This window comes from Kribbella rubisoli (genome assembly GCF_004217145.1).
Classification (GTDB): domain Bacteria; phylum Actinomycetota; class Actinomycetes; order Propionibacteriales; family Kribbellaceae; genus Kribbella; species Kribbella rubisoli.
In genome coordinates this window covers 56,538-171,880 of sequence record NZ_SHKR01000015.1, presented here as the reverse complement: position 1 = coordinate 171,880, position 115,343 = coordinate 56,538, and the positions used below count along the sequence as shown (strand labels likewise).

Sequence of the window (115,343 nt, the reverse complement as noted above, 5' to 3'; positions counted from 1 at the left end):
CGACCTTCGGGCGGGTGAACAGCTTGCCGGCGTACTCCCAGGTGTCACCCTCGTCGTCGGATACGAGTGCGCACGGGTCATCGTTCACCGCACGGGCGAAGCAGTAGAGGCGGCCGTCGAGCTCATGCAGGTTCGAGTAGGTGACGCCGCGGCCGCCGGTGAACTCGCTCCAGTCGAACGTCTGCTCCGGTCCCCACGTGCGCGGATCGCCGGGCTCGCTGATCCGCCAACGGGTCAGGTCGTCGGTCTTGTGCTTCGTGTACACCGCCAGCCAACGACCGTCCCGTCGCCGCCACAACGCCGGTACGTCGTGATCGTCGGCTTCGAACTGCTCATGCAGTACGACGACCTGGCTCTCGCCTGACTGCAGTTCTACGACGGTCAGCTCGACGTTGCCGGCCCGTTCGTCTCCGCCGGGGCCCTCGGGCGCGGCGATCGAACCGGCGACCAGCAGGCCGCTCTCCGGATCGACCAAGGCCCGCTCGTCCTGGAACCAGCACCAAGCACCGTTGTCATTGATCACTCGAGGCGCATCCATGGTCGCCCAGTGTTCCATCGGTGAAGTGCCGAGGGTAAGCGCTTGCCCGCATTCGGTCAGAATTGTCCGACGGCCGTGCGACGATCGGGGGATGCCGATCGACCAGCACCTGCTGCTCGCGTTTCTGCTGACGACGACCATCGCGATGATCACGCCCGGGCCGGACATGTTGTTCATCCTCGGGTGCGGGATGCGCAGCGGCCCGCGGGCCGGCTTGCTGGCGACGGCCGGGGTTGCGACGAGTGAGGCTGTCCACGTCGCGGTGGCGGCGGCTGGTTTGGCTGCGCTGTTCGCGGCGGTGCCAGTTGCGTTCACCGCAGTGCGGGTTGTTGGTGCTGCGTACTTGATCTACCTCGGGGTGCAGACGATCCGGCATCGGAACGACGCCATCGACGATGCGCCGGCCGGCGCGGCGATGTCTGGGCGGAGGGCTTATCTGACCGGACTGAGCACGAACCTGCTCAACCCGAAGATGGTGACGTTCACAATCGCGTTCCTGCCGCAGTTCGTGGTGCCGGAGCACGGTCGGGTGTGGCTGCAGTTCGCGGCGCTCGGCGCGATCCTGATCGTGCTGGAGTTCCTTGTCGACGGCACGGTCGGCCTGTTGTCCGGGCGGATCGGCGGCTGGCTGCGATCCCGGCGTACGGCCCGCCGCCGGATCGACACGGCGACGGGCGGGATCTTCATCGGCCTCGGGGTACGGCTCGCGTTGCTGCGTTAGCCGAGGTTCTCAGACCAGGCCGAAACCGCCGGTCCAGGCGACCTTCTCGCCGACCGCGAGCGTGAGCTGCAGGAACCCGACCGCCTCGAGCTCGCGTGCCCGCTTCAACGGCCCGGCGTCGACCGCCTTGAGCCCGCCCGCGGACACGATCCCGGCGAACTGCGCCTTGGCGTCGGCGTCGTCGCCGGCAATCAGGACGGTGGTCGGAACCTCGCCCACCTGGCCCGACGCGACCGTCGCCGCGAACGTGGTGTTGAAAGCCTTCAGAACCTTGGAGTCCGGCAGCTTCTCGGCCAGCTCGGCCGCCGCCGAACCGTCTGCCGGCACGACCAGCGAGTCGAAGGTCTCGAAGTTCAGCGGGTTGGTGATGTCGACGACGACCTTGCCGCTCAACTGGTCGGCGCGATCGGCGAGGACCTGGTCGATGGCCGGGTACGGCACGGCGAGGATCACGACGTCGCCGGTGACCGGCTTGTCCTTGTCGGTGGAGTTGAACAGCTCGACGGTGTTGCCGCCCCTGGCGACGACCGACGAGATTGCCTGCCCCATGTTGCCGCTACCGATGATGCTGACGTGCGTCATGCTCAAGCTCCTTTTAGTTGTGCGTTCAACCATCACGGTAGCGCAGGAAAGTTGTAGCTACAACCTTTTGCTGCCAGAATATTGAGATGAGCACTCGATGGCTGGACGACGCGGAGATGACCGCGTGGGTGCGGCTGGCCGCCGTACTCGAGCTGCTGCCCGGCGTACTCGACTCCCAGCTCCGGCGCGACGCGGAGCTGACGCACTACGAGTACTACGTGATGGCGATGCTGTCCGAGGCGCCGAAGCGCACGCTCCGCATGACCGCGCTGGCCCAGCGAACGAACGCGACCCTCCCCCGCCTGTCACACGTCGTGAAGCGGCTGGAGGACCGCGGGATCGTCGAGCGGTTCCCTTGCCCGGAGGATGCGCGGGCGACGAATGCACGGTTGACCGCTGAGGGCTGGAAGAAGATCCGCGCGACCGCGCCCGGCCATGTCGCAACGGTCCGCCGGCACGTCATCGACGTACTCACGCCTGAGCAGATCTCGCAGCTGGCCGACATCACCGGAGCGATCCTGGAGTCGGTCGATCCGGAGGGCAATCTCAGCGAGGTGTACCGGCGCTGAGCTGCCGACCGGTCCCGGCGTCGTGTTGGATGCCGGTATGGATGATGCTGAGGTGGCGGTTGCGGCCGCGGAGGCCGGCGCTGCGGTGATCCGGGAGAGATTCGGCGGTCAGCTGGAGCGGTACGCGAAGGTGGGGACCGACTTCGCGACGGAGGCCGACCTCGAATCCGAACGCGCGATCATGGCGGTCATCCAGGGCGCCCGCCCGGACGACGCGGTCGTCGGCGAGGAGTACGGCGCCAGCGGCGAGGCGGACCGCACCTGGTTGGTCGACCCGCTCTGCGGGACGCTCAACTTCGCGGCTCAGAATCCGCTGTTCTCCGTGAACGTCGCACTTCGCAGTCCGAGCGGCGATGTCGCCGCGGTGGCCCAGCCCCTGACCCACGAGATCTTCTGGACCGACGGCACCACGGTCTTCATCCGTCAGAACGGCGCCGAGCGGCGCGCCGTACCCTCCGCGGTCTCGCGGCTTGTGGACATCGACGTCGACGGCACCGGGCCGTTCCTGGGCGCCCAACTCCTGACAGACGAGAAGCTCCGCGCCGCCTTCGCCCTCCGCGTCTTCTCGACCACCCTCGCCCTGGCCTGGGTAGCCGTAGGCCGCCAAGCCGCCTACATCGCCGACAACGTCAGCCCGACCAGCGTCCACTTCACCGCCGGCACCATCCTCTGCCAAGCCGCCGGACTCCCCGTCACCAACTTCCACGGCGACCCTCTCCACACCACCCCCGGCCTCCTCGCCTCCGCCTCCCCCGAAACCCACACCCAACTACTCGGCTTCCTAGCCCCGCAGCTATCCGAGTCGAAAGCCGGCAGTTTCGAGTAGCTGCTTAAGGCGGATTTCTCATGTATCGCGGTGGGTTGTCGATGACTCCGTCTGGTTAAGGGGGAGGAACTTGTCATGAGCAACACACTCGAACCACATCGGAGGCGGACCAGGACCGTACGGCGTTCTCACCGTCGTCTGATCGTCACGATCAACATTGCCCAGGCTGTCATCGCGCTGCCGTGTCTCGTCGCGGCGTACGGGCTGGCCGAGCACCTGGTCGCAGCTCAGGAGGCCGTCGGGCCGCATCAGGTCGCGAGCCGGACAGCTCATTGGCCGGTCGACTTCTCGATCACGCTGAACATGAGTCTGCTCATCGTCGGCGCCGCGGCGGGTGCGGTCGGCAGCGTCATCCAGCAGAGCATGACGTTCGCTCGGACGTCGAGCCCGAATCACCAGGTCGCGTGGTACATCATGCGTCCGCTGTGGTCCGCGCTGCTCGCCTCGGTCTCGGTGATCGCCGTGAACACCGGCCTCATCAGCATTGGCGACGAGTCCACCTCCAGCGCCGGCGTCGCCGTACTGGTCCTGACCGGCGCGCTCACCGGCCTGTTCACCGATCAGGCGCTGAACCGCCTGCGCCGCATCTTCAACCGCCCACCTCGCGGAGGCGCGTGACCCGCAGTACTGCGGTCAGCATCGGGAGGGTGAATTCGCCCTGCGCGGTCTCTGGTCTGGTCGCGAGGTACGCGCGGATGCGGGCCAGCGTGGCGTCCCGTTCGCCGTCCGGCATCACCAACATGCCCGCGCGGGTGGCGAGGGTCGCGACGAGCGAATCCGCCGTACGCCGCTGCCCGTGCGGGAACTCGGCCTGCTCCGGCTCACCGAACCACGCCCCCGGGAGCTGCATGCCGGCCGCCTCGACCCGCCAACTCGCAGGCGTGTCGCGCGGACCGATCGCCGCGGGCCCACTCACCTGAGCCAGCCCGTCAACCCACTCGACCCGGTCGTCCATGACATTCCACAACCCGGCGAGAACGCCACCAGGCACAAGCACCCTGGCGATCTCCGGCCCAGCAACAGCCATGTCGAACCAGTGCATGGCATTCCCGGCCACCACCACATCAACCGCCCCATCCGGCAGCGGTATCCCCTCAGCACCACCCGCCAACGCCCGCACCCCCGGCAACCCCCGCCGCAACTCCCCCACCATCGCCGCATCAGGCTCAACCGCAACAACGTCAGCCCCCAACTCCACCAACGCCGCCGTCAACTTCCCCGTCCCAGCCCCAAGATCAAGCACCCGCCGACCAGGCGCCCCCTCCAACACCCACCCCACCGCTTCGTGCGCATAACCCGGCCGATGCTGCGCATAAGCAGAAGCCGCCACCCCGAACGCCGATGCAAGCTCCAACCGCTCCCCATCACTCATCCTTCGACGCTACCCAGCCCGCGGTTAGCATCGAAGTACGAGGACGAAGGATGTCATTGGGCGTCGGCCGCTCAGGGAAGCAGATGACTGGTATGAATTCCGATCCGAACCAGAGCCACGATGCTCAGCTGCCTGGGCTGACTGTTCAACGCGAACTTCCTACCGTGGCATTACAGGCCCGCTTGATGGGAACCCTCGAGATCGACACGTCAACCAACTGCCTGGTAGTCCGCATCCCCGTCAGCACCGCACCCGGCACCCACACCCTCCACGACGTCGATGTCGCCTGGCCTCCGGGCTGGGGTGTCGAACTGCGCGACGACACCCCAACCCTGATCGACGCAACAGGCCAACCAGCCGCCCGCCCGGGCGACGAGGTTGACATCGGCGGAGGCTTCGTAGACACAGCCAGACTCAACCTCGTCCCGTGCACAACCCAAGAGCGGATCTTCCAGGCGTCCACATTCACCCGCGCCTGAACGAGTCCTCGCTGCAGGCCGAGCGCTCCGAGTTGCGGCCTTCGTTCAGCCGACGAAGGCGACTGTGTTGCCGTCCGGGTCGCGCACGATGAAGTCGGTGCCGCCCCAGGCCTGCTTGGTGAGCTTCTGGGCCAGCTCCACGCCCGCCGCGAGATACTCGGCGTACAACTCCTTGACGTTTCGAGCTTCGATGAAGGCCATGATGAGCCCTTCCTCGAGCGCGGTGTCCGCAGCGAACACCGGCTCGTGCACGAACCGCAAGTGCAAGGTGGCGTCGTCGCGCGACACCGAGCCGTAGAACGGCGGGTGCCCGTGCAGAAAGTCGACACCGAACCCCAGGCGATCGCGATAGAACTCGGCGGCCGCCTGTACATCGCGAACGAACAGGACCGGCCGCGCGGCCCCGAGCAGGACGGGCTTCGGAACTTCGGGTGATCGCGGCGAGGCATCCTCGACGGCCGCCTTCAACGCGGCCCAACTGTCGTAGCCCGCCTCAAGCGCAATGATCTCCTGCGCGTCCGCAAGCTTGAATTCCAGCGCGAGCGATTCGGGATCCGTCACATCGCGATATCGCGGCAGCTGGCGGATGCGGCCACCGACCGAGTAGTTGCCGTCACGGTGCCATCGCAGGAGCTGCTTGGCTTGCTTCTTGTACGTTTCGAGTGTGGGCATGGCGTCCCTCCCAGGGTTGAACTGGAGTAGGTGGGCCTTGCCCTTTCGGCGTCGTACGCCGCTGCGCCCCGGACTAGAAACTAATCCCGCGCTTTCGCACGAATTTAGCACGACCGATTACCTGGCCGCCCCGATGCACCCGGCGCACGCTCGCCGAGTCGTGGATTTCGGCTGACTCCAGCAACCCAGATCCACGACTCGCGCTTCCGACCCCGAACCATTCACCACGACTCGCCGCCCAACGGGCCACACCCGCTGGTCTACATCGACGACTGCCTGATTCGCCAACGCATATGTCGCACGCCCGTCGGATTGATGGTCGTACCAATCGTTGCGTGCTCGCCGTTGCTCCACCAGGCAGAATCCCCGTCAACACTCCACCCCGACGAAGCCGGCCAACAACTGAGCCGCCGCGAAGCGGTGGCCGATTGGGGTGCGGAGGGTGGGGTTAGCGGAAGTCTCGGGATTTGGTGCGGGCGGCTAGGGGGAGGCGTTCTAGGTGTTCGGCAGAGAGGTTGGTTACTTCGCCGGCTCGTTCTACGCGGCCTCGGATGATGAGTGCCGCGGCATTGCGGGCTACGGCGGCGTGGTGGTGCCAGCAGCCTACGGTGATGACGATGTTGGCCATGCCGGTCTCGTCCTCGAGGTTCATGAAGGTGACACCGGAGGCGGTGGCCGGGCGTTGGCGGTGGGTGACGACGCCGGCTACCCGGACGCGGGTGCCGTTGGGGGCTTCGCGGAGTTGGGCGGCGGACAGGATGCCTTCGGCGCGGAGTTTTTCGCGGACGCGCTCCATCGGGTGGCTGGTGGTGGTGATCGAGGTGGACCACAGGTCGGCCATGTCGGCCTCGATGTCACTCATGCCGGGCAGCGTCGGCGGCGGACCGGCCGCGGTGATGCCGGCCAGCTGGCCGGGGCGCTCCTCGGCTGCGCGGCCTGCCTCCCACAATGCCTGCCGCCGGTCGAGTCCGAAGCAGTCGAACGCGCCGGCTGTCGCGAGCGCCTCGACCTGGGCCGCGGTGATCCCGGTACGCCGGACCAGGTCGGCCATCTCGGTGAACGGCCCGCCGCGCTCCCGCTCCTCGACGATCAGCTTCGCGCCCTTCTCCCCCACCGTGCGTACTTCGGACAACCCGAGCCGGACCGCGAACACACCGTCCCGGCGATGCGCGGCGTTGTCGAACGGCGCCTTCGGATCGAACGGACCCACCAACGGTTGCGGGTCCGCGAGACAGTCCGGCGACCCGGTCGGGCCGGTGCGCTCCTGTCCGTCGACCAGCAACTCGAGCCCTGCGTCGACTCCCGAGAGATGCAGGTGCGGACGGCGTACTTCGACGCCGTGGCGGCGGGCGTCGGCCACCAGGGACTGGGGTGAGTAGAACCCCATCGGCTGGGCCCGTAGCAGTGCGGCCAGGAACGCGGCCGGGTAGTGCAACCGCAGCCAGGTGCTGGAGTAGACGAGCAGCGCGAAGCTGATCGAGTGCGATTCGGCGAACCCGAAGTTTGCGAACGCTTCGATCTTCTCGTAGATCTCGTCGGCCAGGTCGCCGGTGATCCCGTTGCCCGCCATCCCGGCGTACAGCTTGTCCTTCAGGGACGAGATCTTCTCGATGCCGCGTTTGGAGCCCATCGCCCGGCGGAGCAGGTCGGCCTCGTCACCGTCGATCTCGCCGACCGCCATCGCCATCTGCATCAGCTGCTCCTGGAACAGCGGCACGCCCATCGTCCGCTCCAGCACCGGCCGCAGCTTCGGGTGCAGATAGGTGATCGGCTCCTCCCCGGTCCGGCGGCGGATGTACGGGTGGACGGCGCCGCCCTGGATCGGGCCGGGGCGGATCAGCGCGATCTCGGTGACGAGGTCGTAGAACCGTCGCGGTTTCAGCCGCGGCAGCGTCGCCATCTGTGCGCGGGACTCGACCTGGAACACGCCGACCGAATCCGCCCGGCAGAGCTGGTCGTAGACGCCGGCCTCCTCCCGCGGGATCGTGTGCAGCTCCCACGACTCGCCGATCTGCTCGCGGACCATATCCAGGCAGTACTGCAGTGCGGCCAGCATGCCGAGCCCGAGCAGGTCGAACTTCACCAGCCCCATCCACGCGCAGTCGTCCTTGTCCCACTGCAGGACGGTCCGTTTCTCCATCCGGGCGTGTTCGATCGGCACGACCTCGCCGACCGGGCGCTCGGTCAGCACCATCCCGCCGGAGTGGATTCCGAGGTGCCGCGGGAACTTCAGCAGCTCGGTCGCCATCGCCACCACCTGCGGCGGGATGTCGTGCTCGGTCGAGGTGATCTCCGGACTCCAGCCGTCCACCTGTTTCGACCATGCGTCCTGCTGACCGACGGAGTACCCCAGTGCCTTCGCCATGTCGCGGACGGCGGACTTCGGGCGGTAGGAGATCACGTTCGCCACCTGGGCGGCGTTGTGACGGCCGTACTTGGAGTAGACGTGCTGGATCACCTCCTCCCGCCGGCCGGAGTCGAAGTCGACGTCGATATCCGGCTCCTCGGCCCGGGTGGTGGCCAGGAACCGCTCGAACGGCAGGTTGTAGAGGATGCTGTCCACCGCGGTGATGCCGAGCGCGTAGCAGACCGCCGAGTTCGCCGCCGAGCCGCGGCCCTGGCAGAGGATCCCGTTGTCATGCGCGAATCGGACGATGTCCTCGACGATCAGGAAGTACCCCGGGAAGCCCTTCGCCTCGATGACGTCGAGCTCCCGCTCCAACCGCTCGTAGGCATCCGGCCGCTGCGCACGAGTCCCGTACCGCCTCGCGGCGCCGGCGAACGTCAGCTCCCGCAGCCACGACATCGGATCATGACCATCAGGTACGTCGCGCAGCGGCAGCTTCGGCTTCGCCCTCGCGAGGTCGAACGCGAGCTGGTCGGCCAGTGTCACCGAGCGCGCGACGGCCCCGTCGTACCGCCGGAAGCGGACCGCCATCTCCTCCCCCGAACGCAGGAACGCCATCCCGCTCGGCGGCAGCCAGCCGTCCATCGAGTCCAGGTCGCGCCTGGCCCGCACCGCGGCCAGCGCCGCCGCCAGCTTGTGCTTCGCCGGGGTCGCGTAGTGAACGTTGTTTGTGGCAACTACCGGGAGGCCGCGGTCGGCGGCCAGGTCGGCCAGGATCCGGTTCCGCAGGGTGTCCGCGGGCAGGTGGTGGTCGATCAGCTCGACGACCACGCGGTCCTTGCCGAACAACCCGGTCAGTCGATCCAGCTCACGTCCTGCGGCGGCCGGACCGTCGGCGTGTCCGCCGAGCTCCAACGCCTGCCTGACCAGACCTTTGCGGCAGCCGGTGAGAATCAGCCAATGGTTGCGGCCGACAGCGGCCAACTCCTCCAGCACATAGACCGGCTTTCCTTTCTCCCCTCCGGCCAGCTGCGCCTCGGTGATCGCGCCGGCCAGCGTGTGATAGCCGTCCTGCCCCTCCGCCAGCACCAGCAGGTGACTGCCCTCGGGGTCGGCCACGCCGTTCTGCGGGCCGGTCAGCCCCAGCGACAGCTCGGCACCGAAAACCGTCGGCATCGAGTACGCCGCTGCGGCCTCGGCGAACCGCGCCGCGCCGTAGAACCCGTCGTGATCGGTCAGCGCCAGCGCATGCAGCCCCTGGCGGACCGCGGCCTCGATCAGATCCTCCGGCTGGGAGGCGCCGTCCAGGAAGGAGAAATTCGAGTGGGCGTGGAGTTCGGCATACGGCACGGTGTGCTCGGGGCGGTGCACGGTGTCGGGGACATACGGCCCGCGATGCTGTGACCACGCCGGGCTGTCACCGCCGTCGCCCGTCACCGGCCGGCCGCCGTGGCTGCCCGGGCGGGAGCGGTCCGACAGCTTGCGCTCCAGCTCCGACCACTTAATCGGTGGATTGTTGTAGCCCATCGCACTCACCTCCCGTCGCGAACAAGACTAGAACATATGTTCGACAGCACGCAAAATGAGTGGCAGACGGGACGAGCGGATTGATACCTTGCCGTGGTCCGTGACACCACACCCGGAGGTGATGCCCCCATGAACGCTGCAGAGCAATGGGTGCTCCCCCTGTCGTGGTCACGGGCGGGCGACTGACGTAGGTGTCAGCCGGGAGCGCCACGACAGGCTCCCGAAGGGAAACACCTATGAACACTTTGACGCTCTCGCGTGTCGCAGAGAATCAGTGGCACGCGATCGAGAACGATCTCGTCGTCGGCCGCGGGCACGCTGCGCGGCGGCTCGACGGCAGGACGTTCCTGAGCATCGACACCTGGCGCGAGGCGGTCTTCGACCGGCTCGCCGCCGCAATGCTGGCCGATCTGGCCGATCAGGAGGCACCGCAGTACACCGTGGTCGACGAGACCGACCGCGATCTCATCGCCAACTGGGAACGCGCCGGATTCACCCGCGAACGTCGCGAGTCGGAGTTCGTCGTACCCACTGAGCTCACGCCGGCGGACGCGCCACCCGGAGTGGTCATCACGACCGCATCCGAGGCTCCGCTGCGCGAGCTGGACCGCGCGATCCGCGCGGAGATCGAGGCGACCGTCGGCTGGCAGACGATGCCCGCGGAGGTGCTGCCCTGGCAGGGCGGCACGAGACCGCTCGACCCGTCGAAGTACACGGTCGCGACACGGGACGGTCGGTACGTCGGAATGGTCCGCGTGGCGACGATGACCCGGCGCCCGCGCATCGGACTGGTCGCAGTGCTCACCGCAGAACGGCGGCACGGTATCGCCCGCGCCTTGCTGACCCGAACCCTCAGCGGACTGCATCAGGCCGGCTTCGAAGCGGCCACGGCGGAGGTCGACGAGACCAACACGGCCGCGCTGGCGTTGTTCGACGGGCTCGGCGCCAAACGCACAGGCGGCAGTCTGGAACTCATCAGCCGGCCGGGAAGGGTCTGATCATGCCTAGAACAGCAGGCGGCATCGAGGTCGAGGGCACTGTCGTCGAGTGCCTCCGCAACGCCAACTTCCGGGTCGAACTCACCAACGGCCACAAGGTCCTGGCCCACATCAGCGGCAAGATCCGCAAGAACTACATCAAGATCGTCCTCGAGGACCGCGTCCTGGTCGAACTGAGCCCCTACGACCTGGACCGGGGCCGCATCATCTTCCGCTACCGGAACTGATCCATCTCACACACCTCCCGTCGGGATCAAGACTAGAACATATGTTCGATCAAGCGGTAATCTGAAAACATGCTTGGTCGGTTTACGGTTCGCCCGGCCGACGACGGATCCAACGGGTTCGGCGTCTGGGACGGTGCGGTCAACGGGTGGCGTGCGACAGGGATCGACGACGAGGAGAAGGCCTACGAGTTAGCTTCCGATCTCGACGTCCAGTACGACGCCCACGGTCCACGTGCCGCCGACAAGGTGCGGCACGTGGATCCGGCACAGCCGGTTCAGCGTGCCGCCTGGGCAACCGGCGAGCTGGACGTCTGGATCAACGACAACGGCCAGTGGCTGGGTCGGGTCCGGGACAAGGACGGTCACGTCACCTGGGTCCCGGGCACCGACCTGCGCCCGCTGTAGCACCGGCTACTTCACGTAGCTGACCGGCGTCACCGTCGGTGCCTCCGGCAGCAGTTCGGACAGGTAGTGCCCCCGGATCCCGTTGATGTAGTGCCGGCTGCGGTTCGTCAGACCGTCCGGCGTCTGCATCCGGCCCTTGGTCACCAGAATGCCGAGGTCGGCGCCCTTGAACCGGTAGTCGCCCGGCCCGTACACGCGCAGGTAGAACGCCTCGTCCTCGTGCGTGACGTCGTGCCAGTCGTTGGCCGCACCCGCGAAGACCAGGCCGCCGTCCTCGGTCAGGTGCCAGGTGCCGGTGCGCGGCGCCTCGATGATCCGCTCGACCCGGTCGGTCGGTTCCTTCATGATCAGCTGCGCCCACACGTCGACCGCGGCCAGGTCGCGCCAGCGTTCGTTGATCTCCGCGACGTCGATCGTGTAGTCCGCGTCCATGAACTCGAGCAGGTGGAACAGGAACAGCGGCACATCGGCGTACGCCCCGGCGGTCACGTTCGTCATCGACGACGCGCCCGAGATCCGCGGGTTCAGCTCCCCCAGGTAGACCTCGTCGGTAGCCAGGTCCACCAGTACGTCGATCTCGAGGAAGCCGAGGTACCCCTCGACCGCGAGCCGATCGCCCAGCCGCTGCACGTGCTCGATCGCCAGCGCCCGCTGCTCCACGGTCAGCGCCTCGGGGAACAAGTCGTTCCCGCACCAGCCGCCCTTGTACGGCGTGAGCTCGGGGTAGCCGGTGAGGTCCGTCATGAACGGCCCGACGATCGTGCCGTGCCGGGTGATGCAGGCCTCGACCGCGGCCGCCTTGTTGTCGATCCGCTTCATCACCTTCAGCTGCTCGCCGATGATGTCCGCGGCATGCTTGTCCCAGTCCTTCTTGCGGGCCAGGAAGAACGTCGTCTTGCCGGAGTCGCCGTACGGCGTCTGGACGACGAGGTCACGCCCGAGCCCCGCCGAGGCCGCCAGCTCCTTCAACGACTTCCACGACGACGCGGTGCCGATCACGTTCGGCACCGACGGCGCGCCGGCCTCGTTGCCGAGCTGGGTGGTGACGATCTTCGAATCGAGCCGCCGCCGCAGTTCGTCCGACGGCAGGATCAACTGGTAGCCGAGCTCACGGCAGATGTCCTCGGTCTCGGAGTCGAAGAACACCATCACGATCATCGGCGTCCCGCCGCGCTTGCGCAGATACGCCTGCACCTCCGGATCGCGGAGGAGGTAGTTGTTGATCTCCTCGCCGGACTCGAACTCGACGTACGGCCGTTCCTTCGGCGCGAACACCCGCGGATGCGCGCCGTCCCAGGAGTCGTAGTAGACGACGTACTGGAAGTTCCGCACCCACCGGTCGATACCGAGCAGGTTGAACGCGGTCGGCCCGAAGAAGTAGATCGGCTGGGTGTTGGTCCGGAAGAACGTGCGGATCTCGGCGATCCCGTTCAGCTTCTGGTTCATCGCCCTCCCCTCGACCCTTCACAGTAAGGCGGGGAACGGCGCCCTGTCATCGCGTCATAGGATCGAGCTGCGCGGCCGCGGTGCGATCGCGTCGAACGTGCGCAGCGTGTCCTGGAGGTACGCCGGATGCTGGGCGTCGGGCCAGCTCGACAGCTTCACGCACACGGTGCGGGCACGCCGCCCGACGTACAGCATCTGGCCGTGGATCCCCAAGCAGAGCAGGACATTGCCCGACGGCCCGGCCCGGAACCAGAACTGGTTGCGGTACCACCCGCCGGGGAACGACGCCGCCGCCGGTGACGCCAGGAAGTCGCTCCGTGCCGTCGCGTCCACCGCCCATGCGCGACGCGACCACTTCGGCGCGTCCAGCAGGAACAACCCGAAGCGCAGCACATCCAGAGCTGTCGCCGCCAGACCACCGTCGTGTACGGCGGTGCCCTGTGCGTCGGTCAGGAACTCCGCGTCGTGCTCCGCGCCCATCGGCGCCCACACCAGCGCCGACACCAGCTCGGCCATCGGTGCGCCGCCCGCACGCTCACACACCCACCCGAGTACGTCGGACTCCGCCGACCGGTACAGGAACCGGCTGCCGTGCGGCGCCTCCGCCTCCAGCTCGGTCAGGAACTCGTACAACGGATGCTTGTCCGCCAGCCACCGATCGAGCCGCCGTACGTCGGACGACGGGTCGCTGTAGTCCTCCACGAACCGTACGCCGCTACGCATGTCCAGCACCTGCCGCACGGTCGCACCGGCGTACCCGCTGCCTTCCAGCTCCGGGACGTACGACGTCACCGGCGCATCGAGCTCCAGCCGACCGCGCGAGGCCAAGATCGCCGCCACACAGCCGACGACCGACTTGGTGATCGAGAACAGCGCCTGCGGCTGGTCGAGCACCCCGCCCGAGGCGAGCACGGCCCCGTCGTACGCGATGACGAAGGCATCGGTGTGCGGGTCCGCGAGCGCCGGCAACCCGTCGGCCGGCCGCGCCGGAAGCGCCCGCACCGGACCGTCCCCGCGGGAGACACGCTGGGTCGGCAGTGTGCCCGGCCAGAGCATGGTGCGATCGTAGTCGCATGGCGACCAGCGACGACCGGATGACCGGCTTCCCGCCGGCGGACGAGTCACTCGTCGATCTGTCCGGCTGGCAGGATGCATCGAACGTCCGCTGGGCATTCCGGCACATGCGCGAGCTGATGCCGACGCACGTGATCCCCGGTGACCCGAAGTACGTCCGTCCGCTCCCCTCCGCGCTCGACCCGTTCGTGTGCACGACACCCGTCACCCGTCTCGACGGCAGTACGGCGACCGCTGACGACGTGTGGGCCGGCACCTGGACCGACGCGCTCCTCGTTCTGCACAACGGCACGATCGTCGACGAGCAGTACCTGTCCGGCATGACCCCGCACACTCCGCACCTGCTGATGTCGGTGAGCAAGTCGATCGTCGGCTGCGTCGCGGGCATCCTCGTGCAGCGCGGTGTCATCGACCCGGACGCTCCGGTGACGAAGTACGTGCCCGAGGTGGAGGGCAGCGGGTACGGCGGCGCCACCGTCCGGCACGTGCTGGACATGCGGACCGGTGTGGCCTTCCGGGAGACCTACCAGGCCGCAGACGCCGAAGTACGCGTGATGGAGCGGTCGATGGGCTGGCGTCCTCCGCAGGAGGGCGATCCGGTCGGCGCGTACAACTACCTGACCACTCTGGGTACGGCGTCCGAGCACGGCGGACCGTTCACGTACCGGTCCGCCGACACCGACCTGCTCGGCTGGGTGTGCGAGCGGGCGACCGGGACGCGGATGGCCGACCTGGTCTCGCGGCTGGTGTGGATCCCGATGGGCGCCGAGTGCGCCGCGGATATCACCTGCGACCCGGTCGGTACGGCGGTCCACGACGGCGGGATCTCCGCGGTCGCACGGGACGTGGCCCGGTTCGGACAGCTGCTCCTCGACGGACACATCGTCCCGCCAGGCTGGCTCGACGACGCGTGGCATCCGCCCGCCGACGTACGGGACGCCTTCGCGGGCACCGACAACGAGCCCGTCCTCCCTGGTGGGTGGTACCGCAACCAGTTCTGGTTCGTGCCCAACCATCGTGGCACAGCCCTTGTCTGCTTGGGGATTCACGGTCAGATGGTCTACGTCCACCGCGAGACCCGGACCGTCGGCGTGAAGCTGTCGAGCTGGCCGGACCCGCAGAACGCGTCGTACCTGATCGACACCCTGCGGACGTTCGGGGCGATCGGCGCGGCTCTGGACGGCTGATTGTTCGGATGCCAAACTCCGAAGATGAGCCGCTACGGTCAGCAGTTCGGCCCGGACTTCACGTTCCTCGGCGTCCCGGTCTGCGATCTCGACGACCCGGCGTCGTACGCGGACGCCCAAGTGGTGATCCTCGGCGCGCCCTTCGACGGCGGTACGTCGCACCGCCCCGGGGCCCGCTTCGGCCCGATGGCGATCCGGATGCGCGACTATCTCGGCCACGACGGATCGCGGCCGAGCCTCGCGCTGCGCACCGACGGCCTGGTCGACCTGAACGTCGTCGACGCCGGCGACGTGGAGATGTACTCCGGTGACATCGAGGTCGCGCTGCCCGCGCTCGAAGCAGCGGTGGAGAAGGTGACCCGCTCCGGCGCGATCCCGATCGTGCTCGGCGGCGACCACTCGATCGCGTTCCCGGACGCGAAGGGCGTCGCGAACGTGCTCGGCCACGGCCGGATCTCGATGCTGCATTTCGACGCGCACGCCGACACCGGCGACATCGAGTTCGGCTCGTTGTGGGGCCATGGGCAACCGATGCGCCGGCTGATCGAGTCCGGCGCGCTGCGCGGTGACCGGTTCCTGCAGATCGGTCTGCGCGGCTACTGGCCGCCACCGGACACGCTCGACTGGATGGCGCAGCAGAACATGCGCTCCTACGAGATGACCGAGATCGTGCACCGCGGGCTGAACGAGTGCCTGACCGAGGCGTTCACGATCGCCACCGACGAGTGCGACGGCGTGTTCCTGTCCGTCGACATCGACGTCTGCGACCCCGGCCACGCTCCCGGCACCGGCACGCCCGAGCCCGGGGGTCTGTCCGCGCGCCAGTTGCTGGACGCCGTACGCCGGATCTGCCTCGAGCTGCCCGTCGCCGGGATGGACGTGGTCGAGGTCAGCCCGCCGTACGACCACGCCGATATCACCGCCGCGCTGGCCAATCGCGTCGTACTGGAAGCGGTGTCGGCGATCGCCCGCAAGCGCCAGGACGAACGGGACGGGACCCGGTGGGATCCCGCCCAGCCTTTGTTAGGTAACCGACCAAAGTCGGTCTGACCTGTTCCCAGCAGCGGCAGCCGAGTGCCACACTCCGAGGAGGGTGGCAGGTGGCGGGGACGGGCGGGCACCTCCATCGAGGGGAGGCACCATGGCGATGACCGTGCAGCAACTGTTCCGCCGTAAGCCGGTTCCGGAGATGTCGCAGGAGAGCGGTACGGACACCGGCCAGAGCGAACTGGTCCGGACGATCGGGCTGTTCCAGCTGTCCATGTTCGGTATCGGCGCCACCATCGGCACCGGTATATTCTTCGTTCTCGCACAGGCCGTGCCGGTCGCGGGTCCGGCGGTGATCTGGTCGTTCGTGATCGCCGGCGTGGTCGCCGGTCTGACCGCGATCTGCTACGCCGAGCTGGCCAGTGCGGTCCCGGTGTCGGGTTCGTCGTACTCGTACGCGTACGCGACGCTGGGCGAGCTGCCCGCGATCGGGGTGGCCGCGTGTCTGCTGCTGGAGTACGGCGTATCGGCAGCGGCGGTCGCGGTCGGCTGGTCGCAGTACCTGAACGAGTTGTTCGACAACCTGTTCGGCTTCACGCTGCCGGACAAGTTGTCCCAGGCGCCTGAACAGGGCGGCGTCTTCAACCTGCCCGCGGTCATCCTGGTGGCGCTCTGCACGCTGCTGCTGATCCGCGGTGCGAGCGAGTCGGCCAAGACCAACGCGGTGATGGTGTGCATCAAGATCGGCGTGCTGATCCTGTTCATCATCCTGGGGCTGAAGGGCTGGGACTCCAACAACCTGTCCGACTTCGCGCCGTTCGGCATCACCGGAATCACCTCGGCGGCCGGCATCATCTTCTTCTCCTACATCGGTCTGGATGCCGTCTCGACCGCCGGTGAGGAAGTCAAGAACCCGCGGCGAACGATGCCGCTGGCAATCTTGATCGCGCTCGTCACGGTCACCGGGCTCTACATCGTGGTCACGCTGGTCGCGGTCGCGGCCCAGCCGTCGGACCAGTTCCAGGACCAGGAGGCCGGGCTGTCGGCGATCCTGGAGAAGGTGACCGGATCGTCGTGGCCGGCCACGGTACTGGCCGCGGGCGCGGTGATCTCGATCTTCAGCGTCACGCTGATCGTGATCTACGGGCAGACCCGGATCCTGTTCGCGATGGCTCGCGACGGCATGATCCCGGAGCTGTTCCACCGGGTGAACCCGCGCACGCACACCCCGGTGCCGAACACGCTGATCGTCGCCGTGCTGATTGCTCTGCTGGCCGGCCTGATCCCGATCAACTTCCTCGCCGAGATGACCAGCATCGGCACGCTGGTCGCGTTCCTGGTGGTCTCGATCGGCGTGATGGTACTGCGCCGTACGCACCCCGAGCTGCCGCGCGGCTTCAAGGTTCCGGGCTATCCGGTCACGCCGGTGCTGTCGATCCTGGGCTGTCTGTGGATCATCAAGGACCTGCGCGCGGTGACGATCTACGTGTTCCTGATCTGGCTCGCCGTCGCCCTGATCTGGTACTTCGCCTACGGCTTCAAGCACTCGCACCTCGGCCGGCACGAGCACGTCGGGCTGATCCACGACGAGGACGGACCGCAGCCATGACGATGATCGTCGGCTACGCCTCCGACGAGCGGGGCAAGGCCGCCCTGCACCTGGCCGGCATGCTGGCCAGGTCCGCGGCCGACGACCTGATCGTCTGCACCGTCGTACCCGCGCCGTGGGTTCCCGGGATGGCGCGGGTGGACGCGGAGTACCAGGACTTCCTGGCGCAGAGCGCGGATCAGGCGCTGGAGCGGGCCCGGAACTTTCTGCCGGACGATGTTCCCGCGACCTACGTCCGGCACAGCGCCCGGTCGGCGCCGGCCGGGCTGCTCGAGCTGGCCGAGCAGAACCACGCCAGACTGATCGTGCTCGGGTCGTCGTCGGCCGGTGCGTTCGGGCACATCGCGCTGGGCAGCGTCACCGACCGGTTGCTGCACAGCTCGCATGTGTCGCTCGCGCTGGCCACCCGCGGTTTCCGCTGCCCTGCAGACCGCAAGGTGTCCCGGGTGACGGCGGCCTTCGGCGGCACCGAGACCGCCGAGGACCTGGTCCTGGCGGCCGCCTCGGTCAGTGCCGAGGTCAACGCATCGTTGCGGATAGCAACGTTCGCGGTCTGGGCCCGGCCGGCCTACACGACCAGGCTGGGCACCGACTCCGAGGACCTGGTGATGCAGGAGTGGCGGTCCGAGCTGGACAAGACGGTGACCGCCACACTCTCGCAGGTGCAGGACCTGCCTGAGCATCCGCGCTCGGTCGAGACGGTGATCGGGTCCGGTACGACGTGGTCCGAGGCGATCGACGAGATCGGCTGGGAGGCAGGTGACGTCCTGGTGATCGGGTCGAGCGAGCTCGGACCGGTCGCACGGGTCTTCCTGGGATCACGGGCGACCAAGATCCTGCGGCACTCCCCCGTCCCGGTGCTGGTGATCCCGCACCGGCGGGCCGAAGAACTGGCCGAACGAGCCGAACACGGCACTGAGGACTGACCATGCACGAGGTCGACCAAACCACCGAGCAGATGGTGCGCAGCGTCCTCGCGTACGCCGAGAACCGGCTGCGGATGAACCCGGTCCCGCTGGACAAGTCCACGATGCCCGCGCACGAGCTGTACGAACGGCTCGACGGGCTGATCCGGGACGCGCCCCGGCAGCCGGACGAGGTCCTCGGCGTCTACTCGTCGGTGATCGCGCCGAGCGTGATCTCGGCCGACAGCCCGCGCTTCCTCGGGTTCATCCCGGCCGCGCCGACCAAGGCCAGCCTGCTGTTCGACATGCTCGTCTCGTGTGCCTCGATCCAGGGCATCTCCTGGCTCGAGGCCTCGGGTGCGATCGCGGCCGAGAACACCGTACTGCGGCTGATCGCCGACGAGGCCGGCCTGCCCGCGGGCACCGGCGGCTGCTTCGTCTCCGGCGGATCGGCGGGCAACCTGTCCTCGCTGGCAGTTGCCCGCGAGACCGCGAAGAAACGACTGGGCACCGATCGACGGCTGCGGGTGGTCGTCGGCACCGACGCCCACTCGTCGATCGTCAACACCCTGCGCCTGCTGGAACTGGACGCGCTCGTCGTCGACACACCCGACCACCGGCTGACCGCGGAGACAGTACGGTCCGCGGTCGAGGCCGATCCCGACCCGTCGGACGTCGCCGCGCTGGTGTGTACGTCGGGCACCACGAACGCCGGCATCATCGACGACCTGGCCGGCTGCGGCGCGTTCGCGCACGAGCGCGGCTGGTGGTTCCACGTCGACGGCGCGTACGGCGGCTCCGGCATCTTCGCCCGCTCGCTGCGCCCGAAGTACGACGGGATCGAGCAGGCCGACTCGTTCATCCTGGACCCGCACAAGTGGCTGTTCACGCCGTTCGACTGCTGCGCCGTGCTCTACCGCGAACCCGAGCTGGCCAGGGCCACGCACACCCAGGACGCGTCGTACCTCGACGTCATCCACACCGCTGGCAACGTGGCCGGCGAGTGGAACCCGACCGACTACGCCTACCACCTGACCCGCCGCGCCCGCGGCCTACCGCTCTGGTTCTCGCTGGCGGTGTACGGCGTGGACGCGTATCGCGAGGCGATCGAAAAGGCTGCCTGGCTGGCACAAGAAACGGCCGCGCTGATCAAGCGCGAGTCGCACCTGGAGTTGATCCGCGAGCCCGATCTCGGTGTCGTCCTGTTCCGACGGATCGGCTGGTCGGGCAAGGACTACGACGACTGGGCGCGGCAGTTGCACGAGGACGAGATCGCGTTCATCCCGCCGAGCAAGTGGGAGGGCGAGACGATCGGCCGGTTCGCGTTCCTGCACCCCGACACCACCCTGGACCTGGTCCGCGAGGTGCTTGCCCGGACCAAACCATGAGCGACCTCCTCGAACTCTTCCCGGCCGGCAGCCGGCTCGATGCCGACGGCACCTTGATCGTCGGCGGCTGCCGCGCGGACCACCTGGCCGCCGAGTTCGGTACGCCGGTCCTCGTCGTCGCCGAGCAGGCACTCCGCGCCCGCGCCCGCGAGTACCGCGACGAACTCACCACCCGCTGGCCGAACTCGCGCGTGGTCTTCGCGTCCAAGGCCTTCCCCAGTACGGCGATCCAGCGCGTGATGGTCGAGGAAGGACTCGGCCTGGACGTCGCGGGCGGCGGCGAGATCCTGACCGCACTCAAGGCCGGCGTCGATCCGGCGCTGATCGTGCTGCACGGCAACGCCAAGAGCGACGAGGAGATCGCGCTCGCGGTCGAGCACGGCATCGGCCTGGTCGTGGTGGACAACGCCGACGACGTGGACCGGCTCGAAGCGACAGGTCGCCCGCAGGACGTACTGGTGCGGATCATTCCGGGCGTCACCGCGGACACCCACGCGCACGTGCTCACCGGACACGAGGGCTCGAAGTTCGGACTCGCCCCGGCGGACGCAGCCAGGTTGATCCAGCGGATCGAGCACAGCCCGCGGCTGCGGATGCGCGGTCTGCACGTCCACGTCGGTTCGCAGATCCTCGACGCCGAGCCGTTCGCGGAGTCCGTCGCGCCGGTGGCCCGGCTCGGCGAGTTCGAGATCTACGACCTCGGCGGCGGGCTAGGAGCGCGGTACACCTGGGCGGACAAGCCGCCGAGCGTGGCGGCGTACCTCGACGCGCTGATCGGCGCGGCGAAGCAGCACCTCCCCGCCTCCGCGGAGCTGATCATCGAACCTGGACGCAGCATGGTCTGTACGGCGGCGACCACGATCTACCGCGTCGCCACGGTGAAACGCGGCGCGATCACGTTCGTCGCGGTCGACGGCGGGATGGGCGACAACCTGGAGGTCGCGTTGTTCGAGCAGCGGTTCGAGGCAGGCATCATCGGGCGCTTCGACGAACCCGGCGAGACCGTGACAGTGGTCGGCCGGCACTGCGAGAGCGGTGATGTCCTGGTCGACGGCGTACCGCTGTCCGATCCGAAGGTCGGCGACCTGCTCGCGGTCCCCGCGACCGGGGCGTACTGCTACACGATGGCGAACAACTACAACGGCAACCGCCGGATCCCGGTCGTCTTCGCGAACGACGGCGTCCCACGTCTCGTCGTACGGCGGGAGACGTGGGACGACCTCATGGCACGAGATGTGGATCAGCCCTCGAAGCCGTGATGGAGCATGACGTGCTTGATCCGCGTGTAGTCCTCGAGACCGTACATCGACAGGTCCTTGCCGTAGCCGGAGTGCTTGAAGCCGCCGTGCGGCATCTCGGCGATCAGCGGGATGTGGGTGTTGATCCAGACGCAGCCGAAGTCGAGCCGGGCGGACATCCGGGCCGCGGTGGTGACGTTGGTCGTCCAGACCGAGGAGGCCAGGCCGTACTCGCTGTCGTTGGCCAGCCGCAGCCCTTCGTCCTCGTCGGCGAACTTCTGCACGGTCAGGACCGGACCGAAGATCTCGGTCCGGATCAGCTCGTCGTCCTGCTGCAGGTCGGCGACGATCGTCGGCTCGTAGAAGTACCCGCGGTCGCCGACGCGGTGTCCGCCGGTGGTCACCCGCGCGTGATCGGGCGTCCGCTCGACCAGGCCGGCCACGTGCCCGAGCTGGTTGGCGTTGTTGATCGGCCCGTACAGGATGTCCTCGTCGGCCGGGTCGTACCCGGTCCGCGTCGCCCGCGCCGCATCGGTGAGCGCGGCGACGAACTCGTCGTAGATCCCTTGCTGCACGAGCACGCGGGTGGCCGCCGTACAGTCCTGGCCGCCGTTGAACAGGCCGGCCACCGAGATACCTTCGATCGCGGCCGGGATGTCCGCGTCGTCGAACACCACCACCGGGGCCTTGCCGCCGAGCTCGAGGTGAGCCCGCTTCACGTCGGCCGCGGCCGCCATCGCGACGGCCATCCCGGCCCGGGTCGAGCCGGTGATCGAGACCAGCTGCGGCACCTTGTGCTTGGTCAGCGCGGCCCCGGTGTCACGGTCGCCGCAGACCAGGTTGCAGACACCCGGGGGGAAGATCTCCTGCATCTTCTCGACCATCCAGTACGACGACGCGGGGGTCGTGTCGGACGGCTTGAGGACGACCGTGTTGCCGGCGGCCAGCGCCGGGGCGAACTTCCAGACCGACATCATCATCGGGTAGTTCCAGGGCGCGACCTGCGCGACCGGGCCGATCGGCTCGCGGCGGATCGACGAGGTGAAGCCGCGCATGTACTCACCGGCCGACTTGCCCTCCAGCACCCGGGCGGCGCCGGCGAAGAAGCGGATCTGGTCGACCATCGGCGGGATCTCCTCCGACCGGGTCAGCGCGACCGGCTTGCCGGTGTTCTCGCTCTCGATCGCGATCAGCTCCTCGGCGCCGGCCTCGATCACGTCGGCGAGCTTCAGCAACGCGTGCTGCCGCTCGCTCGGCGTCGACCAGCGCCAGGTCTCGAACGCACTCGCCGCGGCCGTGAAGGCCTGATCGACGTCGTGTTCGTCCGAGTTCGGCGCGGAGGCGTACACCTCGCCGGTCGACGGGTTGACGATGTCCATCATCGCCCCCGAGGCAGCGGCCTGCACCTTCCCGTCGATGACGTTGTGGAAGACCTTCTTGTCCGGCATCAGACCCACCCCTCCGCAGCAGACGATCCAATCCCCCAGTTCTCTCAATCTAAAGCTCACCCACTGACGAGGAGAAGGCCATGACTCATCAGGCGACGCATCCGCTCGAACCACTGGATGAGCACGAGTTCCGGCAGACGGCCGCGGTCCTGCGCCGCGACGAGGAGCTCGGCGGGTCCTGGCGGTTCGCCGGGATCGAGCTGCTCGAGCCGGACAAGACGGCGGTCCGGGCCTGGCGACCGGGCGACGTCGTACCGCGGGCTGCGTTCGCCGTGCTGTGGAACCGGGCCGACAACCAGACCTGGGAAGCCGTCGTCGACCTGACCGGCGACCGGGTGGTGACCTGGACACACGTGCCCGGCGTGACGCCGAACTTCACCACCGACGAGTACCACGAGGTCGACGAGGCGATGCGGGCCCACCCGGACGTCGTTGCCGCCCTGGCCGCGCGGGGCATCACCGACCTGTCCCTGGTGCTGATCGAGGTCTGGACGTACGGGAAGGCGCTGATGCCGGAGAAGTACCGCGACCGCCGGCTCGGGTGGTGCGACATCTGGTACCGCGACACGCCGGAGAGCAACGCGTACGCGCACCCGGTCTCCGGTCTCAAGGTCGTCGTCGACATGAACACGCTCGAGCTGCTCGAGCTCGAGGACGACCACGATCACGGCCAGCCCGAGGTGAACGCGGAGTACGCCCCCGGACCGTGGACCGGGACGCTGCGCACGGATCTCAAGCCACTGGAGATCACCCAGCCCGAAGGCGTCTCGTTCACGCTCGACGGCACCGAGCTGCGGTGGCAGAACTGGAACCTGCGGCTCGGCTTCAACCACCGCGAAGGGCCGGTGATCTACCAGGTCGGCTACGGCGGCCGCGACATCGCCTACCGGATGTCGTTCGCGGAGCTGATGGTCCCGTACCGCGACGCCTCGTTCGACCACTACCGGCGTACGGCGTTCGACATCGGCGAGTGGGGTCTCGGGTTCATGACCACATCGCTCGAGCTCGGGTGCGATTGTCTGGGCGAGATCCGCTACCTGGACGCCGTACTGCACGACACCCGCGGCGAGCCCTACACGATCAAGAACGCGATCTGCCTGCACGAGGAGGACAACGCCGTGCTGTGGAAGCACGTCGACCACACCAACGGCGCCGAGGTACGCCGGATGCGCCGGATGGTTGTGTCGTGCCACGTGACGGTCGCGAACTACGAGTACCTCGTGTATTGGCGCTTCTACCAGGACGGCAACATCGAGTGCGAGGTCCGGGCCACCGGGCTGATGGTGACGACGCCGTTCGGCGCGGACGGTGCGCCGCCATCGACGGGGACCGTGGTCGACAAGCAGACGTACGCGCCGTTCCACCAGCACTTCCTGGTCGCCCGGCTCGATCTCGACGTGGACGGCGACGGGAACACGGCGTACGAGGTCGACTCGCGGGCGCTGCCCGTGTCGGACAGCAATCCGTACGGTCTGGCCGTGGTCACCGACGCGACGCCGATCCGCTCCGAGTCCGAGGCCGCCCGCGACTTCAATTGGTCCACCCAACGATCCTGGAAGGTCGCGAACCCGAACCGGGTGAATGCGCTCGGCACCCATCCGGCGTACAAACTCGTCCCGAGCGCGTCGATCCCGCCGCTGATGGACCCCGGTACGCCGCAGTTCCTGCGCGCGCCGATCATCGGCCACACGCTGTGGGTGACCCGCCAGCACGACGAGGAACGCTGGCCGTGCGGCGACTACCCGACCCAGTCCAGCGCCGACGACGGCATGAGCCGGTGGATCGCCGACGACGAGTCGCTGGAGAACACCGACCTGGTCCTCTGGTACGTCTTCGGCATCCACCACATCACCCGGGTCGAGGACTGGCCGGTGATGCCCGCCGACACGATCGCGTTCTGGCTCAAACCGTTCGGTTTCTTCGACCAGAACCCGTCGATCGACGTACCGCCGTCGGTCAAGGCGGACGGGGAAGTCTGCCGGCACCACCCGGAGTGAGGGTCAGCCGGGAGCGGTGTTCGGCCGCGGCTTGGGCTTGGGGGTCGGCTTCGTCCCCGGCTTCTGCTTCTCCGAGTCGGGCGGCTTCGGGTTCGGGTTGCCGATCATCTTCTTCGGCGGGTTCACGAAGCGCTCGACCGGGAGGCCGCGGATCGCGCCCTGCATGGCCGACTGCCAGAGCGGGCCGGCGGTGCCAGAGCCGGTCGGGTCGGCGATGTCCACGCCGTTCAGCGTGTGGCGGAACATCAGGTTGGTGTACGGCAGGGTCGCGTCCGCGACGACCGCGGCGGCGGCGAGGTTCGGCGTGTAACCGGCGAACCACACGGCCAGGTTCTGCTGGATGGTGCCGGTCTTGCCGGCCATGTCGCGCGTCCCGAACCGCAGGCGGCCGCCGGTACCGCCCGGCATCATCACCTGGCTGAGGACCCGGTTGACCCCGTCCGCGACCGCACGCGGCAGCGCCTGCCTGCAGTCGATGCCGGGCCCGGGGATCGACTTCGCGGAGTTGTCCCGGATCGACGTGACGACGAGCGGCTTGCAGTACTTCCCACGCGCCGCGAACGTCGCGTACGCGTTCGACAGCATCAGCGGCGTCACGTACCCGACGCCCAGCGTCATCGACGCCACCTGGTCGAGCGGCTCACCGGTCTGGCCGTTGTACATCCCGAGCTTGGCCGCGATCTTCGCGATCGGGCACAGCCCGGTCCGTTGCGACAACTGCAGGAAGTACGTGTTGGTGGAGAACCGCGCCGCCTCGACCATGGTCAGGTCACCGCTGTGCGTCGAGTTCTTCGGCTGGTACGTCGGATCGCGCGTGTACCCCGTACAGGTCTTGAACTTCTTGTTCCGCAGGTCGATCTGCTCCGGCGAGTTGATCCGGTAGTCCATCGGGATGCCCCTGGACAGGGCCGCCGCGATCGTGAACGCCTTCATCGTCGAGCCGTTCTGGAACCCGCCGAACCCGCCGGCGTACGACTTCTCGACGTTGTAGTTGTAGTTCGTGTGGTTGCGCCCGTTGCCGTACGGCTTGCTCTGCACCATCGCCTTGACCAGCCCGGTGCCCGGCTCGACCACCGTGATCGCCGCGACCGCGGAGTCGGTGCGCTTGCTGTGCTTGTCGATCGAGGCCTGCGCGGCCGCCTGGATCCGCGGGTCGATCGAGGTCCGGATCAGCAGGCCGCCGGTCTTCAGATAGTGATCGCGGTCCTTCGGGGTCGCGCCGAGCGCCGGGTTGGTCAGCAGCTTGGCGACCACGTAGTCGCAGTAGAACGGGTACCGCGAGTTGGCGCAGCCGTTCGGCACCGGCTCGACCGTGGCCAGGTTGATCACCGGCGTCCGCAGCGCCTGGTTGGCCTGGTAGAGCGTGATCACACCCAGTTCGAGCATCCGCTTGATCACCACGTCGCGGCGCGCCTTCGAACGGGCCAGGTCGTTCGTCGGGTCGTACCCGGTCGGGTTCTTCACCAGGCCGGCCAGCAGCGCCGCCTGCGGGAGCGTGAGTTCGTCGGCCGTGGTCCGGAAGTAGTGCTGCGCGGCCGCCTGGACGCCGTACGACCCGTCGCCGAAGTTCACCACGTTCAGGTACCGCTCAAGGATCTCGTCCTTGGACAGCTGGTCCTCGACCGCGATCGCGTAGCGCAGCTCGGCCAGCTTGCGTTCGTAGGTGACCGCGGTCGCCGCGGCGCGCTCCGCCGCGGTCCGGGCCTTCTCGACGAGGCTCATCTTCACGTACTGCTGGGTGATGCTCGACCCGCCCTGCTGCACCTCGCCCTCGGTCTGGTTGCGCAGCATCGCGCGCAGCGTGCCCTTCAGGTCGAGTGCGCCGTGGTCGTAGAACCGCGAGTCCTCGATCGCGACGATCGCCTTGCGCATGATCGGGCTGATCGAACTCAGCGGGACCGGGACGCGGTTCTGCTCGTACAGCGTGGCGATCAGCGTGCCGTCCGCGGCCAGGATGCGGCTGCGGACGGCCACCGGATCGATCTCGAGATCCTTCGGCAGGTTCCCGACGCTCGCCGCGACGTCAGCCGATCCGCGCCCGGCGAACCCGGCGAACGGCACCGCAAGCCCCGCCGCCAGCGCGCCAGACAGCACGCTCACGCCGATGAACGTGATCAACGACCGAGCCCAATTGCGACCGCCCCTGCCGGTACGCATACCTCCAGGCTAGACGAGTGATCAGCTTCCGGATACCCCGGAATTGATTGCCTCGATCAACTTTGGCCGCAATTCCCTTGCACTGATGACCGCATCGACCGATCCGACGTCACGCGCCCGCTCGATACTGTGCACGCGATCGAACTCGGTCGCGACCTCGCCCAGTTTCTCTGCCCGTACGACGGTTCGCACGTCGGCGAGCTCCGTCGCCAGCGCGGCCCGCTCCGCTCCGGTCGCCTCGCCGACCCGCTCGGCCAGCGTCGCGACCCGCGGATCCGCTGCGGTCCGCGCGTCGACCTCACCCGCGAAAACGACCGCGGCGGCCGGCGCGCCGCCGAGCACCGATGCGAACGAGCCCTCGACCGCGAGCACCGTCATGGACGGATTGAGCGATTTCGAGAACACCACGAACGCGCCGCCGTGGTACCGCGAGACGACGCAGAAAACGATCGGTCCCCGGAAGTTCACGATCGCGCGGCCGATCTCGGCGCCGTACTCGAGCTGGAGGTTGCGCATCGAGTCCGGTGATCCGTCGAAACCGGACAGGTTCGCGAGCACCACCAGCGGGCGGTTGCCGCTGGCCGAGTTGATCGCCCGCGCCACCTTCTTCGACGACCGCGGGAACAGCGTGCCCGCGGTGTACGTGTCCGGGCCGTCGGTGGGAGGGAAGCCCCGGCGCGGCACCGACTTGGACTCGATTCCGACCAGACAGACCGGGAACCCGCCGAGCCGGGCGTCCTGCACGACCGCGGTGTCCGCGTCGGCCATGCCCGCCCAGCGCTCCAGGACCGGGTGGTCCTGGTCGGTGACCGCCCGCATCAGCGTGCGGATGTCGAACGCCTTCTTCCGGTCCGGGTTCGTCGAAGGCGAGAAAATCTCACCGACCGTCTTGAAGTCGCTCCCGGCCACGTCGTGCGGGTACGGCGTGACGTCGCGATCCATCGGGTCCGACGTCGCGGCCCGGCGCGGACCGCTCTCCCCCGGGATCACGTACGTGTGGTCGTAATGGGTCATCAGCACGTCCCGGGCCGCCTTCAGATCGGGCGCCCAGTACTGCGCCTGGCCGTTCGGGCCCATCACCCGGTCGTAGCCGCCGATGCCGAAGTTGTCCTCGGCCGACACGCTGCCGGAGAAGTCCAGCGTCTGCTTGCCGGTCAGCACCATCGCGCTGTCCGGCGTCATCACCAGGATGCCCTTGGTGTGCATGAGCATCGTCGCCTCGGCGTTCCAGTACGGCTGCGCGCCGACGTTGATGCCCGCGACCACGACGTTGATCTCGCCGCCGTCCTGGGTGAACTCGACGATCCGCTTCAGCGCCTTCGCGACCCAGTCCATGTTCTCGGTGCCGGAGTCCATCGAGATCCGGGCGCCGGCCGACAGCGAGTACCACTCGACCGGGACCTGCATCCGCTCGGCCAGGTCGAGCGCCGCCATGATCCGCGAGCACTCCGCCTCGGCGACCGCGCCGAGCGCCATCGTCGGGTCGCCGCTCATCGCGACCCGGGTGACGCCCTCGGGGTACCGCTCGCTGGGTGTGGTGACGATGCCGACGATGATGCCGGCCTTGTTGAGGCCCTTCGGTCGCTCGACCGGGACCAGGTTGCCGGCGTCGTCGAGGTCGTGCTCGACGAACGAGCCGCCCTGGCCGGCGACCATCCCGCTGACCTCGTACGGGTAGATCGTGTTGCGCCGCCGGGACCGCTGCACCTTCTGGGCGTAGTCGTCGAGCGGCATCAGCCGACCGGTCGGCGGCTGCTCGATCGAGGTGACGACGCCCGCGCCGTGCTGGTAGTAGAACCGGGCCGCGACCGGGTTGATCGAGCCGTCCGGTGCCACGACGTCGCCTTGGACCAGGACTTCCTCGATCCCGGCGCCCGCGGTCATCGGGGCGATGTTGCGCTGCAGCGCTGTCACCTCGTCGACCTGTACGTCGACCACCGGCCAGATCTGCACCCAGACGTGGTTCATGTCCAGCTTGGCGCCGGCGGCTCCGCGGGCCGAGCGGGCCCGGCGGATCGCCTCCAGGCAGTTCGAGATCGCGCGCTCCGCGTGCGGCAGCGACGTGACCTGGCCGTCCTCGTCCCGGACCACGGCGAACTGGCGGACCTGGGCCAGCGCGACGAGCCGCCGGTCGGCCGGATTGTCCCGCGCGACGCAGTAGTAGAGCAGGACGTCCTCAGGTGCCTCGAGGCGGGTGATCCGGAAGTCGCGCAGCCGCCACAGGTTCAGGCGGCGGCCGACCATCGGGTGTACGCCGCGGACGTTGTCGTCCTCGGCCATCGACCCGCCGGCCGGGCGATAGGTGAAGTACGACACCGCGTTGTCCAGTCCCGATGCGACCGCGACCGAGATCCGGCGTACGCGCTGGGCGACCGGGAGGTCGGCGACCATGCGGCGGTACAGGTCGGAGGCCTCCTGCTGCGACTCCGGCAGGTCCGGGCCGTACAGGTACAGCTCGACGACGGCCTCGTGGCCGGCCGCGCGAGCGTCGACCTGCGCGGTCAGTGCACGCGACAGAGCGCTGTCGCGGTCGGCGAGCTCGGCGACCGTGCCGACCGTCGTGACCAGGTGGCTCGGACGGTCGTCGATCGAGTAGTCGGCGGTGGCGACCGGCCGCCCGTCGACGGCGAACTCGCGCAGATCATGCAGCTCGTACTCGCGGTAGTGCCGCCGGACGAGCACCTCGAGCATCGGCTCGCGGTCGCCCCAGCCGCCGGCAAGCCGCCGGGCGAGGAAGCGGACGATCGGCTCGGGGATCGCGGCCAGCGCGTCGATCCGCTGCTGCCGGTCCGGCGCGTCCGGGTGCGCGGCCAGGTCGGCGACCTCGTCGCTCACCCCGGCGATGATCGACGCCCGCTCGGCGTCGACCTGCGGCTGGTCGAACCAGCGGAAGCGAACGCTCCGGGCCAGGTCACCGACGACCGGGAACCGCAGCTGCGTCGCCGGCACCAGCCGGTCCAGCAGCTCGTGCACCGACTCGTCGAGCGGCGACTCCGGCAGCGGCTCAGCGATCCAGCGCTGCAGCACGGACGTGACCAGCACTACGTCGGGACTCGAGCGCTGCTGCGCCAGGAAGATCCGGAAGACCGCCTCCTCCAGCTCCGGGCTGCGCTCCAGCCCGGTCACGCCGTAGTTGCTCAGCACCCGCGTCAACCGGGCCTGGAACTCGGCCGGCAATCCGCCACGGTCCGGGTCGAGGCTCTGCAGGTACGTGTAGAAGTACTCGCGCGGGCTGTGCACGCGGTTCTCGATGCTCGTGTCCGTGCCGGCCGGACGGTTCCGGCTCAGCTCGGCGAAGTCCGCGAACACGCTGAGCAGCTCGATCTCAGGCCCCACCGGAGGTCCAGCCTGCTGATGCGCGAGCTCGGACCGCGCGGCGAGGTAGTCGGCCAGCATGCCGCCCTCGTCCTGCGGGTCGATATCGAACCCGAGCAGCATGCTCCGCAGGTCGTCCAGCCCGCGCTCCACCCGCTCGGCCGCGGACTTCTCCCCCGTCCCGTTCGGCAGATCCAGCTGTACGCCGTTCTGAACCGGAGCCGCCTCTTCGGGGCTGTCGTCTGCCACCGGCTCCAACCGAAGCAGCGGCGCACCGGTCTCGACCTGGCTGCCGGTCGAGACCAGCAGCTCCTTCACGGTTGCCTTGAACGGCGCGTACAGCACCGTCTCCATCTTCATGCTCTCGAGCACGAGCACCGGCGCACCGGCCTCGATCTCGGCACCCGTCTGCACCGGCGTCGCGACCACCAGCGCGGGCGCGGGCGACCGCAGTACGCCGCCCTCGTCGCGGCTGACGCGGTGGGTCACGCCGTCGACCTCGATCAGGTGCACCGGGCCGTGCGTCGCGGTCACCAGGCGGAACCGCTGCCCGCCGACGACGAGCCGGCTCGTGTAGGCGTCCAGTCGCTCCAGCTCCGCGTCCACAATCTTCAGCTGCCCGTTCCCGACACCGACCCGGAACCGCTCGGGGCCGATCCGCGCCACGGTCACCTGATAGCCGGCGCCGCGCAGCTTCAGGTCGATCGCGCGACCGACCTCGTGCTGCACCTGCGGGCGGCCGCCGTGCGCGGTCTCCAGCAGCCGGGTCCGCTCGACGGCTTCGGAGTCCTCGTACCCCTCGATCGCGGCCGCGACCAACGCGATCCCGGAGTGCCGGTGCGAGATCAGGCGTCCCTCGCCGCGGACCCGGTCGATCCAGCCGGTGTCCGCACTGCCGTCGATGACCTCGGGCTGGTCGAGCAGCTCGAGGATGAAGCTCTTGTTGGTCGCGCCGCCCTCGATCAGCACGGTCGTCGCCTGCATCGCGCGCCGCAGCCGCGCCAGCGCCTCCTCGCGGGTCCGCCCGTACCCGATGATCTTCGCGATCATCGAGTCGAAGTCGGCCGGGATGCTGTCGCCCGCGCTCACCCCGGTGTCGACCCGGATCCCGGGACCAGCCGGCAGATCGAGTACGGCGATGCGCCCGGGCGACGGCGCGAAGTCGCGATCCGGGTCCTCGGCGTTCAATCGCGCCTCGACTGCGTGACCGCTCTCGGCCGGCTTGACGCCGTCGAGCCGGCCACCGGAGGCGACGTGCAACTGGGCCTTCACCAGGTCGAACCCGGTGGTCAGCTCGGTGATCGGGTGCTCGACCTGGAGCCGCGTGTTCACCTCGAGGAACGCGAACGACTTCTCACCCGGGTGGTACAGGAACTCGACCGTCGCGGCGCCCTTGTACCCGACCGCGAGCGCCAACCGCTCAGCGGACGCCTTCAGGTCGTCGACCTGCGACGCGGACAGCAGCGGGGACGCCGATTCCTCGATCACCTTCTGGTTGCGTCGCTGCACCGAGCAGTCCCGCACCCCGAGCGCCCACGCCGTACCCTGACCGTCCGCGATGACCTGCACCTCGACGTGCCGCGCGCCCGTGACGAGCCGCTCCAGGAACACGACGCCGCTACCGAAGGCGCGGGCAGCCTCGTCACTGGTCCGTGCGTACGCGTCGGACAACTCGTCTGCTGAGCGGACCACCCGGATACCGCGGCCACCGCCGCCGGCCGTTGCCTTGAGCATCAACGGGTAACCGATCCGCTCGGCCGCCTCCAGCGCGGCCGCCAGCGACTCGACCGCACCGCGGCTCCACGGCGCGACCGGTACGCCGACCTCCTCGGCGATCAGCTTCGACCCGATCTTGTCGCCCAGCTTGCGCATCGCCTCGGCCGACGGACCGATGAAGGTCACGCCGATCCGGTCGCACAGCTCCGCGAATGCGGGGTCCTCGGCAACGAAGCCCCAGCCGACCCAGGCCGCGTCCGCGCCGCTCTCGCGGAGTGCCCGCTCGAGGACGACGAGATCCAGGTACGGCCGGGCCGATGCCGGGCCGAGCGGGTAGGTGATGTCCGCCGCGCGTACGAAGGTCGCGGTGCGCTCGCCGTCAGTGAACAAGGCCACGGTCTCGATGGGGTCACCGCCTTCGGCGTTGACTTCCCGGACCGCATTGATCAGCCGCATGGCGGCCTCGCCCCGGTTCACAATCGCGATACGCTTGAACATCGACCGCCTCCGTGTCTCACCCTGCTTGTACAGAAGGGATCGCCCTCTGCTGGCACAGGTTTTCAGCCCACGGCCGTTACCGTCGAGTCGGCCCCCCTTTCAGGCGTGTTCGAGCCTGTTTCCGAGCCTGACCCCGGCCCGGTGAAAGACTTCCGGGCAGTCGACGGAGGGGAAGCATCGTGTCGGATGAATTGATCGGCCGGCTGCGGGGAGCAGTCGCGGGACCTGTGCTCGCGCGCGGGGACGAGGGCTTCGCGGAAGAGTTGTCGGGGTTCAACCTGGCGGTTACACACAGTCCTGACGTGGTGGTCGGCCTGACGTCCGAGGACGAGGCCGTGGCCGTGGTTCGAGCAGCCGCAGAGACTGGTACGCCGGTTCGCGTGCTGGCGACGGTGCACGGCGTACCGAACCCGATCCAGGACGGGATCGTGGTGACGACCTCCCGGCTCAAGGGCGTGACGGTCGACCCGGACACCAAGATCGCGCACATCAACGCCGGTTCGGTGTGGGCCGACGTCATCGGCGTCGCCGCGCCGCACGGACTCGCCCCGATCGCCGGGGCTTCCGACGTGGTCGGCTGTATCGGCTACACGCTCGGCGGTGGCCTGGGCCCGCTCGCGCGGACCTACGGCTTCTCGTCCGACTGGGCTCGCAGTTTCCGGGTGGTCACCGCTGGTGGTCCGGTGACAGCCAACGCCACTGAGAATGCAGACCTGTTCTGGGCATTGCGCGGGGGCAAGGGCGGGTTCGGCATCGTCACGTCGATGGACTTCGAGCTCGCCGAGCTCAGCACCCTGTACGGCGGATCGGTGTTCTTCGACGCGGAGCACATCGCTCCCGTGCTGAGCACCTGGACCGAGTGGACCAAGACGTTGCCGGAGAGCGCGAACTCGTCGGTCGTGATCCTGCGCCTGCCGCCGCTCGAGTTCATCCCGGCACCGCTGCGCGGCAAGACGGTGCTCAGCGTGCGGTTCGCGTACGTCGGTGATGTGGCCGAGGGCAAGCAACTCTTCCAGCCGATCCGCGACGCCGGTACGACGCTGATCGACGCGGTCGGCGAGATGCCCGCGAGCGACATCCCGCTGATCCACAACGACCCGAAGGCGCCGACGCCCTCGTGGGATCGCGGCATGATGCTCAACGAGCTCGATGCCGACTTCGTCGCGGCCTTCCTCGGGGCGGCCGGTCCGGAGCAGCAGATCCCGTTGATCGCGGTCGAGATCCGGCACCTCGGCGGCGCCACCGAACGCGACGTACCCGGGGGAAGCGCGGTCGGCGGTCGCGGCGGTGCGTGCACCCTGACGCTGATCGGCGTACCGGATCCGAGCCTGTTCGAAAAGGTGCTGCCGGCAACGGTCGACGAGTTGCTGGCCCCGCTGCGGCCGTGGATCTCGGCGCAGAACACGCCGAACTTCGCGGGCGGGTTCACGGTGCCGGGATCGTTCGAGGCATCGTGGCCCGTGGAGACGTTCGCGCGGCTGGCCGAGATCCGCGCCGCCTACGACCCGGACACGCTCTTCCCGTTCGGTCCTCGCCAGGAGAACTGAGGTTCGTAGCCGAGCAGACGCCGCGCCTTGTCGATCGAGAGCAGCGTCTCGTTCGGCCCGAACGGCCGCTTGACCTCCACGCCGGGGAACACCTCGGCGAGCAGCTCCTCGTTCGGCCGGGACATCACGGTGTCGGCGTTCGCGACGATGAAGACGTCGGTCCCGGTCACGCCGTACTCGAGCGCCTTGCGGACCGCCTGAGCCCCGTCGCGGGCGTCGATGTAGCCCCAGAGGTTCCACTTGCGGGCCTGGGCGTCGGCGTCGAACGACGGGAAGCGGGCGTAGTCCTCGGGGTACATCACGTTGGAGAAGCGCAGCCCGATCAGCTTGAGGTCCGGGTGCCACCGGCACAGCTGGCGGGCCAGCTCCTCCTCGAGCGTCTTCACCAGCGAGTACGTGCTGTTCGGCCGCGGCGGGTAGTCCTCGTCCACCGGCACGTACGGCGGGAACTCGTCGAACGGCAGACCGAGCACGGTCTCGCTCGACGCCCACACGATGTTCCGGACGCCGGCCCGCAGCGCCGCGGAGAACACGTTGTACGTCGCGGTGATGTTGTTGTGGAACGTCGCCGCGTTCGGGCGCAGTCCCGGTGCCGGGATCGCGGCCAGGTGCACCACCGCGTCGACGCCGTCGTGCCGGTCGTCGATCCCCGCGATCGCCTCGAAGGTCTGGCCGAAATCGGTCAGATCGAGCCGTGTCGACGTCACGTCGGCGCGCGCCGGCGGAGCCTGGTCGAGGGCGACCACGTCCCAGCCGTTGTCCGCGAGGTGGTCGACCACGGCGCGGCCCAGCTTGCCGCTGCTTCCTGTCACCGCTACCCGTGCCATGTTCTTCATCGTTGCAGATTAGGATTCGCCTTGTGAAACTTGCTCAGCGGATGGGACGACTGGGGACCGAATCGGCCTTCGAGGTCCTCGCCAAGGCGAAGGCGCTGGAGGCGCAGGGTCGCGAGATCGTGCATCTCGAGATCGGCGAACCCGACTTCGACACCCCGGCGCACGTGATCGCCGCCGCGCAGCAGGCCCTCGACAAGGGCTTCACGCACTACGTGCCGGCGCCCGGGATCCCGGAGCTGCGGACCGCCGTGACCGAGTTCCTCGAGCGCACCGGCCGGATGCAGACCTCCCCCGACCGGGTGCTGATCACGCCGGGCGCGAAGCCGATCATGTTCTTCACGATCCTCGCGCTGTGCGAGGAGGGCGACGAGGTCCTCTACCCCGACCCCGGCTTCCCGATGTACGCGTCGATCGCCTCGTTCGCCGGCGCGAAGCCGGTGCCGGTGCCGCTGCGGGAGGAGAACGGGTTCGTCATCGACCCCGACGAGCTCCGGTCGCTGGTCACCGACCGGACCAAGCTGCTGATCCTCAACTCCCCGCACAACCCCTGCGGCAGCGCCTCCACCCCGGAGCAGCTGCAGGCGATCGCGGAGATCGCAATCGAGCACGATCTCGTCGTACTCAGCGACGAGGTCTACTGGGCTTTGCGGTACGACGGCCAGCACCACAGCGTCCTCGACGTCGACGGCATGCGCGAGCGGACGATCCTGCTCGACGGCTGGTCGAAGACGTTCGCGATGACCGGTTGGCGGCTGGGCTTCGGCGTGTTCCCGGAGCCGCTGGTCGAGCCGGTGACGCGGCTGATGATCAACTCTGTCTCGTGTACGTCGGCCTTCAGCCAGTACGCCGCGATCGCCGCGCTCGAGGGACCGTGGGACGACGTCGACCGGATGCTGGACGCGTTCCGCGAACGGCGCGAGGTCATCGTGTCCGGCCTGAACGCCGTACCGGGTGTCTCCTGTGTCGAGCCCGGCGGCGCGTTCTACGCGTTCCCGAACATCAGCGAACTCGGCCTGTCGGCATCGGACCTGGCTGATCGCCTGCTCGACGAAGCCGGCGTTGCGTGTCTCCCGGGCACGTCGTTCGGTGTGTACGGCGAGAACCACCTGCGCTTCTCGTACGCGAACTCGGTGCCGAACATCCGCCGGGCCCTCGACGCGTTCACGGAACTCGTCAAAGCGCGTTGAGATAGTCGAAACTTTCGCGCAGGGCGGTCATCACGTCGGTGTCGCAACGGTCCAGTTCGACGATGTGCCAGGCGACCGATGGGTTCGCGTCGAGGATCGCCGGGATGTCCAGGCTGCCCTGCCCGAGCGCGACCATCGCGTCCTCAGCGGTCTTCGCCGGCCCGTCCCTGAGGTGCAGGAACCGGACCCTGTCGCCGTACTCGCGCACGACCGCAGCCGGATCCGCGCCCGCCACCGCGGCCCAGTACACGTCGAGCTCCAGCAGCACGTCCGGGCTGAGCCGCTCCTGCAGTACGTCGTACGCACGCCGCCCGTCGGCCAACCGGGCGAACTCCGACCAGTGGTTGTGGTACGCGATCTGCATCCCGTACGCCTTCGCGTTCGCGGCGGCCTCGTTCACCCGCTCGACCCCGCGCGCGATGCTGTCCTCGGTGGCGAACTCCTCCGCCTCGAGGCTCCACGCGAGCACCGGCGCGCCGAGCTGACTCTGCTCGTCGAGAATGCGCTGCGCATCCGGTCCGGCCGGGAACGGCGCATGTGAGCTGAACAGCTCGAGTCCGAGGTCGTCGAGCAGTTGCCGGACGACGGTCGGTGACAGATCGTGCAGCCCGAACGCCTCGACGCCGGCGTACCCCATCTCGCTGAGCTGCCGAAGTACTCCGGGAAAGTCGTCCAACGTGAAGACGGACCAGAGCTGTACTCCTATCGGGCGCTTCATTCGGGCAGGGAGAAGGTCGTGGTCAGCTCCTGCGCCTGACCGGTGCGCGCGGCCTCATCGGCCTTCAGCATGATCTCCAGGACATGCCGCGCGTGCTCCAGATTCAGCAGCGGCCGGGTCCCGGAGGCGACACAGTCCGCGAGGTGATCGACGAGGACCGCGCGGTGCAGCCCGACCAGTCGCCGCATCGGCGCATCGCCGTCAGGCAGGTCCGGAGCGATCCAGCCGCGGAGTCCGCCGACCGCATCCATCCGGAAGATCTCCAGTGGCGGTCCGTCGCCGCCGAAGGGTCGTCCGCTCAGGTTGATGGTCCCTTCCCGGCCGTAGATCTCCAGCTTCGGGCCGCGGGCGGCGTTCACGTTGAACGTCCCGTCGACGACCGCGAACGTCGACTCGCCGAAGTCGAGCAGCATCAGCACGTTGTCGTCCGCGGTGACGTCGATCGTCTTGCCCTGGAACGGCCCGCCGCGAACCGTGCGCGTCGGCTCGGTGATCCCCGCGAAGGCGACCACCCGACGAGCCGGCCCGAGGATCCCGGTGATCTCGTGGATGCCGTAGACGCCCATGTCGAACAACGGCCCGGAACCCTTTTGATAGAACCAGGTCGGGTCCGCGGGCCACGCCCCGGAGGCCGGCCCGCCGTGCGACGACCGCACCCGCGCGAACGCAACCTTGCCGATGGCACCTTCCCGGACCAGCCGGCGAGCCTCGGCACGGTCCGGATAGAGCATGTTGAACGGCGCGCAGACCACCGTGAGGTCGCTTTCGGCGGCAAGCTCACAGATCCGGTCGGCGTCCTCCATGCTCGTCGCAAGTGGCTTCTCGGTCGCGAGATGCTTGCCCGCAGCAAGGATCTGCGCGCAGGTCCGGCCATGCACCGGAATCGGCGTCAGGTTGACCACTGCGTCCAGCTCGACTCCGTCCAGCATCGCCTCCAGACTCGTGAAGGCGTTCGGGATGCCGAACCTCCCGGCGACTGTCTTGGCCAGATCAGGTACGACGTCCGCGATCGCGACGACCTCAGCCTTGTGCCGGATCGAATCCAGGTTGGGCAGCACTCCCCCGCCGCCGGTAGCGATCATCCCCGCACCGAGTACGCCGATCCGAAGCGGGCTCATGCCAACCCCTCCCGCCCCTCGCGCACTGTCTGGCCCGCATCGACGGACCCGTAGAAGGCAAGGCAGACCGCCAAGTTGTGCCACGCATCCTCGACGGTTGCGACCGGCTCCGCCTCGCCGTTGATGACAGCGGTCCAGTGATCGAGGTCCGCCGCCTGGTCATGTCTGCCCGGCGGCGCGACCTCCACCCATCCGCTGAAGGGCTCGACCTCCCCGCTGACCAGAAGCCGCCCTTGAATGCCGTCCATCCGTACGGCGCCGCCGCTGCCGACGAGTGTGTAGCTGGACTGGAACCCGCCGTCCGGTGCGGTCCACGTGTTCTCCAGCGTGGCCACCGCTCCCCCGGAGAACGTCGCCGTCGCCACCCCGTAGTCCTCGACCTCGAGCTCGGGATGAGCGTGCTTGGCTGTCTGCCCGCTGATCGCGACGACCTCCTCGCCGAGGAGCCAGCGCAGCAGGTCGATCTGGTAGATCGAGTGGTCGACCCACCCGCCGCCGACCGTCCGCGCCGGGTCGACGAACCATCCCGGTGTGCGGTCGTCCGGCCACTGCGCCGGCAGCCTGGCCCAGGTCGTCATCGCCGCGCTGGTGAGCTGACCGATCCGGCCGTCCTTCACCCACTGCCGCAGCCACTGCGCGTTCGGGCCCAGCCGCTGCCGGGACTCGGCCGGCAGGAACGTCACTCCGGAGCCGCGGACGGCTTCGACCACGTGCGAAGCATCCTCCAGCCGGAGCGCCAGCGGCTTGTTGGCGATGATGTGCTTCCCAGCCTCGGCCGCGGCGACGCACACCTCGTGGTTGAGGTCCGGGCTGACGAAACTCATCACCGCGTCGATCCCCGGATCGTCCACCAGCGTCCGCCAGTCCGCCTCGACGCGACCGACGTCGTACCGCTGGTTGACGTACGCAGCGCGAACCGGATCGGCGTCCCACACGCCGGCCAGGCTCAGCCCGGCTCGCACCCGTGTTCCTTCCGCGAGTGGAAGCGCCGAGTACCAATGGTCCACGCCCACCAGGGCGACCCGAAGTTCCGTCATCAATCCTCCGTTGCTACCCACGCGACCGCGTTCGCGATCACCTTGCGTACTTCGGACTGCCGGTACACCGGGTACTGCTGATCACCCGGACTGAAGTAGAAGATCCTGCCCTTCCCGCGACGGAAACAGCACCCGCTGCGGAACACGGCCCCACCACTGTAGGAGCTGATGAACACGAGCTCATCCGGCTCCGGCAAGTCGCACGGTTCGGCGTACAACTCGTCCGCGGGGATGACGATCGGCGACGGCACGCCTTCGGCGATCGGGTGTCCGCGCTTGACCGTGTAGACCTGCTGCTCGTTGTTCGGCGCCCAATGATCGAGTGCGCAGCTGGTGCCGAGCAGCTTGAGGCTGACCTTCGAGTAGAGGGCCGAGTGGAGCAGGACGAGTCCCATGCCCTGCTCCACTCGCGCGATGACCCGGTCGACCACCTCGTCGTCGACCTGGTCGTTCGCGATGTGCGACCACCAGACCAGTACGTCGGTCTGCCGGACGACGCCGGCCGGCAGACCCTGCCCGGGCTGGTCGAGGGTTGCGGTGCTGACGACGACATCGAGAAGTTGCCCCGTTCTGATGCCGTCGGCAACCACCTCGTGAATGCCTTCCGGGTACACCCGTTGGACACTCTCGTCCTTGCCCTCGTGCACGTTCTCGTTCCAGACGGTGACTCTCACGGGCACCCTCATGCGGCCGGCTTCAGCCGCAGTACGACGATCTCCGCACCCGGCGTGTACGGCGCGGCCGGCGCGTACGGATCCTCCGCCGTCGGCCACCCGGTCACCTTCGCCGAGCGGTACATGGCCCAGTCGACGCTGTAGACGAGCGGAATGATCGGTGTCTTCTCGACCATGACACCTTGCAGACCGTGCAACGCCGTCAGACGAGCGTCGTCGGTCCCGGCGGACTGGTAGTCGGTCAGCAACTTCTGCGTGGCCGGGTCGTTGAACCGCTCGACGTTGGTCGTGGCGTTCGAACCGACCGGTCCGGACTGACTGTTGTCGAGCCAGCCTTGGTAGGCGACGAACGGCGAGGCACCGGTGTTCGACGACCCGAGTGTCAGGTCGTAATGCCCCTGCGCGACGCGCTGCGACCAGTCATCGCCCGACACGCCCTTGACGGTCACCGAGATGCCGACCGTCTTGAGTTGCTGGGCGATGATCCCGGAGCTGTTCATCCAGTCCTTGTACCCGGACGGAACGGTCAGCGTCAGCGCGATCGGCTTGCCGCCCTTCTCGTAGATGCCGGACTTGTTCAGCGTGAAGCCGGCGCCCTCGAGCAACTGCTTGGCCTTCGCCTTGTCCTCGACGATCGTCAGATCCTTGTACTTCGGGTCGAGGGCCGAGTCGTAGTTCGGCAGCAGCAGGCCCGTGGGTGTCTTCACCGGCGGGTTGAACGTGTACTGGCCGAGATCGCAGATCTGCTGCCGGTCGAGGGCCGCGCTGATGGCTTGCCGTACCGGCAGCTCGCTCAACGGCCAGACGGTGTTGTTCGGCACCAGCGAGACGACGCCGGTCGGCGGGTACCAGAAATGGTTGTCCTTGTTCTTGTTGACGAACTCCTTGTTGCTGCCGGTCGTGAAGAAGTAGTCCGCCCAGTCCAGTTCGCCCGACAGCAGCTGGATGCCGGCCGTCTCGAAGCTCAGCCCGTGATAGTTCAGTTGCTGGACCTCGGGCTTGCCCGGCTGCCAGAACTTGTCGTTCTTGGTCAGCACCAGCAGCTGCGGGTTGTACGACTTGTAGACGAACGGGCCGGTGCCGATCGGGTTCGGGTCCAGGAACTTGGTCGGATCCGGTACGGCGGACCACTCGTGCTTGGACACGATCGGGGTCAACCCGGCGATCGCGTACAGCTGGGTGAACGCCGGCGTCTTGAACGTCATCACGACCGTCTTGTCGTCCGGGGCGGAGACCGTCTCGAAGTCGACCCCGTTCACGTTCAACCCGGCGTACTTCTTGATCAGCTCGAACGTGAAGACCACGTCGGCACTGGTGAACGCCTGGCCGTCGGACCACTTCACCCCGTCGCGGAGCTTGAAGGTCAGCGTCTTGTCGCCGTCGGACCACGTCCACGCGGTCGCGAGCCACGGATAGGTGCTGCCCTCTTTCAGGATGTTGAACTGGACCAGCGGCTCGTAGATCATGTTCACCGCGCTGTAGGCGTTCAGCGCGCTGGTCGGCAGGAACGGGTTGAAGTTGGCGGCCGGACCGCCGCCGGTCCCGGTGATCTCCAGGGTCGGCAACGAACCCGCCTTGGCCGGCGGCGCCTCTTCCGTGCACGCGGCGGCGCCCAGTGCGAGGGCGACCGCGGTGACAAGGCAGGCGATCGTTCTCCTCCGTCGAATCTTCATGTCAGGTGCTCCTTGCTGGCTGCTGAGGAAGGTCTCGGCGCTTGCGCTGTGTCTGCCTCTGTGTCTGCGCTGTACAGCCAGCACCTCGTCCAATGGCCGGGGCGCAGCTCGGTTGTGCCGGGCGCCTCGGTGCGGCAGATGTCCATCGCGTGCGGACATCGCGGATGAAAGCGGCAACCCTCGGGCGGGTTGACCAGGCTCGGCGGCTCACCCGCGTCGAGCAGTTCCGGATCGCGGCCGGCGCGATCCGGATCGGGGGCGGACGCGAGCAGCAACTGGGTGTAGGGATGTGCGGGACGCTGGACGAGCTCCTCCGACGGCCCGCCCTCGATCACCCGGCCGGCGTACATGACGAGCGTTGTCGTCGCGAAGTACCGGGCCGAGGCGATGTCATGGGTGATGTAGAGCATCGCCAGGCCGAGCGACTTCACCAGGCCGGCGAGCAGGTTGAGGAGGCCGAGCCGGATCGACACGTCGAGCATCGAGACGGGTTCGTCGGCCAGCAGCACCTTCGGTTCGGCCGCCAGTGCGCGAGCGATCGCGATCCGCTGGAGCTGACCGCCGGACAATTCGTGCGGGTACTTCGCCAGGTACTGCTCAGCCGGCGTGAGGTTGACCTGTTCGAGCAGCTCGACCGTCGCGGCCCGGGTCGCGGCTCGGTTCTTCGCGAGACCGTGCACCTTCAGCGGGCGGCGCAGGTGGTAGGCGATGGTGTGAACGGGGTTCAGCGAGCCGAACGGATCCTGGAAGACCATCTGGACGCGACGGACGTGCTCTCGGAACAGCCGGCCCCGTGTCGCCCGTACGGTCGCACCTCCGATCGAGATCGTCCCGTCGGTGAGCGGATAGAGACCGGCCAGCAGTCGGGCCACTGTCGACTTGCCGGAGCCGGACTCGCCGACCAGGGCGGTGACCTCTCCGGATCGCAAAGTCAGCGAGACGTCGTCGACGGCGTGCACGACCTCACCGCGGCCACGCAGCCGCTGCCGGATCCGGTGCACCGGGAAGTGCTTGACCAGACCGTGGGCCTCCAGGGCCGGCGTTTCAGAGCTGACCGTCATCGTCACTCCTCGGTTGTGTCAGCAGGCAGGCGACCTGGTGGCCCTTTGTCGTTGCCAACAGCAACGGCATGGTCGTGGTGCAGCTCGCGATCGCCTTGCTGCACCGGGGTTGGAAGGGGCAGCCCGGGGCGATGAACCGCAGGTCCGGTGGTGTGCCGGGGATGCCGGTCAGGACCTTGCGCGGTCCGTGCAGATGCGGGAACGAGTGCAGCAGACCGTCGCTGTAGGGATGCTGCGGTGACCGGTACAGCTCCGATGCGGAGCCGGTCTCGATGACGCGACCGGCGTACATGATCGCGATCCGGTCCGCGACCTCGATCAGCAGCGACAGGTCGTGGGTGATGAAGACGACCGCGAACCCGAGCTGCTCGCGCAGGGCCATGATCTGGTTCAGGATCTGGCGTTGTACGACGACGTCCAGCGCGGTCGTCGGCTCGTCGAGGACCAGGACGTCAGGCTCCAGGACCAGTGCCATCGCGATCAGCGCGCGTTGACGCATGCCGCCGGACAACTCGTGCGGGTAGGCGTCGGCGCGATCGGCCGGCAGACCGACCATCGTCATGACCTCGACCACCCGTGCATCCCGTTGCTGGGTGCTCATCCCGGGGCGGTGCGCGGTCAGCGAGTCAGCCATCTGTACCCGCAGCGTCAGGACCGGGTTGAGCGAGTTCATCGCGCTCTGGAAGACGATCGCCAACTCGGCCCAGCGGAACGCGCGCAGCTCGTCCGGGGACATCCGCAGTACGTCGACCGGCTCCTCGCCGCGAGGCCAGTAGTGAATCGAGCCGGACACGACTTCACCGGGCGGACGCAGCAGCCGGGTGATCGCGTAGGCCAGCGTCGACTTGCCCGATCCTGACTCACCGGCAATGCCGAGCACCTCGCCGCGACGCAGTACCAGATCCACACCGTCCACAGCCTTGACCGCGCTCGGCTCCTCGCCGTAGTTCACGTGCAGGTCGGTCACCTCGAGCACCACGTCGGTACGCCGGGATGCCGGCCTGGGCTCGGACTTCGTCACCGGCATCTGGCGGGCACGCTTGGCGGCGAGCTTCTGGACGCGGAGCCGGGGGTTCACGAACTCGTCGATGCCGAAGTTGATCAGCGCGAGCGCCATGCCGATCAGGGCGATGCACAGCCCCGGCGGAACGAACCACCACCATGCGCCGGACTGCAGCGCCTGGTTGTTCTGCGCCCAGTAGAGGATGCCGCCCCACGACCAGGTCGTGACATCGGACAGACCGAGGAACGCCAGACCCGCCTGGGTCAGGATCGCGAAGACGATCGTGAACAGGAAGCTCGAGGCAACGATCGCGAACTCGTTCGGCAGGATCTCGAACAGGATGATGCGGATCGGACGCTCACCGGTCGCCCGCGCCGCTTCGATGAAGTCGCGCCGCCGGATCGACAAGGTCTGGGCTCGCAGGATCCGCGCACCCCACGACCAGCCGGTCAGACTGATGACGACCGCCACCGTCAGCGATCCTCGAGTCGGTAGGTAGCCGGCGAGCACCACGACGAGTGGGAGCGCCGGGATCACCAGGAAGACGTTCGCGAGCGCGGAGAACAGTTCGTCGGTCAGCCCACCGACGTACCCGGCTGTCAGTCCGACGAGCAGCGAGAGGACAGTCGCGAGAACTGCCGCGGTCACGCCGACGAGCAAGGACACTCGGGTCCCGACCAGCACCTGGGCGAGGATGTCCTGGCCGGTCTGGGTAGTGCCGAACCAATGCGCGCTCGACGGCGGCTGCAGGATGTCGTTCGACAATGCCGACGGATCCTTCCGCCAGAACACCGGGCCGAAGGCGCCGGCGAGGACGAACACACCGAACATGACCAGTCCGGTCATCGTCTTCGCCGACCGCAGTCCGGCGAACCGGGAGCGGGTGGACGCCTTCGGACTCGGCTGCGCGGCCGGCTCCGGCACCGCGTCGGCTATGGCCTCAGCAGACATCTACGCCTCCACCCGGGTCCGCGGATCCAGCCAGACGTAGACCAGATCGGCCAGGAAGTTCGCCAGCAGGACGACGAACGTGATGATCAGGAAGATCCCTTGCATCAACGGGAAGTCCTCGTTGATCACTGCCTGGTACAGGTTGTTGCCGATGCCCGGATAGCCGAAGACGATCTCGGTCAGCACGGCGCCGCCGACGACGAAGCCGAGCGACATCGTGAACGTCGCCACCGAGGGCAGGATCGCGTTCCGGGCGGCGTAGTTGAGCATCACCCTTCGCGGTGACAGCCCCTTCGCCTCGGCCAGTACGACGTAGTCGTCCGACATCGTCGTCACCATCATGTTCCGCATCGGGATCAGCCAGCCCGCGATCGAGGCGATCACGATCGTCAGCCCGGGCAGGATCGCGTGCTTGAAGGCGCTCGACAGGAACGCCCAGGAGAAGTCCACCGACAGCCAGGACGAGTACCCGCCCGAGAGCGGGAACAGCCGCAGCTCACCGCTCAGGACGAACAGCACGATCAGCCCGAACCAGAAGTACGGGATCGACGAGAAGAACGTGGTGACCGGCAGCAGGTGATCCCACCGCGAACCGCGCTTCCAGCCGGCGATGATCCCCAGCAGTGTCCCGATGACGAAGCTGACCACCGTCGCGATACCGACGAGGACGATCGTCCACCACAGGCTGTCCATGATCACCGTGGAGACCGGCGTCGGGAAGAACGTGAACGACAGTCCGAAATCGCCTTTACTCAGATCCGCCAGATAGGTCCGGTACTGCGACCACATCGACTCGTCGTTCAGGCCGAACATCGCCGTCAGTGCCTCGGTGGCCCGCGGGTCCAGCCGGCCGCGGAAGCGGGACAGCAGCGCCTGCGCCGGATCCCCCGGCATCAACCGGGGAATCAGGAAGTTCAGCGTGAGCGCCGCCCACGCCGTGATGAGGTAAAAGGCGAAGCGCCGAGCCAGATAACGCATTCGGTCCTCCCTGGCATCGCGACGAGGTACGTCGAAGTGACGTCAACCGTTCATCGCTATGTTCGGTAGCTTAACAAACTCCCAGAACGTTGTCGATGGCCCGTAGTTCCGATTCGTCCGGTCGCCATCCGACTGCGTCGACGTTGGCGCGCAGCTGCGCCGGCGTACTCGCTCCGGCGATCACCGAGCCCACGCTGGGCTGCGCCGCCAGCCAGCCGATCGCCAGCTCCAGCAGCGTGTGGTCGTTCGCCTCGCACCACTTCGTCAGCCGGTCGACCTGGTCGAGGCGTTCCTCGGTGACCAGGTGACTTCGATCCGCGATTCGCGTGCCGTCCGGCAACGGCTCACCACGGCGTACCTTTCCGGTCAGCATGCCTTCGGCGAGCGGGTAGTAGGGCAGCACCCCGACGCCGTAGTGCTCGGCAGCGGGCACGAGTTCGCGCTCGACATCGCGGACCAGCAGCGACCAGTTGTTCTGCGCGGAGACGAACGGCGTGAGCCCGTTCTCGCGGGCGAGATGATCCGCCTGCGCGAGCTCCCAGCCGGCGTAGTTCGAATGGCCGAGACAGCGAACCTTGCCCTCGACAACAAGTTCGTGTAGCGCCGCCAGCGTCTCGAGGATCGGCGTGGCACGATCGGGCATGTGAATCTGGTACAGATCGATGTAGTCGGTGCGCAACCGGCGCAGGGATCCCTCCACCGCACGCCGGATGTAGGCCCGCCCACCCTTGGCACCGGCCGCGGGCCCGAATCCCATGTCGACCCCGGGATGACCGAACTTCGTCGCCAGCACGACCTGGTCCCGCCGGCCCGCGAGCACCTCCCCCAGCACGCGCTCGGAGCCTCCGTCCGGACCGTAGATATCGGCCGTGTCGAACAGGGTGACGCCGAGGTCGATCGCGGTGTCCACGACCGACCGGCTGGCGTCGACGTCCATCCGGCTGCCGAAGTTCAGGCAGCCGAGGCCGACCACGGAGACAAGCTGGCCAGATCGCCCGAGCGCGCGGCACTCCATGTCAGTAGGGGTAATGCGCGGGGCCGCCGGCAACGGTCAGCCATCGGCGTTCGGTGAACTCGTCCAGGTTGGAGTCACCACCGGCCCGCCCGCCGAGACCCGATTGCCCGATCCCGCCGAACGGCGCCAGTGCTTCGTCCTGTGGTGTCGCATCGTTGATGTGCACCATCCCCGCGGACAACTTGCGCGCGATCGCGAGGCCGCGACTCAGGTCCGCGCTGAGCACGGAGTCGACCAGCCCATAGCTGGTGTCGTTGGCGACCTCGAGCGCTTCCGCATCATCGTCGACGACCAGCACCGGCGCGATCGGTGCGAAGATCTCCTCGGTCCACAGCCGCATCCGGGGCGTCACATCCACGACCACGGTCGGCCGGAAGTACGGCGCCGTACCGGCTCCCCCGGTGACGATCCGCGCCCCTTCGGCGACCGCCTCGACCAGCAGCTCGTGCGCTCTGGTCCGTTGTCGCGCATTGATCATCGGACCGAGCCCGACCGACGGATCGAGCGGATCCCCGACCGTGATCGCCTCCGCGCGAGCGGACAAGCCGGCGACGTACCCGGCTGCGATGTCGCGTTGGACGATGTGGCGGCCGGCGGTGATGCAGGTCTGTCCCTGGTAATGGAAGCTCGACCAGGCTCCGATCATCGTCGCCTGCTCCAGGTCAGCGTCGTCGAGCACGATCAGCGCATTGTTGCCGCCGAGCTCCAGCGACACCTTCTTCAGCAAGCCTCCCGCGGTGGCGGCGATCTCGCGGCCGACCTTGGTCGAGCCGGTGAAGTGAATCATCGAGATACCAGGGTGCTCGACCAGCCGGCGACCGACCTTCTCCTCCCCCGGTACGACGTTCAGGATCCCCGCCGGAGCGCCCGCCTCGGCGAACAGGTCCGCAATCGCGAGCCCGCCGCTGATCGGCGTCTCCGGCGACGGCTTGAGTACGACGGCGTTGCCCAGCGCGAGCGCCGGTGCGATCACCCGCATCCCCAGTACCAGCGGGAAGTTCCACGGCGTGATGACGCCGACGAGTCCGACCGGGACGCGCTCCGACAACGAGAGCCGGCCGGCGTGGTTCGAGCCGAGCACCTCACCTACTGGGCGGGATGCCAGGCTCGCGGCCTCCATCAACTCGCTGCCCGCTGCTGAGATCTCGTAGTCCGCTTTCCCTGCAATACAACCTGTTTCACGGATCAGGAGCTCACGGAAGTCCGACGCACGGTCGGCGAGCACGGCTGCCACGGAGCGCAGTACGTCCGCGCGTTCGGCGTACGTCCGCTGCGCCCAGTCGTGCTGCGCGACAGTTGCTGCCTCGACCGCGTCGTCCACATCGGACGGATCGGCGAGTCCGGCGGTCGCGAACACCTCACCCGATGCCTTGTCCCGGACGTCGATCCCGGCCTTGCCGGCCGGTTGCCGGAACTCCCCGTCGACGAAGACACTCTGCTGCCACTGCTGGTCCTGGATCGTCACGTGCGTCTCCGTCTCAGTGGTCGTTTTCAGTGGTCGTTTTCAGTGGTCGTTTCAGTGGTCGTTGCTGGGGGCAATCGATCGGACCAGCGCGGCCGCCTTGGCGATACCGTCGTCGTCCGGGAAGAGCGGATCGCCCTGCTCGATGCACAGATCGCCGGTATAGCCGATCTCCACCACGCTGGCGACGAAGTCCTTCCAGAAGTCGACCCCGTGCCCGAAGCCGAGCGTGCGATGCACCCAGGTCTTGTCCGCCCAGGCCTGGCCGGCCACCGGGTTCAGTACGCCGGCCCGATCCAGGTTCTGCGGTTTGAGCTGGCTGTCGTTCAGATGAACGCGATGTACTGCGGGCCCGAGGTAACGCACGGCAGCCGGGATGTCGATCTGCTGCCAGAACAGGTGACTCGGATCAACGAGCGCACCAACCGCCGGACCGACTGCATCCCGCAGTCGCATCAACGTGCGCGGATTGAAGACGACGCTGCCCGGATACAGCTCGAGCGCAACGCGTACGTCGTGATCGCCCGCGAAAGTGGCAGCCCGTTCCCAATACGGCAGCACCCGCTCGGACCATTGCCAATCGAGGATCTTCGCGAAGTCGTCGAGTGCCAGCATCGAGATCCAGTTGGGGTAGCGCGCATCCTCGGAGTCACCAGGGCACCCGGCGAACTCCGTCACCGTGGGTACGCCGAGCAACGCGGCCAGCTCGACGGTCTTGTTGAACCGGTCCTGCTGACGCAGGGCTCGTCCGGTATCGGGATGCAACGGGTTGCCGTAGCAACCGAAGGCGCTGATCTCGAGACCGGCGGCCTCGACCCGGGTGAGCAGCTCCTTGCGCTGCCGCCCGTCGGCGAGCAGGTCGTCCAGCCGGTACTCGAAGGCGACGAACTCGCCGAACGTCCCGACCTCGAGGCACTGTACGTCGTGCTGGGAAAGGAAGGTGAGCGCATCGTCCAGCGCCCAACCGCGCAGACACTCCAGGAACACTCCGGTCTTCATCACAAGCCTCCTGGGCTTCAGTGTTCGGTAGATTAACAAACTCAGACTGCCGCAGCAACAGCCTGTTCTTGCGTTAACATGGAAGGGCTTTGCGTGATCACGTTCGATGTCAGGAGCCTGTTGTGAACCCAGCGCCGACGCCCCCGAGCCGACTGGACCTGCCGGAGAGTTCGCGTGGGGTGCTCCGGAGGCTGGCGACACACGGGCCGGCGACCCGGCCGCAGCTGGCCAGGGCGCTCGGGCTCTCCCGGCCCACGATGTCCGCGGTCATGCCTGAGCTGATGAACCTCGAGCTGGTCAGCAGCGGAGGCTCCTCGCGCGGCGCCACCGGTCGTAGTGCCGTGCTGTACTCGCTGGCCGCAGGCGCCGGTCACGTTCTCGGTGTCGAGGTCGGCGCGACCCGTGCGCGGGTCGTCGCCCACTCGCTGGACGGCGAGCAGATCGCCGCGCGGGAGGAGCGCATCTCGGCCCGCCGGCGCACCATCACCGACGCCGCGGTCTCCACCACGATGGAGCTCTGCGAGAAGGTGCTGGCCGAGGTCGGCGACGGTCATGGCCCGCTGCGCGACGTCGTGATCGCCGCACCGACCAAGCCGAGCACGAAGCCGACCTCCGTCAGCACGAGCGGTCTGCAGCCCGACGGTGTCGAGCAACTCGCCGCCGCGTTGCCGGTGCCGGACGACGTGCCGGTCATCGTGGAGAACAACGTCAACTGCGCCGCCATCGCCGAGCACCGCCTCGGCGCCGCGCAGAACCAGGACACCTTCGTCTATCTGCAGGTCGGCGTGAAGATCGGTCTCGGCATCGTGATCGACGGCAAGCTGATGCACGGTGCGCACGGCGCCTCCGGGGAGGTCGCGATGATGCCGTTCCCCTGGTCGCCGGGCGAGGAGCCGACCCGCGCCGGCCTCGAGGAGTACCTCGGGTCCGAGGCGCTGATGGCCCGGTGCGCGGAGGTCTGGACCAGCGGCAACGGGCCGGTGCCGAAGGACGCGGAGGCTCTGTTCCAGGCCGCGGCGCGCGGGCAGTCGACCGCACGGCGGCTCGTCGATCAGCACGCCACCGATATCGGTCGCCTGGCCGTGGGCGTGATGAGCGTCCTGGACCCCGGCCTCGTCGTACTCGGCGGTGGCGTCGGTCAGAACCAGCTGCTCCTCCCCGGCGTACGGCGGGCAACGACCGCGCTGGCCTGGGACACCGAGATCACCGTCGGCGCCCTCGGCGAGCACGCCACGGTCCTCGGCGCAGTACACATCGCCATCACGCGGGCGCTCGACCGCCTTACCTGACGTGGTCATGGCAGTGCCGACTCTCCGGCGCCGGTACGTCGAGCGTGGGGTTGCGGTCGAAGAACCCTGACGGCCGCAGGGTGAATCCGCAGCGGTCGACCGGCATGACCGGCCAGTCCTCTGTGCGAGGGAAGTGCGTGGGCCCGAACGTGTGCCAGACGACGATGTCCTCGCCGTCGATGGCGCGGTCGGCCGCGATGTAGCTGGGCAGTCCGGCGCCGCCCGGATGCTGGTTGACGTAGTCCCCCGCCGGATACCGCTCGTCCGGGTCGTACCGCGTGACCCAGAGATGCTTGGTGGCGAACGCGGCCCGACGGTGCAGCGTCGATGATTCGGCCGCGAGCAGCGGCGGGGCCGGCTGCGGATGCAAGGTGTACGCGGTCGGCCGTCCGAGCCGGTTGTTCTGCTCGGTGTTGACAATGCTCCAGACCCGGCCGTGTTCGGTGCTTGCCAGGCGGGTCGCGTCGGTCTCTTTCGGCAGCCGGGTGATCGTTCGGGTCAGGGCATTGCCGTACGGATTGTCGGGCCCGATCGGCTGCCCTTGGACGTCGATCTCGTCGACCGCGTTCGTCGTCCCGTCCACCATCATGTCCAGCCGTACGCCGAACAGGTGTTGATGTGCCGGGGCGCCGAGCCCGGGCGCGACCTCCGCGCCGTACCGATAGTCCTGCGGGTCGCTGGAGGTCCAGATCACCCCGGTCAGCTTGATCTCCAGCTCGATCGTGCCGTCCAGGTACAGGTACCAGTAGTAGCCGTAGTCGTAGTTGCCGACCGTGGTGAAGAACGAGATCACCAGCCGGCGCTGCCGCCGCGTCTGGGAGGATCCGTTGAAGATGTCGGTGTGCTTCCACAGGATGCCGACGTCCTCCTCGTGGATGCAGACGGCGTTGCGGATCGTCTTCGGCCGACCGTTGTCATCAGCAACGATCGCGTCCAGGTAGGCGATCTCGCCCAGACAGTCGCAGCCGAGTTCGAGCGAGTTGGCGAACTTGCCGATCAGGTACTCGCCGTTGTCGAAGTACGTCTGGAAATAGCGCGCCGGCCCGGGATCGCCGTACGGGACGACCATCTCGGGGACCGAGGCGCGATAGATCACCGGTCGGCCGTCGACGCCGAGCTGGTGCAGGGTGAGGCCCTCGCGGGCGTCGAAGCCGATGCGAACAGACCAGTTCTGCCACTCCAGCAGGTGGCCGTCCAGGGTGAAGCTCGGCCCGTCCGGCTGGGTGATCTCGATCGGCTTCAACGTGGTGCGCGGCTCGACGGCGGAGTAGTCACCGGACTCCGCCGGGATCGGCAGGTCGGCCTCGTCGATCAGCTGGTACACGCGTCCTTCGACCAGATCGACGTACGCCGCCAGGCCGTCGATCGGATGGGCCCACGCGAGATCCGACTCGTGCTCCTGGACGAACGCGAGCACCCGGACGATCCGGCGGCCTTCCTCGCCGGCGTGCCCGTACCAGCCGGCCGTCAGCGGGCACACACGGACCGTCGACAGGTCGGTCACGCCACGACGCAGTACTGCCTTCTGCCACTCGGGGTCCGCGTGCACGATCTCGTCGACCCGAGCGAAGTCCTCGTCGAGAATCGGCAGCTGGCCGTCCCGCGCGGGGTCGAGCTTCCGTTGCCGGATCACCTCACCGCGGCTTATGGACACCACCACATCAGCGAGCTCGCCGGTGGCGACATCGATCAGGTACGCCCGGATCCGGCGCTCGGTCGACGTACCGTCCAGGACTTCGCGCTTGGGTGGCTCTTCCAGGCCGACGTACGCGAACCGGGTGGTCGGCTTCAACAGCCCGGCGTCGTCCAGTACGGCGCGTGCTGCTGTGTACTCGTCGGCCGAAACCGGGTCGAGCGGGTGACTGCTCGCCATCGCATCTCCTAGGTTCGGGCCGGCACCTTGGTGTCGTCCTGGTGATGGAGGAACCCGTCGATCGCCAGGCCGCGCAGCCGCGCCATCTCACCGGCGAGCAACTGCACCGGCAGAATTTCCAGCACGGCGCGGGACATGGTCGGTGCCTGAGGCACCGTCATCACGACGAGGTTGTCCGCTTCGTCGACCGATGCCGGCGTCACCAGGACGGTCGGAATCCCGGCCCGCGCAAGGTATTGCGCAAGGGTCACTTCACGGCCGTCCCCGATCAGCAGACAGGCATTCGCCGACGGCCTCAGCGGCTCCATCGGACCGTGCAGATACTGATACGTCTCGTACGTCGAGGTGCAGATCCTGGTCGACTCCCGGAGCAACAACGCGGCCTCGGCTGCTGCGGCGTACGACCCGGCCGCACCGACGACGTCGATCGATTCGGCCAGGGCGAACACCGCCGCTGCCTCCGAGGCGGCCGACGCCTGACGGTCCAGCGTGCGCGACGCCAACTCCGGCAAGCGATGCCAGTCATCACCGTCGTCCCTGCCGACCAGGACATCGGCCAGCAGTCCACACGCCTGCAAAGTCGTCGTGTAGCCGACGGTATAGACCCGGCTGTCCTCCCCCGCCTCCAGCGCCACGATCGCATCGACATGCGCCGCCATCGGCCCGTCCGGAACGTTGGTCAGTCCAAGCTTGGCGCCCACCGGGACCAGATCGGCGGCCTCGATCGTCTCCCGGCTGCGACCGCCTTCGGAGATGAACAGGTACGAATCGGCCGGCCCCGCCAGCAGACCCGAGCGAGCCAGCGCGACCGCATCCGACCCGGCCAAGTTGACCGCTCGCCGCCGGTCGTGCGCCAGCCGGAAGACCAGGGCATTGCCGGCGTGGGTGCTTGCGCCCATCGACACCACGCCGAACGTTCCCTGCCGCCAGGCGTCGAGATCGAGGTCGTAGAGCTGCGTCCGTACGGCGGCGGCCGAACGCTCCAACGCCGACGGCTGGCCGGCGACCGCTTCGTAGTAGTCCATCAAGATCCCTTCAGTGCTGTCAGGCTGTCTCCGAGAGCGAGAGCTCCGAGGACCGGTGCACGATCAAGAAGGTGGACGGTCACGTCCGGGTGGCGTCCGCGAAGAGCAGCCACGAACGCGTCGTGCAGCCGGCCTTGCCCGAGCAACACGCTGCCTCCGGCAACGACTTGGTCGGCGGCGACACCGCGGTGCAGCAACCGATCGACGAGAGCTGCCAGTTGCCGCCCGGCTTCGCGGATGACCTCGACAGCCAACGCCGAACCTTCGTCGGCGGCGTCGAAGATCTCGATGGCCCACTCGCCGAGCCACGCGGGCGAGGTCGAGGCAGTGACTGCCATCGCCAGTTGGGCCCCGTCGGTGGCCTCGAAGACGGTAAGGAGTCGCCTACCGAGAGGGTCGGCCGGCTCGCCGCTGTCCAGCTGGCCGAGCACCGCGCGTGCGGCCTCGCGTACCAGGCCTGCCGCGCCGCCCTCGTCGCCGAGAACCCAGCCCCAGCCGCCGGCGGTGACCAGTCGTCCATCCATCCGCGCGACCGCGATCGACCCGGTGCCCGCGATCAGCCCGATGCCGTCGCGCTGAGCCGCGGCCGGGACGAGCAGCTCGGCATCGTTGACGACCAGGACACCGCCGACGAAGTACTGGCGGAGGGCGGCCGCGAAGTCGTCGCACTGCTCGGTGCTGTCGCAACCATGTGCGCCGACGACCAATGGGAGACGCAGCGCCTGCGGGCCGAGCCATTCGCTGATGAGGCGGTGCAGTCCTACCGCGTTGTCACGGAGCGAGTGCGTTCGCCAGGTCGGCGTACTCACGGTCCACTCCTTCGTGACGCTCTCGCCGTACCCGAGCGCGAAGTGGGTCTTGGTGCCGCCGACATCAACGCCGACGACCTCCCGCGGGTGGGGCGAGGCAGCTGCCATCGTTCGATCACCGAACCCTCGATTGGTCCTCAAGAGAGGAGAGCCCCATACCTGCGGACATTCAGCGTGGCGAGCACCTCAATCGTTCTGCTCGCTATGTTCGGCAGCTTAACAAACTTAGGCGAGCGACGACAAGGGTTGCTAGATTCGGGAGCTATGAGCGGCGAGGGGAATCAGCACGGGCACACGCATCGGCTGGATCTGGACGATGCGTCGGTGCGGGAGTGGGACGCGACGGTCGTCGGGGTGGATCCGGAGCGCGGGATCGTGCTCGACCGGTCCGCGTTCTATCCCGGTGGCGGCGGGCAACCGCCGGACGAGGGCGTGCTGCTGTGGGGCGGCGTACGGACCCGGATCGTGGGGACGGTCCGCGGCGACGACCTGTATCTGGTCCCCCAGGACGGCGACCCGGTCCCGCCGGTCGGTACGGCGGTGCGCGGGGCGCTCGACGACGAACGGCGTACTCAGCTGATGCGGACCCACTCCGGGCTGCACGTGCTGACCGGGGTAGTGTTCCGCGACTTCGGGGCGCTCGTGACGGGCGGGAACATGGAGCCGCTGTCCGCGCGGATGGACTTCGACCTGGCCGACGTACCGCCTGACTTCAAGGAGCGCGTCGCGGAGGCGGTGAACGCGGAGATCCGCACCGACCGCCGGATCACAGTCAGCAACCTGCCGCGCGAGGAGGCGTTCGCGATCCCGGACATCATCCGAACCGCGACGAACCTGCTCCCACCCGACATCGAGATCGTCCGCATCGTCGACATCGCCGGCCTGGACACCCAAGCCGACGGCGGCACCCACGTGGCGTCAACCGCCCTGATCGGCCAACTGGAAGTAGTCAAGATGGAAAGCAAGGGCAAAGGCTTCCGCCGCCTCCGCGTCCGCATCAGCTGAAGCACCAGAGAAAGAACGGATTCCGGAACCGAGCCCCGGGTCGGTCTCTAAGACTTCTGCTTCTTCTGTTCGGCGGCCTGGCGGCGGACTTCGGCTTGGGTGGTGCGTTCGTGTTCGAGCCAGTCGGGGTTGTCGGCGCGGATCGCCTCGATGTCGTCCGTGGTCAGGGCCTCGGTGATGCCGGCGCGGGCCAGGCCGCTGATTGAGACGCCGAGCCTGGCTGCCACCACGGAACGTGGGTGCGGGCCGGTCCGGCGGAGCTCCTGGAGCCATTCGGGCGGGTCGGTCTGCAGCGCGTTCAGCTCGTCGCGCGATACGACGCCCTCCTGGAACTCCGCCGGGGTGGCCGGGAGGTACACGTCCAGTTTCTTCGCCGCCGTCGAGGGCTTCATCGTCTGCGAAGTCTTCTGGGGTGCCTTGCGCGCTGTCATGACAGCAGGGTAACGCCCGGTAACCTGTGAGCCGTGACCGGATTCCGGCTGGGCTACGTTCCCGGCGTGACCCCAGCCAAGTGGGTCCGGCTCTGGGCCGAGCGCCTCCCCCGCGTCCCGCTGGAGCTGATCCAGGTCACCGCCGCGGATGCGCCCGACCTGGTACGCCGTGGCGAGGCCGACGCGGTGCTCCTGCGCCTGCCGATCGACCGCACCGGCTTGCACGCCATCCCGCTGTACGTCGAGCAGACCGTCGTCGTGGTGCCCAAGGACCACGTGATCACGGCCGCCGAAGAGATCACCGTCGACGACCTCGCCGACGAGCTCATGCTGCACGCGCAGGACGACGTACTCGACTGGGAGCGGCCGCCGGGGCGGCTCATCGAGGAACGGCCGGCGCGCACCGGGGACGCGATCGAGTTGGTTGCCATGGGCACGGGGCTGCTCGTCGTACCGCAGTCGTTGGCGCGGTTGCACCATCGCAAGGACCTGACGTACCGGCCGCTGACCGGCGTACCCGAGTCGCAGGTCGCGCTGAGCTGGCCGGAGGCCGAGACCAGTGAGCTGGTCGAGCATCTGATCGGCATCGTCCGCGGCCGGACCGTCAACAGCACCCGCGGCCCGGCACCGAAGGCGCCGAGAACACCGAAGAAGGCAGCTCCGAAGAAGGCAGCTCCGAAGAAGGCAGCTCCGGGCAAGAAGGCCGCGTCGAACCCCCGGCAGCAGAAGCCGCGGCGCCGTCGCTAGTCTCAAGTTGAGTTCTCAACTATTATCGTGGGTATGGCGATCTTCCGGTTGAACCACGCGGTCCTGTACGTGCGCGACGTCGCGGCGAGCGTCGCGTTCTACCGAGACGTCCTCGGCTTCGGCTACACCGAGTCCGGTGACGCGATCCCGGGCGCGGCGTTCCTCCGGGCGCCGGGGTCGAGCAACGACCACGACCTCGGGCTGTTCCAGATCGGGTCGCAGGCGGGTTCGTCCGGTGCGGGCCGGACGACGGTCGGGCTGTACCACCTGGCCTGGGAGGTCGACACGCTCGGCGACCTCGAGGACCTGGCCGGCAAGTTGAGCGAGCACGACGCGCTCGTCGGCGCCTCGGACCACGGGACGACGAAGTCGCTGTACGGCAAGGACCCCGACGGGCTCGAGTTCGAGATCGTCTGGATCATCCCGGCCGACCTGCTCACCGACGACGACCGCAACAAGACCGGCATCGCCCGCCTGAACCTGGCCGCCGAGATCGAGAAGTACGGCCGCGACGCCCGCAGCGGCGTCGGCATCTCCCGCGTCCTGGGTTGACCCGACTGGCGGGTTGTTTCGCCGCTGGCGGCATACAACACGTCAGCACGCAAACAACCCGTCAGCGGCGGCTCAAGCCCGGGTTATGTGGGCGGCGATCCGCAAGGAGTTGGCCAGGACGGTGAGGACGGGGTTCACGCCGCCGTTGGTGACGTGGAGCGAGGCGTCGGCGATCCAGACGTTGTCGTGACCCCAGACGCGACCGTGCGGGTCTGTGACTGATCGGGCCGGGTCGTTGCCCATGCGGCACGAGCCGGCCTGGTGCTGTCCGCTGCTCGCGCGGCCGAGCGTGCCGACGCCGCCGACCGCGGTCCGGATCGCGCCTGCCTCCTCGAGCCATGCCTTGGCCTTGGCGCTCATGAAGCCGTGCGCGCGGACGTCCTCCGGATGGATCGACCCACTGGTCACGACGACCGGATTGCCGAACCGGTCGACCACCGACGGGTCCACGCGGACCCGCGACTCGGCCGACGACACCTCCTGGATCGGTCCGACCACACGGAGCATCCGTCGTACCTCGTGCCGCATCGCCTGCTTGCTCGCCAGACCGCCGCGCGGGATGAGCCCGGCCCCGGTCAGATAGTCGTACGTCGCCGCGGGCGTCGGCACGAACTCGTTCGCGAGCATCCCGCCGCCGATGATCCCGTCGTTCCCGTGCCGGAAGTCGCAGGTCGCGATCGACGCACCCGGCCCGACGAGATCGACCACCTCGTCCTCGAACAGGCCGATCGCACCGGCGTACACGTGGGCCTGCAGATGCCGCCCGACCTGGTCCTGGTTGTTGCCGATCCCGTGCGGCTCGCCGTCGTGCGCGCTGTTCAGCAGCAGCCGCGGCGTCTCCGATGCACCCGCGGAGACCACGATCTCGTTGCAGGAGACAGTCCGCCGCCATCCCCCGTCGGCGACCAGCGCGACACCGGTGACCCGGCCAGTTGAGTCGGTGACCAGTCGCTCGGCCGTCGTCTCGGTGACCAGCGTGCAGTTGCCGGTCGCGAGCGCAGCCGGGAGCGCGGTGTTGTGCGTCCCGCCCTTCGCGTCGACCGGACAGGCGAAGCCGACACACTGCCCACACCGCACGCAGCCTGAACGCCCTTGGTAGTCGACCGAGTTGATCAGCAGCGGTACGTCGAGGATCCCCCAGCCCAGCCGATCCGCAGCCGCGGACAACAGCTCAGCCGGCCCGGTCCGCGGCATCGGCGGCATCGGCAGCGGGATCGAGCGCGGCTCGTGCCACGGGTCCGCCCCGCCACCGCTCACCCCGAACCGCTGCTCGGCCAGCGAGTAGTACGGCTCCAGGTCGTCGTACGAGATCGGCCAGTCGGCGAGCGCGCTGCCCTCCGGTACGCCGTACGTCGTCGCCATCCGGAAGTCCCGCGGGACGAACCGCCACGCCTGCGCGCCGTACACGCGCGTCCCACCGCCGACCGTGAACGCGTTGTTCCCCCAGCCACCGTCGGGCGGTAGGACCTGACTCCGCACACCGTCCACGACGGAGATCCGGGGCCGACCAGCAGGATCCGGGTCGGTCAGTGCCGGCAGCCCTGCCACCGACCGAGGATTGCGCAGATGGTCGTGCGTGAGCGATTCCGTCGTCGGATAGCGCCCCAGCTCGACGACGAGCACCGACCGGCCCGACTCCGCGAGCACCTGCGCCGCCGCTCCCCCACCAGCACCCGAGCCGATCACGATCGCGTCGTACCGATCCGCCAACGCCGACCGTGGCGTGATCGTCAGCTCGGTCTGCACCGGCGAGAAGTCACCGGTCTGCCACCCGACCATCCCCCACGCCGCCAGGTCCGCGTAGTACCCCTGCGCCACCAGCCGAACCAGCCAGGCGCCATCCGCATCCGCCAGCACCGCATCCAGGTCCGGCACAGGCCCAGCCACCTCCAGGGCCCGCTCGACCCGCGGCAGCCAGTCCGGCCGATCCTCAGCCAGCACCCGCTCCACAAACCCCACCGCTCCCACCGCCGCGGGGTACTCATCCGCCGGTACGGCGACCTCCGAGAGCCGCTCGAGCACGATCCGTTGCTGTTCAGAAAGGGCCACGATCAAATCCTTTCACGCACAACGCGACCTTGCACGGTTTGTACTTGCCGGTCCATTTCGACCGAGCAACGCTATGGGCATGGCACTTGACGACTACTACTTGCTCGGGCGGTCGGGGCTGCGGGTCAGCCGGCTGGCACTGGGCACGATGAACTTCGGACAGGCAGGCTTCCACGCGCCGTACGGCAAGACCGAGGACGAGGCGCGGGCGATCTTCCGCGCGTATATCGATGCCGGCGGCAACTTCATCGACACCGCCGACTTCTACACCGCCGGGGAGAGCGAACGGATCCTCGGCCGGTTGATCGCCGAGGCGGGCGTGCGGGAGCGGATGGTGCTGACCACCAAGGCGACCAACAGCCTCGACTCCGGCGATCCCAACGCCGGCGGCAACAGCCGCAAGCACCTCATCCGCGCGCTCGACGAGTCCCTGCGCCGGCTCGGCACCGACTATGTCGACCTGTTCCTGCTGCACACCTGGGACCGCATCACCCCGATCGACGAAGTACTGCGGACCCTCGACGACCTCGTCCGGGCAGGCAAGATCCGGTACGCCGGGCTGTCCGACGTACCGTCCTGGTACGCCGCTCGCGCGCAGACGCTGGCCGACGCGCACTCGCTGACGCCGATGGTCAGTCTGCAACTCCCGTATTCGTTGGCCGAGCGGACCATCGAAACCGAACACGTCCCGATGGCACAGCAACTGGGGCTCGGTGTCACCGCGTGGAGCCCGCTCGCCGCGGGCTTCCTGACCGGGAAGTACCAGCGCGACGACATTCAGGGCGTCGCCGGTGAAGGGCGACTCACCGGTGACGGCTCACCCGCGCGAACCTGGGGCGACCGGCACTGGAACCTGTTGAAGACCGTGACGGACGTCGCGGACGAGCTCGGCGTGACGATGGCCCAAGTCGCGGTCAACTGGGCTGCCACACAGCCCGGTATCGCGTCCGCGATTGTCGGTGCCAGCCGTCCGGAGCAGCTCGAGTCGAGCATCGCCGCCCTCGGATTCGAGCTGCCGAGCGAGCTTCGTGCTGCGCTCGACGATGCCAGCGCCGTACCCCCGGAATCGGTGTACCGGATGTTCACGCCTGAGTACCAGGGTTGGTTGGTCAACGCTGGAGCGAAGGTCGCCGACAAGCCGGCCGGCTACCGGCCGCCGGTGGTCAACTGGAGGTAGTCCAGGCAGAGGTCGAGCGCGTACTCCAGATGCGTCGACGAGCCTGACGACATCAGGATCACCACGCCGCCCTGGATCGCGGCGATCAGTGCGGCCGCAGCGCGGGCGGGATCCACGTCGGCACGGATCTCGCCCGCATCCTTCATCTCTTCGATTCCGCGCTCCAGCCGGTGCTGCCATTGCGCGAGCAGCTTCCCGGTCACCGCCTGCGCCGCCGGTGTGTGCCGCCCGATCTCGGTGATGAGGACTCCGAGCGGGCAGTGCACTCCCTGGCGTCGGTACCGTTCCACGACGACGTCACGCCACTCGGCCCAGGCATCCCAGCTGGTCAGCTGCCCGAGGTGCGGCTCCTGGTCCTCGAGCACCTGCTCGGCCTCGCGCTCGGCGACCGCGAGCAGCAGCTGCTCCTTGCCTTCGGGGAAGTAGTGGAACAGCTGGCTCTTCCCGGTCCGGCTGCGCCGGCCGATGTCGTCCAGCTTCACCGCGCTGATCCCACGCTCGCGGATCTCGGCAGCAGCGGCCGCCACGATCCTGTCCCGCGTCGCCGCACCCTTCGCTGTCAGCACGCGGTCAAATGTACCGCGCGGTCCATCAGCTCCGGCCGGCGTTGAGCTCCGCGAGCTTGCCGAACACCTTCTTCGGCCGCCACTGCCCGTCGTCCCCGACCGCGACCAGCCCGTACGACGAGAGGTCGAGATCGCGCTGTGGATCATCCTCGCGGTGCGGCAGCTCGAAGCCCGCGAAACTGAACCAGAACGCCGCCGCCAGCTCGATCCGGTCGAACTCCTCGACGAGCTCGAACAGATACTCCACTTGCTCCTCCTCGTCCCGCTCGTACGATCCGTTGATGACCGGCGGGTCGACGCTGCGGTCCACGATCATCCAGCCGGTCCCGCCCCGCTCGGCCGCGCCGCGGTACGCGCAGCAGCCGAACTCGGTGGCCACGACCGGCTTGCCCCACTTCGACCGCGACGCCAGCTCGTCGGCGAAGGTCGCCGCGTTGGCCGCGTCCCGGTACGCGTCGACGCTGACGATGTCGAACAGATCCCAGTTCACGTCCTCCCACAGGCCGGCGGCGTACGTGATCCGGCCGCCGAAGGCGCTGCGGGCAGCACTCGCCAGCTCTTCATGCACCGAACCCCAGCGCTGGAGGCCGGCCTGCAGCTCCATCAGCTTGGCCGGGTCGGTCCAGGTCGCCGGGTCGCCCATCAGCGCAAGCCGCTCCCCTGTGGTCTCGCCGGGTACGAAGCCCTTGCAGAACACGGACAGCTCACACCCGAGCACGAGCACGACGTCGCCGCGCGCCGACTGCCGCAGTACCTCGGCCTGCGCGGCGCAGTCGGTGAGGAAGGCGATGAACTCGGACGGCTCGAGGTTCATCGGCATCGGCGAGAACCAGAGGTCCAGCCCGGCGGCCAACGCCGCCTCGCCCGCCACCACCAGCCGGTCCAGCTCGGTGCCCACCACGCGGACCGCAGGAGCATTGAGCTCGTCCGCGATCACTGCCATCTCACGACGTACCGCGTCGGCATCGAAACGGTTGCGCGTACTGCGGCCGTCGTACCGCAGGCCGGTGTCGTAGTTCACCCCGATTGATTGCATGACCTTCAGCTTAGCAAGTGAACTCATACTCGGTACATCTTTTTATCCGGTATGGTTAAACCGTGAACCACCAAGGCCGCCGTGAGCGGAAGAAGGCCGAACTCCGGACCCGGATCTCGGAGGTCGCGACCACGCTGTTCCTCGAGCGCGGCTTCGACGCGGTGTCGGTGTCCGAGGTCGCCGAGGCGGCGGATGTCGCGCGGCCGACGGTCTTCGCACATTTCGCGCGCAAGGAGGACCTGCTCTTCGACCGCTACCCCGAGGCGGAGGCCCTGGTCGTTGCCGCAGTCAACGACCGCCCGGGCGGCGCGTCCGCGGTCAAGGCGCTGTCCGATCTCCTGGTCGCGCTGGCCGACGAGGGCAACCCGCTGTCGACGATCCGCGGCACGTTCCGCCGCTTCTGGGAGGTCGTCGCCGAGTCGCGGGCCTTGCAGAGCCGCGCCCGCGAGCTACTGCAGCAGATCGAGCAGGCGATCGCCGGAGCGATGGCGCACACCGGCGTACCCGATCCTCAGCTGACCGCAGCGCTGACGGTTGCCGCCTACCGCGTCGTCCATCTCGAGTCGGTACGCCGGATCTTCGCCGGCGACGATCCTGACGTGGTGGCCGCGGAGCACCGCGAGCGCATCATCAGCGCGCTCGCTGTCGTCGATCAGGCCTTCAAGTAGGCCGCGATCGTTCGCGCACAATCGATCGAGTCGGTGTGCGACGTGTCCACCTCGAGGTCGTATCTGATCCCCTGGTGGACGATCAGCGCCTGTCCTTCGGCCATGCCAGGTGGGCGGTCGCCGCGGGCGAGTTCGCGTTGCGCCGCGATCGCCGGGTCGCAATGGACGCCGACCCACAGCGTCTCGAGGTCGCCGATCGCGTTCCACCACCGCTGCTGCGAGGACGGGCCGCCGAGGAAGACGTCGTCCATGATGACCCGGCCGCCGGCCCGGCACATCGCGACGATCCCAGCGGTCCAGCCCGCTTCCAGCGCGCGGAACGCCGGCCCGACCGACACCTCGCCGTCAGAACCGATCACGATCCCGTCCGGCGAACCCTCCAGCTTGGCCGGCAGCGCGTCGACGAAGTCGTCCACGCTGAACCCGAGCCACGGCTCGTCCAGCACCTCCTGCAGAGCCCGCACGATCGCGGTCTTCCCGGAGCTGGAGCCGCCGTTGAGGATGATCAGTCGAACCGTCACGCCCGCAAGGCTAAATGCTGATCCGGCGTCACCTCGACGGCTTTACGGCGAGCCAGCCCGAGGAACGGGACCGCGAGCACCTGGATTCCCGCCGCCAGCAGGTACGCCTGCCCGTAGCCCCACAGGTCCGCGGACCGGCCGAGCCCCGGCTGGATCACGACGCCACCGGCCGAACCGAGCAGGTTGTCGAACGACAGCACCGTCGCCCGCTGCGCCGACGGGATGTGACTGTTCAGGTACGCCTGCCGCACCGGCGTCATCGCGGCGAACATCGTGCCCCACACCATCAACAGCACCAGCGCGGCCCCGAACGACGTCACCAGCCCGATCAACGCGATCACAGCCGCGGACGTGGTGATCGCCCCGATCAGGATGACGATCCGGTCCCGGAAGATGCGCGCGACGTACGACGCCGACGCGCCGCCGGCGATCTGCGCACCGGCAACGATCCCGGCCGACAGACCCGCGATCCAGTACGAATCGGCATGCCCGTACAGCTGCAGGAGATAGGGCTGCGCGGCGTAGAAGCCGTACACGCTGACACCGGCGGTGAACGGGCCGGCGAGCATCACCCAGCGCACCGGCGGATTCAGCAGCCCGTGCCGCAGCGATGCCCGGACGATCCCGCCCATCTCGCCCCGTACCGAGACCCGCGGCTTCGGCGTGAACCCGAGGTCGCGCATCGCCCGCCACGCCACCACGAAGGTGGCCCCGAGCAACAACGCGCGGACGACGTACGGCATGCCGAGGTTCGTGACCTGGGCCAGCAGGCCGCCGCCGATCGAGCCGCCCATCATCGCGATCCCGCTCGCCACCTGCCCCTTCGCGAACGCCGCGTCGAGCGACCCGCGGTACCCGGTGGCGTGCAGCCCATCGACCAGCCACGCCTCGGTCGCGCCGCTGAAGAACGTGAACCCGAGCCCGAGCAGCACCGACACCACCGCCCACAGCACGAACGGCGCATGTGCCCGCCACAGGAGCAGGTAGAGCAGCGTCGCCCCGAACAGCGTGGCTGTGCCCAGAAGGTACGACGCACGGCGTCCGACTGTGTCCGCGACCACACCGGTCGGGACCTCGAACAGCACCATGCCGGCGGTGAAGAACGCGTTGGCCGCGAAGGCCTTCCCGATGCTCAACCCCGCGTCGAGCAGGAACAACGTGTTGATCCCCCAGATCATCGACGATGCCCCCGTCGACACCGCGACCAGCGTGACGTAGGTCCGCAGTACCCGCTCCGGCGTCATGGTCTGTACCTCCTCCGTAGTCATGAGGTACGTCGGAGTCGCGGCGACGGTCTCGACATCCACCCAGGTAACTCTCGGGGCAGGTATCGTCCGGGCCGTGACGATTCAGCAGGATGGCGCCACGAGCCATACGCCGAATGCCCACGACACCGTCAAACTCGCGGTGGTCATCGGGGCACTCGGTGTGGTGTTCGGTGATATCGGGACCAGTCCGATCTACACGATCCAGACCGTGTTCAACCCCGATGACCCGCACCCGGTGCCGGTCAGCGACGCGAACGTGTTCGGTGTGGTCTCGCTGATCTTCTGGTCGGTGATGATCATCGTCACAGTGACGTACATCCTGCTCGCGCTGCGCGCCGACAACAACGGCGAGGGCGGCCTGATGGCGCTGATCACGGTGCTGCGCCAGTGGGGCCGCCAGCACCCGGAACGCAAGGGCGCGATCGTCCTGGCCGGGCTCGGCCTGTTCGGAGCGTCGCTCTTCTTCGGCGACAGCATGATCACCCCGGCCATCTCGGTCCTCTCCGCGGTCGAAGGTCTGAAACTCGTCGAACCGTCACTGGGCGAGTACGTCGTACCGATCACCGCGGTGATCATCATCATGCTGTTCGCGGTCCAGCGACGCGGCACCGAAGCGGTCGGACGGGTGTTCGGGCCGATCATGATCGTCTGGTTCGCGGCCATCGGTGCGTGCGGGATCAGTGGTATCGCCGGGCACCCCGAGATCCTGAAGGCGCTGTCGCCGACGTACGCGATCGGCTTCCTGACCGGCCACTTCCACATCGCGTTCTTCGCGCTCGCCGCCATCGTGCTCTCGGTCACCGGCGCCGAGGCGCTGTACGCCGACATGGGGCACTTCGGCCGGAAGGCGATCACGCGGGGCTGGCTGTTCCTCGTCCTGCCTGCGTGCGTGCTGAGCTACCTGGGTCAGGGCGCGCTGATCCTGAAGGACCAGTCCAACATCAGCGGCCCGTTCTTCCTGCTGATCCCGGACTGGGGCCGGCTGCCGCTCGTGCTCCTCGCAACCGCGGCGACGGTGATCGCCTCGCAGGCCGTCATCACCGGCGCGTACTCCGTCGCCTCGCAGGCCGCGAAACTCGGCTACCTGCCGCGACTTCGGGTCGCGCACACGTCGGCGACCACGGTGGGCCAGATCTACGTGCCGTGGATCAACTGGCTGCTGCTGGTCTCGGTGCTGACGCTGGTCTTCGCGTTCCGCAGTTCGGCCGCGCTGGCGTACGCGTTCGGTATGGCGGTCACCGGCACCATCACGATCACCACGACGCTGTTCTTCTACGTCGCCCGGTACCGCTGGAACATCTCCTGGTGGCTGATCGGCGCTGGCGCGGCGCTGCTGCTCTCCGTCGACCTGCTGTTCGTCGGGGCGAACCTGACCAAGCTCATCCACGGCGCCTGGCTGCCGCTGCTGATCGCGCTGACCGCGTTCACGATCATGACGACCTGGCAACGCGGCCGACAGGTCGTCACGGCCGAGCGGGAGAGGGCGGAGGGGTCGCTGCAGGAGTTCATCGACCAGCTCGGCTCCGGCGGCATGCCGGTCCGGACAGTGCCAGGTACGGCGATCTTCCTGAACCGCGGCGGCGTCAGCACCCCGCTCGCGCTGCGGGCGAACGTCGAGCACAACCAGGTGCGCCACGAGCACGTGGTGATCGTCGCGATCGAGACCGAGGAGATCCCGCGCGTCCCCGAGGACCAGCGGGTGATGGTCAACGACCTCGGGTACGGCGACGACGGGATCACGCACGTCACGATCAAGTTCGGGTACATGGAGGCGTCGGACGTGCCCAGCGCCCTGGCTCTGCTGGACCCGGCCGCGACCGAGGGTCCGATCGATCTCGAGAACGCGTCGTACTTCCTGTCGAAGATCGAACTCCGCCGCGGCAAGTCCGCCACGATGGCCGGCTGGCGCAAACAGCTGTTCCTCGCCACCTCGCACATCACCGCCGACGCCGCCGAGTACTTCGGGCTGCCGCGCGACCGGACCGTCATCATCGGATCGCATATCGAGTTGTAACCATGGACCAGACCTACGACGAGCTGGCGCCGGTGCCCGCACTGGCCGGTCTCGTTCGTACTGTCTGGATCCAGCGGACCGGATCCGTCGCATATGTGCAGCGCGACCTGCCGACAGGCGGGGTCGAGCTGCACTGCCCGGTCGGTGGTGTGCCGCAATTGATCGGGCCGTTGACCCGCGCTCAGGTGCAGGTGCTGCCGCCGCGGACCACGATCGTCGGGGTCCGGTTCATGCCCGGGGCGGGGACGGCGCTGCTCGGCGTACCCGCTGACGACTTGGTGGATGTGTCGGTCGAGCTGTGGGGTCCTCTGGCCGACGTACTGGGGACCGTGGTCGCCTGTTCGCCCTCTGCCCACTCGGCCTTGCTGGGTGTCCAGCGGTCTCTGGTCGAGGAGGAATTGCGGCCGGATCCGCTCGTCGCCGAGATGGTGCGCCGGCTGATGCCATGGAACCCGACCGGGATCGCGTCGTTGGCTGACGACCTCGCGTTGTCGGAGAGTCAGCTCCGGCGCCGCTGTCTGTCGGCGACCGGCGTCGGACCGAAGACGTTGCAGCGGACCTTGCGCTTCCAGGGATATCTGGCCCTCGCACAGGCCGGCTACGGCAATGGTCTCGCCGATCTGGCCGCCGAAACCGGCTATGCCGACCACGCCCATCTCACCCGCGAGTGTGTCCGGCTGACCGGCGTCACCCCGCGCGACCTGCTCGGTGTGAAGGCCGACAGCTGCGACTGCGGGCACGACCACTCCGCGTCGTACCGCCCGTTCCTGGCCGGCTGGTACGACCGTTTCCTTCAAGCCCAGTCGTCCCCCACCCGTCTACCGTCAGCCCATGGAGCTGATCGGCGCTGACCACCCGCAGTACGACGTACTCCGCCGTCTCGCGCTCCCGCAGTACCGCGCCATCCGCCCCGCCGCCATCGCGCGCTGCGCTGATCCTTCCGATGTGGCCGAGGCCCTCACCTACGCCCGCGCCCACGCGCTCCCGGTCGCCCTCCGAGGCGGAGGCCACTGCTTCGCGGGCCGCTCGTCGACCACTGGACTCCTGCTGGACCTCTCCGCGCTGAACTCGGTGTCAGTGGCAGATGGACAGGCAGCGATCGGAGCTGGGGCTCGGCTGGCGGACGTGTATCGCGGGCTGCACGAGCACAGGCTGACGATCCCGGCCGGTTGTGGGCCGACGGTTGGGATTGCCGGGCTGACGTTGGGTGGCGGGCTCGGGCTGCTGGGCCGGAGGTACGGGCTGACGTGCGATCGGCTCGTCGGCGCGACGGTTGTGCTCGCGGACGGTCGGGTCGTGGAGTGTTCTGACGAGCAGGAGCCGGATCTGTTCTGGGCGCTCCGCGGAGCCGGAGGTGGTCAGTTCGGCGTCGTCACGTCGCTCGTGTTCGCCGCCGTACCGTCGCCCACCGCGACGCGTTTCACTCTCACCTATCCACGGGATCGGGCCGCCGCCGTCATCGCCGCTTGGCAGTCCTGGGCACCGGACGCGCCCGATCACCTCACGGCCAGCCTCGCCGTGACGGCCGACGAAGTACGGGTGTTCGGTGCCGCGGTCGGCGACGCCGACTTCGGCGAACTCGCGTCCCTCGATCCGGCGGTCGAGCTGCGCGACGGGCTCAGTTGGCCTGAGCTCAAGCGCAGCTTCTCCGACGAAGACGTCCAGGACGACCGTGTCGTCTACAGCAAGTCGGAGTTCTTCGGCTCTCCGCTCCCCTGCGACACCATCGCTCAACTCCTGGCCGCGGGCTGCGAGCTGGGCTTCACCCCGATGGGCGGCGCCTACAACCGCGTCCCCGCCGACGCCACGGCCTTCGCCCACCGCGGTGAACGCTTCCTCCTCGAACACGCGAGCCCCGACCGGACCGCCGTACGGCGCTCCTGGTCCATCGCCCACCCGCACGCCTCCGGCCGCCTCTACCCCAACTTCCCCGACCCGTACCTCACCGACCTCATCGCTTACCACGGCGGCAACTACGAGCGCCTGCTCGCCATCAAGCAGGCATACGATCCAGACCACATCTTCGGAGGACTCAGATGATCGTGCTCTACATGACCATGTCCGTCGACGGGTACGTCGTCGGACCGGACGACAGCGTGGAAGAGCCGATGGGACGCGGCGGATTCCGGCTGTTCAACTGGCTCGACGACCGCAACTCCGACGGACCGAGCGGCCAGGTGTACGGCGAAGCAGTCGCCACCGGCGCCGTCATCGCCGGCCGCCGCACCTTCGAACACGCCGGCCGCTGGGGCGGGGACCACCACGACGGCGTACCGATCTTCGTCCTCACCCACCACGTCGACGAGAACGACGTCGCGCCCGGCAGCTCGCGCTTCGTCACCGACGTGAAGTCCTGCGCCGCCCAGGCCCGCGCCGCCGCGGGCGACCGCAACATACTGGTCCACGGCGCCGGCGCCGCCCAGTGCCTCCTCGCAGCCGGAGAACTCGACGAGCTGGAACTCCATGTCGTCCCCGTCCTCCTCGGCCAGGGCCGCCGCCTCTTCGACAACCTCCCCGCCACCCAGATCGAACTGGAACAAGTCCGCCAACTCCCCTCCCGCGACGTCACCCACCTCCACTACAAGGTGCTGAGATAGATGACAATCCCGAAGAAGGTAGCCATCGAAGCCCACTGGAGTGCGTCCGAGAGCGGTGACGTCGAGGCAGAACACGCGATCTACGCCGAAGACGCCGTGCTCGAGTACCCCCAATCCGGCGAACGCTTCCGCGGCCGCTCCACCATCGCAGCCCAACGCGGCAGCCACCCCGCCGACCGCCACTTCACCGTCCGCCGCATCGTCGGCACCGACGACCTCTGGGTCAGCGAATGCACCATCACCTACGACGGCACCCCCACCTACTCCGTCTCCATCATGCAATTCGCCGCCGACAAGGTAATCCACGAAACCCAGTACTTCGCCGACCCCTTCCCCGCCCCCACCTACCGAGCCTCACTGACCGATGGATAGCGAGAAGGCTCAGCTTCTCAAGCACCTCGACGAAATCCAGCGGTCGTTGCTCTGGAAGATAGAGGGGCTGAGCGACGCCGAGCTTCGGCGGCCGATGACGTCGACCGGGACCAACTTGATCGGGATCATCAAACACCTCACCGGGGTGACATCCGGCTACCTGGTGTCGGCCTTCGGGCGGGAGCGGGAGACGCTCCCGTGGGAGGACGACGAGGAGTTGTGGTACGGCCTGGACATGTGGGCGACGCCGGACGAGTCGACCCGGGAGATCGTCGCGGCGTACGAGCGGGCGTGTGCGGCTGGGGCGCGGTCGATCGAGGAGCTGGAGCTGGACACGCCGGGAACGGACCACACCGGCGCGGCGGTGACGTTGCGCTCGATGGTTCTCACGGTGTTGCTCGACACGACCCGCCACGCCGGGCATGCCGACGTCGTGCGGGAGATGCTCGACGGTCGGGTCGGGAGTCGGGAGAGTGACCCGATGTCGCCCGACGACGAGGAGTACCTGCGGATGTACCGGGCTCGCATCACCGGCGAGATCGATCGCGAGACCTGGATGGAGTACGCCCGTGGTCAGAGCCAGGGTGGGAGGGGGGCGGCGGGGTGACCTGATGTGGTGATGTTCGTGTAGGGGCGGCCGGCTAGGTAGGCGGCTAGTTCGGGGAGGGGGCCTTCGGCGGGTGGTACGTCGGGGCGCGTGGTGCGGATGTCTTCGCAGAGGGCTTCTAGGAAGTCGGTGGGGAGGTCGGCGAAGGTGAGGCCGGTGGAGAGGTCTACGGCGTGGATGAGGACCTCGCGGGAGCGCATCCAGGGGATTCGGGTGGCGGGGATCGGGGCGCCTTGGGCGGTGCGGACTGTGGACTGCCATTGGGTTGCTGTGAGGGCTGACATGGCGTCGGCCAGTCCGGCGGCGGACTCGTCGTACCAGGAGCGGAGTTCGGCCTCGGGGCGGAGGGCGCCGGCTTCGATGTCGGCGTTGCGAGCCTCCGGCGACGGATACATCGGGCGTTCTTCGCCGGTGCGGGCCCAGTGGACGAGGTTGCCCAGGGCCTCGGCGTTGAGTGACAGGTGAGCCGCGACATGCCGTCGTTTCCAGCCTGGTAGCGCCGATGGGGCGTCCAGGTCGATCAGTGCCTCGCGGCACTTCGCCGTACCCTCGTCGATCCAATCGTCAACGCGTGCCATGAGGGGAACGTAGCCGACGACGGCGCGGGTTCTTGCAGCGGTGGGGTGTTCTGGTGAGACTGAGCCGATGAAGGAGGGGGCCCCGCCATGGTGACGTCGATCGGGGTGGTGGGACCGTCAGACCTGGTCACCTCCACCAGCCGGATCCTGAAAGGACTGCGTGGGGTCGAGATCGTCCCGCTGCGGTACCGGCGGGAGACCGATACGCCGAAGGTGATGGCCAACGCGCCGGGCAGCGTCGACGCGTGGCTGTTCACCGGCGTCGTCCCGTACCAGATGGCCGCCGCGCAGGGCCTCCTCGACCGGCCGGCCGCACACGTCGAGTACACCGGCGCCACGCTGATGCGCGCCCTCGTGCAGCTGCTCAGCGAGGGGCGTGACGTCACCTCGATCAGTATCGACGTACTCGACGAGGCCGAGGTCCGCGAGACGTTCGACGAGGTCGGCCTGCCGACGAGCGGCGTACGCGTGCTGCCGTACCGGCCTGGGCTGAGCCTCGAGGAGATCCTCGCGTTCCACCACGAGGCCCGCGCGACCGTCGCGATCACCTGTCTGCGATCGGCGTACGAGAAGCTCCGGACCGAGCAGACCACGCTGCGGCTGGCACCGTCGATCCACTCGGTGCGCAGCGCGGTGAACAGTCTGCTGCTCGTCCATGACGCTTTGCGCAGTGACGATGCGCAGATCGCCCTCGGCCTGGTCGAGATCTCTCCCGACGCCGAGAGCGCGCTGCGCCGTGAGGCCGGCTCGCTCGGCGGCAGCGTCATCCGGTACGACGACAAGCGGTGGCTCGTCATCGCGACCCGCGGACCGCTCGAGCAGGCGACCGCCTCGTTCACCGAGCTGGGCATGCTGACCCGGTTGAAGGAACAATTCGGACCAGTCCGGATCGGCTTCGGCATCGGCGGATCCGGCACCGAGACCGAGGCATTGGCGCGCCGCGCCCTCGGCCGAGCGCGGACTGCCGGGCGTACGGCGGCAGTCGTCTCGCTGCGCAACGACATCGATCTCGTGCTCGTCGGCGGGGCGGCACCACGCGCTCAGCAGCGGTCGAAGCTGCAACTGCTCGCCCAGCGCGCCGGCCTGTCGAAGGCAACCCTCGAGCGCCTGCAGGAACTCGTCCACGCCACCCCCGAGGACGGTCTGACCACGCGTTCGGTTGCCGACTACCTGGGCATCCAGCCGCGTACGGCACGCCGCGTCCTCAACCGCCTCGAACGCGCCGGCCTGGCCGATGCGACCGGCACCCAGCTCGGCACCGGCAGCGGCCGCCCACTGGTTGTTTACCGCGTTCATCTCTGATTGTTTCCCGAGCGGTTGACGCACTGACGCACGTCCGGCTAATTTCAGCCATGACCGTAATTCAGTGCGTACTGTCCCGGGAGGCCTTGTGGACAAGCGAATCGCACGGGGATTGACCGCTGCTCTGGTCATCTGCGCAGGGCTGGTGTCCGCTTCGGCGCCAGCCAGCGCCTCTATTCCGGCTGTGACCGAAAGTCCAACGGTCACCAACCTCGGTCCGGCATCCGCCGTGACCTCGACGAGCGTCGCCGAGCAGGTCGGCGACCGGATCTGGACCATCACCTCCGGCGTCTCACCCGTCCAGGTCGGTGCATTCGACCCGGTCAGCAAGACCGTCGACCGCAAGTTCTCGCTACCGAGCGGAGCGGGCGCGTGGGCGATGACCCACCTCGGCACCGACCTGTACATCGGCCTTTACACGCCCGGCGACGTTTACCGGGTCGACACCACGACCGGCACCGCGACCAAGGTCACGCAGTTCGGCTCGTTCATCTGGTCGATCGCCGCGACGCCGGACGGCAAGATCGTCGCAGGCACCTACCCGGACGGCGCCGTCCACGAGTACGACCCGGCCACCGGCGCCACCAAGTCGTACGGCGCTGCCGTCGCCGGCGAGCAGTACGTCCGCAGCATCGCCGCCGACGCGACCACGATCTACGCGGGCGTCGGCACCAAGGCGCACCTGATCGCGATCGATCGCGCGACCGGCGAGCGCCGCGACGTGCTCCCGGCCAAGTACGCCGACCGTACGTTCGTCGCCACCCTCGCCCTCGACGGAACGAAGCTCGCCGCAAGCCTCTCCCCCACCGGGACGATGCTCGTCTTCGACACCGCCGACCTGAGCAACCCGGTCGAGGTCCAGACACCCGGCGGCGACCAGTACATCACCGCGATCACGATCGACGGCCCCGACATCTACCTCGGCACGCGCCCGTCCGGCACGCTCTACCGCTACCGCGACAACACCCTGACCAGACTCGGCTCGCCGTACGACGGGGCGTACTTCAACCGGATCTTCGTCGACGGCTCGACGATCCGCGCCGAGCTGACCAGCCAGGTCGTCGACTTCGACGAGGCGACCGGCGAGTTCACCGGCACCGATCTCGGTCAGGCCGGTCTCCCGCCCGCGCCCGAGCAGGCGATGGCGATTGCCGCGACCCCGACCTCCGTGCTGGTCAGCGGCAAGGCCGGCATCCAGGTCCACGACCTCGCCACCGGCGCCAGCACTCGCACGTTCCTCCCCGGCGAGGCGAAGACGCTGACCCCGATCGGCCGCGACATCTACCTCGGCGTCTACACGCTGGCTCGTCTCTGGCAGATGAAGCCCGACGGCTCCGACCTGCACGAGCTCGGCCAGATCGGCAACGAGCAGACCCGCCCCACCGATGCCGCGTACGACGCCCGGTCCCGCACCTGGCTGATCTCCACCGAACCCGACTACGGCAAGTACGACGGCACGCTCGTCGAGCAGCACTTGAGCACCGGGCAACGCGAGGTCCACCGCGGCGTCGTACCGCAGCAATCGGTCCGATCGGTGACCACGGCAGACGGCATCGCCTACTTGGGCGGTGCGACCCGGAACAGCCTCGGCACCGACCCGATCTTGCCCGAGGCAACCGTCGTCGCCTTCGACCTGCGCCGCAACAAGGTGCTGTGGGCAACCGCTCCCTTGTCGAAGGCACAGAGCTACAGCGATCTCGTCGTCTATCGCGGCCGCCTGTACGCGACGACCGACGACGGCCGGCTCGCCGTCCTCGATCCCCGCACCGGCAAGCTCGTCAACAGCGCTACGCTCGGCACGACCCAGAGCCGGCTCACGATCGCTCGCTCCGGTCTCTACGGCACAGACAACAACCGCGTCTTCAAGATCACGCTGGCGCTGACAATCACCACCGTGGTCGACAACCTCGGCGCCCAGATCTACAGCTATCCGCTGATCACCACCTCCCCCAACGGCGACGCGCTCTACACGATCAAGGGCCGTGACCTCATCCGCATCGGAGGGCTCCGATGATCATCTCCCGCCGTACTGCGCTTGCCGGTGTGCTGGCCACCGGTGCCCTGACGACCCTGCCCACCACAGCTCATGCGGAGGACAGTCCCATCGACGGATCAACGCTGCCCAGCGCCGGTCCCGCGGTCGTGACGGCTGCTGTCGTCGCGATGGCGGTGCACGACGGCCACGCCTACGTCATCAGCCGCGGCATCGTCCCGCCAAGGCTGACCGAGATCGACCTGACCACCCGGGTCGTGACGAGGACCGTCGAGCTGCCGACCGGCGAAGGCGGCTGGGGTATCACTGTTGCCGGAGGCAAAGTCTATGCCGGGCTCTACCCGGTCGCCGACGTCTATTGCTTCGATCCCGCCGACGGCTCCGTGACCCACGTCGGGACGCTCGCCGGTGCCGGCGGCTTCGTCTGGGACATGACGACGGCGCCCGACGGACAGGTGTTCGCGGTCAGCTATCCGAACGGCGCCGTCTGGCAGATCGACCCGGCAACGAACACTCCGACCCAGCTCGGCGCGCCGGTGCCCGGGGCGCAGTACGGACGGTATGTCGGTGCCGCAGGCAACTACGTGTACGCCGGGATCTACACGCCGTCGCAGCTGGTCGGGTACGACCGGAGTACGAAGGTCTTCAAGGACCTCACGCCCGATGCGTCCCGTGGGCAGAACTTCGGCCCGTTCGCGGCGACGGACGACCGGATCTTCGTCGGCAGCAGCCAGGCGGTGCTCAGCATGGCGCTCGACGGCACCGACGTCCGCAGTACGCCGCTCCCCGACGGCGAAACGGGGGTCGACGCGATAACAGTCGCCGTTGACGGCACGGCGTACCTCACCACGAGGACCTCCGGAACGGTCTGGAAGTGGGGGCCGGAGGGGCTCATCGCGGTGGCGACTCCGGCGCCGCAGGACGAGCACCGCAAGCTCGAGTTCCTCAACCCGACGACGCTGCTCGGCGCGACCGGGTCAGGCGTGCTCTGGTGGCTGGATGTCTCCACCGGTTCGTTCGAACTGCTCGACCTGATCGACGCCGGGTTCACGCCCGCGCCGGACAAGCCGCAGTCGATCGTGCTCGGCGACCCGCACCTGTACGTCGGCGGTCACTGGGTGATCACCGAGCACGCAGGTGACACAACCCGGCGCCTCCGCGTCGCGGGCGAGGCGAAGACGCTCACCTGGGTCCGCGGCGAGCTGTACTCCGCGCTGTACCCGAGCACCGAAGTCGTCCGCGTCAACCCACGGACCAAAGAAGTCCACAGCTTCGGCACGATCGATCACGAGCAGATCCGTCCCTGGCAGGCGGCGTACGACGAGAAGTCGAAGCTGCTCGCGATCGCGTCGGCACCCGGCACGGGCAAGCTCACCGGCGCCCTGACGCTGCTGGACGTGCGCACCGGCGAACTCGACGTGCACTTCGGGATCCTGCCCGACCAGAGCGTGATGACGGTCTCGATCGTCGACGGCATCGCGTACCTCGGCGGGGACGTGGTGGGCGGTGGCGGCATCACGCCGACCCGCACCTCGGCCGCGATCGCCGCCTTCGACCTCTGCCGGCGCGAGCTGCTCTGGACCGTCGAACCGCTCGCCGGCGAGCGCTCCATCCAGAGTGTCGCGGTCCACAACGGGATCCTGTACGGCGTACTGAAACGCACCAGCGGCGGCTGGTTCCGCTACGACCTGCGCACCAAGACCGCCGTACGCGGTGAGAACAAGCTGTCCGGCTACGGCCAGATCCACGCTGACCGGACCGGCGTCTACTGTGAGACGAACTTCGGCGGGAACCTGTATCAGCTCGGCCACGGTCCCGCGAGGCTGCTGGTGAACAACCTGGGCGACGGCTGGTACACCGTCCCGCAACTGACTCCGGTACGCGGTGCCCGGCACAGCGTCTGGGGTCTCGCCGACCGCGACCTCGTCCAACTACCGTTGCCCTAAGCAAAGGATTCTCGTGATGGAGAACAGTCAGCTCGCCCGGGACGGCGGTCCGCCGGTCCGCACGGACCCGCTGCCGTCGGTGATGAACGCCAGCGGCCGGCGCTTCGGCGACGACGAGGTCAAAGCGGTCGAGCGGGTGCTCCGCAGCGGCATGCTGTCGGCCACCTGGGGCACCGAGGTGCCTGCGCTCGAGCTGGAGTTCGCGTCGCTGCTCGGCGCCGGGCACGCGGTCACCTGCAGCTCGGGTACGGCGGCCCTGCACCTGGCCGTCGCCGCGGTGAACCCCACGCCGGGTGACGAGATCATCACCACGCCGATCAGCGACATGGGCACGGTGTTCCCGATCATGATGCAGAACGCCGTACCGGTGTTCGCGGACGTCGACCCGATCACCGGGAACCTGACGCCCGAGTCGGTCGCGGCCGCGATCACGCCGCGGACCAAGGCGGTGATCGTCGTACACCTGTTCGGCAAGCCCGCGCGGGTGCGCGAACTGCGGGAGCTGTGCGACCAGCACGGGATCCTGCTGATCGAGGACTGCGCGCAGGCGTACCTCGCGCCGGTCGGCGACTCGTTCGTCGGCCGGATCGGGCACATCGGCTGCTTCAGCCTGCAGCAGACCAAGCACATCAGCGCCGGCGACGGCGGGCTCACGGTCACCGACGACGCGCAGAAGGCCAGGCGGATGCGGCTGTTCGCAGACAAGGGCTGGCCGCGGGACACCGACGAGCGGACGTACCTGTTCCTCGCGCTGAACTACCGCATGACCGAGCTCGTCGCCTCGGTCACGCGAGCCCAGCTGAACCGGCTCCGCGGCGTCATCGAGGACCGTCGTACGGCGGCTCTCCGAGCGACCGCCGGGATCGAAGACCTGGCCGGTATCACGCCGCCACCCGACGGGCACGACCATGTGTACTGGCAGTACCCGCTGATCATCTCCGAAGCCGCCGGCGACATGCGCGAGTGGGCCGCAGCCCTGTCCGCCGAGGGCATCCCGGCGAACGGCGGGTACCTGACCAGCCCGCTTTACGCCGCACCCGCCGTCCGCGATCGGATCACGTACGGCGACTCCGGGTTCCCGCTACAGGACGTGTCGTACCCGGTCGGCCTGTGCCCGAATGCCGAGGAGCTGATCAACAACCGCCTCCTCGTGCTGCCCTGGAACGAGAACTACACCGAATCCGACGTCGACGACATCGTCGCCGCGATCCGCAAGGTGCACAAAGCCCTGGCCCGGGAGGCCTGATGACTGTACTGATGCCACGCCTCCGGCGCGGCGGGTCCCGGGGCTGTTACTCCCGGTCTTCCCTCGTCGCTCCGCTCCTCAGTCCAGACCGGGAGGCCCCGTGACCGACGACACTCCCCTGCTGCTCGATTGCGACATCCTGGTCGGGCACGACGTGACGACGGGGCGCTGGGGCCGGCCCGAGAAGGTGCGGGGCGTCCTCGATGGGAGCGGGATCTCCGGCGGGGTCGTGTCCGCGCTTCGGGCGGTGCACTTCGACGTACCGTCGGGGAACGACGAGGCGGACAAGGTTGCTAATGGCAACGGGTGGACGTCGTGCCCGGTGCTGGACCTGCGCGATCCGTTGGGCGCCGAGAGGGAGCTGGAGCGGCTGCTGTCGGGTGACGCTCCGCCGCGAGCGGTGCGGTTGGCGCCGACCGCGCAGAGCGTGGAGCCGAGCTTCCCGTCGTTCGGCCACGTCGTGCAGCTGCTGGTCGACGCCGGCGTGACGATCTTCACCGAGGGCGACGTACGCAAGGTCGGTCCGGCGCTCTGCGGGCTCGGGGCGCGGGTGGTCTTCCTCGACACGCACTTCTACTACCTCGGCGACTTCGTGATCATGGCCCGCTCGGAGCCCGGTTTCCACACCTCGACCCGGATGCTGACCGGACCTGACTCGCTCGAGATCGTGGCCGCGGAGGTCGGCGCGGAGCGGCTCGTGCTCGGCTGCCGTACGCCGTTCCACGAGACCCGCTCGGTGGTCCGCCGGCTGCTGACGTCCAAGCTCAGCCCCGACGAGATCGCGCAGGCCGGGAGCCGCAGCCTCAAGACCCTTCTGGAGCCCGCATGCTGATCGACGTACACGCCCATTGGGGTCCGTGGTTCTTCTCGATGGACACCGCGAGCATCGACGTCAACATCGACCTGATCGACCGCTTCGGCATCGACCTCCAACTGGTCTCGTCGATCGAGGGCATCGTGTACGACGCCCCGCTCGGCAACCGCTCGCTCGCCGAACAGCTCCCGGTCGACGAGCGCCTGCGCGGCATGATCGTCGTCGACCCGCGCCGCCTCGACGAAGCCCGGACCGACCTCGACGTACTGCTCGCCGGGGACGGACGGTCGCGGTGGGTCGGCGCGAAGATCCACAGCGAGTACAGCCGGACGCCGATCAGCTCGCCCGCGATGCAGGCCGCGATCGAGCTCACCACGGAGTACGGCCTGCCGACGCTCGTGCACACCTGGGGCAACACCGTCGTCGATCTCGCCGACGTCGCGGCCCGGGTCCCCGAGGCGCGGGTGCTCGCCGGTCACATGGGCGCGAACGGCTGGCCGCGGGTGCCGGAGGCGGCCGACCGGTCCGACCGGATCTGGTTCGAGCCGTGCTGGTCCGCGCCGGAGGCGAACCGGATCCGCTGGATCCTCGACCAGATCGGCCCGAGCCGTCTGATGTTCGGGACCGATGCGACGTTGATCGACCCGTCGGTCGCGCTGGGTGCGCTCGAAGCCGCCGAGCTGACGGCCGCCGAGCACGAGGCCATCACCCACCGCAACGCCGCCGACCTCTTCGCTCTCTGACCCCGGTCCGCCCTCTGAGGGGTCAACCCCTCAGATGGCGGGTTGACCCCTCAGATTCTGACTGCCTAACCGACCAGCTCAGGGGTTGACCCCTCAGAGGGCGGACGGGCTGGGTCGGGGGCGGGGGCGGGTGGGGTCAGTGGGTGGCGGTGAAGACGAGGATGTCGGTCTCGGGGCCGCGGACCTCGGGCTCCTGCCAGCCGAGGTGGCGGTAGAACGCGATCGCGTCGTGGTTCTGGTTCCAGGCCAGCAGCCAGGCGCGGGAGCGCTCACGGGTGGCCGTTTCGAGCAGGCGCCGGGCGAGGCCGGTGCCGCGGGCGTGTTCGAGTACGCCGAGCTCGTCCACCTCGAACGCGCCGACGAGGAATTCGTCGACCTGCTCAGCGCCGATCCGGTCGAGGACGCTGCCGTACGACCGGTCGGTCCGGAACGGCGCCGGCGTCGTCCAGCCGGTGACGAACCCGGCGATCCGCCCGTCCTCTGTACGCTCGATCCACGCCTGGAACCCGTCCCGCTCCACGTCCCCCTCGAGCCGCTTCCGGAACGCGATCCGGGTCTGCTCGGGGTCCCGGTGCTCGAACGGCGGTGACGTGAACACCTCGACGTACGCCGTCGTCAGTTCGTCCGCGATCTCCAGCAGGTCCCGCCCATACGTCTGCACCGCTCCAACCTAGCGTCGGAGCGGTGCCGTCCTGCAGCTCAGCTGGTCGGTGCCGGCTCGAGGTCCACCGCGGGGTCTACTGCTGGGACCGTGATCGTGGGGTCCGGCATGGAGGCGATCGTCTCGAGTTCGGTGCGGAACTGCGGCAGCATCCAGCGCAGCGGCTGGTCCAGGACGCGCGCGATGGTTGTCTCGTCGACCCGGAGCAGGTCGCCGATCCGGGCGAGCGCGTCCGGCTCGTCGGAGGCGGCGTACAGCAGGTGGACGACCTCGTGGCGGTGCGCGAACACTGCGAGCGCCGCGGCGGCCAGACCGGCATCGATTTCGGGCAGACTGGTGATTTCCCCGTTAACTGTCACGACAACCTCAACCCGTCAAGGCCCCGATCGGTTACGTGTCAGTCTTGACACTCGTCCAGTTTTCAACTGGGTAGCCAGGAGACTTTGCCCAGCAGGTACGTCGCGCCGATCAGCGCGGCGGTGTCGATCAGGGTGTGGGCGACCACGAGCGGCATGATCCGGCCCCAGCGGCGATACAGCCAGGTGAAGATCACGCCCATGATCACGTTGCCGGCGAAGCCGCCGAGGCCCTGGTAGAGGTGGTACGAGCCGCGGATGAGCGAACTGGTCACGGTCGCCCGTCGTACGGACCAGCCGAGTTGGTCGAGCCGGTGGTTGAGGTAGCCGAGCACGACGACTTCCTCGAGTACGGCGTTCTGCGCGGAGACCGCGATCAGGATCGGGATCCGCCACCAGTAGTCGGGCAGCTGCGACGGATCGACGGTCAAGTTGGCGCCGGTCGCGTGTGCACCGATGTAGAACAACAGGCCGGCACCGCCGATGATCGCCGCGATCGCCGTACCGCGCCCGAGATCCCGCAGCCGGTCGCGCAGATCGAAGCCGATCGTCCGCAGGGTCTCGCCACCCCGCGCGAGAAAGTGCCCGACCAGCGCCACAGGCACCAGCGCGGTCACGATCGCAAACACCTGCCAACTCAAATCCAGCCAAGGCCGCCCCGGCGCCCGCGACCCCACAATCACCGCCGTCTGCCCACTGATCGGCTTGGCCGAGGTCAACACCCCGGCGAACGAAATGACAGCCGCCACCCCGGAGGCACCCAAGGACAACGCCAGGACAAGCCAGATCTCCCGGGTGAGCACCCGCCGGCTGACCCCGACGGGTACTGAAGGTGCGGACGGCTCGGCCGGGGTGATGGAGTCTTCGGCGGGGCTCGTCATGGTTCAACTATCGCGCAGTAGATCCAGCAGGTTGTCGAAGAGGTCGGCCGGGTCGGCGGATAGGGCGTACTGGGATTGGATCTGTAGGCCGTCGGAGAGAGCTATCAGGACCGTGGCGATGGTTTCCGGGTCGGCCGACGGGTTGAACGTGCCGGCTGACTGGCGGGTGCGGATTGCGTCGGCCAGGGAAGCGCGGATGGCGGCGTAGCGGTCGACGAAGTACGTGTGGGAGTTGTGATCGGGGTCGCCGGCCTCGGCGGAGAAGGTGGAATAGAGCTCGACGAGACCTGGTACCGATCCGTTGTGCCGGACCGCAGCGGCCAGCAGTTCGATCGGATCGGCGGCGTCGGCGAAGCGGGAGCGGTCTGCCTCGTCGCGGGCTCGCAGTACGGCCTCGAAGAGCTTCTCCTTGGAGCCGAAGTAGTGCAGCAACCCCGCCTCGCTGAGCCCGACCGCGGCGGCCAGTTCACGTGTCGACGTCTTCCGGTAGCCGTGGCGCGCGATCACCTCGAGGGCGGCCCGCAGGATCTCCTCCCGCTTCGCGACACCCTTCGCGTACGGACCTCTGGAAGTTGCCATACCCAAAACCTAGCATCACTCGGTTTTCGCACGTACAGTCTTCGCCATGAACTTCGACGACCTGCTCGGCCGGCTCACCCTCGAGGACAAGGTCCGGATCCTCACCGGCCAGGACTTCTGGTCGACCTACGCGCTGCCCGCGATCGGCCTCCGCTCGATGGTGCTGTCCGACGGCCCGAGCGGTGTCCGCGGCCCGGTCTGGGACGAGCGCGACCCGTCGCTCAACCTCCCGTCCGCCACCGCCCTCTCGTCCTCCTGGGACGTCGAGATCGCCCATCGGTACGGCGTGGTGTCGGCGCTGGAGGCCCGCCGGAAGAATGTCGACGTCGTCCTCGGCCCGACGATCAACCTGCATCGTTCCCCACTCGGCGGCCGGCACTTCGAGGCGTTCAGCGAGGACCCGGTGCTGACCGCGGAGCTCGCCGCGGCGTACGTCGCCGGCGTCCAGGAGCTCGGCGTCGGCGCCACCCCGAAGCACTACGTGGCGAACGACTTCGAGACCGATCGCTTCACCGCGAACGTCGTGGTCGACGAGCGCACGCTCCGCGAGGTCTACCTGCTCGCGTTCGAGAAGGCCGTGACCGAGTCGAAGGCGTGGCTCGTGATGAGCGCGTACAACTCGATCAACGGCGCGACCGCCTCCGAGAACGACCTGCTCGAGACCCCGCTGAACACCGACTGGGGCTTCGACGGCGTCGTGGTCAGCGACTGGACCGCGGTCCGCAGCGTGGAGAGCGCCAAGCACTCCCAGGACCTCGCGATGCCCGGCCCGGTCGGCGCCTGGGGCGACGCACTCGTCGAGGCTGTCCGTTCCGGCGAGGTCAAGGAAGACGCGATCGACCGCAAGGTCCTGCGCATCCTCGCTCTGGCCGCCCGCGTCGGCGCCCTCGAAGGCTACGAGAAGCCGGCCGACGTACCGCAGGTGGACGGCGTCGCCTTCGCTCGGAGGGCGGCCGCCGAAGGCACCGTCCTGCTCACCAATAAGAGCGAACTGCCGTGGGCCGAGCTCCAACGCGTCGCCGTCATCGGACACAACGCCCGCGACGCCCGCACCCAGGGTGGCGGCAGCGCGACCGTGATCCCGTCGGCCGTCGTCTCCCCGCTCGACGGAATCCGCAAGGCACTCCCGAACGCCGAGGTCACCTACTCGCTCGGCGCCGTCGTCCAGGAGGGCGTCGGCGAGTTGCCACCGGCAACCATGACCAACCCGCAGACCGGCGAGCGCGGCGCCCACGTACGCTTCCTGACCGCCGATGGCACCGAGCTGTACGCCGAGGACCGCTTCTCCAGCGCCCTCGTCTACCTCGGCGGCGACGCACCGATCGCCGAGTCCACGGTCTTCGAGTTCCGCACCACCTGGACCCCGGCCGAATCCGGTGCGATCAAGCTCGGCTTCGCCTCGGTCGGCCGCGGCCGGATCTTTGCCGACAGCAACCTCCTCCGGGAGGACACCGCGATTCCGGTGGGCACCGACCTCGGCGCCGCGCTGCTCTCACCGCCGTCGATCTCCACACCGCTCGAGGTGACCGCCGGTACGCCGGTCGATATCCGCGTCGAGCTCGATCTGCCCAAGCTGGAAGGCGGTCTGAGCAACGCGTTCGGCATCGTCGTCGGCGTCGAGCCCGGCAACGACGACCCGCAGGCCCTGATCGACGAGGCTGTCGCGGCGGCCCGCGCCGCGGACGTCGCACTGGTTGTCGTAGGCACCAATTCGAAGGTCGAATCCGAAGGCTACGACCGTACGTCGCTCGCACTGCCCGGCCGCCAGGACGACCTCGTCCGCGCGGTCGCGGCCGCCAACCCGCGCACGGTCGTCGTGGTCAACGCCGGCTCCCCCGTCCTCCTCCCCTGGCGGGACGACGTCGCGGCCGTGCTGGCGACGTACTTCGGTGGCCAGCAGTACGGCGACGCGCTCGCCGACGTACTCCTCGGCCGGACCGAGCCCGGCGGTCGTCTCCCGACCACCTGGCCGCGCGAGGAGGCCGACGTACCGGTCATCGACGTCACCCCGAAGGACGGCGTCGTGCGGTACGACGAGGGCATCCACGTCGGCTACCGCGCTTGGCTCAAGGCTGGCACCGAGCCGGCGTACGAGTTCGGCCACGGCCTCGGGTACACCACTTGGGAGCTGTCCGACCTCCGCGCCAACGACCCGACATCGGTCGCGCTGACCGTCCGCAACACCGGCGACCGCGCCGGCAAGCACGTCGTCCAGGTGTACGCCGAACGCGCCGACAGCACGGTCGATCGACCGGTGCGCTGGCTGGCGGGCTTCGCCGTCGTACGCCTCGACGCCGGGCAGGCACGCGAGATCACGGTCACCCTGCACGACCACACCTTCGAACACTGGCAGGACGGCTGGACCACCGAGCCAGGCACCTTCACCCTCCGAGCCGGCTCGTCCGTGTCGGATCTCGCACTCACGGCCGAACTGGAGATCCTGCGCTAGCTGCCCAGCTGGGCGAGCCCCGGCGTTCGTTCGACGGACGCCTTCAGCCCGACACCGGCCGTCCCACCACGCGACGGCCGGTGTCGGACTGCCAGTACAAGACCGACCGCCCGGACCGGCGGCGTTCCAGCAACCCGCTGTCGGTCAGCACCCGGAGATGGTCGGAGATCGTCGCCAGCGACAAACCGGTCGTCGCGACCAGCAGCGTCGTGCTCACGGGTGCCGCAGCCTCGACCAGGATGCGCGCACGGTTGCGCCCGAGCAGCTGCACCAACGGCTCGTCCGGCGTCGCCGTGGTCGCGAAGATGCCGGTGACCGGGTAGGCCAGCGCGAAGCGGTCCGGCAACCGCCAGCTCACATTCACCCGCTGCGTATGCGCCGCGATGAACATCAGGTCCCGTCCGCGAACATCGGTGGGCGGATAGTCCCAGCGGTTGACCTGGATCCGCCCCTCGCCGAGCCACCGCACGTCCGGCCCCAATCCGCGGAGCACCCCGGACCAGCCCTGCTCGCTGAGCCGCGACGTCCGCGACACGATGTCGGCCTGCAGCACCCGCAACCGCCGCGGCCACTCCGGCTCGATAGTCACGCGCCAGATCCACCGCAACAAGTCAGCAGCCTCCGCGGCCAGCCCGGACGACGAGAGCAGGATCGGCGACAGCGGCGTGCGTACGACGCTCAGGTCCGCGCGGATCCGCTCATCGTCCAACGAGGTCAGGTACTCGAGCTCCGTGTCCAGGGCAAGGTCCGGCTGGAGGGGCGGGACGGTGAAGAAGTCGGCCGCCCAGCTGGTCCCGAAGGCGTTGTCGACGATCGCCGCCCAGACCGGGTTCGCCGCCAGCGCCGCCTGGTATGCGGCAGTGTGCGCGTCCTTCCACGGCCGATACCAAGGCTCGACCGGCGTCCGCAGTAGCTTCAGCGCCGACACCGTCTCGGTGAGCTGCGACGTACCGAACCGGGCGTTCACCAGGGTGTCGGCATCGACAAGGAATTCGGACAACGTTTCGCCTCCATCCGAAACTGTAGGCGTCGAGCAGCCCGCGGTCGATGGTGTCCGTCATGAGCACGTACACGCAGATCTTCGCCAACCGCGAGTTCCGCAATCTGTGGATCGGCAGCGCGTTGGGCAACGCGTCCTCGACGATGACCAGCCTGACGCTGGCGATCGTGGTCGACGCCACGACCGGATCCGCGCTGCTCGCGGCGACGATCATGTTCGGTCCGTCGCTCGCCCAGGTGCTCGGCGTCTCCACGCTGATGTCGGCCGCGGACACCGCCCGGCCCCGGCAGATCCTCACGCTGCTCGCGGCCGGTTCGGCCGTTGCGGTCGGCATCCAAGCGGCGCTCGATCTCTCCCCCGGCCTGCGTCTCGTGCTGTCGCTCACCCTCGCCTACGGTTTGTCGATCGGCGCCGGCGTCCGCTACGGGCTGCTCGGCGAAGTGGTGCACGACGACCAGTTCATCCTCGGCCGGTCCGCGATGAACCTGTCGGTCGGCGCGATGCAGATCGCCGGCTTCGGCATCGCGGGCATCTTGCTGCAGGCTGTCAGCCCGTCCACGGTCCTCTGGATCGCGACCGGCTTCGCCACCCTCGCCGTACCGGTCGTCCGGTTCGGCCTGCAGGATCGTCCGCCACGCCGGGTCGCCCGGACGGGTCTCGCCGAGACCTGGCGCGGCAACCGCACACTCCTCGCGCAGAAGCGCACCCGTCCGCTTCTACTCGCACTGACCCTTCCCAACGGCCTGATCGTCGGCTGCGAGGCCCTCTTCGTCCCGTACGCCGGACCGCGCGCGGGCTGGCTGCTCGCCGCGGGAGCCGCCGGGATGATGAGCGGTGATCTCACCGTCGGCCGCTTCCTCACCCGCAACGGCCGCCGGGTCGCGGCACGGTGGCTCCGGTTCGTCCTCGCCGTACCGTTCCTTGGCTTCGCGTTCCAGCTGCCGATCGCTGTGCTCTGCGCACTCGTCGCCGTCGGGAGTTTCGGCTACTCGGCATCCCTTGCTCAGCAGGAAGTCCTCGTCGACCTCACTCCGGCGGAGCTGCGCGGACAGGTGCTCGGGCTCGAGTCCGCACTGCGTGGTACTACGTTCGGCGTGGTCGCGATCCTGGCCGGCGCTCTGGCGGACCTGACCTCGGCCGCTCCGACGATGACAGCCTTCGCAGCCGCCTCCCTGATCGTCTCCGCGATCCTCTCCCGCCCGCTGTCCCGGGTGATGCGGCCCGCCGGATCGATAGGCTCACGGCATGGAAGTGGTCCGGCTGCGGAAAGTCTCGAAACGGTACGGGCGGCGGGAGATCCTGGCTGACGTCGACCTGCAGGTGAACGCGGGCGAACTGCTCGCACTGGTCGGTGCCAACGGCTCCGGCAAGTCCACCGTCCTGAAGTTGATGGTCGGGCTGTCCCGGCCGTCGGCCGGATCGGTGCAACGCAACGCCACCGTCGTCAGCTACGTCCCGGATGTGTTCGCGTCGCACGATCGGCTCTCCGCTTCGGCGTACCTGAGGCACATGGGACGGATCCGCGGACTCAGCACGCGTTCGGCGCAAGCCCGCGCTCACGAGCTACTGGATCGGCTTGCACTCTCGGGCGGTGCGGACACACCGATGCGGAAGCTGTCGAAGGGCAACGCGCAGAAGGTGGCGCTCGCTCAAGCACTCCTCAGACAACCTGAGCTCCTCGTCCTCGATGAGCCCTGGGCCGGTCTCGACGCGACCGCGCACACCACGTTGCGCGAGCTCCTCACCGAGACCGCCGCACAGGGCGCCGCCGTCGCCTTCACCGAGCACTCCGCCCAGGTGGTCCGTTCGACGGCGACCCGGGTCTGCGAGATCGAGCACGGCCGGCTGACGGCCATCACCCATCAGACAAGTTTGACCGAGATCTCGATGGTGCCGGGCGCCAACATCGACTGGTCGCGGCACCCGGACGTGGTCGAAGTACGACCGCACGAGGCAGGCATCACACTGATGGTGCCGACCGGGCTCCACGACGCGACGCTGCTGACGGCCCTGCAACACGGCTGGTCGGTCACGACGGTCCGCCAGGTGAGGTCCGAGTGACTGCCCTCTACCGCTATCTGGTGACGAGCGTCCTGCTCTCCCAGCGCTACCTCCCGCCGACACTGATCTTCCTGGCCGCGATGGCCGTCGGTACGACGTCGGACAACGGCCCGCTTCAGTCGTCGTACGCGTTCTGCGTGCTCGCGATGCTGGTCTGTACGACGTGGCTGACCGTGAGCATCGTCAATCACGAGGACCCGACGCAGCGGCAGATCACGGTCGTGACGATGGGGAGCTCGCTGCGAGTCCTCGCGACGACGGTCGCTGTCGTCGTGACGTGGTGCGTACCGCTGCTGATCATCGGGTTGGTCTACCCGATCGTCACCGGGAACCATGTCGTCACCGCGGGCACGCTCGCGGTCGGTGCGGCCGCCCAACTCGGCGCGGCGCTGATCGGCGCAACGATCGGGTTGTTGTGCTCGCGACTGGTGATCCGGCGGATCGGGATCGCGATGCTGACCGCGGCCGCCGCGATCCTCGCCGTACTGCTGCTGCGCTGGATCTCCCCGATCCGCTCGATCATGACCGTGCTCTCGAACGACAAGACGGCAGGCGCCAACGCCGTACCGCTCACGCTCCTCGCTGCGCTGTCCGTGGTGTTGCTGGTCGCCGCGGTGTTCGTGACCAAGGCCCTCGCGGACCGGAAGGAATGATCAGGAGGCCGCGACGGACGACAACTCGAGCGGCGCCGCCGAGCCGCGGACGATCAGGCTCGTCGCCAGCTCGACGTGGTGTGAGGCGACCTGCTCGCCGGCCGCAAGCTGCAGCGCCGTACGGAGCGCGACCGCACCCATCTCGCGTAGCGGCTGCCGCACGGTGGTGAGCGGCGGCGAGGCGAGCCGGGCCACCTCGGTGTCGTCGAAGCCGACCAGGCTGAGGTCCTCCGGCACCCGCAGACCGCGCGCCCGCGCTGCCTCGAGGATTCCGAGCGCGACCTCGTCGCTCCCGGCGAAGATCGCGGTCGGCCGGTCCCGCAGGTCCAGCACCGAGGAGCCGCCGGCGAGGCCGTCGTCGTACAGGAAGTCGCTCAACCAGACGTACTCCGGTGGCACCGTCGCGCCGGCCGCGTCCATCGCGCTGCGGAAGCCGCTCATCCGGGCCCGGTTGCACCCCGAGGTCGGCTGGCCGCCGACGTAGGCGATCCGCCGGTGCCCGAGCGACAGCAGGTGCTGCGCCGCGACCATCCCGCCGGCGAAGTTGGTCGAGCCGACGCTGGTCACCTCGGGCTCCGGCGTGTTCGCCGGGTCGATGACCACCAACGGCACGCGCGCCCGGGCCAGTGCGGCCAGATCAGCATCGGACAACTCGCTGGTGAGGCCGATCGCGGCCCGGCGGCCGCTGGCGATCAGCTGCCGGATCCAGCGCGCCGCCCGGCCCGTGCTCGCGGCCGTGATCCGAGTGGCGCCGTTGGTCGCAGTGGTCCCTGTGGCCGGCGGATGTTTCGGGCGGGAGTTCAGCACGATGTCGACCCCGGCTGCCTGACCGGCCTCGACGACGCCCTGGATCACCTCGACCGAGTAGGCGTTGACCACGCCCTGGTAGAACAGCTCGATCGTGTCCCGCTGCACCGGGTCCGGCCGGCGACCGACGTACCCGTGCTTCTGGAGGATCTCCTGGACGCGCGCGCGGGTGACCGGCGAGACATCGCTGCGCCCGTTCAGCACCTTGGAGACCGTGGCGACCGAGACGCCGGCGGACCCGGCCACCGTCGCCAGGGTGACGCGACCCTTCAATCGAGTCATCTCCGTCACCCTCCTCCTGGATCCTCTGCGATCGTCACCGGCGTCGTCAGGACCCGGTCGTGTCCCACCACCCTCACATCCCCGGTGATCCGCACCGAAGCGCGACACGGCAGGTCGAGTGACGACGTGCCCATCATCACTTCGAAGTCCCCGGGCTCGACGATCCGTCTCAAATCCGGGGCCGTGTACGCCGTGCGATCGGCGTGCACCTGGAACGTGACATCGACCGCCCGCCCCGGCTCGAGCGACACCCGTGCGAACCCGGTCAGCAGCTTCAACGGCCGGGCGACCCGGGCGACAACGTCGCGCAGGTACAACTGCACGACCTCGTCACCTGCGCGGTCGCCGGTGTTCTGCACCCGCACCGTCGCGGTGAACTCGCCGTCGCTGGCGATCTCCGCCGTACTGAGCCGCAGATCGCCGACCTCGAAGCTCGTGTACGACGCCCCGTAGCCGAACGGGTACAACGGGCGGACCTCGAGCCCGCTGATCCCGGCACTCTCCACACTGCCGAGCGCAGGCTGCAGGTACGTACCAGGCTGCCCACCGATATGCCGCGGAATCTGCACCGGCAACTTCCCGCTGGGCACGATCCGACCACTCAACACGCCGGCGATCGCGGCTGCACCTTGCTGCCCAGGGAGGAACGCCTGCACCAGCCCTGCAGCCCGATCGGCGAACAGACCCAATGCATAGGGCCGACCCGAAATCACCACCACGACCACCGGCTTCCCGGTGTCGAGCAACGCATCGACCAGCTCGCCTTGTACGCCGGGTAGCCGCAGGTCCTCGGCGTCACACCCTTCACCGGACGTCCCGTGCCCGAACAGACCGGACAGATCGCCCACGAACGCCACGACCGCATCAGATTCCCGGGCCGTCGCAACAGCCTCGTCGAACCCGGAGCGATCGTCCCCGATGACCTCACAACCCTTTGAATACGAGACTTCCACGCCGGCCAGCTCGTTGCGCAAGGCATCAAGCGGCGTCGCGATGTCGATCCCCATCCCCCGCTCCGGGTACCGGGGAAGCACATGGTTCGGGAACGCATAACAGCCCATCAAGGTGCGCGGATCATGCGCCACCGGCCCGACGACGGCAACCTTGGCAAGGTTGGTCAGCGGAAGAGCCGTTCCCGCGTCGAGCAACACCACAGACTTCTCTGCCAGCTCGGCCGCGATCGCACGGTTCTCCGCCGAGTCGAGCTCGACGGACGTCCGCACCGAACCCTCCGGCGTCCAGTCCTCGTCGAGCAGGCCGAGCTCGACCTTCTGCAGCAGCAACCTCCGCGCCGCGCGGTCGACGAGCTCCTCGGACACCTCGCCCGACTTCACCTTGTCCACCAGCCCGGCGAACCCGATCGTGTCCGGCAACTCGACATCGGTCCCAGAGCTCAACGCCAGCGCGCCGGCGTCCGCATTGTCAGCCGCAACCCGATGCATCGAAGCCAGGAACGGCACCGCCCAGTAGTCCGAGACGACAGTCCCCTCGAAGCCCCACTCACCCCGCAGTACGTCGGTGAACAGCCACGGGTCCGCACTCGCGGGCAGTCCGTCGAGGTCGGAGTACGAGCTCATCACCGACCCGGCGCCGGCCGTCGCGATCGCGGTCTCGAACGTCGGCAGGATGATGTCGAGCAGTTCCCGCTTGCCCATCGACACCGGACCGTGGTTCCGGCCGGCGCGCGAAGCGGAGTACCCGGCGAAGTGTTTCAGCGTCGCGAGCACGCCCGCGCTCTGCAGACCACGCACGTACGCCGAGCCCAGGATCCCTACCAGGTAAGGGTCTTCGCCGATCGTCTCCTCGACGCGTCCCCAGCGATAATCGCGGACGACGTCGAGCACCGGCGACAGTCCCTGATGTACGCCGACGGCCGCCATGTCCCGCCCGATCGCGGCTGCCATCCGCTCGACCAGCGACGGGTCGAACGTCGCACCCCAGGCGATCGACGCCGGGTAGACGGTCGCGCCGTACGTCGTGAAGCCGGTGAGGCACTCCTCGTGGACCAGCGCGGGGATGCCGAGTCGTGAGTTCTTCAGCACCACCTCGTGCTGCCGGATCACCTCGGCGATGCCCTGCTCGACCGACAGCGGATAGCTGCCCCAGACCCGGGTGAGATGGCCGAGGCCGTCGCGACTCGCGTCCTCCAGCGACTGCGAACCGCCGGCCGAGAAGACGTCCTCCATCGGCGCGACGTTGAGCGTCTCGTCCTCGGGCAGCTCGTGGTCGGCCATGTCGTTGCCGGCCCAGCGACTGCCCAGCTGGGCGACCTTCTCCTCCAGCGTCATCGCCTGCAACAGCAGCCCGACCCGCTCGGCGGCAGGGAGCGCCGGGTCGCGCCAGGGCCTGTCAGTCGAGATGGACAAGAAAATCTCCCTTGATGATCGTTCTTTTCGGTGAGCAATTATCGAAAAGTTTTCGAAGCTCCCCTGTCGATCCTGGCGATCCGCCCCTGATCTGTGAATCGCCTGCTCAGCAGGCGATTGCGTGACCTCACTGTGACCCCAAAGTCGACTTAGTTCAAGTCTTGACAGCACTATCTCCGAAACCTATGTTTCGAAAACAAGTCACATCGACAGGTGCCTTCCGCAACCTGTGGGGGCAGCACGGAGTACGGAGATCACAGTGGATCCCATGACGACATCCCGGCGTACCTTCCTAGGTTTCGTCGGTGGCGGCGCTTTGGCGGCCGGCCTTGCCGCTTGCGGCAGCTCCGGCCCGAGTAGCACGCCCGGTTCCACCACCGGAGCAGCTGCGGCCGGCACGGGCACGACCTACTGGTTCCTCACCGGTCAGCCGCAGCAGGCGATCCGGGAGGCGCAGGTCAAGCGGTTCAACGACGCGAACTCGGGCAGCAAGATCAAGACCACCGAGTTCCAGAACGACGCCTTCAAGGCGAAGATCAAGACCGCGATCGGAGCCGGGCAGGGCCCGACGCTGATCTGGGGCTGGGGCGGCGGCGGCCTGAAGTCGTACGTCGAGGCCGGCCAGGTCGAGGACCTGACCGACTGGTTCAACCAGCAGACCGACCTGAAGAACTCGATCTTCCCGTCGGCCTTCACGGCGGCGACGGTCAACGGCAAGCTCTACGCGGTGCCTGGTGAGACCGTGACGCCGATCGTGCTGTTCTACGACAAGCGCTCCTTCGAGAAGATCGGCGCCGAGCCGCCGCAGTCGTGGGGCGACATCATGGACCTGGTGCCGAAGTTCAACGAGAAGGGCATCGCGCCGTTCTCACTCGGCGGCCAGTCCCGCTGGACCAACATGATGTGGCTGGAGTTCCTGTTCGACCGGATCGGCGGCAGCGAGGTCTTCCAGAACATCTACGACGGCAAGAAGGACGGCTGGTCCGACCCGTCCGCGCTCAAGGCGCTCGACGAGATGCAGAAGCTGATCAAGGCGAACGGCTTCGTCAAGGGCTTCTCCTCGATCACCGCCGACTCCAACGCCGACCAGGCTCTGCTCTACACCGGCAAGGCAGCGATGATGCTGCACGGCGCGTGGACCTACGGCAACATGAAGTCGTCCGGCAAGGACTTCGTCACCGGCGGGCACCTCGGGTACATGAACTTCCCGCCGGTCGACGGCGGCAAGGGCGACCCGAGCGACACCGTGGGCAACCCGGGTCAGTACATGTCGATCTCGTCGAAGGCGACCCAGGCCGACAAGGACAACGCGAAGAAGTTCATCGCGAACAACACTCTCGACGACGCCACGGTGGATGCCTGGGTCAAGTCCGGCAACATCCCGGTCGTCAAGAGCGCGAAGGACAAGCTCTCGTCGATCACGGACAAGAACGACGCCGCGTGGCTGAACTTCGTCTATGACACGGCGGCGAACGCGAAGAACTTCGCCCAGTCCTGGGACCAGGCCCTCAGCCCGACGCAGGCCGAGACCCTCCTCGACAACATCGCCAAGCTCTTCCAGCTGTCCATCTCTCCGCAGCAGTTTGCCGACAACATGAACGCGGTGATCGGGCAGTGACTGTAGCCGCTCCGCCCGTCGCCCCGGCGACCGGCCGCAATGTCTCGTCCGGCGCCGGGGGGTCCCGGGTCGGGCGGAGCGGTCCGGTCGCCTGGATGGTGCTGCCCGCGCTGTTGCTGTTCGTCGTGTTCGGGATCGTGCCGCTGATCGGCGTGGTCGTGCTGAGCTTCACCCAGTGGGACGGCCTCGGCCCCATCCATGCCAACGGGTTCGCGAACTGGCGCTCGGTGCTGGCCGATCCGCAGACGTGGCACAGCGTCCTCGTGACCTTCGAGATCATGATCCTGTCCTGGGCGGTGCAGACCCCGATGAGCCTGCTGCTCGGCACCTTCCTGGCCGGCCGGCAGCGGTACCGCGCGTTCCTTGCCGTGCTGTACTTCATCCCGCTGCTGCTCAGCTCGGCCGCGATCGCGATCACCTACAAGGCTCTGCTCGATCCGAACTTCGGCCTCGGCGCGGGCCTGCACATCGGCTTCCTCACCCAGGACTGGCTCGGCAAGAGCAACCTCGCCATCGGCGTGGTGATCTTCATCGTGTCCTGGCAGTTCATCCCGTTCCACTCGCTGATCTACCAAGGCGGCGTACGGCAGATCCCGACCACGATGTACGAGGCCGCCTCGATCGACGGCGCCGGCCGGGTCCGCCAGTTCTTCAGCATCACCGTGCCGCAACTGAAGTACACGATCATCACCTCGTCGACCCTGATGGTGGTCGGTTCGCTGACCTTCTTCGACCTGATCTTCGTGCTGACCGCGGGCGGCCCGGGCGATGCCACCCGGGTGCTCGCCCTCGACATGTACAAGCGCGGCTTCATGTCCAACCAGATGGGTCCCGCCAGCGTGATCGCGTCCATCATCGTGCTGCTCGGCCTGGCGCTCGCGCTGATTCTCCGGCGGCTCGGCGGCAGTACGACGGCCAGCCAGCAGGAAGGTGCGTGAGATGGCGATCGCAACCACCTCGAGTACGTCGACCCGCCGCGCACGCGGCGGACCGGTGCGCGCACACAAGCTGCTCCAGCTGAACTGGTTCGGCGGCCTGGCCGGCTGGATCTGGCTCGCGATCGTGGTGATCCCGCTGTACTGGATCGTGGTCACCAGCTTCAAGGACCAGAGTGACTACTTCAGCCAGAACCCGTTCGCCCTGCCGTCCGCACCGACGTCGGAGAACTACAAGCTCGTCATCGAGTCCGACTTTCCGCGGTACTTCATCAACAGCGTGATCGTCACCATCGGCACGATCGTTCCGGCCGTCGGGATCTCGTTCATGGCGGCGTACGCCATCATCCGCGGCGCCGGCAGCAGGTTCCTTGCCGGGGTCAACGGTATGTTCCTGATGGGGCTGGCGATCCCGCTGCAGGCGACGATCATCCCGGTCTACCTGCTGATCATCAAGATGCACCTGTACGACAGCCTGCTCGCGCTGATCCTGCCATCCGTCGCGTTCTCGATCCCGCTGTCGGTGCTGGTGCTGTCGAACTTCATCCGCGACGTCCCCAAGGAACTGTTCGAGTCGATGCGGGTGGACGGCGCGACCGAGTGGGGCATGCTCCGCACGCTCGCGTTCCCGCTGACCCGGCCGGCGCTCGTGACCGTGAGCATCTACAACGGTCTCGCCGTCTGGAACGGATTCCTCCTGCCGCTGATCCTGACCCAGAGCCCGGACAAACGCACGCTGCCGTTGGCACTGTGGACCTTCCAGGGCCAGTACAGCGTGAACGTCCCGGCGGTCCTCGCCTCGGTCGTCCTCACCACCCTGCCCATCGTCATCCTGTACGCCGTCAGCCGCCGCCAGCTCCTCTCCGGCCTGACCGCGGGCTTCAGCCGCTAGATCCTTCTGCTCGGAGCTTTGGTCAGCTCCGTCTTGAGAACTGTCGTGCGAATTACCCCCTTCTCGGAGCCATGCGCATCGACGTGCGTGGCGGGGGGCTTCAACAGGGAGGCATAAGTGCAGCATCGCCATACGCCTGTGAGTAACTCGACCAACCCGACGCCGCAGCTTTCCCGCCGAGTGTTTCTCGGTGCGGGTGCAGCAGCGGCAGGCCTGGGCTTGGGCCTTGCAGGACCGGCATTCGCAGACCCCGGCCCGGCGGGTCCTCCGGGCAGACCAGGTGGGGAGGTTCCGTTCGGACCCGTCGTCGTGGCTGGTCAAGGTGGGCGCACGTCCTACGCTCGCGCTGTCCGGCTCGGCACCTCGGCGCCGGGCAAATCGGAGACCCTGCTCGCAACCTACCAAGGCGGAGGCCCTGGGTTCCCGCTCTATCGCAGTGATGACGACGGCCGCACGTGGGCGAAGCAGAGCAGCGTCCCCGACGCAGGCACGGCGTCCGGGGTGTATCTGCAGCCGTTCCTCTACCAACTGCCCCGCGCGTTCGCCGGTCTTCCCAAGGGCGCGCTTCTTTTCGCGTGCAACTGGCTCGGAACAAACTTCAGCAGCACGAACATCCAGCTGTATGCCAGCACGGACGCCGGCCTCACGTGGCAGTTCCTGAGCACGGTGGCCCAGGGTGGACCGGCCAACACGACGAACGGCGCGACGCCGGTATGGGAGCCGTTCCTGCTGCTGCACAACGACAACCTGATCTGCTACTACTCCGACCAGCGAGATCCCAACTTCGGCCAGAAGCTCGCGCACCAGACCAGCACGGACCTGCACACGTGGGGTCCTGTCGTCGACGACGCGACCGGAACCGCCTACGCCGAGCGGCCTGGCATGACCACAGTGGCACGGCTGAAGGGTGACCTGTGGATCATGACCTACGAATTCGGGGAGCCGGACGACCCGACGAACCCCGATCAGAACAACTACACGTACCACGTGCACTACCGGATCGCGAAGGACCCGGAGTCGTTCCGGTTCTCCCCCGACACCTCGCTCGTGGACCAGAACGGCTCCGCCCCGAACGGTGCCCCCGTCGTGTCGTGGTCGCAGTCGGGGGGCGTGAACGGAACGATCGTTGTCACGGGCAACGACGATCAGGACTTCTTCATCAACCGCGACCTCGGTGCCTCCGGCGCATGGACGCGGTTCTCGTCGCCGATGCCGGCCGGCTACAGCCGGTTCACCATCCCGTTGGACGGCCCCGGCGCCCCGCAGAACCGTGGCCTGGTCTTCGTCATCACGGGAGCGCAGTACGGCAAATCCGGGCCTGTCGAGGCTGGCATCATCTCGCTGGGCGGCTAAGCGCCGGTTTCGGCCGCTAGCTCCTTCTGCTCGGAGCTTTTGTCTGCTTCCGGGTCTGATCGCCCCCGGCACGAGCGCCAGTACGGCGAACATGGCGGGGGCCGGTCATCCCGGAGTACTGGTGCGACGCAGCATGGTCGACGAGGTGATCTCCCGCGTGCTGTCGCCGAAGACCTGACGCGTGCCGTCCGCGAGGACAACCAGGCCGGTCCGACCTGGACGTGACTGCAGCCAGGTGAGCGCGTCGGGTCCGAGCGCAAACGCTGCTGTGGCGTCGATGTCGGCCTGCGTGAGCGATCCGTGTACGACGGTCACCGACGCGAGCGCGGCCGGCGTGGTGCCGGTGCGGGCATCGGTGATGTGGTCACCGCGCCGGTGCAGGCCGGAGGTGGCGATCGCGCCGTTGCGGATCGGCACGACGGCAACCAGTTTGTCCGGGTCGTGCGGGTCCTCGATCCCGATCCGCCAGGCGGGTGCGTTTGGTCCGGCGACACGACAGGTCATGTCTCCTCCGGCGGCAAGGCAGTAGTCCGTGCCGGGCAATCCGTTGAGCGCGTGCGCAGCCCGTTCGACGGCCCAGCCCTTCACCACACCGCTCGGATCGAGACCACCTGAGCGACGTACGTCGAACGCGCCGCCGGACTCGCGCCGTGCCTGCTCGCCGAGGGCGAGGACCTCGCGGACCTCGGGCGGGCAGTCCGTCACGGTCAGCTCGCCGCGGTTGAGGCGGGACACGCACGAGTCCTCGCGGTAGGTACTGAAGATCCGGTCGGCGTCACGCAGTACCTCGAGAGCCTTCGCCCACACGCCCGGGTTGCGGTCTCGTCATCGGCATGGCGGCCGCGCAGCGCCAGGCTGATCGGCATGCCCATCACGTGTTCGACGTACCGCGTTGTCATTTCACTTGGTCCAGAGCGCTTTGCAGGGAACGGATGTAGCCGTTGCTGGTCACGGTCGCCCCGCTGACCATGTCGATCTTGGCGCTCTGGGCCTGGACGGTTTCGTTGATGAGGATCGGCAGGGCGTACTCGTTGATCTCGGCGTCGCGGTGATTCCCGTTCGGGTACTGCGGAACGCTGACAGCCGTGATCTTCCCGCTCTGCACGGTGAGTTGGACCTGCACCGGTCCCCACTGGGTCTGCGCCACGTCACCCGTGATCGTGGGACCGCCGGCCGACGAAGGTGCAACCGAAGGGACAGCGCCGTTGCTTTCGCCGCTGGCCTGCGGGGTCGTGGTCTGCGGGCCGGAGGTCGACGTGTGGTAGCCGAACATGAGGATGACGGCCGACGCCGTACCGAGAAACCAGAGCACGATGCGTTTCACGGGGTCACCACTTGAAGGTTTCGAGGTGGAGCCGTTCGGCCGGGAGGCCGGCGGCGTCGAGGGTGTGTTTGACCAGCTGGGTCCAGGCGTCGGGTCCGCACAGGTAGACGTCGCGGTCGGCGATGTCAGGGATCCAGTACCGCAGGGCCTGCAGGTCGTCGAGCTCGCCGGGCACCGGGCCGAACCACGAGTGAGGGCTTCGCCGGTGCCCGGGCAAGGTCAGCAGGGACAGGCCGCGCTGGTGATGAAGTGCCTGCAACTCGTTCCGGAACAGCTGGTGCTCGGTGTAGCGCTGGATGAGGACGGCGTCTCCTGGCGCGTAGTCGAGTCCCTCGGCCAGGGCCCGCAACGGAGTTATGCCGACACCTGCTCCGATCAGCGCGATCCGCCGCTCGGTGCGGGCTCGCGCACTCAACCGGCCGAACGGTCCCTCGACCAGAACCCGCGTACCTGGACGTACGCCGCGAAGCGCCGCGCTGCCGTCGCCTGCTTCCTGGACGGTGATGCGCAGGTGCCGGCCGTCCGGAGCGGCGGACAGCGAGTACGGGTTGGCGCGAGTCCAGCCAGGCCGGCCGAGGAACCGCCAGGAGAAGAACTGCCCCGCCTCGGTCCGGAGCTGATCCAGGTGCCGCCCGGCGACGTACACGGAGACGACTCGATCGGCCTCGGGTACGACGGCCGTGACCCGGAGCCGGTGTCGCGCGTTGCGCCAGATCGGCGCACCGATCCGGAAGACCAGAATCGCCGCGGCGGCCAGTCCCCAGGCGGTCCACCAGAACACGGTCCGGCTGGTCGACGACAGGAACTCCTGACCGGTCCACAGCTGATGCGGCAGCGCGAGCCCGACGCCGAGGTAGGCGTACAGGTGCAGCAGATGCCACGACTCGTACCGAATCTGTCGCCGTGCCGCCTTGATGCTCGTCAGCACGCTCAGGCACAGGCACGCCGTACCGCCGACGGCGAGCAGCATGCCCGGGTAGTCGACCGTGAGATCCCACAGCATCGCGGGCGTCTTCCCCAGCTCCCCCGCCGCGTAGCCCCAGGTGATCAGCACGACGTGCGCGAGCATCAGGTTGAACGACGTGAACCCGGTCAGGCGGTGGATCCGCGCCAGCCGATCCTGCCCGTACGCCGCCTCGAGCATCGGGACGCGAGCCATCAAGATGACCTGGGCCAGGAGCAGTGCAGCGGCGAGGAGGCCGGTGAGCCGACCGAGTGACGTGAGGCCGGTCGCCCAGCCCGCCAACTCCTGCACACCGCCGCCGGCCACCCACCAATAGGTGACCAGCAGCAGGCTCAACCACAACGTCACGAAGGCGATGGTCCGCACCGTGCTGTCGAAGTTGGCCCGCCGGCCAGGCAGCACGGCGGCGGGCGACTCGGTCATGGCGGCTCCTCGAGGGTGGCGGATCCACCTCAGTGTCGAGTCGCCGGCTGAGCGCGGCCTTCGGCTTACCTGGGAGCCGGCTGTGAAGCGGTCGTTTCAGGAATGCCGTTCACTGTTGCCCATGGCCAAGGAAATGGCTATTGTTGGGTATTTGTACGGGCAATAAAAAAGACGCCCTCTCGGGCATCTGTTTACAGATTAGCAGATGCGATCGGGGTTTCGCAAGAGCTTTGGGGGCAGCGTGACGGATCAGCTACTCGCGGACGAGATCACCGCAGAACAAGGAGAAGTGGACCGGATGTACGACCGGCTGGACATCCTGCGGGAACGAGCCAAGAACGAACTCGACCGGGTCCAACTCGAGGAAACCACCGGCACCGAACAGTCCTACACCGAACGCGAATCGTTCACGGATCTGTTTTCCGGGCGATTCTCGCAGTTGTCGTCGGTTGAACGCGGATTGTGTTTCGGCCGGATCGACGAAACCGCCGGAGAACAGTTCCACATCGGCCGGATCGGACTGTTCGACGACGACTACGAACCGATCCTGGTCGACTGGCGGACGCCGGTCGCGCAGGTGTTCTACAGCGCCACCGCCGCCGAGCCGCTCGGGGTCAAACGCCGTCGGCACATCCGGTTGCACGGCCGGAACGTCGTCGGCGTCGACGACGACCTGCTCGATCTCGAGGCGTTGGGTGACGGCGAACGCAGCACGCTGATCGGCGAGGCCGCGCTGCTCTCGTCGCTGACCGCGAGCCGCACCGGCCGGATGAACGAGATCGTCGCCACGATCCAGTCCGAGCAGGACCGGATCATCCGGGCCAGCCTGCCCGGCGTCCTCGTCGTACAAGGCGGTCCTGGTACGGGTAAGACCGTGGTTGCGCTGCATCGGGCGGCGTACCTGCTCTACACGCATCGCGAGCAGCTCGGGAGCAGCGGCGTACTTGTCGTCGGGCCCAACAGCACGTTCCTGCGATACATCGACCAGGTGCTCCCGTCGCTCGGTGAGACCGATGTGGTGCTCGCGACGATCAGCGAGCTGTACCCCGGCGTCTCGGCAACCGCGCCGGAGTCGGCCGAGGCCGCGCGGATCAAGGGCGACCTGGCGATGGCCGACGTACTCGCGGAGGCGATCAGCCGGTTCCGCGTCGTACCGGCCGCGCCGATCAAGCTGAAGGTCGACCAGCACGAGCTGGTACTGCGGCCGAGCGCGATCCGCAAGGCCCGGCAGAGCGCGCTGACGGCCCGGGAGCAGCACAACCGGGCGCGCCCGCTCTTCGTGCGACGGATCCTGAAGACGCTGACGAATCAGATCGTCGACCGGATCGGACGCCAGTACGTCGGAGCCGTCGACATCGAGGACATCGAGAAGGAGCTGTCCGAGGACGACCGCGTCCTGGAGCTGCTCGACCGTCTCTGGCCGGAGCTCACGCCGCAACTCCTCGTCTCCGTGCTGTTCTCCTCGGCGGACCGAATGGCCGCCGCCGCACCACAGCTCACCGACGACGAGCGAGCCGCCGTACTGCGTCCTTTGACGGCGGACTGGACGCCGTCCGATGTCGCACTGCTCGACGAGGCGGCCGAGCTGCTCGGCGAAACCAGCGGGGTCGTTGCCGGACGCAACCGTCAGAAGGCTGAGGAAGCCGCCGCGGTCGAGGCCGATCGCGAGTACGCGCACGGCGTGATCGACATCGAACTGACCGCCGAGCGGATCGAGATCATGCCCTGGGAGATCGAGCAGTTCAAGGACCTGGTCGCCCAGCGCACGCGACTGATCGACAACCCCTTCACCCTGGCCGAACGCGCGGCCTCCGACCGCACCTGGGTCTTCGGCCACGTCATCGTCGACGAGGCGCAGGAACTGTCCGCGATGGACTGGCGGATGCTCATGCGCCGCTGCCCCCGCCGTTCGATGACCTTGGTCGGCGACATCGCCCAAACCGGCTCGGCCGCCGGCGTCCGCTCCTGGTCCGACCTCCTCGACCGCTACGCCCCACGCCGCTGGCGCACCGCCGAACTAACCGTCAACTACCGCACCCCCGCGGAGATCATGTCGGTCGCCGCCGACATCCTCACCACCATCGACCCATCCCTCACCCCACCAACCTCAGTCCGCAAAACCGGCACCAAGCCCACCATCCTCAACACCCCCGCCGACGAGCCGGCCATCCGAGCCGCAATCAAGTCCGCCCAAGCCTCAATCGCCGACGGCCACGTAGCAATCATCGTCCCAACCTCCCGCTACAACGCCTTCGCCGCCGCGCTACCGGACGTCGCCCACGCCCACGACCCCTCAGTCCTCGACGCCCAGGTAGCCCTCCTCGACGTAGCCCAATCCAAAGGCCTCGAATTCGACGCCGTCGTCATCGCCGACCCAGCCACAATCATCACCGACTCCCCCCAAGGCCTCTCAGACCTCTACGTAGCCACCACCCGCCCCACCAAACACCTCACCATCCTCGGAGACCTCCCGGAGGTGCTCACTCAGGTACGACGTACTCCGCTTCGGTGACGTGTTCGCCCCATTCGGTTTCGGGGTTGTTGGAGTCGGTGGATTCCCAGATGGCGGTGTGGGTCATGAAGTTGGTGGGGCAGGCGCCGTGCCAGTGCCATTCGCCGGGTGGGGTGTAGATGACGTCGCCGGGGTGGATGACGGTGACTTTGCCGCCGCGGGACTGGATGAGGCCGAGGCCTTCGGTGACGTGGAGGGTTTGGCCGGCGGCGTGGCGGTGCCAGGCGGTGTGGGCGCCGGGGGCGAAGCGGACGGTGTTCACGCGGACGCGGGAAGGTGCCTCGCCGCGGATGATCACGTCGTACCAGACGTCGCCGGTGAACCACTCGGCCGGTCCTTTGGCGGTGGCGGGTTTGGGGAGGATCTGCACGGACTATTCCTTGTCTTGGGCAACTGTTTGCTGGGTGGCGGACCAACTGGCGAGGAGCTTGAAGGCGTCGCCGGTGGGCGAGCCGGCCGGGGCGGTGTAGACGACCATGGTCAGTCCGGGGTCGGACGGGAACTCCATCGCCTCGAAGTCGATCTCGAGGTCGCCGACGACCGGGTGGTGCAGCTTCTTCCGGCCGGAGCGGTGGAAGCGGACGTTGTGCGCCGCCCATCGGGTCCGGAACGTCTCGCTGCGGGTGGAGAGCTCGCCGATGAGCTGGGTCAGAGCCTTGTCGTGCGGGTTCTTGCCTGCCTGCAAGCGCAAGGACGCCGCTAGGTCGTCGGCCGCGCGTTCCCAGTCCACGAAGAAATCCCGCGCGGCCGGGTCGAGAAACGTGAAGCGGGCCGTGTTCGCCGGCCGGTGCGGGTCGGCGAACATCGCCGCGTAGAGGGCGTGCGACAGCCCGTTCGCGGCGACGATGTCGAAGTTGGCATTGCGGATCCATGCCGGTACGTCGGTGATCGAGTCCAGGATCTGCTGGAGCGCCGGCCGAAGTGCCTTCGCGGGCGTACGTCGACGTGCCGGAGCGGCGTCGGACTCGCGAGCCAGTGCGTGCAGGTGGTCCCGCTCGGCGTCGTCCAGCTGCAGCGCCCGGCTGAGCGCCTCGAGAACGCCCTCGGACGCGCCGGCCAGATTCCCGCGCTCGATCCGCACGTAGTAGTCCACCGAGACGCCGGCCAGCAGCGCCACCTCTTCGCGGCGCAGCCCCTTCACGCGCCGGTTCCCGCCGTACATGGGCAAGCCGGCCTGCTCAGGTGTCAGGCGGGCGCGCCTGGAGCTGAGGAACTCCTTGATCTCGGCTCGGTGGCCCATGCCGTCAACAGTACGGACCGTCGCGGCGACGAGGGAGGCACTGGTATTACCTGGAACGACAGGCACTGCCACGGCTGGGCGTCGCCGCCTTCACTGGAGCCATGAGAGCGACTTACCTGTACGGCGCCGGCGACGTCCGCGTGATCGACGTACCGGATCCGGTGATCCAGCAACCAACTGACGCGATCGTGCGGGTGGTCGCGTCCTGCATCTGCGGCAGCGACCTGCACCCGTATCACAACCTGCCCGTCACGCCCGCCGGCAAGACCATGGGCCACGAGTTCGTGGGGGTCGTCGAGGACCTCGGCCGGGATGTGACCACGCTGCGGAAGGGCGACTTCGTCATCGCGCCGTTCGCGTGGTCCGACGGGACCTGCGACTTCTGCCGCGAAGACCTGCAGACATCCTGCCGCCACGGCGGTTTCTGGAACGCGAACGGTGTCGCCGGCGGGCAGGCCGAGGCCGTCCGCGTGCCCTTGGCAGACGGCACGCTGGTCAAGGTGCCCGACGGCGACGACCCTGCCTTGCTTCCCTCCTTGCTGACGCTGTCCGACGTCTACGGGACCGGATACCACGCCGCGCTCAAGGGCGGCGTCTCGTCGAAGACCACTGTCACCGTGATCGGCGACGGGGCGGTCGGGCTGCTGGCGGTCCTCGCGGCGCGGCAGTTCGGCGCCGAGCGGATCGTCCTGATGGGTCGGCACAAGGACCGCACCGACCTCGGTGTCGAGTTCGGCGCGACCGATGTGGTGGCAGAGCGCGGTGACGAAGGCATCGCGAAGGTCCGCGAGCTCACCGGCGGCGACGGCACCCATGTGGTGCTCGAGGCTGTCGGCCACTTCCCGGCATACGAGCAGGCGCTCGGCGTGGTCCGCCCCGGCGGGGTGATCAGTCGCGTCGGCGTCCCGCAGTACGACGAGGCGCCGATCGGATTCGGCACGCTGTTCCTGCCGAACATCACCCTGACCGGCGGTCCCGCCCCGGCCCGCGCGTACATCGAACGGCTCCTGCAGGGCGTCCTCGACGGAACCGTTGCCCCTGGCAAGGTATTCGACCGGACCGTCGACTTCGACGGTATCGCGGACGGCTACCGCGCGATGGACGACCGCGAGGCCCTCAAGGTCCTGATCGAGCCCTAGGGCTGGACGACGAGCCGCCGGCCGCGCGAGCTGCCCCGCTGCCACGCGGACTCGATCTCGCTCAGCGGCACGCGATCGATCGCGAAGGTGAGCTCGCCGGCCCGGGTCCAGTCGACGACCTGCTGATACGCCTCGCCCATCGACTCCGGGCTCAGGTTGCGCCCCGCGCCGTAGAGCTCCACGCCGGAGGTCCGCAGCGCATCAGCAGGTACGACGAGATCGGAGCCGGCGACCTCGCCGACCTGCACGATGCGGGTCGGCGTACCGAACGCGAACGTGTCGGGCGTGAGCGCACGCAGCAGGATCTCGGTCGGGCGGCCCCACAGGAAGTCGATGACGACGTCGTATGCGCCGGCCTCGTCAAAAGCCTTCTGCAACGCCTCATCGGAGACAGCTGTGTTGATCGTGGCATCGGCCCGCAGTTCGGCGAGTTGGGTGTCGTCGCGGCCGGTTGCGACGATCCGGCCGGCGCCGAGCAGACGGGCGACCTGGATCGCCAACCGCCCGGCGACACCCGTCGCGCCTTGGACCAGGACCGTCTCCCCCGGCTGCAGGCCGGCCGCGGTTTTCATCGTCAGGGCGGTGATCGCCGACGCCATCACGGTCGCGACCGCCGGATCGATCCCGTCGGGGATCGGCGCGTACGCCCCTTCCGGTACGACGGTCTTCTCCGCGAGCGCGCCGTACGGCGAACGCACGTTGCCGAAACCGACCACCGTCCCGTCCGGCAGCCGCCCGATCCCGTCGAAGACCGGGATCATCGGCATCGTGGCCAGGTACTTCCCGCTCGCGTAATGCTTGCCGGCGGCAACCGCCTTGTCGACGTTCTCGACCGCGGCCGCGAGCACCTCGATCACCACCTCGCCCTCGGCCGGCACCGGGTCCGGGAACTCCTCGAACCGCGGCACGCCGCCCACCTCGTGCAGCACAGCAGCCTTCATGACCCACCCCTCTCTCTAACACCGTTAGAGTCACTCTAACACTGTTAGAATCCGTTGTGTGAGCCTCGACCGGACCAAGATCGTCGACGAGGCGGTCGCGCTGCTCGACGCCGAAGGACTCGACGGGGTCACCCTGCGGAAGCTGGCCGCCCGCCTGGGCGTGCAGGCGCCGACGCTGTACTGGCACCTGCCCAACAAGGCCGCCCTGGTGACCGCGATCGCCGAGGCGATCGTCCCGGACCCCCAGCCGCCCGCTCCGGATCAGGCGTGGCAGGAGTGGCTGACCGACTTCGCCCTCCAACTGCGGGCCGCCCTGCTCGCGCACCCTGACGGAGCCCGCGTGGTGTCGATGGCGCAACTCTCCCGGCAGACGGCTGCCTGGTCCGAGCTCGCGATGAGCACGCTGGCCGACCGCGGCATCCCGCTCCGCGACGCTCGCATCATCGTGCTGACCGTCGAGCGTTTCACGGTCGGTCACGCCCTGGAGGAGCAGTCACCCCCGCCGGACACGGCCGATTTCGACCTCGAGCAGTACACCGCGGCGTACCCGGTCTCGATGCGCGCGATCACGGAGTACGTCACGCCTGGGCGGACCGTCGACGACCTGTTCCGCGACTGCCTCGAAGTGGTCGTCGAAGGGGCCTCGGTGATCGCCCGGCAGTGATGGCACGATCACTGTTGGTGAGATCGCTGGGCAAATGTGTAAATTCCGTAACGGGAAGTGTGCCGGAGGTCCTCCACCTGACGTAATCTGCCCAACCATGCACAGAGGCGAACGGCGGGCCAAGCGGCCCAACGTCGTGATGTCGGTGTTCGTGTTCCTGCTGGTCAGTGTTCTCGCCGGAGCACTGTTCGCCGGACTGGCCCTCCCCTTCGCCGGTCTGGTCGGCGTGACGACGGCCACCGCCCACGACACCGTGCAGTACCTGCCCCAGGACCTGAAGACCGCTCCGCTGGCCGAGAAGACGATCATCCAGGACGCGGACGGCAAGACGATCGCGACGCTGTACCAGCAGAACCGCACGCCGGTGACGCTGAAGCAGATCAGCCCGGTCATGCTCAAGGCGATCGTCGCGATCGAGGACGACCGGTTCTACGAGCACGGCGCGATCGACGCCAAGGGCACACTGCGCGCCATGCTGCGCAACCAGTCGTCGGGCGGGGTCCAGCAGGGCGGTTCGAGCATCACCCAGCAGTTCGTGAAGCTGAACCTGATCAACAAGGCCCGCACGCCGGAGGAGGTCAAGGAGGCCACCGCCGAGACGTACGAGCGCAAGATCGCCGAACTGCGCTACGCCATCGCCGTCGAGAAGGAAATGACCAAGAGCCAGATCCTCAACGGCTACCTGAACCTGGCCTTCTTCGGCGACCGCTCGTACGGCGTCGAGGCCGCGTCCATGCACTACTTCGGCGTCCACGCCGCCAAGCTCAACCTGCCGCAGGCCGCGATGCTGGCCGGCCTGGTGAAGAACCCGACCGGCTACGACCCGATCGACCAGCCGGCCCGGGCCAAGGCGCGTCGCGACGTCGTACTGCGCCGGATGCAGGAGCTGAACATCATCACCGCCAAGGAGGCGGCCGAGGCGATCAAGACGCCGGTGATCGATCCCGCGAAGGTCCGGATCGCACCGAGCGGATGCGCGAACTCGAAGTACCCGTTCTTCTGTGAGTACGTCGTGGCGAAGCTCAAGGAGAACGCGGCGTTCGGCAAGACGGACGAGGAGAAGGAGAACTACATCGAGACCGCCGGTCTGGTGATCAAGACCTCGCTCGACCAGCGGATCCAGGCGGCCGCGCAAACCTCGATCAACGCGCACTCCAAGGCCGGCGACCAGGCCGTCGCCGCGATCACCATGGTGGAGCCCGGTACGGGCCTGGTGAAGGCGATGGCGCAGAGTCGTCAGTACGGCGGCAAGAAGGGGCAGACGGCGTACAACTACAACGTCGAGAAGTCCTACCCCGGCGGCTTCGGCGGATTCCAGAACGGGTCGACGATGAAGGCCTTCACGATCGCGGCCGCGATCGGCAAGGGCGTGCCGACGACGTACCGGATCAACTCACCGCAGGTCATCAGCCTGGGCGGCAAAGAGTTCAGCACCTGCAGCGGCCCGATCTCGGTCGATTCGTACAACCCGAAGAACTCGACGAAGACGATCGCCGACCCGTCGATGGTCGACGCGGCCCGCGCCTCCACCAACACCTACTTCCTCCAGCTGTCGCAGCAGATCGGTCTGTGCCCGATCGCCACGATCGCGAGCAAGCTCGGGATGTACGACGCGCAGACGATGAAGCCGCTCGTCCAGGTGCCGTCGTTCACCCTCGGTTCGGTCGGTAGCATCACGCCGCTGATGCTGGCCAACGCCTACGCGACCTTCGCGGCCCGAGGGATGTACTGCAGTCCGCAGATCGTCACCTCGATCACCTCGATCAAGACGCAGAAGTCGATCCCGACGCCCGGCCCGAACTGCCACCGGGTGCTCTCGCCTGGCGTCGCGGACGGCGTCAACTACGTTCTGCACCAGGTGATGCAGAGCGGCGGAACGGGTGCGAAGCTGAACTTCGGTAAGAACGACCTGGCCGGCAAGACCGGTACGATCCAGAACAACTTCGCCGTCTGGTTCGCCGGCTATTCCACCAAGTTCGCCGCCGCGGCGGTGGTGGCGGACGCCGATCCGAAGTACGAGGACCTGGCCGGGCTGACGCTCAACGGCAAGAAGATCGGGAACGCGTCCGGTTCGGGGACCGCCGGGCCGGTCTGGGAGACCGCGATGCAGGGCGCATTGCAAGGCATCCCGACCACCAAGTTCGTCAAGGCCGACGACAAGATCATCCGCGGCAACGTGAAGGACCTGCCCTACCTGAAGGGCATGACCCCTGCGGAGGCCGGCGCCAAGCTGCTGTCGATGGGCTTCAAGGTCGTGATGTCCCACGGCGACCGCGTCGACTCCGACGCCCCCGCCGGCACCGTCGCCTGGACCACCCCCCGCCAGGAGGACGGCGCACCCGCAGGCTCCACCGTCACCCTCATCATCTCCAACGGCAGCAAGGCCCAGCCGCCGGTCACACCACCCGTCATTCCACCGGTCATCCCGCCCACCATCAAACCCCCACCCAACATCCCCACCTGCATGCCCTGGGACCCCAAATGCCACCCCCGCCGCGGCGGCTGACCACAGTTGTCCACAGGTTTGATCTCGGCGCCCCACGGAGCTCCTGACTCTCCGTAAACTCCCGGGCATGAAGCGTCTGGGGCTCCGCGTCATCACCACCTGTCTGCTGATCGGCCTGGCCGGCTGTACGTCGTCAGCCGGCTCAGGCCAGATCACCGCCGACCGCCCGGTCGCCAAGCCGATCGACTTCAACGAGCCGACAACGCCACAGGCGGCTGAGAAGGCTCATCCGGTGGGCGACCGGACCGAGCAGGCGTTGCAAGCAGTCGCCGCCCGCGGCGGGCGGATCGTCGCAGTCGGGTTCGACGAGTCGGCCAACGTCAGTCGCGCCTTGTTCATCAGCAGCGACGACGCCGGCCGGACCTGGACCCGGCGCCAGCTGGACAAGGATTCGCTCGAGCGGTCACAGACCTTCGAGGGTGCGACGGACATCGCCGGCGGTCCAGCCGGATTCGTTGCCATCGGCGACGGCCCTAGCACCGTCCTGTGGCACAGCTCCGACGGGACGACCTGGCAGCGGCTGACGGTCGATCCCAAGACGCTCCGGAAGACGGACTATCTGAGAGCGATCGCGGCAACCGCAACCGGGTTCGCAATCGTCGGCGGCAGCACGGTCGGCGGCAATCACCTTGTCTACTGGCAGTCCACCGACGGCGTGACCTGGCGGCGTACCGAAGGCCCGGCGATCGGTCTGAAGCAGACCGTTCCAGGCGAGGTCGCCGGCGATCAGATCGTTGCCGCCGGCAAGACCGTGGTCATCGCCGGCAACCTGTCCACCCCCGGAGGCAAGCAGACCGACCGTCTGCAGTACTGGTACTCCACCGACGGCGGTCGGCACTTCCGGACCGCGGCCGTCCGCGGTGAGATCGCCACGGACTACAGCGTCTACAACAACGCCCTCGCGGTCGGCGACGGGAAGTTCGTGGCGCTTGTCCAGGGCACCGGGTTCGACGAGGAGAACAACTCGTGGGACGCGGTCGTGGTCGAAGGCGGCCCCAGCGGCGCCTCGTGGCACGTCGCTGCGACGCCGTGGATGCTCGGGACGGCGTTCCAAGACATCCCGGGAACTCTCGTCAAAGCCGGCAAGGACTGGGTCGCCACCACTCAGGTCACCTCCACCACGGTCGATACCACGGTCGCCGTCGGCCCTACCTGGGCTCAGCTCGCCGACGGCACGGACACCGACAGCCAGCGAGGCCGCGGGACCCAATTGCTGGCCGATTCGGTTGCCATCGGCAATGACGTCGTAATGGTCGGATCGAACGACCGCACCGGCTCGACCGAGCCGGCTGTCTGGCGGTACGCCGAGGCGCGGGTGTCGTCGATCGCGCTGCCTGCCGAGCTGTCCGGTGGCAGACCTTCCTCGTATGTCAGGAACATCCTCCGCGCGGGCAACGAGCTGGTCGCCGTGGGCGACGTCTCGGGCGCTCCGACCGGGTGGACACGCACCGGGTCGACATGGCAGGCGACCACCCTGCCCGGGCGGAAGGACGCCATCTCCACCTCGGTGCTGAACGCCGCCGCCACCGCGGACGGACGTGTGGTCGCCGTGGGTGAGAGGAACCTGCCGATCGGCCGCCGGGCCGCAGTGTGGATCAGGGGTTCGAACGGGCAATGGACCGACGCAGACTCGCCGGTCCTGGGCGTCGGGGCACGATCTCCGTACGGCGGTCCGAGCGCGGCGGCGGTCGCCCTCGGTCCGTCGGGATGGGTCGTCGTCGGACAGCGTCAGGACGGTACCGGGCATGTCGACGCGTGGTCGGCGTACTCGAAGGACGGGAAGGCGTGGATCGAGGGAGTGGGCGGCAAGGTGCTGCCGGCCAAGGCCGCGTCGGACGACGAGACGCGCCGTACGGCCGGACAGAACCTGCGGACCGTGGGCACCGGCGAGGCCGGGATGACGACGGTGCTCGCGGTCGGATCGCGATTCGTCGCCGGTGGCGATCGTGGCGACGGCACCCCGGCGGTCTGGTTGTCGCCGAACGGCAGTGACTGGAAGACGGTGGTGAACCTGCCCCTTGCGAAGGGTGTGCACTCGGCGAACGTCTTCGGGCTCGGGCGGCTCGGGAACACCCTGATCGCCTTCGGTGACTACCAGCGTCAGGACGACGACAGTGACGGCGGCTGGGTGACCTGGACGTCAAAGGACGGCGGCCTGAGGTGGACGAACCAGATCGCTGCGCCGACAAAGGCGTTCGCCGCGGAGCTGGTCCCGGTCTCCGACGGGCTCGTCGCGCTCGGCAACACCGGCACGGACGACGACACCGAGGCGGCGGCGTGGTTCAGCCGGGATGGGCGGACCTGGAAGGCCGTGCCGGTGCCGGGTGAGCGGGCAAAGGGCCGCGGCCGGCAGGGACTGGTGTCCGGGGTGGTCAACCAGGGCAAATTGCTGGCAGTCGGGTTCGATGTGCCGCCGGCTGGCGGTGGGTACTACGCCCAAGAGATGGACATCCCGAAGTAAGGGGCGCGACAGGGATCACTAGGCTGGGGTTATTACCTAGGGCTTGTGAAAGGACTCCCCCCGTGAGTGTCGATGAGTTGGCTGGTCAGGTTGAGCAGGCGCGGCAGGACTACGAGGCGCTGGTGGCCAAGGGGCTCAAGCTTGATCTGACGCGGGGGAAGCCGTCGCCGAAGCAGCTGGATGCGGCTAATGGCGTGTTGGGGCTGAGTGGTGAGCCGGTGGCCGCGGACGGGACCGATCTGCGGAACTACGGCGGCCTGCACGGGCTGCCGGAGGTGCGGGCGATCTTTGCCGAGGATCTACAGGTGCCGGTGGGTCAGCTCATGGCCGCGGGGAACTCGAGCCTGGAGCTGATGCACGACGCAGTTGTGTTCGCTCTGCTCGGGAAGGTGCCGGGAGCCGAGCAGCGGTGGGCCGACGTCGAGGGGCTCGCGTTCCTGTGCCCGGTGCCGGGGTACGACCGGCACTTCGGGATCTGTGAGCGGTACGGGATCAAGATGATCCCGGTTCCGATGACGCCCGAGGGCCCGGACATGGATGTCGTCGAGCGGCTCGTCGCGGAGGATGCCGCGATCAAGGGCATCTGGTGCGTGCCGAAGTACAGCAACCCGGACGGCACCGTGTACTCCGACGAGACCGTCCGACGGCTCGCCGCGATGGAGACCGCTGCGCCGGACTTCCGGATCTTCTGGGACAACGCGTACGCCGTACATCACCTGACCGACTCCCCCGCGAAGCTCGCCGACGTGCTCGCGCTGTGTGCGGAGAACGGCCACCCGGACCGGGCGTTCGTGTTCGGGTCGAGCTCGAAGATCACGTTCGCCGGGGCCGGCGTCGCGTTCTTCGGGTCGTCGCCGGCGAACATCGAGTGGTGGCTGAGCCACACGATCAAGCGGAGCATCGGGCCGGACAAGATCAACCAGCTCCGGCACGTGCAGTTCCTGCGCAACGCCGACGGGCTGCGCGAGCACATGCGGACGCTGGCCGAGCTGATCCGGCCGAAGTTCGACGCCGTCGACAAGATCCTCACCGCCGAGCTCGGCGGCACCGGACTCGCGTCGTGGAACGCTCCGGCCGGCGGCTATTTCATCAGCCTGGAGGTGCCGGAGGGCTGCGCCAAGGAGGTTGTCGCGAAGGCGAAGGCCGCCGGTATCGCCATCACCCCGGCCGGCGCCACCCACCCGTACGGCGACGACCCGACGGACCAGATCATCCGCATCGCCCCGACGTACCCCGAGCTCCCCGAGGTCGAGGCGGCCATCACCGGCCTCGCCACCTGCGTCCGCCTGGTCGCCGGCGAGAAGCTCCTCGCCGACCAGGCCAGCTGACCCCGCCCCGCCCCTGCCCCTGCCCCTGCCCGGCCACGCCCTTGCCCCGCCGGTGCCCCGCCGGTGCCCCGCCGGTGCCCGGCCCCTGCACGGCCCCGCCCCTGCCCCGCCGGTGCCCTGCCCCGCGCCTGCCCGCGCGATGGGTTATCCCCCTGGCTTGCCCCTTCTCCCCCGTTCAGACCAGGGGAGAACGGGCAACGCCAGGGGATAACCCATGAAACGCGGGTGGGGGTCAGGCCTGGGGGAGGTCGAAGATGAGGCAGGTCGACGTTGCGTGGGCGAGGAGTTTGCCGCGTTCGTCGTACAGGTGGGACTCGGCGACCGCCGTACGACGGCCGCGGCTGATGATCGCGCCCTCGCAGCGGAGGACGCCGGAGTCGACCGTGACGGGCTTGATGAAGCGGGTCATCAGGTCGAGCGAGGTGTAGCCGACGCCGGCCGGCAGGGTCGAGTGGACGGTGCAGCCGGCGGCGGTGTCGAGCAGCGTCGCGATGACGCCGCCGTGCACCGAGCCGAGCGGGTTGTAGTGGAACTCGGCCGCCGGCATGTACACGGTGACCTTGCCCTCCTCGGGCTCGAATCCGGTCGCGCCGACCAGCTGCAGGATCGGCGGCGCCGGGATCAGCCCGTCGCGCATCGCCTGGAGCATCTCCAGCCCCGACGAGCTGCCGACCCGCGCGGCCGTCTCGGCCGGATCCGTCCACGTGAAGGTCCGGCTCCGCGCCGCCTGAGCCTGCTGAGTCTCCGTCATGGATCGAGCCTCACACCACCCATCTGAGTCTGTCAACGAGACCTAGCTCCCATCCAGGGGGCACGACGACGGCAAACGCATAAGACAAAGGGCATTCGGTGAGATGGGGGTGTTTCTTCTCCCGGCGTGGTGGTTAGGCTGCCCTCCGGGGAGGAATGGAAAGTGCGGCAGTTCAATACACCACCTGAGTGGCCTGACCCACCGACGCCGGATTGGCGACCACCACGGAGGTGGCAGCCACCCAAGTCCTGGCCGAAGGCACCGGATCGCTGGGTGTTCTGGGTCGACGAGTACGGCCGGGCCGTTCGCGGGCCGATCGGGCGGTACGGCGGACCACGCCGGATCACGACGGCGATCATGGTCGTCGTACCGACGGCGCTGATGGCACTAGTGCTGCTGAACCCGTTCAGCAGCACCGACTCGGACAACACGGTGCCCAGCCTCGGGCCGACCGCGCCGGTCACGCATGCCCCGATCGAGCACACCGCGAAACCGGCCCGCGCGGCGGTACGGACGCCGACGTACCGGAGTTGCGCCGAGGTCCGCGCCGCCGGCAAGGCACCGCTCCGCCGCGGTGAACCGGGCTACTCGCGGGCACTCGATCCCGACGGCGACGGGGTGGCCTGCGGGCGCGGCAATTCCTGACGGATACCGTCGCTCCACAGCTCCTGCGTCTGGCTGATCCAGAAGGCCGCGAACAGCACGATCAGCGTGCCCTCGATCCACAGCACGGCGTGGTCCCAGCCGAAGAGCTTCTTCCACAGCACCATCAGCAGCGGCACGACCACCATCGCGATCGCGATCACGGAGTACCTGTTGGCCGGCGAATGCGGTACGGCGTGCTTGCGTTGCTTGCGCCGGAACTGCTCCGCGTTCAGCAGCACCACCGCGACGATGCAGACGAACATCACGATCGCTGCCGCGTAGTGCGCGTGCCCGATGAACCCGGACCGGTCGGCGAAGAACCACACCAGCCCGCCGCCGAAGATCAGCACCGCGACGCCCAGCCCGAGCAGGTACATCGGCGTCCAGCGACCCGGGTTCTCGATCCGGTCCCGGACGATGAAGACCGCGGTCAGGATGAGGCACGGTACGCCGACGATGAACAACGCGAGCATGTTGTTCGCAACATTCGCGGCTGCGTCACCGAGCGCCACCGGCACCGAGTGGCACGTGCCCTGTCCCGGCGTCGGCACCAGCGCGACCGCCGGCGCCAGAATGCCGGCCACGTTGAGCAGGATGTCCTCGGGCTCGGTGTTGCCCTTCAACACCACCATGCAGACGCCGATCGTGATCAGCGCGCCGACGAAGATCGCCCGCACCGGCGTGTAGTAGTACGCGCTGATCGACGTCTGCAGGCAGCTCGGATCGGTCTTGGACCACTCGATCACCACCGCAGCGCCGAGCAGGACGATCATCGCCACCATCGCCATCCGCAGGTAGCGGTAGGTCTTGATGGAGTATTCACCAGGCACTGTCATCAGCGGTTCCCCCCTCGCTCACTCGCAGTATGCGCGGTTCACGGCCTGACGACGAGGGGTTGGAACGCGGACCGGATCGTGGCGGCGGTCGGCTTCACGTCCTGCTCCGTGTCGGGGAAACCGATGCCGTTGTACGTCGTGTACGAGATCGTCGCGGGACAGACCGACCCGCTGATCTGCACGTTGCCGGTCCGGATCAGGCGGCCGGTGCGCAGCTCGTACACGCGGACCGGAACCTGGATCTTGTAGAACGTCACCCAGGTGTCGGTCCCACTCGAGCCGATGAAGGGCGTGTACCGGCAGGTGCGCACGGCCGACCCTTGCGTCTCCTCCCCCGCGCAGACGACCAGGGCCGCGTTGTCGGCCGTGGTCCCCTTCCACTGTGACGGCAGCTTGCTCGTGTACTCGCTTGCGCCGGAGAACACCGCCCGGTTGACGCCGCCGCGAACCCGCGGTGCGGGGCTGTACTTCGCGGGCGTCGAGCAGTAACCGCCGGACGAAACGAGACCGCGCACCCGCGCCAGCTCCGCCCGGATCTTTGCCTGCAGGATCTGGTAGTTCGCGTTCTGTACGCCGGCACGCGCCCGGACCGCCTGCTTCGCGTGCGGGTAGCGGGTCACCAGCAGCTGGTACGTGCTGCGCGCGCCGGCCCAGTCGGCTTTGGCCGCCTGTGCGTCGGCGCAGCCGAGCAGCGCGTTCGGCTCGATCTTCGGGACGAGCGCGTTCGGCCGGTCGAGGACGTTGCCGACCGGCTTCCGGGTCCGCAGCCACTCGGTCACCTCGAGACTCGCGCACGAGTCCTTCAGCGGGAACCTGCCCACGAATTGGTCGACCGCCCTGCCCACGGTCTGCTGCTGGTTCGGGTCAGCGGCAACGGCCGACAGCTGGTCGAAGCCCGCCTTCATCCTGGGTACGTCGATCAGCGTCGTGGCGCTCTGCAGCACGTCCGCGGCGGCGTCGATCCGATCGCATGCCGCGACATCGCCCTCGACGCGGACGGTCCGCGGCGCGTCGCCGATCCGGTGCCCCAGGTTGTACTTCGCCTGCGCCGCCCGCACGCCGCCGCAGTCGCCGGCCGCACGCTCCGCGACCGCCTGCTTGTCGATCCGCTGCGCGTCGTACCGGCCGAAGGCGACGCCACCGAGCACCACGAGGGTGACGCCGAGGGCGACCAGCCGCTTGGTGCGACTGGCCGCCTGCAGACGTTGGCTACGGGCCAGGAACCAGCCGTGGACGATCTGGAGCACGCCCCACCCGAGCAGGGCGAACTCGTAGCCGGTCTTCCGTTGAGTGCACAGCAGGACGACGAGGATCGCCGTACCGACGAGACCGAGGATGCCGAAGAGCCGGCGGCGGATCAGAAAATAACCGAGCCCGAGGAACGAAGCGTTGCCTAGGGCAACGGCTAGCGGGTCGTGCGGTCTGAGCTGCTTCGGCGGCGGTCCCGGGTACGGCGTACCTTGCGGGGGCGGAAACTGCTGGTAGCTCATATGCATCGCTCTCGGTCACGGGGCGTCACCCCCAGTGTGACCGGGGCCGCGGGCCGCCGCACCTCGATGACCGGTTCCTGACATCAGAGCCGGATCGACTTCTTGTTCATGAATTCCTCGATGCCGGCCGGGCCGAGCTCGCGGCCGAGGCCGGAGCGTTTGATACCGCCGAACGGGAGGTCGGCCTGGGAGCCGCCCGCACGATTGAGGTAGACCATGCCGGCGTCGATCTGGTTGGCTACACGGCGATTGCGGTCGGCGTCCGTGCCCCAGACCGAGGCGCCGAGACCGAACGGCGTGTCGTTGGCGAGCCGGACCGCGTCGTCCTCGTCGGAGGCCTTGAAGACGATCACGACCGGGCCGAAGATCTCCTCGTAGTACGCGTCCATCTCCGGGGTGACGTCGGTGAGGACGGTCGCTTCGAGGTACGCGCCTGGCGTGATGCGGCGGCCGCCGGCGCGGAGAGTCGCGCCTTGCTCGATCGCCTTGGAAACCTGCGCGGCAACCTCGTCGGCGGCCGCAGTCGAGGCGAGCGGCGGGAGCTTGGTCGACGGGTCCGACGGGTCGCCCGGCACGTAGTACTCCGCGACCCGTTTGGTCAGGCGGTCGACGTACTCGTCGTAGATGTCGGCGAGGACGATCATCCGCTTCGGCGCGTTGCACGACTGGCCGCAGTTCCGCATCCGCGCGGTCGCCGTGGAGTTGACGGTCTCGTCCATGTCGTCGGTGTCGAGGATGACCAGCGGGTCGGAGCCGCCGAGTTCCAGCACGGTCTTCTTGAGGTTCTTGCCGGCCTCGGCCGCGACCGAGATCCCGGCCTGCTCGCTACCGGTCAGCGAGACGCCCGCGATCCGTGCGTCGGCGAGGATCCCGGGGATCTGCCGGCTCGACGCGAACGTGTTCACGTAGACGTCTTCCGGTACGCCGGCCGCGTGCAGGATCTCCTCGATCGCGCGCGCCGACCGCGGGCAGATCGAGGCGTGCTTGAGCAAGATCGTGTTACCGAGCACGAGGTTCGGCGCGACGAAGCGGGCCACCTGGTAGCACGGGAAGTTCCACGGCATGATCCCGAGCAGCGCGCCGATCGGGCCCTTCGTGATGACGGCGTTCCCGCCCTTGATGTCGATCGGCTCGTCCGCGAGCAAGGCCGGCCCGTGCTCCGCGTAGTACCGGAAGATATCGACGACGATGCCGACCTCGCCCCGGCCCTCGTTGATCCGCTTGCCCATCTCCAGCGTCATGATCTGCGCCAGCTCGTCCGCCCGCTCCTCGAATCCCTCGGCCGCCCGCGCCACGATCGCGGCCCGCTCCGGTACGGATCGACGTCGCCAGTCCGGGTACGCGTCGTACACCCGCCCGATCGCGACCCGCACCTCCTCCTCGGTCGAGTTGGCCACTTCCTCCACCAGCTGCCCACTTGCCGGGTCGGTGACTGAGTACATCGCTCCTCCATCCAAAGCCGGGACACCGCTCACCATGATCACCACGGTCACCATACTGTATACAGTGAT

At 68.2% G+C, this 115,343-nt stretch carries 99 protein-coding genes (1 of these 99 only partly in view); 50 read left to right on the top strand and 49 right to left on the bottom strand.

The features are described 5' to 3' along the window. A protein-coding gene (locus EV645_RS30315; RefSeq protein WP_130447476.1) for a BNR-4 repeat-containing protein crosses the window boundary here: on the bottom strand, positions 1 to 538 show its 5' portion. Its footprint begins 758 nt before the window's first position; only the first 538 of its 1,296 coding nucleotides appear in the window; its start codon is at positions 536 to 538; the stop codon falls past the left edge of the window. 91 nt (positions 539 to 629) lie between these two features. On the opposite strand from EV645_RS30315, the gene EV645_RS30310 reads away from it, so the two are divergent. Continuing rightward, on the top strand, positions 630 to 1,259 hold the full coding sequence (locus EV645_RS30310; protein ID WP_130447475.1) for a LysE family translocator: 630 nt from the start codon (positions 630 to 632) through the stop codon (positions 1,257 to 1,259). 9 nt (positions 1,260 to 1,268) lie between these two features. On the opposite strand, the gene EV645_RS30305 is transcribed toward EV645_RS30310, so the two are convergent. Then, complete coding sequence (locus EV645_RS30305) at positions 1,269 to 1,841, bottom strand: NADPH-dependent F420 reductase (RefSeq protein WP_130447474.1); 573 nt, start codon at positions 1,839 to 1,841, stop codon at positions 1,269 to 1,271. Positions 1,842 to 1,927: 86 nt separating this feature from the next. Here EV645_RS30305 and EV645_RS30300 point away from each other — a divergent pair, with 86 nt between their 5' ends. From EV645_RS30300 to EV645_RS30290, 3 genes are all read left to right on the top strand, one after another. Next, complete coding sequence (locus EV645_RS30300; protein ID WP_130447473.1) at positions 1,928 to 2,410, top strand: MarR family winged helix-turn-helix transcriptional regulator; 483 nt, start codon at positions 1,928 to 1,930, stop codon at positions 2,408 to 2,410. Between the two features lie 37 nt (positions 2,411 to 2,447). After that, positions 2,448 to 3,236, top strand: coding sequence for an inositol monophosphatase family protein (locus tag EV645_RS30295; RefSeq protein ID WP_130447472.1), 789 nt, complete (start codon positions 2,448 to 2,450; stop codon positions 3,234 to 3,236). Between the two features lie 75 nt (positions 3,237 to 3,311). After that, positions 3,312 to 3,854: a hypothetical protein gene (locus tag EV645_RS30290; RefSeq protein WP_130447471.1), complete on the top strand. Its 543-nt coding sequence runs from the start codon at positions 3,312 to 3,314 to the stop codon at positions 3,852 to 3,854. Here EV645_RS30290 and EV645_RS30285 read toward each other — a convergent pair. Then, the gene (locus tag EV645_RS30285) at positions 3,826 to 4,608 is read right to left on the bottom strand and encodes a class I SAM-dependent methyltransferase (RefSeq protein WP_130447470.1); all 783 of its coding nucleotides are present in this window, start codon (positions 4,606 to 4,608) and stop codon (positions 3,826 to 3,828) included. The genes EV645_RS30290 and EV645_RS30285 overlap by 29 nt on opposite strands. 185 nt (positions 4,609 to 4,793) lie before the next feature. Between EV645_RS30285 and EV645_RS30280 the strand changes: the two genes are divergently transcribed. Next, positions 4,794 to 5,087: a hypothetical protein gene (locus tag EV645_RS30280; RefSeq protein WP_130447469.1), complete on the top strand. Its 294-nt coding sequence runs from the start codon at positions 4,794 to 4,796 to the stop codon at positions 5,085 to 5,087. 45 nt (positions 5,088 to 5,132) lie between these two features. Here the strand turns inward: EV645_RS30280 and EV645_RS30275 are convergent, their stop codons facing one another. Together EV645_RS30275 and EV645_RS30270 are read right to left on the bottom strand one after the other, a co-directional pair. Next, positions 5,133 to 5,759: a bleomycin resistance protein gene (locus EV645_RS30275; protein ID WP_130447468.1), complete on the bottom strand. Its 627-nt coding sequence runs from the start codon at positions 5,757 to 5,759 to the stop codon at positions 5,133 to 5,135. 448 nt (positions 5,760 to 6,207) lie between these two features. Continuing rightward, a complete protein-coding gene (locus EV645_RS30270) occupies positions 6,208 to 9,633 on the bottom strand; it encodes an error-prone DNA polymerase (protein ID WP_130447467.1) in 3,426 nt (1,141 codons plus the stop codon). A gap of 236 nt (positions 9,634 to 9,869) precedes the next feature. On the opposite strand from EV645_RS30270, the gene EV645_RS30265 reads away from it, so the two are divergent. From EV645_RS30265 to EV645_RS30255, 3 genes are all read left to right on the top strand, one after another. Continuing rightward, positions 9,870 to 10,631 carry a GNAT family N-acetyltransferase gene (locus tag EV645_RS30265; RefSeq protein ID WP_130447466.1) on the top strand — a complete coding sequence of 254 codons (762 nt, stop codon included), beginning with the start codon at positions 9,870 to 9,872 and terminating at the stop codon, positions 10,629 to 10,631. Positions 10,632 to 10,633: 2 nt separating this feature from the next. Continuing rightward, positions 10,634 to 10,858, top strand: a complete 225-nt coding sequence (infA, locus tag EV645_RS30260; RefSeq protein WP_130447465.1) for a translation initiation factor IF-1 — start codon at positions 10,634 to 10,636, stop codon at positions 10,856 to 10,858. Between the two features lie 69 nt (positions 10,859 to 10,927). Then, entirely contained in the window at positions 10,928 to 11,263 is a 336-nt protein-coding gene (locus EV645_RS30255; RefSeq protein ID WP_130447464.1) for a hypothetical protein, read from the top strand. A gap of 6 nt (positions 11,264 to 11,269) precedes the next feature. Here the strand turns inward: EV645_RS30255 and EV645_RS30250 are convergent, their stop codons facing one another. Together EV645_RS30250 and EV645_RS30245 are read right to left on the bottom strand one after the other, a co-directional pair. Then, positions 11,270 to 12,709 carry a biotin carboxylase gene (locus EV645_RS30250; RefSeq protein ID WP_130447463.1) on the bottom strand — a complete coding sequence of 480 codons (1,440 nt, stop codon included), beginning with the start codon at positions 12,707 to 12,709 and terminating at the stop codon, positions 11,270 to 11,272. Between the two features lie 54 nt (positions 12,710 to 12,763). Continuing rightward, the gene (locus tag EV645_RS30245) at positions 12,764 to 13,765 is read right to left on the bottom strand and encodes a serine hydrolase domain-containing protein (protein ID WP_157997181.1); all 1,002 of its coding nucleotides are present in this window, start codon (positions 13,763 to 13,765) and stop codon (positions 12,764 to 12,766) included. Between the two features lie 17 nt (positions 13,766 to 13,782). Between EV645_RS30245 and EV645_RS30240 the strand changes: the two genes are divergently transcribed. From EV645_RS30240 to lysA, 6 genes are all read left to right on the top strand, one after another. Continuing rightward, positions 13,783 to 14,970, top strand: coding sequence for a serine hydrolase domain-containing protein (locus EV645_RS30240; RefSeq protein WP_198681949.1), 1,188 nt, complete (start codon positions 13,783 to 13,785; stop codon positions 14,968 to 14,970). Positions 14,971 to 14,994: 24 nt separating this feature from the next. Continuing rightward, positions 14,995 to 16,020 (top strand): agmatinase, encoded by a 1,026-nt coding sequence (gene speB, locus EV645_RS30235; RefSeq protein WP_130447461.1) that lies wholly within the window; start codon positions 14,995 to 14,997, stop codon positions 16,018 to 16,020. A 91-nt stretch (positions 16,021 to 16,111) separates the two neighbouring features. Next, positions 16,112 to 17,566 carry an amino acid permease gene (locus EV645_RS30230; RefSeq protein ID WP_130447460.1) on the top strand — a complete coding sequence of 485 codons (1,455 nt, stop codon included), beginning with the start codon at positions 16,112 to 16,114 and terminating at the stop codon, positions 17,564 to 17,566. Continuing rightward, entirely contained in the window at positions 17,563 to 18,492 is a 930-nt protein-coding gene (locus EV645_RS30225) for a universal stress protein (RefSeq protein WP_130447459.1), read from the top strand. Before EV645_RS30230 ends, EV645_RS30225 begins: the two co-directional genes overlap by 4 nt. Before the next feature lie 2 nt (positions 18,493 to 18,494). Next, positions 18,495 to 19,859, top strand: a complete 1,365-nt coding sequence (locus EV645_RS30220) for a pyridoxal phosphate-dependent decarboxylase family protein (protein WP_130447458.1) — start codon at positions 18,495 to 18,497, stop codon at positions 19,857 to 19,859. Further along, positions 19,856 to 21,118, top strand: a complete 1,263-nt coding sequence (gene lysA / locus EV645_RS30215; protein ID WP_130447457.1) for a diaminopimelate decarboxylase — start codon at positions 19,856 to 19,858, stop codon at positions 21,116 to 21,118. Before EV645_RS30220 ends, lysA begins: the two co-directional genes overlap by 4 nt. On the opposite strand, the gene EV645_RS30210 is transcribed toward lysA, so the two are convergent. Beyond that, on the bottom strand, positions 21,100 to 22,545 hold the full coding sequence (locus EV645_RS30210) for a gamma-aminobutyraldehyde dehydrogenase (RefSeq protein WP_130447456.1): 1,446 nt from the start codon (positions 22,543 to 22,545) through the stop codon (positions 21,100 to 21,102). The two genes, lysA and EV645_RS30210, sit on opposite strands and share 19 nt — an antisense overlap. Positions 22,546 to 22,625: 80 nt before the next feature. Here EV645_RS30210 and EV645_RS30205 point away from each other — a divergent pair, with 80 nt between their 5' ends. Beyond that, entirely contained in the window at positions 22,626 to 24,542 is a 1,917-nt protein-coding gene (locus EV645_RS30205) for a primary-amine oxidase (protein WP_130447455.1), read from the top strand. A 3-nt stretch (positions 24,543 to 24,545) separates the two neighbouring features. On the opposite strand, the gene EV645_RS30200 is transcribed toward EV645_RS30205, so the two are convergent. Continuing rightward, a complete protein-coding gene (locus EV645_RS30200; RefSeq protein WP_130447454.1) occupies positions 24,546 to 26,699 on the bottom strand; it encodes a transglycosylase domain-containing protein in 2,154 nt (717 codons plus the stop codon). 21 nt (positions 26,700 to 26,720) lie between these two features. Further along, entirely contained in the window at positions 26,721 to 32,228 is a 5,508-nt protein-coding gene (locus EV645_RS30195) for an ATP-binding protein (protein WP_130447453.1), read from the bottom strand. A 179-nt stretch (positions 32,229 to 32,407) separates the two neighbouring features. On the opposite strand from EV645_RS30195, the gene EV645_RS30190 reads away from it, so the two are divergent. Continuing rightward, the gene (locus EV645_RS30190) at positions 32,408 to 33,775 is read left to right on the top strand and encodes an FAD-binding oxidoreductase (protein WP_242000758.1); all 1,368 of its coding nucleotides are present in this window, start codon (positions 32,408 to 32,410) and stop codon (positions 33,773 to 33,775) included. On the opposite strand, the gene EV645_RS30185 is transcribed toward EV645_RS30190, so the two are convergent. Then, positions 33,727 to 34,611 (bottom strand): NAD-dependent epimerase/dehydratase family protein, encoded by an 885-nt coding sequence (locus tag EV645_RS30185; protein ID WP_198681948.1) that lies wholly within the window; start codon positions 34,609 to 34,611, stop codon positions 33,727 to 33,729. The two genes, EV645_RS30190 and EV645_RS30185, sit on opposite strands and share 49 nt — an antisense overlap. A gap of 23 nt (positions 34,612 to 34,634) precedes the next feature. Between EV645_RS30185 and EV645_RS30180 the strand changes: the two genes are divergently transcribed. Continuing rightward, positions 34,635 to 35,798: a pyridoxal phosphate-dependent aminotransferase gene (locus tag EV645_RS30180; RefSeq protein WP_198681947.1), complete on the top strand. Its 1,164-nt coding sequence runs from the start codon at positions 34,635 to 34,637 to the stop codon at positions 35,796 to 35,798. Here the strand turns inward: EV645_RS30180 and EV645_RS30175 are convergent. The 11 genes from EV645_RS30175 to EV645_RS30125 all read right to left on the bottom strand — a co-directional run bounded on the left by EV645_RS30175 (position 35,785) and on the right by EV645_RS30125 (position 48,487). Beyond that, positions 35,785 to 36,516, bottom strand: a complete 732-nt coding sequence (locus tag EV645_RS30175; protein WP_130447451.1) for a sugar phosphate isomerase/epimerase family protein — start codon at positions 36,514 to 36,516, stop codon at positions 35,785 to 35,787. The two genes, EV645_RS30180 and EV645_RS30175, sit on opposite strands and share 14 nt — an antisense overlap. Further along, positions 36,513 to 37,634 (bottom strand): Gfo/Idh/MocA family protein, encoded by a 1,122-nt coding sequence (locus EV645_RS30170; protein ID WP_130447450.1) that lies wholly within the window; start codon positions 37,632 to 37,634, stop codon positions 36,513 to 36,515. The genes EV645_RS30175 and EV645_RS30170 overlap by 4 nt, the downstream gene beginning before the upstream one ends. Next, a complete protein-coding gene (locus EV645_RS30165; protein ID WP_130447449.1) occupies positions 37,631 to 38,671 on the bottom strand; it encodes a Gfo/Idh/MocA family protein in 1,041 nt (346 codons plus the stop codon). Before EV645_RS30165 ends, EV645_RS30170 begins: the two co-directional genes overlap by 4 nt. Continuing rightward, positions 38,671 to 39,345 carry a ThuA domain-containing protein gene (locus tag EV645_RS30160; RefSeq protein WP_198681946.1) on the bottom strand — a complete coding sequence of 225 codons (675 nt, stop codon included), beginning with the start codon at positions 39,343 to 39,345 and terminating at the stop codon, positions 38,671 to 38,673. Before EV645_RS30160 ends, EV645_RS30165 begins: the two co-directional genes overlap by 1 nt. Before the next feature lie 8 nt (positions 39,346 to 39,353). Beyond that, positions 39,354 to 41,018, bottom strand: a complete 1,665-nt coding sequence (locus tag EV645_RS30155) for an ABC transporter substrate-binding protein (protein WP_130447447.1) — start codon at positions 41,016 to 41,018, stop codon at positions 39,354 to 39,356. Further along, a complete protein-coding gene (locus tag EV645_RS30150; protein ID WP_130447446.1) occupies positions 41,015 to 42,079 on the bottom strand; it encodes an ABC transporter ATP-binding protein in 1,065 nt (354 codons plus the stop codon). The genes EV645_RS30155 and EV645_RS30150 overlap by 4 nt, the downstream gene beginning before the upstream one ends. Next, positions 42,063 to 44,033: a dipeptide/oligopeptide/nickel ABC transporter permease/ATP-binding protein gene (locus EV645_RS42925; RefSeq protein WP_130447445.1), complete on the bottom strand. Its 1,971-nt coding sequence runs from the start codon at positions 44,031 to 44,033 to the stop codon at positions 42,063 to 42,065. The genes EV645_RS30150 and EV645_RS42925 overlap by 17 nt, the downstream gene beginning before the upstream one ends. Then, positions 44,034 to 45,011 (bottom strand): ABC transporter permease, encoded by a 978-nt coding sequence (locus tag EV645_RS30140; RefSeq protein ID WP_130447444.1) that lies wholly within the window; start codon positions 45,009 to 45,011, stop codon positions 44,034 to 44,036. A 70-nt stretch (positions 45,012 to 45,081) separates the two neighbouring features. Further along, positions 45,082 to 46,026: an aldo/keto reductase gene (locus EV645_RS30135; protein WP_130447443.1), complete on the bottom strand. Its 945-nt coding sequence runs from the start codon at positions 46,024 to 46,026 to the stop codon at positions 45,082 to 45,084. Between the two features lies 1 nt (position 46,027). Then, the gene (locus EV645_RS30130) at positions 46,028 to 47,491 is read right to left on the bottom strand and encodes an aldehyde dehydrogenase family protein (protein ID WP_130447442.1); all 1,464 of its coding nucleotides are present in this window, start codon (positions 47,489 to 47,491) and stop codon (positions 46,028 to 46,030) included. 51 nt (positions 47,492 to 47,542) lie between these two features. Further along, complete coding sequence (locus EV645_RS30125; protein WP_130447441.1) at positions 47,543 to 48,487, bottom strand: sugar phosphate isomerase/epimerase family protein; 945 nt, start codon at positions 48,485 to 48,487, stop codon at positions 47,543 to 47,545. Between the two features lie 122 nt (positions 48,488 to 48,609). Between EV645_RS30125 and EV645_RS30120 the strand changes: the two genes are divergently transcribed. Further along, a complete protein-coding gene (locus EV645_RS30120; RefSeq protein ID WP_130447440.1) occupies positions 48,610 to 49,776 on the top strand; it encodes an ROK family transcriptional regulator in 1,167 nt (388 codons plus the stop codon). Here EV645_RS30120 and EV645_RS30115 read toward each other — a convergent pair. Genes EV645_RS30115 through EV645_RS30105 form a run of 3 tightly spaced genes read right to left on the bottom strand, consistent with a single transcriptional unit; the run spans position 49,769 to position 53,591 of the window. Next, positions 49,769 to 51,649, bottom strand: a complete 1,881-nt coding sequence (locus EV645_RS30115) for a primary-amine oxidase (RefSeq protein WP_130447439.1) — start codon at positions 51,647 to 51,649, stop codon at positions 49,769 to 49,771. The genes EV645_RS30120 and EV645_RS30115 overlap by 8 nt on opposite strands. 8 nt (positions 51,650 to 51,657) lie before the next feature. Then, positions 51,658 to 52,674, bottom strand: coding sequence for an SIS domain-containing protein (locus EV645_RS30110; RefSeq protein ID WP_130447438.1), 1,017 nt, complete (start codon positions 52,672 to 52,674; stop codon positions 51,658 to 51,660). Beyond that, complete coding sequence (locus EV645_RS30105) at positions 52,674 to 53,591, bottom strand: N-acetylglucosamine kinase (protein WP_130447437.1); 918 nt, start codon at positions 53,589 to 53,591, stop codon at positions 52,674 to 52,676. Before EV645_RS30105 ends, EV645_RS30110 begins: the two co-directional genes overlap by 1 nt. Before the next feature lie 156 nt (positions 53,592 to 53,747). On the opposite strand from EV645_RS30105, the gene EV645_RS30100 reads away from it, so the two are divergent. Further along, positions 53,748 to 54,488, top strand: coding sequence for an alanyl-tRNA editing protein (locus tag EV645_RS30100; protein ID WP_130447436.1), 741 nt, complete (start codon positions 53,748 to 53,750; stop codon positions 54,486 to 54,488). Positions 54,489 to 54,535: 47 nt separating this feature from the next. Here EV645_RS30100 and EV645_RS30095 read toward each other — a convergent pair whose 3' ends face one another. Further along, positions 54,536 to 54,919 (bottom strand): DUF5997 family protein, encoded by a 384-nt coding sequence (locus EV645_RS30095; RefSeq protein ID WP_130447435.1) that lies wholly within the window; start codon positions 54,917 to 54,919, stop codon positions 54,536 to 54,538. A gap of 33 nt (positions 54,920 to 54,952) precedes the next feature. On the opposite strand from EV645_RS30095, the gene EV645_RS30090 reads away from it, so the two are divergent. After that, positions 54,953 to 55,666, top strand: a complete 714-nt coding sequence (locus EV645_RS30090; RefSeq protein WP_130447434.1) for a LysR family substrate-binding domain-containing protein — start codon at positions 54,953 to 54,955, stop codon at positions 55,664 to 55,666. A gap of 33 nt (positions 55,667 to 55,699) precedes the next feature. Continuing rightward, on the top strand, positions 55,700 to 56,218 hold the full coding sequence (locus tag EV645_RS30085; protein ID WP_130447433.1) for a VOC family protein: 519 nt from the start codon (positions 55,700 to 55,702) through the stop codon (positions 56,216 to 56,218). Between the two features lie 72 nt (positions 56,219 to 56,290). Here EV645_RS30085 and EV645_RS30080 read toward each other — a convergent pair whose 3' ends face one another. After that, on the bottom strand, positions 56,291 to 58,267 hold the full coding sequence (locus EV645_RS30080; RefSeq protein WP_242000757.1) for a GMC family oxidoreductase: 1,977 nt from the start codon (positions 58,265 to 58,267) through the stop codon (positions 56,291 to 56,293). A gap of 79 nt (positions 58,268 to 58,346) precedes the next feature. On the opposite strand from EV645_RS30080, the gene EV645_RS30075 reads away from it, so the two are divergent. Next, a complete protein-coding gene (locus EV645_RS30075) occupies positions 58,347 to 59,444 on the top strand; it encodes an aldo/keto reductase (RefSeq protein ID WP_130447431.1) in 1,098 nt (365 codons plus the stop codon). Here the strand turns inward: EV645_RS30075 and EV645_RS30070 are convergent. After that, positions 59,414 to 60,010, bottom strand: a complete 597-nt coding sequence (locus tag EV645_RS30070) for a TetR/AcrR family transcriptional regulator (RefSeq protein ID WP_130447430.1) — start codon at positions 60,008 to 60,010, stop codon at positions 59,414 to 59,416. The two genes, EV645_RS30075 and EV645_RS30070, sit on opposite strands and share 31 nt — an antisense overlap. 25 nt (positions 60,011 to 60,035) lie before the next feature. Beyond that, positions 60,036 to 61,046: a hypothetical protein gene (locus EV645_RS42920; RefSeq protein WP_130447429.1), complete on the bottom strand. Its 1,011-nt coding sequence runs from the start codon at positions 61,044 to 61,046 to the stop codon at positions 60,036 to 60,038. Positions 61,047 to 61,108: 62 nt separating this feature from the next. Between EV645_RS42920 and EV645_RS30060 the strand changes: the two genes are divergently transcribed. Beyond that, on the top strand, positions 61,109 to 61,714 hold the full coding sequence (locus EV645_RS30060) for a TetR/AcrR family transcriptional regulator (protein WP_130447428.1): 606 nt from the start codon (positions 61,109 to 61,111) through the stop codon (positions 61,712 to 61,714). Here the strand turns inward: EV645_RS30060 and cpt are convergent. After that, positions 61,699 to 62,235, bottom strand: coding sequence for a chloramphenicol phosphotransferase CPT (gene cpt, locus EV645_RS30055; RefSeq protein WP_130447427.1), 537 nt, complete (start codon positions 62,233 to 62,235; stop codon positions 61,699 to 61,701). The genes EV645_RS30060 and cpt overlap by 16 nt on opposite strands. Beyond that, positions 62,232 to 63,542 (bottom strand): MFS transporter, encoded by a 1,311-nt coding sequence (locus EV645_RS30050; protein ID WP_198681944.1) that lies wholly within the window; start codon positions 63,540 to 63,542, stop codon positions 62,232 to 62,234. Before EV645_RS30050 ends, cpt begins: the two co-directional genes overlap by 4 nt. A 34-nt stretch (positions 63,543 to 63,576) precedes the next feature. Here EV645_RS30050 and EV645_RS30045 point away from each other — a divergent pair, with 34 nt between their 5' ends. The 6 genes from EV645_RS30045 to EV645_RS30020 are packed head-to-tail and all read left to right on the top strand — an operon-like array spanning position 63,577 to position 69,093. Continuing rightward, a complete protein-coding gene (locus tag EV645_RS30045) occupies positions 63,577 to 65,517 on the top strand; it encodes a potassium transporter Kup (protein WP_242000756.1) in 1,941 nt (646 codons plus the stop codon). Positions 65,518 to 65,519: 2 nt separating this feature from the next. Then, complete coding sequence (locus tag EV645_RS30040; protein WP_130447424.1) at positions 65,520 to 66,368, top strand: helix-turn-helix domain-containing protein; 849 nt, start codon at positions 65,520 to 65,522, stop codon at positions 66,366 to 66,368. Then, positions 66,349 to 67,557, top strand: coding sequence for an FAD-binding oxidoreductase (locus EV645_RS30035; protein WP_130447423.1), 1,209 nt, complete (start codon positions 66,349 to 66,351; stop codon positions 67,555 to 67,557). Before EV645_RS30040 ends, EV645_RS30035 begins: the two co-directional genes overlap by 20 nt. After that, entirely contained in the window at positions 67,554 to 68,114 is a 561-nt protein-coding gene (locus tag EV645_RS30030; protein ID WP_130447422.1) for a dihydrofolate reductase family protein, read from the top strand. Before EV645_RS30035 ends, EV645_RS30030 begins: the two co-directional genes overlap by 4 nt. Next, the gene (locus EV645_RS30025) at positions 68,115 to 68,486 is read left to right on the top strand and encodes a nuclear transport factor 2 family protein (protein ID WP_130447421.1); all 372 of its coding nucleotides are present in this window, start codon (positions 68,115 to 68,117) and stop codon (positions 68,484 to 68,486) included. It begins immediately after the preceding gene. Beyond that, entirely contained in the window at positions 68,479 to 69,093 is a 615-nt protein-coding gene (locus EV645_RS30020; RefSeq protein ID WP_130447420.1) for a DinB family protein, read from the top strand. The genes EV645_RS30025 and EV645_RS30020 overlap by 8 nt, the downstream gene beginning before the upstream one ends. On the opposite strand, the gene EV645_RS30015 is transcribed toward EV645_RS30020, so the two are convergent. After that, positions 69,060 to 69,671, bottom strand: a complete 612-nt coding sequence (locus tag EV645_RS30015) for a maleylpyruvate isomerase family mycothiol-dependent enzyme (protein WP_130447419.1) — start codon at positions 69,669 to 69,671, stop codon at positions 69,060 to 69,062. The genes EV645_RS30020 and EV645_RS30015 overlap by 34 nt on opposite strands. Before the next feature lie 87 nt (positions 69,672 to 69,758). On the opposite strand from EV645_RS30015, the gene EV645_RS30010 reads away from it, so the two are divergent. The 6 genes from EV645_RS30010 to EV645_RS29985 all read left to right on the top strand — a co-directional run bounded on the left by EV645_RS30010 (position 69,759) and on the right by EV645_RS29985 (position 77,715). Beyond that, positions 69,759 to 70,973 carry a helix-turn-helix domain-containing protein gene (locus tag EV645_RS30010; RefSeq protein ID WP_130447418.1) on the top strand — a complete coding sequence of 405 codons (1,215 nt, stop codon included), beginning with the start codon at positions 69,759 to 69,761 and terminating at the stop codon, positions 70,971 to 70,973. 184 nt (positions 70,974 to 71,157) lie between these two features. Next, positions 71,158 to 72,987, top strand: coding sequence for an outer membrane protein assembly factor BamB family protein (locus EV645_RS30005; RefSeq protein WP_130447417.1), 1,830 nt, complete (start codon positions 71,158 to 71,160; stop codon positions 72,985 to 72,987). After that, positions 72,984 to 74,912 (top strand): NHL repeat-containing protein, encoded by a 1,929-nt coding sequence (locus EV645_RS30000; protein WP_130447416.1) that lies wholly within the window; start codon positions 72,984 to 72,986, stop codon positions 74,910 to 74,912. The genes EV645_RS30005 and EV645_RS30000 overlap by 4 nt, the downstream gene beginning before the upstream one ends. Before the next feature lie 16 nt (positions 74,913 to 74,928). Then, complete coding sequence (locus tag EV645_RS29995; RefSeq protein ID WP_130447415.1) at positions 74,929 to 76,158, top strand: DegT/DnrJ/EryC1/StrS family aminotransferase; 1,230 nt, start codon at positions 74,929 to 74,931, stop codon at positions 76,156 to 76,158. A 100-nt stretch (positions 76,159 to 76,258) separates the two neighbouring features. Continuing rightward, positions 76,259 to 76,990, top strand: coding sequence for an amidohydrolase family protein (locus tag EV645_RS29990; RefSeq protein WP_130447414.1), 732 nt, complete (start codon positions 76,259 to 76,261; stop codon positions 76,988 to 76,990). Next, entirely contained in the window at positions 76,984 to 77,715 is a 732-nt protein-coding gene (locus EV645_RS29985; protein WP_130447413.1) for an amidohydrolase family protein, read from the top strand. The genes EV645_RS29990 and EV645_RS29985 overlap by 7 nt, the downstream gene beginning before the upstream one ends. Before the next feature lie 136 nt (positions 77,716 to 77,851). Here EV645_RS29985 and EV645_RS29980 read toward each other — a convergent pair whose 3' ends face one another. The 4 genes from EV645_RS29980 to EV645_RS29965 all read right to left on the bottom strand — a co-directional run bounded on the left by EV645_RS29980 (position 77,852) and on the right by EV645_RS29965 (position 80,192). Then, the gene (locus EV645_RS29980; protein WP_130447412.1) at positions 77,852 to 78,376 is read right to left on the bottom strand and encodes a GNAT family N-acetyltransferase; all 525 of its coding nucleotides are present in this window, start codon (positions 78,374 to 78,376) and stop codon (positions 77,852 to 77,854) included. A 38-nt stretch (positions 78,377 to 78,414) separates the two neighbouring features. Continuing rightward, positions 78,415 to 78,735 (bottom strand): hypothetical protein, encoded by a 321-nt coding sequence (locus EV645_RS29975; protein ID WP_130447411.1) that lies wholly within the window; start codon positions 78,733 to 78,735, stop codon positions 78,415 to 78,417. Positions 78,736 to 78,797: 62 nt separating this feature from the next. Next, entirely contained in the window at positions 78,798 to 79,613 is an 816-nt protein-coding gene (locus tag EV645_RS29970) for a CPBP family intramembrane glutamic endopeptidase (RefSeq protein ID WP_130447410.1), read from the bottom strand. Between the two features lie 3 nt (positions 79,614 to 79,616). Next, entirely contained in the window at positions 79,617 to 80,192 is a 576-nt protein-coding gene (locus EV645_RS29965; RefSeq protein ID WP_130447409.1) for a TetR/AcrR family transcriptional regulator, read from the bottom strand. 46 nt (positions 80,193 to 80,238) lie between these two features. Here EV645_RS29965 and EV645_RS29960 point away from each other — a divergent pair, with 46 nt between their 5' ends. Then, on the top strand, positions 80,239 to 82,641 hold the full coding sequence (locus EV645_RS29960) for a glycoside hydrolase family 3 protein (RefSeq protein WP_130447408.1): 2,403 nt from the start codon (positions 80,239 to 80,241) through the stop codon (positions 82,639 to 82,641). A 43-nt stretch (positions 82,642 to 82,684) separates the two neighbouring features. Here the strand turns inward: EV645_RS29960 and EV645_RS29955 are convergent, their stop codons facing one another. Beyond that, positions 82,685 to 83,641, bottom strand: coding sequence for an ArsR/SmtB family transcription factor (locus EV645_RS29955; protein ID WP_130447407.1), 957 nt, complete (start codon positions 83,639 to 83,641; stop codon positions 82,685 to 82,687). A 59-nt stretch (positions 83,642 to 83,700) separates the two neighbouring features. Here EV645_RS29955 and EV645_RS29950 point away from each other — a divergent pair, with 59 nt between their 5' ends. From EV645_RS29950 to EV645_RS29940, 3 genes are read left to right on the top strand one after another with little or no spacing between them, the layout of a single operon-like run. Further along, on the top strand, positions 83,701 to 84,948 hold the full coding sequence (locus EV645_RS29950) for an MFS transporter (RefSeq protein ID WP_130447406.1): 1,248 nt from the start codon (positions 83,701 to 83,703) through the stop codon (positions 84,946 to 84,948). Next, positions 84,887 to 85,702 (top strand): ABC transporter ATP-binding protein, encoded by an 816-nt coding sequence (locus EV645_RS29945; protein ID WP_130447405.1) that lies wholly within the window; start codon positions 84,887 to 84,889, stop codon positions 85,700 to 85,702. Before EV645_RS29950 ends, EV645_RS29945 begins: the two co-directional genes overlap by 62 nt. Further along, complete coding sequence (locus EV645_RS29940; protein ID WP_130447404.1) at positions 85,699 to 86,355, top strand: hypothetical protein; 657 nt, start codon at positions 85,699 to 85,701, stop codon at positions 86,353 to 86,355. The genes EV645_RS29945 and EV645_RS29940 overlap by 4 nt, the downstream gene beginning before the upstream one ends. On the opposite strand, the gene EV645_RS29935 is transcribed toward EV645_RS29940, so the two are convergent. After that, positions 86,356 to 87,444, bottom strand: a complete 1,089-nt coding sequence (locus EV645_RS29935; protein WP_130447403.1) for a LacI family DNA-binding transcriptional regulator — start codon at positions 87,442 to 87,444, stop codon at positions 86,356 to 86,358. Between the two features lie 5 nt (positions 87,445 to 87,449). Further along, a complete protein-coding gene (locus EV645_RS29930; protein ID WP_242000755.1) occupies positions 87,450 to 89,810 on the bottom strand; it encodes a glycoside hydrolase family 3 N-terminal domain-containing protein in 2,361 nt (786 codons plus the stop codon). A 268-nt stretch (positions 89,811 to 90,078) separates the two neighbouring features. Between EV645_RS29930 and EV645_RS29925 the strand changes: the two genes are divergently transcribed. The 4 genes from EV645_RS29925 (at position 90,079) to EV645_RS29910 (ending at position 94,608) form a co-directional block, all read left to right on the top strand. Beyond that, positions 90,079 to 91,428: an extracellular solute-binding protein gene (locus EV645_RS29925; RefSeq protein WP_130447402.1), complete on the top strand. Its 1,350-nt coding sequence runs from the start codon at positions 90,079 to 90,081 to the stop codon at positions 91,426 to 91,428. Next, entirely contained in the window at positions 91,425 to 92,366 is a 942-nt protein-coding gene (locus tag EV645_RS29920; protein WP_242000754.1) for a carbohydrate ABC transporter permease, read from the top strand. Before EV645_RS29925 ends, EV645_RS29920 begins: the two co-directional genes overlap by 4 nt. A 1-nt stretch (position 92,367) precedes the next feature. Beyond that, on the top strand, positions 92,368 to 93,255 hold the full coding sequence (locus EV645_RS29915; protein ID WP_130447401.1) for a carbohydrate ABC transporter permease: 888 nt from the start codon (positions 92,368 to 92,370) through the stop codon (positions 93,253 to 93,255). Positions 93,256 to 93,564: 309 nt separating this feature from the next. Then, a complete protein-coding gene (locus EV645_RS29910) occupies positions 93,565 to 94,608 on the top strand; it encodes a sialidase family protein (protein ID WP_198681943.1) in 1,044 nt (347 codons plus the stop codon). A 105-nt stretch (positions 94,609 to 94,713) separates the two neighbouring features. On the opposite strand, the gene EV645_RS29905 is transcribed toward EV645_RS29910, so the two are convergent. The 3 genes from EV645_RS29905 to EV645_RS29895 all read right to left on the bottom strand — a co-directional run bounded on the left by EV645_RS29905 (position 94,714) and on the right by EV645_RS29895 (position 97,319). Further along, complete coding sequence (locus EV645_RS29905; protein ID WP_198681942.1) at positions 94,714 to 95,415, bottom strand: FAD:protein FMN transferase; 702 nt, start codon at positions 95,413 to 95,415, stop codon at positions 94,714 to 94,716. Between the two features lie 88 nt (positions 95,416 to 95,503). Then, the gene (locus EV645_RS29900; RefSeq protein WP_130447400.1) at positions 95,504 to 95,932 is read right to left on the bottom strand and encodes an FMN-binding protein; all 429 of its coding nucleotides are present in this window, start codon (positions 95,930 to 95,932) and stop codon (positions 95,504 to 95,506) included. Between the two features lie 4 nt (positions 95,933 to 95,936). Then, positions 95,937 to 97,319 (bottom strand): ferredoxin reductase family protein, encoded by a 1,383-nt coding sequence (locus EV645_RS29895; RefSeq protein ID WP_130447399.1) that lies wholly within the window; start codon positions 97,317 to 97,319, stop codon positions 95,937 to 95,939. Between the two features lie 241 nt (positions 97,320 to 97,560). Between EV645_RS29895 and EV645_RS29890 the strand changes: the two genes are divergently transcribed. Continuing rightward, a complete protein-coding gene (locus EV645_RS29890) occupies positions 97,561 to 99,831 on the top strand; it encodes a HelD family protein (protein WP_242000753.1) in 2,271 nt (756 codons plus the stop codon). Here the strand turns inward: EV645_RS29890 and EV645_RS29885 are convergent. Together EV645_RS29885 and EV645_RS29880 are read right to left on the bottom strand one after the other, a co-directional pair. Next, positions 99,800 to 100,201, bottom strand: coding sequence for a (R)-mandelonitrile lyase (locus EV645_RS29885; protein ID WP_130447397.1), 402 nt, complete (start codon positions 100,199 to 100,201; stop codon positions 99,800 to 99,802). The genes EV645_RS29890 and EV645_RS29885 overlap by 32 nt on opposite strands. A 3-nt stretch (positions 100,202 to 100,204) precedes the next feature. After that, positions 100,205 to 101,071: a helix-turn-helix transcriptional regulator gene (locus tag EV645_RS29880; protein WP_130447396.1), complete on the bottom strand. Its 867-nt coding sequence runs from the start codon at positions 101,069 to 101,071 to the stop codon at positions 100,205 to 100,207. Positions 101,072 to 101,172: 101 nt separating this feature from the next. Here EV645_RS29880 and EV645_RS29875 point away from each other — a divergent pair, with 101 nt between their 5' ends. Next, positions 101,173 to 102,210, top strand: a complete 1,038-nt coding sequence (locus EV645_RS29875) for a zinc-binding dehydrogenase (RefSeq protein WP_130447395.1) — start codon at positions 101,173 to 101,175, stop codon at positions 102,208 to 102,210. On the opposite strand, the gene EV645_RS29870 is transcribed toward EV645_RS29875, so the two are convergent. Further along, positions 102,207 to 103,151 (bottom strand): quinone oxidoreductase family protein, encoded by a 945-nt coding sequence (locus EV645_RS29870; RefSeq protein ID WP_130447394.1) that lies wholly within the window; start codon positions 103,149 to 103,151, stop codon positions 102,207 to 102,209. The two genes, EV645_RS29875 and EV645_RS29870, sit on opposite strands and share 4 nt — an antisense overlap. 58 nt (positions 103,152 to 103,209) lie before the next feature. Here EV645_RS29870 and EV645_RS29865 point away from each other — a divergent pair, with 58 nt between their 5' ends. The 4 genes from EV645_RS29865 (at position 103,210) to EV645_RS29850 (ending at position 110,110) form a co-directional block, all read left to right on the top strand. Then, positions 103,210 to 103,815, top strand: a complete 606-nt coding sequence (locus EV645_RS29865) for a TetR/AcrR family transcriptional regulator C-terminal domain-containing protein (protein ID WP_130447393.1) — start codon at positions 103,210 to 103,212, stop codon at positions 103,813 to 103,815. Between the two features lie 97 nt (positions 103,816 to 103,912). Further along, complete coding sequence (locus EV645_RS29860; protein ID WP_130447392.1) at positions 103,913 to 106,321, top strand: transglycosylase domain-containing protein; 2,409 nt, start codon at positions 103,913 to 103,915, stop codon at positions 106,319 to 106,321. A gap of 67 nt (positions 106,322 to 106,388) precedes the next feature. Continuing rightward, positions 106,389 to 108,782 carry a WD40/YVTN/BNR-like repeat-containing protein gene (locus EV645_RS29855; protein ID WP_130447391.1) on the top strand — a complete coding sequence of 798 codons (2,394 nt, stop codon included), beginning with the start codon at positions 106,389 to 106,391 and terminating at the stop codon, positions 108,780 to 108,782. Between the two features lie 62 nt (positions 108,783 to 108,844). After that, a complete protein-coding gene (locus EV645_RS29850) occupies positions 108,845 to 110,110 on the top strand; it encodes an aspartate aminotransferase type Ic (protein ID WP_130447390.1) in 1,266 nt (421 codons plus the stop codon). 232 nt (positions 110,111 to 110,342) lie between these two features. Here the strand turns inward: EV645_RS29850 and EV645_RS29845 are convergent, their stop codons facing one another. Next, complete coding sequence (locus EV645_RS29845; RefSeq protein WP_130447389.1) at positions 110,343 to 110,861, bottom strand: PaaI family thioesterase; 519 nt, start codon at positions 110,859 to 110,861, stop codon at positions 110,343 to 110,345. A 273-nt stretch (positions 110,862 to 111,134) separates the two neighbouring features. Between EV645_RS29845 and EV645_RS29840 the strand changes: the two genes are divergently transcribed. Continuing rightward, a complete protein-coding gene (locus tag EV645_RS29840) occupies positions 111,135 to 111,506 on the top strand; it encodes an excalibur calcium-binding domain-containing protein (RefSeq protein WP_242000752.1) in 372 nt (123 codons plus the stop codon). On the opposite strand, the gene EV645_RS29835 is transcribed toward EV645_RS29840, so the two are convergent. The 3 genes from EV645_RS29835 to EV645_RS29825 all read right to left on the bottom strand — a co-directional run bounded on the left by EV645_RS29835 (position 111,446) and on the right by EV645_RS29825 (position 115,274). Next, complete coding sequence (locus EV645_RS29835) at positions 111,446 to 112,342, bottom strand: hypothetical protein (RefSeq protein WP_130447388.1); 897 nt, start codon at positions 112,340 to 112,342, stop codon at positions 111,446 to 111,448. The two genes, EV645_RS29840 and EV645_RS29835, sit on opposite strands and share 61 nt — an antisense overlap. A gap of 38 nt (positions 112,343 to 112,380) precedes the next feature. After that, positions 112,381 to 113,832 (bottom strand): tol-pal system YbgF family protein, encoded by a 1,452-nt coding sequence (locus tag EV645_RS29830; protein ID WP_130447387.1) that lies wholly within the window; start codon positions 113,830 to 113,832, stop codon positions 112,381 to 112,383. Between the two features lie 83 nt (positions 113,833 to 113,915). Then, positions 113,916 to 115,274 carry an NAD-dependent succinate-semialdehyde dehydrogenase gene (locus EV645_RS29825; protein ID WP_130447386.1) on the bottom strand — a complete coding sequence of 453 codons (1,359 nt, stop codon included), beginning with the start codon at positions 115,272 to 115,274 and terminating at the stop codon, positions 113,916 to 113,918. Between the last annotated feature and the right edge of the window lie 69 nt (positions 115,275 to 115,343).

Bases quoted from the DNA above. Each gene is read 5' to 3' on its own strand.
- EV645_RS30165 (WP_130447449.1), bottom strand. From the start codon at position 38,671: ATGACGGAACTTCGGGTCGCCCTGGTGGGCGTGGACCATTGGTACTCG.
- EV645_RS30270 (WP_130447467.1), bottom strand. From the start codon at position 9,633: ATGGGCTACAACAATCCACCGATTAAGTGGTCGGAGCTGGAGCGCAAG.
- EV645_RS29860 (WP_130447392.1), top strand. From the start codon at position 103,913: ATGCACAGAGGCGAACGGCGGGCCAAGCGGCCCAACGTCGTGATGTCG.
- EV645_RS42925 (WP_130447445.1), bottom strand. From the start codon at position 44,033: ATGTCTGCTGAGGCCATAGCCGACGCGGTGCCGGAGCCGGCCGCGCAG.
- EV645_RS42920 (WP_130447429.1), bottom strand. From the start codon at position 61,046: ATGCAATCAATCGGGGTGAACTACGACACCGGCCTGCGGTACGACGGC.
- EV645_RS29915 (WP_130447401.1), top strand. From the start codon at position 92,368: ATGGCGATCGCAACCACCTCGAGTACGTCGACCCGCCGCGCACGCGGC.
- EV645_RS29830 (WP_130447387.1), bottom strand. From the start codon at position 113,832: ATGAGCTACCAGCAGTTTCCGCCCCCGCAAGGTACGCCGTACCCGGGA.
- EV645_RS30175 (WP_130447451.1), bottom strand. From the start codon at position 36,516: ATGAAGCGCCCGATAGGAGTACAGCTCTGGTCCGTCTTCACGTTGGAC.
- EV645_RS30155 (WP_130447447.1), bottom strand. From the start codon at position 41,018: ATGAAGATTCGACGGAGGAGAACGATCGCCTGCCTTGTCACCGCGGTC.
- EV645_RS30240 (WP_198681949.1), top strand. From the start codon at position 13,783: ATGGCGACCAGCGACGACCGGATGACCGGCTTCCCGCCGGCGGACGAG.
- EV645_RS29995 (WP_130447415.1), top strand. From the start codon at position 74,929: ATGGAGAACAGTCAGCTCGCCCGGGACGGCGGTCCGCCGGTCCGCACG.
- EV645_RS30140 (WP_130447444.1), bottom strand. From the start codon at position 45,011: ATGCGTTATCTGGCTCGGCGCTTCGCCTTTTACCTCATCACGGCGTGG.
- EV645_RS30075 (WP_130447431.1), top strand. From the start codon at position 58,347: ATGGCACTTGACGACTACTACTTGCTCGGGCGGTCGGGGCTGCGGGTC.
- EV645_RS29880 (WP_130447396.1), bottom strand. From the start codon at position 101,071: ATGGGCCACCGAGCCGAGATCAAGGAGTTCCTCAGCTCCAGGCGCGCC.
- EV645_RS30105 (WP_130447437.1), bottom strand. From the start codon at position 53,591: ATGGCAGCTGCCTCGCCCCACCCGCGGGAGGTCGTCGGCGTTGATGTC.
- EV645_RS29970 (WP_130447410.1), bottom strand. From the start codon at position 79,613: ATGACGAGCCCCGCCGAAGACTCCATCACCCCGGCCGAGCCGTCCGCA.
- EV645_RS30225 (WP_130447459.1), top strand. From the start codon at position 17,563: ATGACGATGATCGTCGGCTACGCCTCCGACGAGCGGGGCAAGGCCGCC.
- EV645_RS30030 (WP_130447422.1), top strand. From the start codon at position 67,554: ATGATCGTGCTCTACATGACCATGTCCGTCGACGGGTACGTCGTCGGA.
- EV645_RS29965 (WP_130447409.1), bottom strand. From the start codon at position 80,192: ATGGCAACTTCCAGAGGTCCGTACGCGAAGGGTGTCGCGAAGCGGGAG.
- EV645_RS30245 (WP_157997181.1), bottom strand. From the start codon at position 13,765: ATGCTCTGGCCGGGCACACTGCCGACCCAGCGTGTCTCCCGCGGGGAC.
- EV645_RS30265 (WP_130447466.1), top strand. From the start codon at position 9,870: ATGAACACTTTGACGCTCTCGCGTGTCGCAGAGAATCAGTGGCACGCG.
- EV645_RS29960 (WP_130447408.1), top strand. From the start codon at position 80,239: ATGAACTTCGACGACCTGCTCGGCCGGCTCACCCTCGAGGACAAGGTC.
- EV645_RS29870 (WP_130447394.1), bottom strand. From the start codon at position 103,151: ATGAAGGCTGCTGTGCTGCACGAGGTGGGCGGCGTGCCGCGGTTCGAG.
- EV645_RS30000 (WP_130447416.1), top strand. From the start codon at position 72,984: ATGATCATCTCCCGCCGTACTGCGCTTGCCGGTGTGCTGGCCACCGGT.
- EV645_RS30230 (WP_130447460.1), top strand. From the start codon at position 16,112: ATGGCGATGACCGTGCAGCAACTGTTCCGCCGTAAGCCGGTTCCGGAG.
- EV645_RS30255 (WP_130447464.1), top strand. From the start codon at position 10,928: ATGCTTGGTCGGTTTACGGTTCGCCCGGCCGACGACGGATCCAACGGG.
- EV645_RS30010 (WP_130447418.1), top strand. From the start codon at position 69,759: ATGGTGACGTCGATCGGGGTGGTGGGACCGTCAGACCTGGTCACCTCC.
- EV645_RS30185 (WP_198681948.1), bottom strand. From the start codon at position 34,611: ATGAAGAACATGGCACGGGTAGCGGTGACAGGAAGCAGCGGCAAGCTG.
- EV645_RS30275 (WP_130447468.1), bottom strand. From the start codon at position 5,759: ATGCCCACACTCGAAACGTACAAGAAGCAAGCCAAGCAGCTCCTGCGA.
- EV645_RS30285 (WP_130447470.1), bottom strand. From the start codon at position 4,608: ATGAGTGATGGGGAGCGGTTGGAGCTTGCATCGGCGTTCGGGGTGGCG.
- EV645_RS30125 (WP_130447441.1), bottom strand. From the start codon at position 48,487: ATGAAGACCGGAGTGTTCCTGGAGTGTCTGCGCGGTTGGGCGCTGGAC.
- EV645_RS30040 (WP_130447424.1), top strand. From the start codon at position 65,520: ATGGACCAGACCTACGACGAGCTGGCGCCGGTGCCCGCACTGGCCGGT.
- EV645_RS29925 (WP_130447402.1), top strand. From the start codon at position 90,079: ATGACGACATCCCGGCGTACCTTCCTAGGTTTCGTCGGTGGCGGCGCT.
- EV645_RS30210 (WP_130447456.1), bottom strand. From the start codon at position 22,545: ATGCCGGACAAGAAGGTCTTCCACAACGTCATCGACGGGAAGGTGCAG.
- EV645_RS30135 (WP_130447443.1), bottom strand. From the start codon at position 46,026: ATGGAGTGCCGCGCGCTCGGGCGATCTGGCCAGCTTGTCTCCGTGGTC.
- lysA (WP_130447457.1), top strand. From the start codon at position 19,856: ATGAGCGACCTCCTCGAACTCTTCCCGGCCGGCAGCCGGCTCGATGCC.
- EV645_RS30015 (WP_130447419.1), bottom strand. From the start codon at position 69,671: ATGGCACGCGTTGACGATTGGATCGACGAGGGTACGGCGAAGTGCCGC.
- EV645_RS30020 (WP_130447420.1), top strand. From the start codon at position 68,479: ATGGATAGCGAGAAGGCTCAGCTTCTCAAGCACCTCGACGAAATCCAG.
- EV645_RS30280 (WP_130447469.1), top strand. From the start codon at position 4,794: ATGGGAACCCTCGAGATCGACACGTCAACCAACTGCCTGGTAGTCCGC.
- EV645_RS29845 (WP_130447389.1), bottom strand. From the start codon at position 110,861: ATGACGGAGACTCAGCAGGCTCAGGCGGCGCGGAGCCGGACCTTCACG.
- EV645_RS29985 (WP_130447413.1), top strand. From the start codon at position 76,984: ATGCTGATCGACGTACACGCCCATTGGGGTCCGTGGTTCTTCTCGATG.
- EV645_RS30310 (WP_130447475.1), top strand. From the start codon at position 630: ATGCCGATCGACCAGCACCTGCTGCTCGCGTTTCTGCTGACGACGACC.
- infA (WP_130447465.1), top strand. From the start codon at position 10,634: ATGCCTAGAACAGCAGGCGGCATCGAGGTCGAGGGCACTGTCGTCGAG.
- EV645_RS30085 (WP_130447433.1), top strand. From the start codon at position 55,700: ATGGCGATCTTCCGGTTGAACCACGCGGTCCTGTACGTGCGCGACGTC.
- EV645_RS29835 (WP_130447388.1), bottom strand. From the start codon at position 112,342: ATGACAGTGCCTGGTGAATACTCCATCAAGACCTACCGCTACCTGCGG.
- EV645_RS30100 (WP_130447436.1), top strand. From the start codon at position 53,748: ATGAGCGGCGAGGGGAATCAGCACGGGCACACGCATCGGCTGGATCTG.
- EV645_RS29935 (WP_130447403.1), bottom strand. From the start codon at position 87,444: ATGACTCGATTGAAGGGTCGCGTCACCCTGGCGACGGTGGCCGGGTCC.
- speB (WP_130447461.1), top strand. From the start codon at position 14,995: ATGAGCCGCTACGGTCAGCAGTTCGGCCCGGACTTCACGTTCCTCGGC.
- EV645_RS30305 (WP_130447474.1), bottom strand. From the start codon at position 1,841: ATGACGCACGTCAGCATCATCGGTAGCGGCAACATGGGGCAGGCAATC.
- EV645_RS30205 (WP_130447455.1), top strand. From the start codon at position 22,626: ATGACTCATCAGGCGACGCATCCGCTCGAACCACTGGATGAGCACGAG.
- EV645_RS30150 (WP_130447446.1), bottom strand. From the start codon at position 42,079: ATGACGGTCAGCTCTGAAACGCCGGCCCTGGAGGCCCACGGTCTGGTC.
- EV645_RS30295 (WP_130447472.1), top strand. From the start codon at position 2,448: ATGGATGATGCTGAGGTGGCGGTTGCGGCCGCGGAGGCCGGCGCTGCG.
- EV645_RS29825 (WP_130447386.1), bottom strand. From the start codon at position 115,274: ATGTACTCAGTCACCGACCCGGCAAGTGGGCAGCTGGTGGAGGAAGTG.
- EV645_RS29855 (WP_130447391.1), top strand. From the start codon at position 106,389: ATGAAGCGTCTGGGGCTCCGCGTCATCACCACCTGTCTGCTGATCGGC.
- EV645_RS30110 (WP_130447438.1), bottom strand. From the start codon at position 52,674: ATGGACTACTACGAAGCGGTCGCCGGCCAGCCGTCGGCGTTGGAGCGT.
- EV645_RS30300 (WP_130447473.1), top strand. From the start codon at position 1,928: ATGAGCACTCGATGGCTGGACGACGCGGAGATGACCGCGTGGGTGCGG.
- EV645_RS30220 (WP_130447458.1), top strand. From the start codon at position 18,495: ATGCACGAGGTCGACCAAACCACCGAGCAGATGGTGCGCAGCGTCCTC.
- EV645_RS29945 (WP_130447405.1), top strand. From the start codon at position 84,887: ATGGAAGTGGTCCGGCTGCGGAAAGTCTCGAAACGGTACGGGCGGCGG.
- EV645_RS30195 (WP_130447453.1), bottom strand. From the start codon at position 32,228: ATGTTCAAGCGTATCGCGATTGTGAACCGGGGCGAGGCCGCCATGCGG.
- EV645_RS30095 (WP_130447435.1), bottom strand. From the start codon at position 54,919: ATGACAGCGCGCAAGGCACCCCAGAAGACTTCGCAGACGATGAAGCCC.
- EV645_RS29895 (WP_130447399.1), bottom strand. From the start codon at position 97,319: ATGACCGAGTCGCCCGCCGCCGTGCTGCCTGGCCGGCGGGCCAACTTC.
- EV645_RS30170 (WP_130447450.1), bottom strand. From the start codon at position 37,634: ATGAGCCCGCTTCGGATCGGCGTACTCGGTGCGGGGATGATCGCTACC.
- EV645_RS30290 (WP_130447471.1), top strand. From the start codon at position 3,312: ATGAGCAACACACTCGAACCACATCGGAGGCGGACCAGGACCGTACGG.
- EV645_RS30250 (WP_130447463.1), bottom strand. From the start codon at position 12,709: ATGAACCAGAAGCTGAACGGGATCGCCGAGATCCGCACGTTCTTCCGG.
- EV645_RS30115 (WP_130447439.1), bottom strand. From the start codon at position 51,649: ATGGCGAGCAGTCACCCGCTCGACCCGGTTTCGGCCGACGAGTACACA.
- EV645_RS29875 (WP_130447395.1), top strand. From the start codon at position 101,173: ATGAGAGCGACTTACCTGTACGGCGCCGGCGACGTCCGCGTGATCGAC.
- EV645_RS30025 (WP_130447421.1), top strand. From the start codon at position 68,115: ATGACAATCCCGAAGAAGGTAGCCATCGAAGCCCACTGGAGTGCGTCC.
- EV645_RS30035 (WP_130447423.1), top strand. From the start codon at position 66,349: ATGGAGCTGATCGGCGCTGACCACCCGCAGTACGACGTACTCCGCCGT.
- EV645_RS29950 (WP_130447406.1), top strand. From the start codon at position 83,701: ATGAGCACGTACACGCAGATCTTCGCCAACCGCGAGTTCCGCAATCTG.
- EV645_RS30200 (WP_130447454.1), bottom strand. From the start codon at position 26,699: ATGCGTACCGGCAGGGGCGGTCGCAATTGGGCTCGGTCGTTGATCACG.